Annotated in this window: 119 protein-coding genes and 4 pseudogenes (1 of these 123 only partly in view); 80 read left to right on the forward strand and 43 right to left on the reverse strand. The window is 70.7% G+C overall.

The genetic code is table 11. The features are described from left to right. On the forward strand, window positions 1-645 hold a 645-nt coding region (locus tag AB0E62_RS00005; RefSeq protein WP_362185552.1), incomplete at its 5' end, for a beta-ketoacyl reductase. 802 nt (window positions 646-1,447) lie between these two features. Here the strand turns inward: AB0E62_RS00005 and AB0E62_RS00010 are convergent. Continuing rightward, window positions 1,448-2,221, reverse strand: coding sequence for an alpha/beta fold hydrolase (locus AB0E62_RS00010; RefSeq protein WP_362185555.1), 774 nt, complete (start codon window positions 2,219-2,221; stop codon window positions 1,448-1,450). 226 nt (window positions 2,222-2,447) lie between these two features. Here AB0E62_RS00010 and AB0E62_RS00015 point away from each other — a divergent pair, with 226 nt between their 5' ends. The 4 genes from AB0E62_RS00015 to AB0E62_RS00030 all read left to right on the forward strand — a co-directional run bounded on the left by AB0E62_RS00015 (window position 2,448) and on the right by AB0E62_RS00030 (window position 6,105). Then, complete coding sequence (locus tag AB0E62_RS00015; protein ID WP_362185558.1) at window positions 2,448-3,482, forward strand: GDP-mannose 4,6-dehydratase; 1,035 nt, start codon at window positions 2,448-2,450, stop codon at window positions 3,480-3,482. 792 nt (window positions 3,483-4,274) lie between these two features. After that, the gene (locus tag AB0E62_RS00020; RefSeq protein WP_362185561.1) at window positions 4,275-5,009 is read left to right on the forward strand and encodes a nucleotidyltransferase family protein; all 735 of its coding nucleotides are present in this window, start codon (window positions 4,275-4,277) and stop codon (window positions 5,007-5,009) included. A 297-nt stretch (window positions 5,010-5,306) separates the two neighbouring features. Beyond that, window positions 5,307-5,726 carry an aspartate 1-decarboxylase gene (panD, locus tag AB0E62_RS00025; protein ID WP_362185564.1) on the forward strand — a complete coding sequence of 140 codons (420 nt, stop codon included), beginning with the start codon at window positions 5,307-5,309 and terminating at the stop codon, window positions 5,724-5,726. Between the two features lie 34 nt (window positions 5,727-5,760). Continuing rightward, window positions 5,761-6,105 carry a GNAT family N-acetyltransferase gene (locus AB0E62_RS00030; RefSeq protein WP_362185567.1) on the forward strand — a complete coding sequence of 115 codons (345 nt, stop codon included), beginning with the start codon at window positions 5,761-5,763 and terminating at the stop codon, window positions 6,103-6,105. A gap of 561 nt (window positions 6,106-6,666) precedes the next feature. Here AB0E62_RS00030 and gndA read toward each other — a convergent pair. Continuing rightward, window positions 6,667-8,106, reverse strand: a complete 1,440-nt coding sequence (gene gndA / locus AB0E62_RS00035) for an NADP-dependent phosphogluconate dehydrogenase (protein ID WP_362185570.1) — start codon at window positions 8,104-8,106, stop codon at window positions 6,667-6,669. A 274-nt stretch (window positions 8,107-8,380) separates the two neighbouring features. Between gndA and AB0E62_RS00040 the strand changes: the two genes are divergently transcribed. Beyond that, entirely contained in the window at window positions 8,381-9,544 is a 1,164-nt protein-coding gene (locus AB0E62_RS00040; RefSeq protein ID WP_362185573.1) for a transglycosylase family protein, read from the forward strand. On the opposite strand, the gene AB0E62_RS00045 is transcribed toward AB0E62_RS00040, so the two are convergent. Next, window positions 9,514-10,959, reverse strand: a complete 1,446-nt coding sequence (locus AB0E62_RS00045; protein WP_362185576.1) for a DMT family transporter — start codon at window positions 10,957-10,959, stop codon at window positions 9,514-9,516. The genes AB0E62_RS00040 and AB0E62_RS00045 overlap by 31 nt on opposite strands. A gap of 220 nt (window positions 10,960-11,179) precedes the next feature. Between AB0E62_RS00045 and AB0E62_RS00050 the strand changes: the two genes are divergently transcribed. The 4 genes from AB0E62_RS00050 to AB0E62_RS00065 all read left to right on the forward strand — a co-directional run bounded on the left by AB0E62_RS00050 (window position 11,180) and on the right by AB0E62_RS00065 (window position 17,563). Next, complete coding sequence (locus AB0E62_RS00050; RefSeq protein WP_362185579.1) at window positions 11,180-11,905, forward strand: (2Fe-2S)-binding protein; 726 nt, start codon at window positions 11,180-11,182, stop codon at window positions 11,903-11,905. A 154-nt stretch (window positions 11,906-12,059) separates the two neighbouring features. Beyond that, window positions 12,060-14,390: a GH92 family glycosyl hydrolase gene (locus AB0E62_RS00055; protein ID WP_362185582.1), complete on the forward strand. Its 2,331-nt coding sequence runs from the start codon at window positions 12,060-12,062 to the stop codon at window positions 14,388-14,390. A gap of 48 nt (window positions 14,391-14,438) precedes the next feature. Continuing rightward, window positions 14,439-15,770 carry a wax ester/triacylglycerol synthase family O-acyltransferase gene (locus AB0E62_RS00060; RefSeq protein ID WP_362185585.1) on the forward strand — a complete coding sequence of 444 codons (1,332 nt, stop codon included), beginning with the start codon at window positions 14,439-14,441 and terminating at the stop codon, window positions 15,768-15,770. A gap of 299 nt (window positions 15,771-16,069) precedes the next feature. Next, on the forward strand, window positions 16,070-17,563 hold the full coding sequence (locus tag AB0E62_RS00065) for an SDR family NAD(P)-dependent oxidoreductase (protein WP_362185588.1): 1,494 nt from the start codon (window positions 16,070-16,072) through the stop codon (window positions 17,561-17,563). On the opposite strand, the gene AB0E62_RS00070 is transcribed toward AB0E62_RS00065, so the two are convergent. Next, a complete protein-coding gene (locus AB0E62_RS00070; protein ID WP_362185591.1) occupies window positions 17,542-17,964 on the reverse strand; it encodes a hypothetical protein in 423 nt (140 codons plus the stop codon). The genes AB0E62_RS00065 and AB0E62_RS00070 overlap by 22 nt on opposite strands. A 495-nt stretch (window positions 17,965-18,459) precedes the next feature. On the opposite strand from AB0E62_RS00070, the gene AB0E62_RS00075 reads away from it, so the two are divergent. Continuing rightward, window positions 18,460-18,633 (forward strand): hypothetical protein, encoded by a 174-nt coding sequence (locus AB0E62_RS00075; protein ID WP_362185594.1) that lies wholly within the window; start codon window positions 18,460-18,462, stop codon window positions 18,631-18,633. A 57-nt stretch (window positions 18,634-18,690) separates the two neighbouring features. Further along, window positions 18,691-19,176 (forward strand): GNAT family N-acetyltransferase, encoded by a 486-nt coding sequence (locus AB0E62_RS00080; RefSeq protein WP_362185597.1) that lies wholly within the window; start codon window positions 18,691-18,693, stop codon window positions 19,174-19,176. Between the two features lie 9 nt (window positions 19,177-19,185). On the opposite strand, the gene AB0E62_RS00085 is transcribed toward AB0E62_RS00080, so the two are convergent. Then, window positions 19,186-20,526, reverse strand: a complete 1,341-nt coding sequence (locus AB0E62_RS00085) for an amidase (RefSeq protein ID WP_362185600.1) — start codon at window positions 20,524-20,526, stop codon at window positions 19,186-19,188. A 202-nt stretch (window positions 20,527-20,728) separates the two neighbouring features. After that, window positions 20,729-21,826, reverse strand: a complete 1,098-nt coding sequence (locus AB0E62_RS00090) for a LacI family DNA-binding transcriptional regulator (RefSeq protein ID WP_362185603.1) — start codon at window positions 21,824-21,826, stop codon at window positions 20,729-20,731. Window positions 21,827-22,044: 218 nt separating this feature from the next. Between AB0E62_RS00090 and AB0E62_RS00095 the strand changes: the two genes are divergently transcribed. The 6 genes from AB0E62_RS00095 to AB0E62_RS00120 are packed head-to-tail and all read left to right on the forward strand — an operon-like array spanning window position 22,045 to window position 31,735. Beyond that, window positions 22,045-23,328 carry a sugar ABC transporter substrate-binding protein gene (locus AB0E62_RS00095; protein WP_362185606.1) on the forward strand — a complete coding sequence of 428 codons (1,284 nt, stop codon included), beginning with the start codon at window positions 22,045-22,047 and terminating at the stop codon, window positions 23,326-23,328. A gap of 6 nt (window positions 23,329-23,334) precedes the next feature. Next, window positions 23,335-24,222: a sugar ABC transporter permease gene (locus AB0E62_RS00100; RefSeq protein WP_362185609.1), complete on the forward strand. Its 888-nt coding sequence runs from the start codon at window positions 23,335-23,337 to the stop codon at window positions 24,220-24,222. Beyond that, window positions 24,219-25,124: a carbohydrate ABC transporter permease gene (locus AB0E62_RS00105; protein ID WP_362185612.1), complete on the forward strand. Its 906-nt coding sequence runs from the start codon at window positions 24,219-24,221 to the stop codon at window positions 25,122-25,124. Before AB0E62_RS00100 ends, AB0E62_RS00105 begins: the two co-directional genes overlap by 4 nt. A gap of 26 nt (window positions 25,125-25,150) precedes the next feature. Beyond that, window positions 25,151-26,407: a glycosyl hydrolase gene (locus tag AB0E62_RS00110; RefSeq protein ID WP_362185615.1), complete on the forward strand. Its 1,257-nt coding sequence runs from the start codon at window positions 25,151-25,153 to the stop codon at window positions 26,405-26,407. Beyond that, entirely contained in the window at window positions 26,404-28,722 is a 2,319-nt protein-coding gene (locus AB0E62_RS00115; RefSeq protein ID WP_362185617.1) for an endo-beta-N-acetylglucosaminidase, read from the forward strand. The genes AB0E62_RS00110 and AB0E62_RS00115 overlap by 4 nt, the downstream gene beginning before the upstream one ends. Continuing rightward, window positions 28,715-31,735 (forward strand): glycoside hydrolase family 38 C-terminal domain-containing protein, encoded by a 3,021-nt coding sequence (locus AB0E62_RS00120; protein WP_362185620.1) that lies wholly within the window; start codon window positions 28,715-28,717, stop codon window positions 31,733-31,735. The genes AB0E62_RS00115 and AB0E62_RS00120 overlap by 8 nt, the downstream gene beginning before the upstream one ends. A 168-nt stretch (window positions 31,736-31,903) precedes the next feature. On the opposite strand, the gene AB0E62_RS00125 is transcribed toward AB0E62_RS00120, so the two are convergent. Continuing rightward, complete coding sequence (locus AB0E62_RS00125) at window positions 31,904-32,605, reverse strand: FCD domain-containing protein (RefSeq protein ID WP_362185623.1); 702 nt, start codon at window positions 32,603-32,605, stop codon at window positions 31,904-31,906. Between the two features lie 185 nt (window positions 32,606-32,790). On the opposite strand from AB0E62_RS00125, the gene AB0E62_RS00130 reads away from it, so the two are divergent. The 4 genes and pseudogenes from AB0E62_RS00130 to AB0E62_RS00145 form a co-directional block, all read left to right on the forward strand. After that, window positions 32,791-34,131: an L-fuconate dehydratase gene (locus AB0E62_RS00130; RefSeq protein ID WP_362185626.1), complete on the forward strand. Its 1,341-nt coding sequence runs from the start codon at window positions 32,791-32,793 to the stop codon at window positions 34,129-34,131. Next, entirely contained in the window at window positions 34,128-34,886 is a 759-nt protein-coding gene (locus AB0E62_RS00135; RefSeq protein WP_362185629.1) for an SDR family oxidoreductase, read from the forward strand. Before AB0E62_RS00130 ends, AB0E62_RS00135 begins: the two co-directional genes overlap by 4 nt. Beyond that, entirely contained in the window at window positions 34,883-35,857 is a 975-nt protein-coding gene (locus AB0E62_RS00140) for an aldo/keto reductase (RefSeq protein WP_362185632.1), read from the forward strand. Before AB0E62_RS00135 ends, AB0E62_RS00140 begins: the two co-directional genes overlap by 4 nt. Continuing rightward, window positions 35,854-36,003: pseudogene (locus AB0E62_RS00145) on the forward strand (amidohydrolase); the annotation flags it as partial. The gene AB0E62_RS00140 and the pseudogene AB0E62_RS00145, both read left to right, overlap by 4 nt. A 330-nt stretch (window positions 36,004-36,333) precedes the next feature. Here AB0E62_RS00145 and AB0E62_RS00150 read toward each other — a convergent pair. Then, a complete protein-coding gene (locus tag AB0E62_RS00150) occupies window positions 36,334-37,755 on the reverse strand; it encodes a lipase maturation factor family protein (protein ID WP_362185635.1) in 1,422 nt (473 codons plus the stop codon). Between the two features lie 127 nt (window positions 37,756-37,882). Here AB0E62_RS00150 and AB0E62_RS00155 point away from each other — a divergent pair, with 127 nt between their 5' ends. The 3 genes from AB0E62_RS00155 to AB0E62_RS00165 all read left to right on the forward strand — a co-directional run bounded on the left by AB0E62_RS00155 (window position 37,883) and on the right by AB0E62_RS00165 (window position 41,983). After that, entirely contained in the window at window positions 37,883-38,905 is a 1,023-nt protein-coding gene (locus AB0E62_RS00155; RefSeq protein ID WP_362185637.1) for a DUF6777 domain-containing protein, read from the forward strand. A gap of 71 nt (window positions 38,906-38,976) precedes the next feature. Continuing rightward, window positions 38,977-41,064 carry a SpoIIE family protein phosphatase gene (locus AB0E62_RS00160; RefSeq protein WP_362185640.1) on the forward strand — a complete coding sequence of 696 codons (2,088 nt, stop codon included), beginning with the start codon at window positions 38,977-38,979 and terminating at the stop codon, window positions 41,062-41,064. Window positions 41,065-41,119: 55 nt separating this feature from the next. After that, a complete protein-coding gene (locus AB0E62_RS00165) occupies window positions 41,120-41,983 on the forward strand; it encodes a DNA-formamidopyrimidine glycosylase family protein (protein ID WP_362185643.1) in 864 nt (287 codons plus the stop codon). 386 nt (window positions 41,984-42,369) lie between these two features. Here the strand turns inward: AB0E62_RS00165 and AB0E62_RS00170 are convergent, their stop codons facing one another. Next, window positions 42,370-42,891 carry a hypothetical protein gene (locus AB0E62_RS00170; RefSeq protein ID WP_362185646.1) on the reverse strand — a complete coding sequence of 174 codons (522 nt, stop codon included), beginning with the start codon at window positions 42,889-42,891 and terminating at the stop codon, window positions 42,370-42,372. Between the two features lie 143 nt (window positions 42,892-43,034). After that, window positions 43,035-43,583 (reverse strand): sigma-70 family RNA polymerase sigma factor, encoded by a 549-nt coding sequence (locus AB0E62_RS00175; protein ID WP_344351419.1) that lies wholly within the window; start codon window positions 43,581-43,583, stop codon window positions 43,035-43,037. A gap of 216 nt (window positions 43,584-43,799) precedes the next feature. Here AB0E62_RS00175 and AB0E62_RS00180 point away from each other — a divergent pair, with 216 nt between their 5' ends. Beyond that, window positions 43,800-44,963: a CapA family protein gene (locus tag AB0E62_RS00180; protein WP_362185650.1), complete on the forward strand. Its 1,164-nt coding sequence runs from the start codon at window positions 43,800-43,802 to the stop codon at window positions 44,961-44,963. Here the strand turns inward: AB0E62_RS00180 and AB0E62_RS00185 are convergent. Beyond that, window positions 44,964-45,395 (reverse strand): annotated as a pseudogene (locus AB0E62_RS00185) (APC family permease); the annotation flags it as partial. It abuts the gene before it with no gap. Window positions 45,396-45,503: 108 nt separating this feature from the next. Between AB0E62_RS00185 and AB0E62_RS00190 the strand changes: the two are divergent. From AB0E62_RS00190 to AB0E62_RS00325, 28 genes and pseudogenes are all read left to right on the forward strand, one after another. Beyond that, window positions 45,504-45,974 carry a hypothetical protein gene (locus tag AB0E62_RS00190; RefSeq protein ID WP_362185653.1) on the forward strand — a complete coding sequence of 157 codons (471 nt, stop codon included), beginning with the start codon at window positions 45,504-45,506 and terminating at the stop codon, window positions 45,972-45,974. Window positions 45,975-46,064: 90 nt separating this feature from the next. Beyond that, on the forward strand, window positions 46,065-46,925 hold the full coding sequence (locus AB0E62_RS00195; RefSeq protein ID WP_362185655.1) for a WhiB family transcriptional regulator: 861 nt from the start codon (window positions 46,065-46,067) through the stop codon (window positions 46,923-46,925). Continuing rightward, window positions 46,925-47,785 carry a PD-(D/E)XK nuclease family protein gene (locus tag AB0E62_RS00200; protein ID WP_362185658.1) on the forward strand — a complete coding sequence of 287 codons (861 nt, stop codon included), beginning with the start codon at window positions 46,925-46,927 and terminating at the stop codon, window positions 47,783-47,785. Before AB0E62_RS00195 ends, AB0E62_RS00200 begins: the two co-directional genes overlap by 1 nt. A gap of 6 nt (window positions 47,786-47,791) precedes the next feature. Next, window positions 47,792-48,070, forward strand: coding sequence for a hypothetical protein (locus AB0E62_RS00205; protein WP_362185661.1), 279 nt, complete (start codon window positions 47,792-47,794; stop codon window positions 48,068-48,070). After that, window positions 48,067-48,312 (forward strand): hypothetical protein, encoded by a 246-nt coding sequence (locus tag AB0E62_RS00210; RefSeq protein WP_362185664.1) that lies wholly within the window; start codon window positions 48,067-48,069, stop codon window positions 48,310-48,312. The genes AB0E62_RS00205 and AB0E62_RS00210 overlap by 4 nt, the downstream gene beginning before the upstream one ends. Before the next feature lie 77 nt (window positions 48,313-48,389). Continuing rightward, window positions 48,390-49,061: an SAM-dependent methyltransferase gene (locus AB0E62_RS00215; RefSeq protein ID WP_362185667.1), complete on the forward strand. Its 672-nt coding sequence runs from the start codon at window positions 48,390-48,392 to the stop codon at window positions 49,059-49,061. Further along, window positions 49,058-49,726 carry a hypothetical protein gene (locus tag AB0E62_RS00220; protein ID WP_362185670.1) on the forward strand — a complete coding sequence of 223 codons (669 nt, stop codon included), beginning with the start codon at window positions 49,058-49,060 and terminating at the stop codon, window positions 49,724-49,726. Before AB0E62_RS00215 ends, AB0E62_RS00220 begins: the two co-directional genes overlap by 4 nt. A gap of 60 nt (window positions 49,727-49,786) precedes the next feature. Further along, a complete protein-coding gene (locus AB0E62_RS00225; protein ID WP_362185673.1) occupies window positions 49,787-49,930 on the forward strand; it encodes a hypothetical protein in 144 nt (47 codons plus the stop codon). A 153-nt stretch (window positions 49,931-50,083) separates the two neighbouring features. Next, on the forward strand, window positions 50,084-50,761 hold the full coding sequence (locus AB0E62_RS00230) for a hypothetical protein (protein WP_362185676.1): 678 nt from the start codon (window positions 50,084-50,086) through the stop codon (window positions 50,759-50,761). Then, window positions 50,758-50,934 (forward strand): hypothetical protein, encoded by a 177-nt coding sequence (locus AB0E62_RS00235; protein ID WP_362185679.1) that lies wholly within the window; start codon window positions 50,758-50,760, stop codon window positions 50,932-50,934. Before AB0E62_RS00230 ends, AB0E62_RS00235 begins: the two co-directional genes overlap by 4 nt. Then, a complete protein-coding gene (locus AB0E62_RS00240; RefSeq protein ID WP_362185681.1) occupies window positions 50,931-51,122 on the forward strand; it encodes a hypothetical protein in 192 nt (63 codons plus the stop codon). Before AB0E62_RS00235 ends, AB0E62_RS00240 begins: the two co-directional genes overlap by 4 nt. Continuing rightward, window positions 51,119-51,385: a hypothetical protein gene (locus AB0E62_RS00245; protein WP_362185684.1), complete on the forward strand. Its 267-nt coding sequence runs from the start codon at window positions 51,119-51,121 to the stop codon at window positions 51,383-51,385. Before AB0E62_RS00240 ends, AB0E62_RS00245 begins: the two co-directional genes overlap by 4 nt. Further along, the gene (locus AB0E62_RS00250) at window positions 51,382-51,555 is read left to right on the forward strand and encodes a hypothetical protein (RefSeq protein ID WP_362185687.1); all 174 of its coding nucleotides are present in this window, start codon (window positions 51,382-51,384) and stop codon (window positions 51,553-51,555) included. Before AB0E62_RS00245 ends, AB0E62_RS00250 begins: the two co-directional genes overlap by 4 nt. A 38-nt stretch (window positions 51,556-51,593) precedes the next feature. Further along, on the forward strand, window positions 51,594-51,920 hold the full coding sequence (locus tag AB0E62_RS00255) for a hypothetical protein (protein ID WP_362185689.1): 327 nt from the start codon (window positions 51,594-51,596) through the stop codon (window positions 51,918-51,920). Next, a complete protein-coding gene (locus AB0E62_RS00260; protein ID WP_362185692.1) occupies window positions 51,917-52,204 on the forward strand; it encodes a hypothetical protein in 288 nt (95 codons plus the stop codon). The genes AB0E62_RS00255 and AB0E62_RS00260 overlap by 4 nt, the downstream gene beginning before the upstream one ends. Next, window positions 52,201-52,503: a hypothetical protein gene (locus AB0E62_RS00265; protein WP_362185694.1), complete on the forward strand. Its 303-nt coding sequence runs from the start codon at window positions 52,201-52,203 to the stop codon at window positions 52,501-52,503. Before AB0E62_RS00260 ends, AB0E62_RS00265 begins: the two co-directional genes overlap by 4 nt. Then, window positions 52,500-52,733, forward strand: a complete 234-nt coding sequence (locus tag AB0E62_RS00270) for a hypothetical protein (protein WP_362185697.1) — start codon at window positions 52,500-52,502, stop codon at window positions 52,731-52,733. Before AB0E62_RS00265 ends, AB0E62_RS00270 begins: the two co-directional genes overlap by 4 nt. Continuing rightward, on the forward strand, window positions 52,730-53,053 hold the full coding sequence (locus tag AB0E62_RS00275; RefSeq protein WP_362185700.1) for a hypothetical protein: 324 nt from the start codon (window positions 52,730-52,732) through the stop codon (window positions 53,051-53,053). The genes AB0E62_RS00270 and AB0E62_RS00275 overlap by 4 nt, the downstream gene beginning before the upstream one ends. Beyond that, window positions 53,050-53,463, forward strand: coding sequence for a hypothetical protein (locus tag AB0E62_RS00280; protein WP_362185702.1), 414 nt, complete (start codon window positions 53,050-53,052; stop codon window positions 53,461-53,463). The genes AB0E62_RS00275 and AB0E62_RS00280 overlap by 4 nt, the downstream gene beginning before the upstream one ends. Further along, window positions 53,433-53,630: pseudogene (locus AB0E62_RS00285) on the forward strand (CHC2 zinc finger domain-containing protein); the annotation flags it as partial. The gene AB0E62_RS00280 and the pseudogene AB0E62_RS00285, both read left to right, overlap by 31 nt. 25 nt (window positions 53,631-53,655) lie before the next feature. Next, a complete protein-coding gene (locus AB0E62_RS00290; RefSeq protein WP_362185704.1) occupies window positions 53,656-54,297 on the forward strand; it encodes a toprim domain-containing protein in 642 nt (213 codons plus the stop codon). A gap of 238 nt (window positions 54,298-54,535) precedes the next feature. Next, window positions 54,536-54,919 carry a hypothetical protein gene (locus AB0E62_RS00295; protein WP_362185707.1) on the forward strand — a complete coding sequence of 128 codons (384 nt, stop codon included), beginning with the start codon at window positions 54,536-54,538 and terminating at the stop codon, window positions 54,917-54,919. Next, on the forward strand, window positions 54,916-55,146 hold the full coding sequence (locus AB0E62_RS00300) for a hypothetical protein (RefSeq protein WP_362185710.1): 231 nt from the start codon (window positions 54,916-54,918) through the stop codon (window positions 55,144-55,146). The genes AB0E62_RS00295 and AB0E62_RS00300 overlap by 4 nt, the downstream gene beginning before the upstream one ends. After that, window positions 55,146-55,334, forward strand: a complete 189-nt coding sequence (locus AB0E62_RS00305; protein ID WP_362185713.1) for a hypothetical protein — start codon at window positions 55,146-55,148, stop codon at window positions 55,332-55,334. The genes AB0E62_RS00300 and AB0E62_RS00305 overlap by 1 nt, the downstream gene beginning before the upstream one ends. A gap of 115 nt (window positions 55,335-55,449) precedes the next feature. Continuing rightward, window positions 55,450-55,617 (forward strand): hypothetical protein, encoded by a 168-nt coding sequence (locus tag AB0E62_RS00310; RefSeq protein ID WP_362185715.1) that lies wholly within the window; start codon window positions 55,450-55,452, stop codon window positions 55,615-55,617. Further along, window positions 55,617-55,952: a hypothetical protein gene (locus tag AB0E62_RS00315; RefSeq protein WP_362185718.1), complete on the forward strand. Its 336-nt coding sequence runs from the start codon at window positions 55,617-55,619 to the stop codon at window positions 55,950-55,952. Before AB0E62_RS00310 ends, AB0E62_RS00315 begins: the two co-directional genes overlap by 1 nt. Continuing rightward, a complete protein-coding gene (locus AB0E62_RS00320) occupies window positions 55,949-56,167 on the forward strand; it encodes a hypothetical protein (RefSeq protein ID WP_362185721.1) in 219 nt (72 codons plus the stop codon). Before AB0E62_RS00315 ends, AB0E62_RS00320 begins: the two co-directional genes overlap by 4 nt. Then, a complete protein-coding gene (locus tag AB0E62_RS00325; RefSeq protein WP_362185724.1) occupies window positions 56,160-56,354 on the forward strand; it encodes a hypothetical protein in 195 nt (64 codons plus the stop codon). The genes AB0E62_RS00320 and AB0E62_RS00325 overlap by 8 nt, the downstream gene beginning before the upstream one ends. Window positions 56,355-56,524: 170 nt before the next feature. On the opposite strand, the gene AB0E62_RS00330 is transcribed toward AB0E62_RS00325, so the two are convergent. From AB0E62_RS00330 to AB0E62_RS00440, 23 genes are all read right to left on the reverse strand, one after another. After that, window positions 56,525-56,797, reverse strand: coding sequence for a hypothetical protein (locus AB0E62_RS00330; RefSeq protein WP_362185726.1), 273 nt, complete (start codon window positions 56,795-56,797; stop codon window positions 56,525-56,527). Continuing rightward, entirely contained in the window at window positions 56,797-57,030 is a 234-nt protein-coding gene (locus AB0E62_RS00335) for a peptidoglycan-binding domain-containing protein (RefSeq protein ID WP_362185729.1), read from the reverse strand. Before AB0E62_RS00335 ends, AB0E62_RS00330 begins: the two co-directional genes overlap by 1 nt. Then, entirely contained in the window at window positions 57,030-58,961 is a 1,932-nt protein-coding gene (locus tag AB0E62_RS00340; protein ID WP_362185732.1) for a hypothetical protein, read from the reverse strand. Before AB0E62_RS00340 ends, AB0E62_RS00335 begins: the two co-directional genes overlap by 1 nt. Next, entirely contained in the window at window positions 58,961-60,124 is a 1,164-nt protein-coding gene (locus AB0E62_RS00345) for a hypothetical protein (RefSeq protein WP_362185735.1), read from the reverse strand. The genes AB0E62_RS00340 and AB0E62_RS00345 overlap by 1 nt, the downstream gene beginning before the upstream one ends. A gap of 2 nt (window positions 60,125-60,126) precedes the next feature. After that, entirely contained in the window at window positions 60,127-61,032 is a 906-nt protein-coding gene (locus tag AB0E62_RS00350; protein ID WP_362185737.1) for a hypothetical protein, read from the reverse strand. Beyond that, window positions 61,032-61,253: a hypothetical protein gene (locus AB0E62_RS00355; protein WP_362185740.1), complete on the reverse strand. Its 222-nt coding sequence runs from the start codon at window positions 61,251-61,253 to the stop codon at window positions 61,032-61,034. Before AB0E62_RS00355 ends, AB0E62_RS00350 begins: the two co-directional genes overlap by 1 nt. Window positions 61,254-61,330: 77 nt before the next feature. After that, complete coding sequence (locus tag AB0E62_RS00360) at window positions 61,331-61,510, reverse strand: hypothetical protein (protein WP_362185743.1); 180 nt, start codon at window positions 61,508-61,510, stop codon at window positions 61,331-61,333. Between the two features lie 9 nt (window positions 61,511-61,519). Next, a complete protein-coding gene (locus AB0E62_RS00365) occupies window positions 61,520-61,765 on the reverse strand; it encodes a hypothetical protein (protein WP_362185746.1) in 246 nt (81 codons plus the stop codon). A gap of 29 nt (window positions 61,766-61,794) precedes the next feature. Beyond that, window positions 61,795-62,769 carry a N4-gp56 family major capsid protein gene (locus tag AB0E62_RS00370; RefSeq protein WP_362185749.1) on the reverse strand — a complete coding sequence of 325 codons (975 nt, stop codon included), beginning with the start codon at window positions 62,767-62,769 and terminating at the stop codon, window positions 61,795-61,797. A 46-nt stretch (window positions 62,770-62,815) separates the two neighbouring features. Further along, entirely contained in the window at window positions 62,816-63,349 is a 534-nt protein-coding gene (locus AB0E62_RS00375; protein WP_362185752.1) for a hypothetical protein, read from the reverse strand. A gap of 260 nt (window positions 63,350-63,609) precedes the next feature. Further along, window positions 63,610-64,806 carry a hypothetical protein gene (locus AB0E62_RS00380; RefSeq protein WP_362185755.1) on the reverse strand — a complete coding sequence of 399 codons (1,197 nt, stop codon included), beginning with the start codon at window positions 64,804-64,806 and terminating at the stop codon, window positions 63,610-63,612. Beyond that, window positions 64,806-66,056 carry a transglycosylase SLT domain-containing protein gene (locus tag AB0E62_RS00385; protein WP_362185757.1) on the reverse strand — a complete coding sequence of 417 codons (1,251 nt, stop codon included), beginning with the start codon at window positions 66,054-66,056 and terminating at the stop codon, window positions 64,806-64,808. Before AB0E62_RS00385 ends, AB0E62_RS00380 begins: the two co-directional genes overlap by 1 nt. Then, window positions 66,056-67,342, reverse strand: coding sequence for a C40 family peptidase (locus AB0E62_RS00390; RefSeq protein WP_362185759.1), 1,287 nt, complete (start codon window positions 67,340-67,342; stop codon window positions 66,056-66,058). Before AB0E62_RS00390 ends, AB0E62_RS00385 begins: the two co-directional genes overlap by 1 nt. Then, the gene (locus AB0E62_RS00395; protein WP_362185762.1) at window positions 67,339-68,241 is read right to left on the reverse strand and encodes a hypothetical protein; all 903 of its coding nucleotides are present in this window, start codon (window positions 68,239-68,241) and stop codon (window positions 67,339-67,341) included. Before AB0E62_RS00395 ends, AB0E62_RS00390 begins: the two co-directional genes overlap by 4 nt. Further along, window positions 68,241-73,181 (reverse strand): hypothetical protein, encoded by a 4,941-nt coding sequence (locus AB0E62_RS00400; protein ID WP_362185765.1) that lies wholly within the window; start codon window positions 73,179-73,181, stop codon window positions 68,241-68,243. The genes AB0E62_RS00395 and AB0E62_RS00400 overlap by 1 nt, the downstream gene beginning before the upstream one ends. Beyond that, on the reverse strand, window positions 73,181-73,366 hold the full coding sequence (locus AB0E62_RS00405) for a hypothetical protein (RefSeq protein WP_362185768.1): 186 nt from the start codon (window positions 73,364-73,366) through the stop codon (window positions 73,181-73,183). Before AB0E62_RS00405 ends, AB0E62_RS00400 begins: the two co-directional genes overlap by 1 nt. Beyond that, entirely contained in the window at window positions 73,366-73,815 is a 450-nt protein-coding gene (locus tag AB0E62_RS00410; protein ID WP_362185771.1) for a hypothetical protein, read from the reverse strand. Before AB0E62_RS00410 ends, AB0E62_RS00405 begins: the two co-directional genes overlap by 1 nt. Window positions 73,816-73,967: 152 nt before the next feature. Next, entirely contained in the window at window positions 73,968-74,195 is a 228-nt protein-coding gene (locus tag AB0E62_RS00415) for a hypothetical protein (protein ID WP_362185774.1), read from the reverse strand. A 217-nt stretch (window positions 74,196-74,412) separates the two neighbouring features. After that, window positions 74,413-76,230 (reverse strand): hypothetical protein, encoded by a 1,818-nt coding sequence (locus AB0E62_RS00420; RefSeq protein ID WP_362185777.1) that lies wholly within the window; start codon window positions 76,228-76,230, stop codon window positions 74,413-74,415. Window positions 76,231-76,269: 39 nt separating this feature from the next. Next, entirely contained in the window at window positions 76,270-77,013 is a 744-nt protein-coding gene (locus AB0E62_RS00425) for an N-acetylmuramoyl-L-alanine amidase (RefSeq protein ID WP_362185780.1), read from the reverse strand. Continuing rightward, window positions 76,998-77,477, reverse strand: a complete 480-nt coding sequence (locus AB0E62_RS00430) for a hypothetical protein (RefSeq protein ID WP_362185783.1) — start codon at window positions 77,475-77,477, stop codon at window positions 76,998-77,000. Before AB0E62_RS00430 ends, AB0E62_RS00425 begins: the two co-directional genes overlap by 16 nt. 8 nt (window positions 77,478-77,485) lie before the next feature. After that, entirely contained in the window at window positions 77,486-79,429 is a 1,944-nt protein-coding gene (locus AB0E62_RS00435) for a hypothetical protein (RefSeq protein ID WP_362185786.1), read from the reverse strand. Continuing rightward, window positions 79,429-79,575 (reverse strand): hypothetical protein, encoded by a 147-nt coding sequence (locus AB0E62_RS00440; protein WP_362185789.1) that lies wholly within the window; start codon window positions 79,573-79,575, stop codon window positions 79,429-79,431. The genes AB0E62_RS00435 and AB0E62_RS00440 overlap by 1 nt, the downstream gene beginning before the upstream one ends. Window positions 79,576-82,068: 2,493 nt before the next feature. On the opposite strand from AB0E62_RS00440, the gene AB0E62_RS00445 reads away from it, so the two are divergent. The 10 genes from AB0E62_RS00445 (at window position 82,069) to AB0E62_RS00490 (ending at window position 85,155) form a co-directional block, all read left to right on the forward strand. Then, window positions 82,069-82,455 carry a hypothetical protein gene (locus tag AB0E62_RS00445; RefSeq protein WP_362185792.1) on the forward strand — a complete coding sequence of 129 codons (387 nt, stop codon included), beginning with the start codon at window positions 82,069-82,071 and terminating at the stop codon, window positions 82,453-82,455. 161 nt (window positions 82,456-82,616) lie between these two features. After that, window positions 82,617-82,775, forward strand: coding sequence for a hypothetical protein (locus AB0E62_RS00450; RefSeq protein WP_362185795.1), 159 nt, complete (start codon window positions 82,617-82,619; stop codon window positions 82,773-82,775). Then, complete coding sequence (locus AB0E62_RS00455) at window positions 82,772-82,933, forward strand: hypothetical protein (protein WP_362185798.1); 162 nt, start codon at window positions 82,772-82,774, stop codon at window positions 82,931-82,933. Before AB0E62_RS00450 ends, AB0E62_RS00455 begins: the two co-directional genes overlap by 4 nt. Window positions 82,934-83,131: 198 nt before the next feature. Beyond that, window positions 83,132-83,311 (forward strand): hypothetical protein, encoded by a 180-nt coding sequence (locus AB0E62_RS00460; RefSeq protein WP_362185800.1) that lies wholly within the window; start codon window positions 83,132-83,134, stop codon window positions 83,309-83,311. After that, window positions 83,308-83,559: a hypothetical protein gene (locus AB0E62_RS00465; RefSeq protein WP_362185802.1), complete on the forward strand. Its 252-nt coding sequence runs from the start codon at window positions 83,308-83,310 to the stop codon at window positions 83,557-83,559. Before AB0E62_RS00460 ends, AB0E62_RS00465 begins: the two co-directional genes overlap by 4 nt. 3 nt (window positions 83,560-83,562) lie before the next feature. Next, entirely contained in the window at window positions 83,563-83,808 is a 246-nt protein-coding gene (locus AB0E62_RS00470; RefSeq protein ID WP_362185805.1) for a hypothetical protein, read from the forward strand. 2 nt (window positions 83,809-83,810) lie between these two features. Beyond that, entirely contained in the window at window positions 83,811-84,065 is a 255-nt protein-coding gene (locus AB0E62_RS00475; protein WP_362185808.1) for a hypothetical protein, read from the forward strand. A gap of 14 nt (window positions 84,066-84,079) precedes the next feature. Next, window positions 84,080-84,448 (forward strand): hypothetical protein, encoded by a 369-nt coding sequence (locus AB0E62_RS00480; RefSeq protein ID WP_362185811.1) that lies wholly within the window; start codon window positions 84,080-84,082, stop codon window positions 84,446-84,448. A 198-nt stretch (window positions 84,449-84,646) separates the two neighbouring features. Next, a complete protein-coding gene (locus tag AB0E62_RS00485; protein ID WP_362185814.1) occupies window positions 84,647-84,979 on the forward strand; it encodes a hypothetical protein in 333 nt (110 codons plus the stop codon). Continuing rightward, entirely contained in the window at window positions 84,976-85,155 is a 180-nt protein-coding gene (locus AB0E62_RS00490; protein ID WP_362185817.1) for a hypothetical protein, read from the forward strand. Before AB0E62_RS00485 ends, AB0E62_RS00490 begins: the two co-directional genes overlap by 4 nt. A gap of 710 nt (window positions 85,156-85,865) precedes the next feature. Here AB0E62_RS00490 and AB0E62_RS00495 read toward each other — a convergent pair. After that, entirely contained in the window at window positions 85,866-86,021 is a 156-nt protein-coding gene (locus AB0E62_RS00495; protein WP_362185820.1) for a hypothetical protein, read from the reverse strand. Between the two features lie 162 nt (window positions 86,022-86,183). On the opposite strand from AB0E62_RS00495, the gene AB0E62_RS00500 reads away from it, so the two are divergent. The 5 genes from AB0E62_RS00500 (at window position 86,184) to AB0E62_RS00520 (ending at window position 90,571) form a co-directional block, all read left to right on the forward strand. Beyond that, window positions 86,184-86,933, forward strand: coding sequence for an XRE family transcriptional regulator (locus AB0E62_RS00500; protein WP_362185823.1), 750 nt, complete (start codon window positions 86,184-86,186; stop codon window positions 86,931-86,933). 559 nt (window positions 86,934-87,492) lie between these two features. Next, a complete protein-coding gene (locus AB0E62_RS00505) occupies window positions 87,493-87,813 on the forward strand; it encodes a helix-turn-helix domain-containing protein (protein WP_362185826.1) in 321 nt (106 codons plus the stop codon). Beyond that, on the forward strand, window positions 87,746-88,318 hold the full coding sequence (locus AB0E62_RS00510) for a hypothetical protein (protein ID WP_362185829.1): 573 nt from the start codon (window positions 87,746-87,748) through the stop codon (window positions 88,316-88,318). The genes AB0E62_RS00505 and AB0E62_RS00510 overlap by 68 nt, the downstream gene beginning before the upstream one ends. A gap of 9 nt (window positions 88,319-88,327) precedes the next feature. Next, window positions 88,328-88,513, forward strand: a complete 186-nt coding sequence (locus AB0E62_RS00515) for a hypothetical protein (RefSeq protein ID WP_362185831.1) — start codon at window positions 88,328-88,330, stop codon at window positions 88,511-88,513. A gap of 90 nt (window positions 88,514-88,603) precedes the next feature. Then, window positions 88,604-90,571 carry a recombinase family protein gene (locus AB0E62_RS00520; RefSeq protein WP_362186901.1) on the forward strand — a complete coding sequence of 656 codons (1,968 nt, stop codon included), beginning with the start codon at window positions 88,604-88,606 and terminating at the stop codon, window positions 90,569-90,571. Here AB0E62_RS00520 and AB0E62_RS00525 read toward each other — a convergent pair. Both AB0E62_RS00525 and AB0E62_RS00530 read right to left on the reverse strand, forming a co-directional pair. After that, a pseudogene (locus AB0E62_RS00525) lies at window positions 90,549-91,553 on the reverse strand (amino acid permease); the annotation flags it as partial. The gene AB0E62_RS00520 and the pseudogene AB0E62_RS00525 sit on opposite strands and share 23 nt — an antisense overlap. 159 nt (window positions 91,554-91,712) lie before the next feature. Beyond that, window positions 91,713-92,183: a universal stress protein gene (locus AB0E62_RS00530; protein WP_362185834.1), complete on the reverse strand. Its 471-nt coding sequence runs from the start codon at window positions 92,181-92,183 to the stop codon at window positions 91,713-91,715. Between the two features lie 158 nt (window positions 92,184-92,341). Here AB0E62_RS00530 and AB0E62_RS00535 point away from each other — a divergent pair, with 158 nt between their 5' ends. Next, complete coding sequence (locus AB0E62_RS00535; protein WP_362185837.1) at window positions 92,342-93,178, forward strand: polysaccharide deacetylase family protein; 837 nt, start codon at window positions 92,342-92,344, stop codon at window positions 93,176-93,178. Between the two features lie 12 nt (window positions 93,179-93,190). Here the strand turns inward: AB0E62_RS00535 and AB0E62_RS00540 are convergent, their stop codons facing one another. Next, a complete protein-coding gene (locus AB0E62_RS00540) occupies window positions 93,191-93,862 on the reverse strand; it encodes a class F sortase (protein ID WP_362185840.1) in 672 nt (223 codons plus the stop codon). 344 nt (window positions 93,863-94,206) lie between these two features. Between AB0E62_RS00540 and AB0E62_RS00545 the strand changes: the two genes are divergently transcribed. Continuing rightward, a complete protein-coding gene (locus tag AB0E62_RS00545) occupies window positions 94,207-95,109 on the forward strand; it encodes a hypothetical protein (protein ID WP_362185843.1) in 903 nt (300 codons plus the stop codon). Window positions 95,110-95,242: 133 nt separating this feature from the next. Here AB0E62_RS00545 and AB0E62_RS00550 read toward each other — a convergent pair whose 3' ends face one another. Both AB0E62_RS00550 and AB0E62_RS00555 read right to left on the reverse strand, forming a co-directional pair. Further along, entirely contained in the window at window positions 95,243-96,007 is a 765-nt protein-coding gene (locus AB0E62_RS00550; RefSeq protein ID WP_362185846.1) for a hypothetical protein, read from the reverse strand. Window positions 96,008-96,037: 30 nt separating this feature from the next. Beyond that, complete coding sequence (locus tag AB0E62_RS00555) at window positions 96,038-96,166, reverse strand: hypothetical protein (protein WP_280117772.1); 129 nt, start codon at window positions 96,164-96,166, stop codon at window positions 96,038-96,040. 1,229 nt (window positions 96,167-97,395) lie between these two features. Here AB0E62_RS00555 and AB0E62_RS00560 point away from each other — a divergent pair. Together AB0E62_RS00560 and AB0E62_RS00565 are read left to right on the forward strand one after the other, a co-directional pair. Next, window positions 97,396-98,208, forward strand: a complete 813-nt coding sequence (locus AB0E62_RS00560) for an SAM-dependent methyltransferase (RefSeq protein ID WP_362185849.1) — start codon at window positions 97,396-97,398, stop codon at window positions 98,206-98,208. Next, complete coding sequence (locus AB0E62_RS00565) at window positions 98,205-100,343, forward strand: EAL domain-containing protein (RefSeq protein ID WP_362185852.1); 2,139 nt, start codon at window positions 98,205-98,207, stop codon at window positions 100,341-100,343. Before AB0E62_RS00560 ends, AB0E62_RS00565 begins: the two co-directional genes overlap by 4 nt. Window positions 100,344-100,499: 156 nt before the next feature. Here AB0E62_RS00565 and AB0E62_RS00570 read toward each other — a convergent pair whose 3' ends face one another. Further along, a complete protein-coding gene (locus AB0E62_RS00570; RefSeq protein ID WP_362185854.1) occupies window positions 100,500-101,459 on the reverse strand; it encodes a LysR family transcriptional regulator in 960 nt (319 codons plus the stop codon). A gap of 133 nt (window positions 101,460-101,592) precedes the next feature. Here AB0E62_RS00570 and AB0E62_RS00575 point away from each other — a divergent pair, with 133 nt between their 5' ends. After that, window positions 101,593-102,483: an NAD(P)H-binding protein gene (locus AB0E62_RS00575; RefSeq protein ID WP_362185857.1), complete on the forward strand. Its 891-nt coding sequence runs from the start codon at window positions 101,593-101,595 to the stop codon at window positions 102,481-102,483. Window positions 102,484-102,492: 9 nt separating this feature from the next. On the opposite strand, the gene AB0E62_RS00580 is transcribed toward AB0E62_RS00575, so the two are convergent. Beyond that, window positions 102,493-103,377: a LysR substrate-binding domain-containing protein gene (locus AB0E62_RS00580; protein ID WP_362185859.1), complete on the reverse strand. Its 885-nt coding sequence runs from the start codon at window positions 103,375-103,377 to the stop codon at window positions 102,493-102,495. A 120-nt stretch (window positions 103,378-103,497) separates the two neighbouring features. On the opposite strand from AB0E62_RS00580, the gene AB0E62_RS00585 reads away from it, so the two are divergent. From AB0E62_RS00585 to AB0E62_RS00610, 6 genes are all read left to right on the forward strand, one after another. After that, a complete protein-coding gene (locus AB0E62_RS00585) occupies window positions 103,498-104,169 on the forward strand; it encodes a succinate dehydrogenase (protein WP_362185862.1) in 672 nt (223 codons plus the stop codon). Between the two features lie 2 nt (window positions 104,170-104,171). Next, the gene (locus AB0E62_RS00590; protein WP_362185865.1) at window positions 104,172-106,118 is read left to right on the forward strand and encodes a fumarate reductase/succinate dehydrogenase flavoprotein subunit; all 1,947 of its coding nucleotides are present in this window, start codon (window positions 104,172-104,174) and stop codon (window positions 106,116-106,118) included. Beyond that, a complete protein-coding gene (locus AB0E62_RS00595) occupies window positions 106,115-106,864 on the forward strand; it encodes a succinate dehydrogenase/fumarate reductase iron-sulfur subunit (RefSeq protein WP_362185868.1) in 750 nt (249 codons plus the stop codon). Before AB0E62_RS00590 ends, AB0E62_RS00595 begins: the two co-directional genes overlap by 4 nt. Before the next feature lie 95 nt (window positions 106,865-106,959). Beyond that, a complete protein-coding gene (locus AB0E62_RS00600) occupies window positions 106,960-107,988 on the forward strand; it encodes a hypothetical protein (RefSeq protein WP_362185871.1) in 1,029 nt (342 codons plus the stop codon). A gap of 140 nt (window positions 107,989-108,128) precedes the next feature. Beyond that, on the forward strand, window positions 108,129-108,899 hold the full coding sequence (locus tag AB0E62_RS00605; RefSeq protein WP_362185873.1) for a GNAT family N-acyltransferase: 771 nt from the start codon (window positions 108,129-108,131) through the stop codon (window positions 108,897-108,899). Continuing rightward, on the forward strand, window positions 108,899-109,765 hold the full coding sequence (locus tag AB0E62_RS00610; RefSeq protein ID WP_362185876.1) for a lysophospholipid acyltransferase family protein: 867 nt from the start codon (window positions 108,899-108,901) through the stop codon (window positions 109,763-109,765). The genes AB0E62_RS00605 and AB0E62_RS00610 overlap by 1 nt, the downstream gene beginning before the upstream one ends. A 30-nt stretch (window positions 109,766-109,795) precedes the next feature. Here the strand turns inward: AB0E62_RS00610 and AB0E62_RS00615 are convergent, their stop codons facing one another. Next, a protein-coding gene (locus AB0E62_RS00615) for an excinuclease ABC subunit UvrA (protein ID WP_362185879.1) crosses the window boundary here: on the reverse strand, window positions 109,796-110,367 show its 3' portion. The gene runs 1,759 nt beyond the window's last position; only the last 572 of its 2,331 coding nucleotides appear in the window; its start codon lies off the right edge, out of view; it ends in the stop codon at window positions 109,796-109,798.

Raw genomic sequence — 110,367 nt, forward strand, 5'->3', positions numbered from 1 at the left:
GCGGACGGCCCGGCGGCCGTGCCGGTCAGGCTGGACCTGGCCGGCCTGCGGGGCTCGGACGAGGTACCGGCACTCCTGCGCAACCTCGTCCGCACTCCGGTCCGCCGTGCGGCGGCCACCGCGCCGAACGGCGGCGGGATCGTCGCGGCACTCGCAGCGGCCGCGCCCGCCGAGCGGCCGGAGCTGGTGCTCGACCTGATCCGCGGGCACGCCGCCGCCGTCCTCGGGCACGGTGGCGCGGCAGAGCTCTCCCCGCACCGGCGGTTCCAGGACCTCGGGTTCGACTCGCTGATCGCCGTCGAGTTCCGCAACCGCCTCGGTGAGGCCATCGGTCAGCGGCTCCCCGCGGCACTGCTGTTCGACTATCCGACACCGGCCGAGCTGGTCGACCATCTGCTGCCCAGGCTGGTCGCCGACGAACCGACGGGACCGGCGGCGCTGCTGGCGGACCTGGACCGGCTGGAGCGCGCGCTGGACGAGACCACGGTGGACGACGAGCGGCTGCATCGGCAGATCGCCGGCCGGCTGGACGTGCTCCGCAGCAGGTGGGCGGCAGATCAGCAGGAAGAGGACGGCTTCGACGTCGAGTCGGCCACCGACGATGACATGTTCCGCATGCTCGACGACGAGCTGGGTCTGAACTAGGAAGGTGTCTCGGTGACGGGTGCCTGGTCGGGCAGCCGTCGGCGGTGGGAGCCGGGCGTGATCGCCCGGCTCCCACCGCCCGAACGCTCGGATTCGTCCCGTCCGTCGGTCCACGGCTCGGTGAGGATGTGGCGCATGGGCGCATGGGTGCGCCCGGCTGTTCAGCCGGTCATGGCAGCTATGCCGGCCGTTCCGGTGTGTCGCGCCGGAAGACCTCGAGGAGGCCGCGTCAGGCGGCCGGTGGCCGCCATCGTCCTGTCTCCGCAGCGGGAGGCGGCGGCCGTACCGACTCCGTAGCAGAAGCCGGTGGCCGTTTCGGCAGCTCCCCAAGAGGCCGAGGAGGGGTTCGACGACGGATCCCCGACGGGTGCGGGCGGCTCCGCCGGGCTTGGCCCACAGCTGACAGCGATGGCGCCTGCATCCAGGCGTACGACGGCCAAGCCGCTGCACGGCCTCGCGATGGCCTCGCAGCAGTATCCGGCGTCGCCGAGCAGGCCCCGTCCCCGCTCCGTGGACGCGTGACAAGGACGCCACGTCGTGGGCGAGCACATGGCCCGGAAACGGCAGCCTGCTCGTCACCGACGGCGGCGTCCTTCGTCGTCCGCGCGCGCGTGGCAACGGGCCTTGCCGGCGGCCTCGGCCTCGGTTCGCGCGGGCGGCCCGCAGCTCTGCGAGCCGCTTCTCCCGCCGCTCCGGCACGGCCGGCATGCCGGTGGCCATGCCGCAGCGTTACGCGGGTCGGCCACCATGGACATGCCGGGGCCGCTGCCGCACACGCCGTGCGGCAGCGGCCCCACGGCGACTACCTGATGGCGGGTCCCTTGGAGGCGGCGGACAGCGTGGCCGCCAACTCGGCGTTCACCTCGGCCTGGTGCGCGGCCAGGTAGAAGTGGCCGCCGGGGAATGTGCGGATGCGGAAGGCGGCGGTGGAGTGCTCGCGCCACCGGTCGGCCTCCGCGACGGTTGTCTTCGGGTCGCCTTCGCCCACCAGCACCGTGATCGGGCAGTCGACCGTGCGGTCCGGCACGGCCTGGTAGGTCTCGATGACCCGGTAGTCGCTGCGCACCGCCGGCAAGGTCATCCTCAGGATCTCTTCGTCGCCCAGTAGGTCCGCCCGGGTGCCGTTGAGCTGCCGCAACTCGTCCAGCAGGCCATTGTCGTCGCGCAGGTGCACCTGCTCGTCCCGGTGCGTGGCGGGCGCGCGCCGGCCGGACGCCACGATCGCTCGGGGCGAGGCCGGGGTGTCAGCGAGTGAGAGGGCCGTCTCGAACGCGAGTACCGCGCCCATGCTGTGTCCGAAGTAGACAGTGGGCAAGGGCCTTTCCTGCTCGAGGATCGGCGCGATGTGACCGACGTACTCTGCGACGCTGCGCACCAGCGGCTCACGTCTGCGGTCCTGGCGGCCGGGGTACTGGAGGACCACGACGTCGGTGGCGGCGGCGTGGGCCATCGCGACGGGGTGGTAGAAACTCGCCGAGCCGCCCGCATGGGGGAAACAGACGAGCCGCACACGGGCACTGGCGTTGGGCCGGAAGCGGCGCAGCCAGCGCTCTGCGTCGGTGCCGGGTATGGGCATGAGGTCTCCTCGGGGCAGTCGTCAGAGACGAGTACGTCCCCTTCCTGACTGGAAATTCCCCAGTCCCGATGAGTAACCGTGCCGATTCCCAGTGATGCACTAGGGTGCCCCGACTTCCGTTGACACCGCGGACTTGCGGCTGTGAATGTCACCTCCAAGGACTGCTCCCGCGAAAACTCACTGGACGTAGCGGTCGTCCTTTCCCGTGGCGACGTAAGGGGATTTCGTGTCCAAACGTGCTCTTATCACTGGGGTCACCGGCCAGGACGGCTCGTACCTCGCAGAACACCTGCTGGCGCAGGGCTACCAGGTATGGGGCCTGATGCGAGGGCAGGCCAACCCGCGAAAGTCACGGATCAGCCGCCTCGTATCCGATCTGTCCTTGGTGGACGGTGACCTCATGGACCAGGCCAGCCTGGTCTCGGCGCTGGACCGCATCCAGCCCGACGAGGTGTACAACCTCGGTGCCGTCTCGTTCGTGCCGATGTCGTGGCAGCAGCCGGAACTGGTGACGGAAATCAACGGCGCCGGCGTGCTGCGCATGCTGGAGGCCATTCGCATGGTGAGTGGACTGAACACGTCCAGGTCGACCCGATCCGGTGGGATCCGGTTCTACCAGGCTTCGTCCTCGGAGATGTTCGGCAAGGTCGCGGAGACTCCACAGAGTGAGTCGACGCAGTTCCACCCCCGTAGCCCGTACGGGGTGGCCAAGGCCTATGGCCACTTCATCACGCGTAACTACCGTGAGTCGTTCGACATGTACGGGGTCTCCGGAATCCTGTTCAATCACGAGTCCCCGCGCCGCGGTGCCGAGTTCGTGACCAGGAAGATCTCACTGGCCGTCGCGCAGATCAAGCTGGGAATGCAGGACAGACTGGCGCTGGGCAACCTCGACGCGGTGCGTGACTGGGGCTTCGCCGGTGACTACGTCAAGGCGATGCACCTGATGCTCCAGCAGGACGAGCCGGGAGACTACGTGATCGGGACCGGTGTGATGCACTCGGTCCGCGACGCGGTACGCATCGCCTTCGACGCCGTGGGCCTCAACTGGGAGGACCACGTCGTGGTCGACCCGTCGCTGGTCCGCCCGGCCGAGGTGGAGACGCTGTGCGCCGACTCCAGCATGGCCCGGGCCGCGCTGGACTGGGCACCCACGGTGAAGTTCGAGGAACTGATGCAGATGATGGTCGAGTCGGACCTGCAGCAGGCATCGCGGACGCGCGACTACGGCGAGCTGCTGGCGGCCGCCGACAGCTGGTGACACCGCGACCGGGACGTTGTCCGGCCCCGGCCTCCGCACGCGGATGGAGAAGTCGTGGCCGGCGGAGCGGGGCGCGGAGGGCGGGCCCGCCGGATGATCGACAAGGTACTGCCGCAGCACTGCATGCGCATGCGGTCCGGACACGGCACGATGGGCACCCGCGAGTACGCTGGACCCGGCTTGGTGTCCGGGCGGGCGACGTCCCCGGCGGACACCCGGACGGCGCCGGCGTCCTGGTCGTCCGCCCGGGACCGCCGCACCGGCTTGCCCTCCCCTTCCCCTGCCGGCTGTCCGGCGACGTCACTCCCGCCCGGCTCGTGGACGTGACCGGCCGCCGCCGGCGGCGGATCGAGGGGACCTTCCAGCACGGCAGACCATGATCGGCCTGGCCGGGGGCCAAGTGACGCGCTGGGAACACCTGCATGCGCCGGTCACGGTTCTCCCCGCTCACCGCCGCCGTGCTCGCACCCACAGCCGCTGCCACGACCACAGCGGAATCTGCCCGATCGGCCGGCGCCCGGCTCGTCCTGCTGACCTGCCTCGAACTCGTCCAGCTCACGGCGCCTTGTTCTCGCACCACCTGCCCGGCCGTCCGCGACACGGAACACGTCCGCGCTGGACGGCCTGACGCCGCTGCCGTCAAGCCGTCACGCAACCCTGCCACCAGCGCCGGCACGTAGTCCAGGACCGGCAGCCACGGCCCGGAAATACAGCTGCCGCGCCCGACAGCATGGGATCAGCACGCGATCACTGATCCGCCGCAAGAACAGGCCAATGACTCCGGAGAACGTGATGCCAGTAACTCAAGCGCTGATCCTGGCCGGCGGCCAGGCGACCAGGATGCGACCGTATACGGACGATGCGCCCAAGGCCATGGTTCCCGTGGCGGGTGCGCCGATCGTCGGCTACCAGCTGCTGTGGCTCGCCGAGCACGGCGTCAAACACGTCATGATCAGCGGCGGCTACAAGCACGAGATGATCCAGGACTACGTGGGCGACGGCTCCCGGTTCGGCGTCACCGTGGGCTACGCCATCGAGGACCAGCCTCTGGGCCGTGGCGGCGGTCTCAAGTATGCGGCCGAGCGACTGCCCGAAGACGGCCCCTTCTTCGTCCTCAACGGCGACGTCATCTGCACCGACTCCCTCGCGGGCCTGAGTCGGTACCACACGCATCAGGGCGGGGCCGTCACGGTCGCCCTGTCCCCGTACCGGTCCAACTGGGGAGTGGCCGACCTGGACAACGACCGCATCCGCGGCTTCGTCCAGTCCCCACGGTTGCCCTACTGGATCAACGCAGGCATCTACGTCTTCGAACCCCACGTTGTCGGGCTCTTGCCGGACAAGGGCGACCATGAGGACAGCACGTTCCCGCAGCTGGCCATCGAGGGCGCCCTGATCGGTTACCGGCTCTCGAGCTACTGGCGTGGCATCGACACCGTGAAGGACGTACTCGAAGCCAGCAAGGAGATCAAGGGCGCGGGTCTTCTCGTACCGGAGGAGTTCCGCACCACCGGCATCGACATCTGAGACACCCCGGTTTTTGCAGGTCAGAGGTATGGTCACCCTGTGAGGCGGACCTGCCCCATCCTGGGCTCGCTGACCAGTGGGGGCACCTGACCTGACGTCAGGTAAGTCAGCAACTGATCAGCATCAGACCTCGGACATCGCGAGAGGGCTGCCCGAGCAGCGGCTTGGTGTGGGGCGCCACCCTCAGAGAGCAGCGATGTTCCTCACAGTCTTCGAGTCAGGCGCGGGCCAGTTGTAGAGTGATAGCGCCCTTGACCTGCACAAAGCAGGCAGGGAGCCGTCATACAGGAGTCCAAAGTGCTGCGTACTCTGTTCAAGTCCAAGATCCACCGTGCCACCGTCACCCAGGCCGACCTGCACTACGTGGGATCCGTGACCATCGACGCCGATCTGCTCGACGCCGCCGATCTGCTGCCCGGGGAACTGGTGCACATCGTCGACGTCACCAACGGCGCGCGGCTGGAGACGTACGTCATCGAGGGGGAGCGCGGGTCCGGGGTCGTCGGGATCAACGGGGCGGCGGCCCATCTCGTCCACCCCGGTGATCTGGTGATCATCATCAGCTACGCTCAGGTCACCGATGCGGAGGCCCGTGAGCTGCGGCCCCGGGTCGTACATGTCGACGCCGGCAACCGGATCGTGTCCCTCGGCGCCGACCCGTCCGAGCCGGTGCCCGGGTCGGACCAGCAGCGCAGCCCGCAGGCCGTAGGGGCCTGACCGGCTGACCTATGGACCAGGAGCGTGCGAGGCCATGAGCGAGATCCAGATCCGTGACGACCGGGCGGCGGGCCGGCTGGAGGCCGTCGACGGTGGTGAGGTGGCCGGCCGCATCGAGTACTTCGTGCTGGAGTCGCCCGCGCGCGCCCTCGTCCCCGTCCACACGATCGTCGAGCCCGCCCACGAGGGCAAGGGCATCGCCGGATCGCTCGCCCGCGAGCTGTACGCCCTCGCCGAGCGCGAGGGCGTCCCGGTGGCCCCGCTGTGCCCCTACGTCGTCAAGTGGGCCGAGCGCCACCCCGAGGTCGCCCCGCCGGCCGACCCCGGGCTCCTGTCGGCCGCCAAGGACTGGCTGCGCGCCCACCCCGGGCGGTTCTGAACCCGAAGGGCGCGAGACGGCCCGAAGGGCCGGCGTCGCGCGCTGACCCGGTCGGTGCTGCCCTCGGGTGAGTGGCCGCGCGGGCACCGGGTAGGCGGGGAAGTAGTCCAGAGGCGACGTCCCGTGACAGCCCGGAGGGCACGATGACCCACTCGCATCCCGACCCGGTCCCGCCCGGCCCGGCACCGGGTCCGGGCCCGACCCCGACCCCGACCCCGCCGGATCCCTATCCCACGCCGGTCCCGCCGCCGGAGCCGGTCCCCCAGCCGACCCCGCCGCCGGGCCCCGGTCCCACACCGCCACCGGCGCCGCCCCACCCGGGTCCGCCGGGGCCGTCACCGTCTCCCGTACCGCCGGGCCCGGAACCGGCGCCGAACCCCGAACCGGGCCCTCCCCTCACCGCACCTGAGCACCGTGCCGGGGAGAACGGGCCGGGCATGACCCCCCACACAGCCGCGAACACATAGCCGCGAACACATGCCGTGACCCGGTTCGGCGGCTCCGCGCCCCCCAGGGAACTACCCGGGGCAGCTCCCGGGGGGCACGGGGGAATCCGCCCGCCTACGCCGACACCTCGCCGCGATCCCCGCCCCACAGCGTGTGGAACGCGCCCTCGCGGTCCACCCTGCGGTACGTGTGCGCGCCGAAGAAGTCCCGCTGGCCCTGGGTCAGCGCCGCGGGCAGGCGCGGGGAGCGCAGGCCGTCGTAGTACGCCAGGGCCGCCGCGAAGCCGGGCGTCGGAACTCCGTGCCGTACCGCCGCGATCTGGACCTCCCGCCAGTCGTCCTGCGCCTCGGCGATCTCGCGGGCGAACGTCTCGTCCGACAGCAGGCTCGGCAGGTCGGGCCGGGCGTCGTAGGCCGCGCGGATGCGGTCCAGGAACGCGGCGCGGATGATGCAGCCGCCCCGCCAGATGGCGGCCACCGCGCCGAGGTCGATGTCCCAGCCGTACTCCTCGCTGCCCGCCGCGATCTCGTGGAAGCCCTGCGTGTACGACACGATCTTCGACGCGTACAGCGCCTGCTCCACCCGGTCCGCGAAGGCGGCGGCCTCCGCCTCGCCCAGCGCGGACGGCTTCGGCCCGGCCAGGTCCCGCGAGGCGGCCCGCAGCGCCGCGTGCCCGGACAGGGAGCGGGCGAAGACCGCCTCGGCGATGCCGGACACCGGGACGCCCAGGTCCAGCGCGATCTGCACGGTCCAGCGGCCGGTGCCCTTCTGCTCGGCCTGGTCCACCACCACGTCCACGAACGGCCGGCCGGTGGCCGCGTCCACGTGGGACAGCACCTCCGCGGTGATCTCGATCAGGTAGGAGTCCAGCCGGCCCGTGTTCCAGGTGCGGAAGATGTCCGCGATCCGCGCGGGGGAGTACCCGGCGACATCCCGCAGCAGCTGGTACGCCTCCCCGATCAGCTGCATGTCGGCGTACTCGATGCCGTTGTGGACCATCTTCACGAAGTGCCCGGCACCGTCCGGACCCACGTGCGTCACGCACGGCGCCCCGTCGGCGGCCTTCGCGGAGATCTTCTCCAGCATCGGCCCCAGCGACTCGTACGACTCCGCCGAGCCGCCCGGCATGATGCTCGGCCCGTGCAGCGCGCCCTCCTCGCCGCCGGAGATGCCCGCGCCGACGAAGTGGATGCCCCGCTCGCGCAGCTCCCGCTCCCGGCGCCGGGTGTCCGCGAAGTGCGCGTTGCCCCCGTCGATGATCATGTCACCGGGCTCCAGCAGCGGGGCGAACTCCTGGATCACCGCATCCGTCGGCTCGCCCGCCTTGACCATGACGACCAGCCGGCGCGGACGCTCCAGCGCCGCCACGAACTCCTCGGCGGTCTCGGCCGCGACGAAGTCGCCCTCCTGCCCGAACTCCTCCACCAGCGCCTTGGTCCGCGACACCGTACGGTTGTGCACGGCGACCGTGTAGCCATTGCGTGCGAAGTTCCGTGCGAGGTTGCGGCCCATCACCGCGAGGCCCGTGACACCGATCTGCGCTGAAGTGCTCATACCGCCTGCTCTCTCGTTGCCTCATGACTACGGTTCCGTCAGTACGGACCCGTGCCCATCCTGACGTGCCACGACGGCGAACGCCTATGCGACCCGCCCCACACCGGTACGCGGCGGGAGTGCCGTCCGCATCGGTCACCGGCCGCCGCCCGGCCCGACCAGGGTCTGTTCCAGGCCACTTGACCCGTGCGGCAGGCCGATTCCCCGTCTTGTCATGGTCAGTTCGCGGCGCTTACCTTTGCCCCTCCTGACGCATGCCGAGGGGAATTCGGACATGGCCGTACGCGGCCGGCACCGCCGGTACCAGCCGAACAGGATCAACCGCGCCTCACTCACCGTCACGGTGAGCGGCGCCGGCCTCGCGATCCCGCTGGTCGCGGCCGGTACCGCGCACGCGGCCGACGCGGCCACCTGGAACAAGGTCGCCGCCTGCGAGTCCAGCGGCAACTGGAGCGTCAACACCGGCAACGGCTACTACGGCGGACTGCAGTTCACCCAGTCCACCTGGGAGGCGTACGGCGGCACCCGCTACGCGCCGCGCGCCGACCTGGCCACCCGGGCGGAACAGATCACCGTCGCCGAGCAGGTCCTGGACGGGCAGGGACCCGGTGCCTGGCCGGCGTGCTCGCCGCGCGCCGGGCTGACCCGGGGCGGCGGGGCGGCGGACGCGCACACCGACTCCGCGGCCGTCCGCCCGGCGCGGGCCGGCGCGCGGCCGGCCTCCTCCGTCAGCGACGTACGGCCGCAGACCACCCCGCAGTCCCGCGCGGGCCGGGCCGAGATGTACACCGTGGTGCACGGCGACACCCTCTCCGGCATCGCCGGCGAGCAGCGGGTGCCGGGCGGCTGGCGGGCGCTGTACGCGGGCAACCGGGCCACGATCGGCACCGATCCCGACCTGATCATGCCGGGGCAGCGGCTCAGCCTGGACGGCACCCACACCAGGACCGCACCCCCCAAGGCGCCCAAGTCCCCGAAGCGCAAAGCCCCTTCGGAGCACCCCGGCACGCACCACGCCCCGCCCCCGGCCCACCACGCGCGCGTCGCCCCGGTGACCGCGTCCGTCGGCACCGGCTACCACGTGGCCGGCTCGCACTGGTCGAAGGGCTATCACACCGGCGTCGACTTCCTCGTGCCGACCGGCACCTCCGTGCGGGCGGTGGCGGCCGGCCGGGTGGTGGCCGCGGGCTGGGGCGGATCGTACGGCTACCAGGTGGTGCTGCGGCACGCCGACGGCCGCTACACCCAGTACGCCCATCTGTCCGCCATCTCCGTACGGACCGGTCAGGGCGTCACCGCTGGCCAGCGCATCGGCCGCTCCGGCTCCACGGGCAACGTCACGGGCCCGCACCTGCACTTCGAGGTGCGGACGGGGCCCGGCTTCGGCTCGGACGTCGACCCGCTGGCCTACCTCCGGGCCGGCGGCGTCAGCATCTGACGCGGACACGGGGCCGGCGGCAGCGCGACCGGCGCCGGCAGCGTGACCGGCACGTGGAAGCGTACGGACAGCGGGATGCACGGCAGCGGGGGCGCGGCATCGGCCGACGCGGTGTGCGGCGGCGGGGGCGCGGTGTCGGCCGGCGGGGCGGTGCCGTCGCCCTCCGTCCCGGTCCCGCTCCCGGTCTGCGACCCGGCCGCCTCGGCACCGCTCCCGGCGCCGGAACCGGCACGTCCGGCTCCCCGCGTTCCGGCCCCGCTCGCGGAGCGCCCGGCCCGGTCCGCTCCGGTCCGCACGGCCGGGTCCACCCCGGTGTCCGCCGCCCCGCGCTGCCGTGGCACACCGGGCCGCGCCTTGCGGGCCACGGGCGCCGGGCCCGCGGCGTCCGGCAGCGCCTGCGCGCAGGGCGGCCCGGCCGGAGGCACGGCCGCGACAGGCGGCGCGGAAGCGGCCGCGGACGCCGCCGGAACAGCCGGCGAGGCAGCGGCCGGGGCGGTCGGCACAGTCGTCGGGGAAGCGGTCGGCGCCGTCCGCGACGGGGCGTCCGGCTCGGCTTCCGCCGGGGCTTTTCCGAGGGCCCGCGCGGCCCCCGCGTTCTCCAGCCGCTCCGTCGTCAGCATGATCAGGCCGCCCGCCGCCACCACTCCGCAGCCCAGGGCGAGCACGGTGCCCAGGGTGCCGTGGCGGAACGTCTCGCCGAACATCAGCACGCCGACCGCGGCGGCCAGCACCGGATTGACCACCGTCAGCGTGGCCAGCGGCGCGGCGAGGCCGCCGTGCCGGTAGGACAGCTGGGACAGCAGGACGCCGGCGACCGAGAACGCGACGATCACCCCGAGCGACGGCAGGGCGCCCAGGTCGATGCCGTGGGTCCAGTCCACCGCCACGGTCTTGGTGAACACCGAGGACATGCCGAAGGCGACGCCGGAGGCGGTGGCGAGCAGCACGCTGCGGACCGCCGGATGCCGGCGTGCGGTGAGCGCGGCGAAGGCCAGGGCCGCCACCGCCGCGCCGGTGACCAGCGCGACGGCCAGGCGCTGCCCGGCGGCGAGGGAGTGCGTGGCGTTGGAGCCGACCAGGGACAGCAGACCGGCGAGGCCGGCCGTGGCCATGAGGGCCCCGCGCCAGGCCCTCGTCCCGGCCCGGCGGCCGACGCACAGCGCCGCCATGGGCAGGGCGAAGACGATGGTCAGCGCGCCGAGCGGCTGGACCAGGCTGAGCGGCCCGCAGGCAAGGGCGACGACGTGCAGCGCGCCGCCGAGGCCGTTGAGCGCGAGCGCCCCCCACCAGCCCGGCCGGTGCAGCGGGACGCTGTCGGCGGAGGTCACCGCCACCTGCTCCTGCGCGATCGCTCCGCCCGCGTAGGCGAGGGCGGAGACGACCGACAGGAGCACGGACAACGCCAGGGCGCTCATCGGCGTCTCCTCTGGGGGGAGTGGCTGTCCCGGGCCCGTGTGCGATCGGCTTCCATGGCCGACACTCTGCCCGCCCGGGATCTCCCCGTCGTCGTCCCTGAGCGCAATGCCTCCTACTGCTTTTGGAGTACGCCGGCACTCCGGTCGTACCTTGGCAGGCTGACGCCGGCCGGGCACCCGGCGCACCACCCCGGCAACGGGCCTGGTAGGACTGCCTGTTGTGCTTCTCGACCCCGCTCTCGCCGCGCTGCGCCCGCTCGGTGGCTTCTTCGTCCTCCGCACCCTGTCCGGCCCGCCCGGCGACGCGGACCCGAGGCGGCTGCCGGCCCTCGCGGACGGGTACGCGGAGGGAACACCGTACGAGCGGGACCCGGTGGCCGCGCGGGTCGCCGTGGTGGGGGAGCGGCTGCGGACCGCCGAGCCGCGGGTGGCCGCCTCCCTCGCCCAGCAGGGGCTGGCCGCCCGGCTGTGGTCGGCGGCCCTGGGCTGTGCGGTGCTGTACGGCCGGCTGCCCGACCTGGACGCGCGCCTGCTGCGCTGGGACGTACGCGCCACCGCCCCCGACGACCTGTGGCTCACCGAGGTACGCCCCCTGCCCGGGGACGCGGCCGCGCTCGCCGGCACCGTACTGCACGGCCATCTGGAGCCCCTGACGGCGGCGCTGCGGGCCCGCCACGGCGTGGCGGCGGGCCTGTTGTGGGGCAACGCGGGCTCCGCGCTGGCCGCGACCGCCCGGGAACTCGGCCGCTGGGCCCGCGCGCACGGCCGGGGCGATGTGGCCGCCCGTACCCGCGCCCTCACCGGTGAGCTGTTCGCCCACCCCTTGCTCGACGCCACCGGTGTGCGCACCGGCTCGTCCTTCCGGCGCCGCAGCTGCTGCCTGTACTACCGGGTGCCCGGCGGCGGACTCTGCGGCGACTGCTGTCACTCCCGCCGCCCGGGCTGACCTCCCCGCGACCCCGGCGCCCGGAACAGCGCCCCCCGTCCACGAGCGCCCCTCAGTGCGACGCGTTCCACGCCATGCACCCGGAATGCCCGGGTTCGCGCCCTCGGGCCCTCAGGATGCAGGCAACGATGTCCAAGCAGGGGAGGTCATCCACATGACAGGGACCCGGCGTACGCGCTGGTGCACGGCCGGGGTGCTGGTGGCGTCCGCGCTGCTCGCCGCCTCCGTCACCCCCGCCGCACCGGCCGCGGAACGGGCCGGCGGCCGCCTCACCGAGCTGGTGAACCCGTTCATCGGCAGCCGGAACGAGGGCAACACCTTCCCCGGCGCGGCCGTGCCCTTCGGCATGGTGCAGCTCTCCCCGGACACCGGGCACAGCACCGGCTACGACTACGCGCAGAACCGCATCCGCGGGTTCTCCCTGGTGCACCTCTCGGGCGTCGGCTGCCGCATCGGCGGCGACCTGCCCGTGCTGCCCACCACGGGCGAGGTCACCCGCACGGACTACGCGCAGTACGCGGCGGCCTTCTCGCACGACGACGAGGAGGCGAGCCCCGGCTACTACCGTGTCGGCCTCGGCTCCGGCATCCGGGCCGAGCTGACCGCCACCGCCCGCACCGGCGTGCAGCGCTACACCTTCCCGGCCACCCGGAAGGCCAACGTCCTGCTGAACGCGGCCCAGGCGCTGCACAAACCGGTGCGCAGCGCGGTGGAGATCCTGGACGACCGCACCGTGCGCACCGAGATCACCGGCCACGGCTTCTGCCGGGACACCGGCCCCTACACCGTCCACACGATCACCCGCTTCAGCCGGCCCTTCACCGCCTACGGCACCTGGGACGGCCGCACCGTCACCCCCGGCGCCCGCACCGGACCCGGCGGCGCCTACCTCCGCTTCGACACCACCCGCAACCGCACGGTCGAGGCGACCACCGCGCTGTCGTACGTGGACGCGCCCGGCGCCGCGGCCAACCTGCGCGCCGAGGGCGGCCGGTCCTTCGACGCCGTACGCCGCGGGGCCCGTGACGAGTGGGAGCGCCGGCTGGCCGCCGTCCGGGTGCGGGGCGGCACGCCCGCGCTGCGCCGGACCTTCTACTCCTCGCTCTACCGCTCGTACCTCGCGCCCAACGTCGGCGGCGACGCCGACGGCCGCTACCTCGGCTGGGACCGCCGTGTCCACCGCGCCCGCGGGTTCACCTACTACCAGAACTGGTCGCTGTGGGACACCTACCGCACCCAGGCCCAGCTGCTCGCCCTGCTCGCGCCGCGCGAGGCCCGGGACATGGCCCGGTCGGTGGTCGCGGTCGACGAGGACGGCGGCTGGCTGCCCAAGTGGGGGTACGGTCCGGTCGAGACCAACATCATGACCGGTGACCCGGTCACCCCCTTCCTGACCACCGCCTACCACTCCGGCCTGCTGAAGGGCTTCGAGGAGCGGGCCTACCGGGCGCTGCGCAAGAATGCCGACGGGGTACCGCCGGCCGCGTACCCGGGCGTCGGCCGGGAGGCCAACGCCGAGTACATCGCCAAGGGTTTCGCCCCCTACGTCAAGGGGCGCCCGTACGCCAAGGCGGGCGACTCCGACTACCACTACGGTGCCTCGGTCACCCTGGAGTACGCGCTCGCCGACGCCATGCTGGCCCAGATGGCCCGCGGACTCGGGCACCACGAGGACGCCGCCCGCTACGCCGCCCGATCGCGCAACTACCGCAACATCTTCGACCCCGCCACCGGCTTCTTCCGCGCCCGGGACGCCTCCGGCGCCTTCGCAGGCCCGCCCGACCCGGCCCGCGGCACCGGCTTCCACGAGGGCACGGCCTGGCAGTACCAGTGGCTCGTCCCGCAGGACGTGCCCGGCCTGGTCGGCCTGATCGGCGGCAGCCGCGCGGCCGACGCCCGCCTCGACGCCTTCTTCGCCTACGACCGGCTGCTCGCCGACCCGGAGAAGACCGCGCGCGAGGTGTGGGTGCACGGCGACCCGTACGCCTACTACAACGCCAGCGTCTACAACCCGATGAACGAGCCGGACCTCATCGCGCCCTACACCTACCTGTCCACCGGCTGGCCCTGGAAGACCACGGACGTGGTGCACGCGGCGCTGACCCTGTTCACCGACAGCCCCGAGGGCCTGACCGGCAACGACGACCTCGGCACCATGTCCGCCTGGCACGTGCTGTCGGCCATCGGGCTGTTCCCGGTCCAGCCCGGCTACGGCACCTGGGGCCTGACCACCCCGGTGTTCGACCGGGTCGACATGGCGCTGGACCGCCGCTACTGGCCGAGCGGCAGGCTGACCGTGACCGCGCCCGGCACCTCGGCCACCGACCGCTACATCCAGGCCGTACGCGCCGACGGGACCCCGCACGGCCGGACCTGGCTGACCACCCGCGCGCTGCGCACCCTGCGCTCGCTCGCCTTCACCGTCGGCCCGCGCCCGTCGGCGTGGGGCACCTCACCCGAAGCGGCACCGCCGGTCCTGAGGTGACCGTGACGCACCGTCGTTCCACCCGTCGCCGACGCGTGAGGCACGCCCGTGACTCCCGATCTGCTCGCCCCCCTCGACCTGGCCTTCTGGAACATGGAGACCGACCGGCACCCGATGCACCTCGGCGCACTCGGCGTCTTCGGCGCGCACTCGCCGACCGCCGGGGCGCACGCCGCCGACCTGCTCGCCGCGCGCGCCGCCGCCGTACCCGGTCTGCGCCTGCGCATCCGCGACCTGTGGCAGCCGCTCGCCTTCGGCGCCGCCGCCCGGGAGACCGACCCGCACTTCGACCCCCTCGACCACGTCCGGCTGCACGCCCCCGCCGACGACTTCCACGCGGCCGCCGGCCGGCTCATGGAACGCCCGCTGGAGCGCGGCCGGCCGCCGTGGGAGGCGCATGTGCTGCCCGGAGCCGACGGGGTGTCCTTCGCGGTGCTCTTCAAGTTCCACCACGCCCTCGCCGACGGGCTGCGCGCGCTGAAGCTCGCCGCCGGTGTCCTGGACCCCGTCGGCCTGCCCGGGCACGCGCCCCGCGCCGTCGAGCCGCCGCGCGGCCCGCTGCCCGACGCGCGCCGGCTGCCCGCCCGGGTCCCCGGGCTGGCCCGGGGCGTGCTCACCGACCTGGGCCGGGCCCTGGACATCGGCGCCTCGCTGGCCCGGTCCACCCTCGGCATGCGCCCGTGCGCCGCGCTCGCCTGCGCCCCCAGCGGCACCCGCCGCGTCGCCGGGGCCGTCCTCGACATCGACGACGTGCACCGGGTGCGCAAGAGCGCCGGCGGCACGGTCAACGACGTCCTCGTCGCCGTCGTCGCCGGGGCCCTGCGCCGCTGGCTGGACGAGCGCGGCGACGGCAGCGAGGGCGTGGCCCCTCGCGCCCTGATCCCCGTCTCCCGGCGCCGGCCGCACGCCGCGCAGCCGCAGGGCAACCGGCTCTCGGGGTATCTGACACCGCTCCCGGTGCACGAGAGCGACCCGCTCGGCCGGCTGCGCACCGTGCGCACCGCGATGGTCCGCAACAAGGACGCGGGGCCCGACCGGGGCGCCGGTGCGGTGGCCCTGCTCGCCGATCACGTACCGGCCCTCGGCCACCGGCTCGGCGGTCCGCTGGTCGGCCAGGCGGCCCGGCTGTGGTTCGACATCCTGGTCACCAGCGTGCCGCTGCCCGGCCCCGGGCTCCGGCTCGGCGGCCAGGAGCTGACCGAGGTGTACCCGCTGGCCCCGCTCGCCCCCGGCCAGGCGCTGGCGGTCGCGATCTCCACCTACCGCGGGCGCGTGCACTTCGGGCTCGTCGCCGACGCGCGGGCCGTGCCGGACCTGGACCGGCTGGCGCGCGCGGTGCCGGAGGAGGCGGCGGCCCTGCTGTCCGTCTGCGACCACTGAGCGCCGGGCCCCGGCCGCCTCCGGGACCGGCTCGGCGCCGGCCGGTCCAGGGGCACGGCTCGTGCGGCCCGGTGCGGACCGGATCCCCCAGCCGCCTCTGTGGCCGATCTCACCGCACCGGCTGGACCGACCGCTGTCGCAGGGGGCGGGCGGGCCCGGTGCGGGGGCGGTCGCCGGTGAGCCGCGGGTGCCGAACCGGCGGCGGTTTGGCCCACCGGCCCGGCGCTCCGTAAAATTCGCTGTTCGACAGCGGGCGCGAGTCGGAGCGCCGCTCGGGTGACCAGGGAAACGGCAACGCGATGACGGTGACAGAGGACGGCTCGGCGTCCATGGACGAGATGGTCTACGGGCCCGGTATCGACCCGGAGCGGCTCGCCGTCTGCCTGAGCGTGCTGGAGGAACTGGACCAGCTCGACGTCGACCACCCCGACGCGATCAAGGTGCGCCGGGCCACCTCGCACATCTACCGCGTGGTCAAGCAGCGCCGCCGCCAGGAACGCCGGGCCGCCAAGACCGCCCACGACCGCGCCGTCACCGAGGCCACCGCCACCGGCTCGGCCGAGCGCATCGACGACGAGACCGAGGGCATCCTGCCGTCCTCGAAGGTCGAGGCGGGCAGGATCGCGGGCATACTCCAGCGCCCGCGCTCCTGCTACACCTGCAAGTCCCGGTACGTGGAAGTCGACTACTTCTACCACCAGCTCTGTCCCGACTGCGCCGATGTCAACCGCGCCAAGCGGGACGTCCGCGCCGACCTCACCGGCAAGCGCGCCCTGCTCACCGGCGGCCGGGCCAAGATCGGTATGTACATCGCGCTGCGGCTGCTGCGCGACGGCGCGCACACCACCGTCACGACCCGGTTCCCGAAGGACGCCATCCGCCGCTTCAAGGCGATGGAGGACTCGGCGGACTGGCTGCACCGGCTGGAGGTCGTCGGCATCGACCTGCGCGACCCCGCCCAGGCCGTCGCGCTGGCCGACCGGGTCGCCGAGGCGGGCCCGCTGGACATCCTGATCAACAACGCCACGCAGACCGTGCGCCGCCTGCCCTCCGCCTACGCCGCGCTGGTCGACGGGGAGAGCGCCCCGCTGCCCGCCGGCGAACTGCCCGCCCACCACGTCATCGGCGCCTTCAACTCCGGCGCGGTCGACGGCCTGGCCGCGCTGCCCGTCGGCACCAGCGGGCTGGACGCGCAGAAGGTGGCCGACCTCGCGCTCGTCGCGGGCAACGCCAGCGTCGCCCGGCACCTCGACGGCACGGCCATCGACGCGGGCGGCCTGCTCCCCGACGTCGTCGACACCAACACCTGGGTGCAGACCATCGACCAGATCTCCCCGGTCGAGCTGCTGGAGACCCAGCTGTGCAACTACACGGCGCCGTTCATCCTGATCAGCAAGCTCCGCCCGGCGATGGCCGAGGCCGCGCGGCAGGCGGCGAGCGGGCGGGCGTACATCGTGAACGTCTCGGCCATGGAAGGCGTGTTCAGCCGTGGCTACAAGGGCGCGGGCCATCCGAACACCAACGCCGCCAAGGCCGCGATGAACATGGTGACGCGGACCAGCGCCCAGGAGATGTTCGAGTCCGACCGGATCCTGATGACCTCGGTGGACACCGGCTGGATCACCGACGAGCGCCCCCACTACGAGAAGCTGCGCCTCGCCGAGGCCGGCTTCCACGCCCCGCTCGACCTGGTCGACGGCGCCGCCCGCGTGTATGACCCGGTCGTGCGCGGCGAGGCGGGCGAGGACCTGTACGGCGTCTTCCTGAAGGACTACGCACCGGGCAAGTGGTAAGCGCGGGGCGGGTGCTGGCCGGGAGCTCCCCGGCCGGCCGCCAGCAGTTCCAGCACGGTGCGCCAGTCCTCCAGCACGCCCGCGTCGAAGGCGGCCGCGCGGCTCTCCTCCTCGGCCTGGCGCAGCCGCAGCACATCGTCGTCGGCCGGGTCCGCGTCCGCGCGGACCAGCCGGGACACCCGTTCCCCGAGCAGGGAGCGCACCGCCTCGGCCGCGCTCCCGGCCCGGGCCGCCTCGTCGCCCGGGCACAGCACCGGCCCGATGCCCCGCACCAGGGCCGCCACCTGGAGCTCCTTGTCGGCGGGGCGGCCGCGGCGCAGCAGCGCGGCGGCCCGCAGCGCGTGCCGGTGCCGGCCGGCGTACAGCAGGTCCATCAGCTCCTCGACGCTGCGCAGCTCCATGCGTCAGTCCTTCCGCGAGACAGCCGTTGCCGCGTCAGCAGATCATGTCCGGTTTGCCGCCCGGCCAACGGCACTTGAACTGCGCCGGGTCGGTCAACTGCCCCCAACTTATTTCGAAGAGACGTTCGCTCATATCCGCCGTACGGGTGATTTCGGGCATCGCACGAGTGAGCATCTTATGGGAAAAGGCCCCATATTGGGGGCTATTGGGTGGCCGCGCGAAGCACAGTGGTTACACCTTATTTGCATTCCCTATCGAGCGGATGTCCGCTCATTTGGTTAGTCTGGGAGTCGGCGGACAACAGTACGGGGTCTCACCCACACCCACCGTCCGTCCTGGGGCGCGCCGGTCCACATCGGCCTGCTCCGGCAGCGGAGAACCGGCGCCACCGCGTCCGAACCTGGCCTTCCACCCAGACCCGAGCGGGCGTCCAGCGCCGTGACGCAGACTGTCCGGTATGCCCCGAGGGTGACCCGACACATAAGGAGTGCGCGGTGACACCGGAGAAGACGAATCGCGAACAGCGCCCCGAGGAACGCACGGAGCGCAGGGGCCGCCGGCCCGGAGAACTCGGCAGCCTCGAGGTGTGGGCCCGCTCCGCCCCGATCCGCCTCGCCGGATACGAGGACGACCTGGCCGAGCCGCACATCCTGCCGAGCGTGGACTGACCCTCCCGGCCCCTCGCGACCGCCGCCCGCATGGGCGTGCGTGACAGACTCACGCCCATGCTGATCAGAGAAGCCACGGCCGCGGACTGGCCGCGGATCTGGCCCTTCTGGCACCGGATCGTCGCCGCCGCCGAGACCTACACCTGGGATCCCCGCACCTCGGAGGAAGGGGCCCGCGCGCTGTGGATGAGCCCGGCCAAGCGGGTCTACGCCGCCGAGGACGCGAGTGGAACCGTGGTCGGCTCCGCCTACCTCACCCCCAACTACGGCGGACCGGCCGCCCGCGTGGCCAACGCCGGCTTCATGGTCGACCCCGATCACGCCGGCCGCGGCACCGGCCGGGCCCTCGCCCTCCATGTGCTGGCCGAGGCACGGGTCCACGGCTACCGCGCGATGGTCTTCAACGCCGTGGTCGAGACGAACCCCGCCGTCGCCCTGTGGACATCCCTCGGCTTCACGGTCCTCGGCACCGTCCCGGAGGCGTTCGAGCACCCACGCCACGGCAGGGTGGGGTTGCACATCATGTACCGGGCACTGGACTAGGTCCTGCCGTCACACTCCCGCCGTCCGCCGCCAGGGGAGCAGCTCCTCCAACTCCCCGGCCACGCCCAGCAGTACGGGTTCGGTGCCCGGCCGGCCCACCAGCTGTACGGCGCAGGGCGCGCCCGAGGGCAGCGTGCCCACCGGCACGGACATCGCCGGCCAGCCGGTCAGGTTCCACGGCGGAGTGAACGGCGAGCAGGCGGAGTTGGCCAGGACGTTGCGCAGCCAGCCGCGCTCGTGCCACGGCCCGGCCTGCGGGGAGCGGCGGGCCAGGGCCGGGGTGAGCAGCACGTCGTACTCGGTGAAGAACGGCGTCAGCCGGGCGCGCAGCCGCTCCCGGGCGGCCCCGGTGCGCACCGTGCGCGTGAACCGGCGGCCCACGGCCGCGTGCACCCGGGTCCGGCGGGCCAGCCGGGCCGGGTCCAGGCCCGCCGCGTCCGCCGCCGTCCCGGCCGTCCAGTGCTGGAGCGCGGTCACCCCGAGGGAGAGCGGATACGGCGGTTCCGCCCGCCGCACCCGGTGCCCCGACCGCGCCAGCGCCCCGGCCGCCCGCCGCACCGCGTTCGTGTACGGTCGGCTCACCGGCACCCCGGCGACCGGGCTGCGCAGCCCGACGGCGATCCGCAACGGGCCCCGCTCCTCCCGCCGTGCGAACTCCGCGCCGGCGAGGACGCCCAGCGCCAGCCGCAGATCCTCCACCGTCGTGGCCAGCGGCCCGTTCTCCGCCATGCCGAACCAGTCGCCGTGGCCGATCCCGGCCGGCACCACCCCGGGCCCCGGCTTCAGCGTGACCAGGCCGCAGTTCGCGGCCGGGATGCGCAGCGAGCCCATCCCGTCGTTGCCGAGCGCCAGCGGCACCAGCCCCGCGGCCACCGCCGCCGCGCTGCCACCGGAGGAGCCGCCCGCCGTGCGCGACGGATCCCACGGATTGCGGGCGATGCCGTACGGGCCCTCCGTGCTGCCGAAGACACACAGTTCCGGCACGTTCGTCAGGCCGGCCACCACCGCGCCCGCCGCACGCAGCCGGGCCACCGTCACATGGTCCTCGGCGGACGGGCCGTCCGAGGTGGCGGCGGAGCCGTTGCGGCACGACTCCCCGCGCACGGCCAGGTTGTCCTTGACCGCCACCGGCACGCCCGCGAGCGGCAGTCCGGCCAGGTCGGCCCGGGCGGCCACCTCGTCGGCCTCGGCGAGCGCCGCCCGCGCCCGGACCGTCCGGAACGCCCCGGTCCGGCCGTCCAGCCGCTCGATCCGCGCCAGGTGTTCGGCCACCACCTCCCGGGGCGTGACCCGCTTCTCGCGGACGGCGGCGGCGATCTCGGCGGCACTGCGGCCTGCCCAGCTGCTCACGGACGCTCCTCGGCTCGTCGACGGCTGCGCGCCCCCTCGGTTACCCATGGGTATGAAGGCGCGTAGAGAGAACTGTGCACCGCCGGGCCCGCCACGTCGAGGGGCCGTCGGCCCGGGTCGTCCCACCGGCCGGCCAGGAGGGCAGGAGCCGACCGGTCAGGAGGGCAGGAGCCGACCGGTCAGGGGGTCGCGCGGCGACCGGTCAGGGGGCCGGGCCGGCACCCGTGCCGCGGCTCGCGGTGCCGAGGCGTGGCGGGTCCCTCCGCGCCGGGCCCGTGCTGGCCCGCACGAGCAGCCGCGGCACCGGCACCCGTACCGTCCGGGCCGGGCCGCCGTCCAGCAGCGCGAGCAGCTCCCGCGCCGCCGTCGACCCGAACTCCACACTGTCCCGGGACAGCGCCGACAGCCACGGTGTGACCATGCGGCACAGGGCCGAGTCCTCCCACGCCACCACCGACAGATCGGCCGGCACCGAGAAGCCCAGCTCCGCCGCGGCGGCGAGACCGGCCACGGCCATCACATCCGTGTCGTAGACCAGGGCCGTCGGGGGAGCGGGGCCGCGCAGGACCCGGCGGGTGACGGCGGCGGCCTCGGCGTCGGAGTAGTCGGTCGTCACCGACTCCACCTCGGCGAGCCCCCGCCGCTCCGCCTCGGCGCGCAGCGTCCGGATCCGGCGCTGGGTGTGCGCGAGGCCCGGCAGGCCGGCGACATGGACGATCCGGCGATGGCCCAGCGCGGTCAACTCGCCCACCAGCGACGCCATCGCGCCCGCGTCGTCCGCCCACACTGTGGACAGTCCGGAGTGCCGCTCGTCCGGGGCGCCGCCGATCACCACGGCGGGCAGGGCGAGTTCGTCCAGCAGACCGGGGCGGGGATCGTCGGCGCGCGGATCCACGACCAGGACGCCGTCCACCCGGTGCTCGGCCCACCAGCGCCGGTACACCGCGCACTCGCCGGCCACGTCCTCCACCACCTGGAACAGCAGGCCCAAGTGCCGCTCGGCCAGCACTCCCTGGATGCCGGAGACCAACTGGAGGAAGAAGGAGTCGACCCCCAGCGTGGCGGCGGGGCGGGCCAGTACGAAGCCGACCGTGGCCGCGCCCTCCCCGGACAGCGCGCGCGCCGCCGTACTCGGCCGCCAGCCCAGCTGCTCGGCGACCCGGCGGACCCGCGCCCGGGTGGTCTCCGAGACACCGGGGCGGTCGTTGAGCGCGAAGGACACGGCGCTCTCGGACACCCCGGCGCGCCGGGCGATGTCCTTCATCGTGGGCCGGCGGGCGGGGGACCGTCTGGTCGGCACATTTCCTCCCGTTCGACAGGGAACCGCTAAAGCGCTTGAGCGTCAAGAACCTAAAGCGCATTAGTCAACTCCCGCAAGTTTCCGGTCAGTAGGCGCCTACCTGCACCGATGCCGGACGGAAGGCAGGGGCCACGACGAATCCATTGACTTTCACCAAAACCCCTGTGCAAGGTCTTTCGCGCCACCCACAGCCCCGACACAGCAAGGGAGCCGTGTCCGTGCCCATCCCCCGCAGAGCCCTCACCGCCGTCGCCGCCGCCCTCGTCCTGCCGCTGAGCGCCTGCGGCCCGGGCGGCGACGGGGGCAGGAGCGACGCCTCGGGCAAGGTCGAGGGCGACATCACCTTCCAGACCTGGAACCTGCGCGCCGACTTCAAGGACTACTTCGAGGACCTGATCGCCGGCTTCGAGGAGAAGTACCCGGACACCCACGTCAAGTGGATCGACCAGCCCGCCGAGGGATACGCCGACAAGATCGGCGCGGACGCGGGCGGCGGCACCCTGCCCGACGTCGTCAACGTCTCCCCGGACCTCGTCGCCCCGCTCGCCAGAGCCGGCCTCGCGCTCGACCTCGACCAGGCCGCCCCCCGCTACCGCAAGGAGTACCTGCCCGGCGCCTGGGCCGGCCACCAAGTCCCCGGCATGACCGGCACCTACGCCTTCCCCTGGTACCTCAACACCGGCCCGCTCTTCTACAACAAAGCCCTCTTCAAGAAGGCCGGACTCGACCCCGAACGGCCCCCCAGGACCTACGGCGAACTCTTCGCCGACGCCCTGCGCATGGCCGGGCAGAGCGGCGGGAAGGTCGCCACCCTCGCCAACGTGCCCACCATCGAGGACTTCGGCCGCTACGGCGTCCCGCTCATGAACGAACAGGGCACCGCCTTCACCTTCAACGACCCCAAGGGCGTCGAACTCCTCACCAGATACAAGCAGTTGTACGACGCCAAGGCCCTCGACCCGCAGGCCCTGACCGCCACCGGAGAGTCGGCCGGAAAGAAGTTCCTCACCGGTGCCGTCGCCATGAACCCCGGCAGCGCCCTGGACCTCGGCAACTTCAAGAAGAACGCCCCGAGCCTGTACCGCAACATCGGCATCACCGACCAGATCACCAACACCGGTCACGCCAACATGTACGTGATGGGCGTGATGGTCAACTCCCGCACGCGACACACCCCGGCCGCCGTGGCCTTCGCCCACTTCGTCACCGACGCCAGGAACCAGATGGTCTTCGCCAAGCGGGTCGCCATCTTCCCCAGCACCGCCGGTTCCCTCGACGACCCGTACTTCACCGAGGAGGACGGCACCGACGAGACCCGGGTACGCGTCGCCGCCGCCAAGTCGCTGAAGAACGCCGTCAATTACACGCCCGTACTGTTCAGCGAGCAGATGAAGACCGCGCTGCGCAACGAGGTCGCCAAGGCGCTCCAGGGCAAAGAGAGCCCCGGGGAAGCACTCGACAACGCTGTCAAGGCCGCCGACCGACTGCTCCGGCAGGGCTGACCCGCCATGGCCGCCCCCCTGCGCGCCCGACGACAACTCCCGTCGAGCCCCTGGCTGTTCGCCGCACCTGGACTGCTGATCGCCGGCGCCTTCGTGCTCTACCCCTTTGTCTCCACCCTGGTGAACTCCTTCACCGACCGCCGCACCCTGCTCCCCGGCCGCTTCGTCGGACTCGCCAACTTCCGCGAACTGCTCCACGACGACATGTTCTGGACCGGCCTGCGCAACAGCACCCTGTACGTCCTGGTGGTCGTCCCCGCACTGGTCGTCCTGCCGCTGCTGCTCGCCCTGCTGGTGCACCGGAACATCCCCGGCATCACCTTCTTCCGCTCCGCCTTCTACACCCCCGTCGTCGCCTCCATCGTCGTGGTGGGCCTGATCTGGGTGTGGCTGCTGGACGAACGCGGCCTGGTCAACTCGGCGCTGGAGACGGTGGGCATCGGCCGGATCGGCTTCCTCAGCGACCAGTGGCTGCTCCTGCTCAGCGCCATGGCGGTCACGGTGTGGAAGGGCCTCGGCTACTACATGGTCATCTACCTGGCCGCGCTGGCGAACGTGCCGCGCGAACTGCACGAGGCCGCCGCCGTCGACGGCGCCGGCCCGCTCCGCCGCTTCCTGTCCGTCACTGTGCCCGCCGTACGGTCCACCATGGTGCTCGTCGCCGCGCTCTCCTCGGTCGCCGCCTTCAAGGTGTTCTCCGAGGTGTACCTGATGGCGGGCCCGAGCGGCGGCCCGGCCGGCGAGGACACCACCCTCGTCATGCTCGTCCAGCGCACCGGCACCGGCCTGACCGGCCGGGTCGGCTACGCCTCCGCCCTCTCCGTCGTCGTGTTCGCCGTCACCGTCGCCCTGATGCTGCTCGTCCTGCGCGCCGACCGGAGGGAGGAGCCGTGAGCGTCCTGGAGAAGGTCCGGCCCGGGCGGGCCGCCGCCGTCGCCCCCGAGCCCCGTATCACCGACGAGCACGGCCGCCGCGTCCGGCCCGGTGAACTGGTCTGGCGTTACCTGCTGCTCCTCGCCGTCCTCGCCCTGACCGCCGGCCCGTTCCTCTGGCAGCTGTCCACCTCCCTCAAGGGCCCCACCGAGGACATCTACAGCTCCCCGCCCCGCCTCCTGCCCGCCCACCCCACCCTGCACAACTACGCCCGGGTCACCGACACCATCCCGGTCTGGGACTACGCCCTGAACTCCCTGAAGGTCGCCACCGCCAACGTCGTCACCAACTGCACCGGTTCGGCCCTCGCCGGATACGCCCTGGCCCGGCTGCGCTACCGCGGCCGGCGTGTCACCACCCTCGTCTTCGTGCTGGCGATGCTCGTCCCCGTCGAGGGCATCGTCATCGCCCAGTTCACCACCATGCGGGAACTCGGCCTGAACAACACCCTGACCGGCGTCGTCCTGCCCGGCGCCGTCGGCGCGATGAACGTCCTGCTGATGCGAGGCGCCTTCCGCTCCCTGCCGTACGAGATCGAGGAGGCCGCCTACGCCGACGGTGCCAACGCCTGGCAGCGGTTCCTGCGCATCGCCCTGCCGTCGGTCAAGGGCACCCTCGCCGTCGTGGCGGTCTTCGCCTTCATGGGCGCCTGGGACGACTTCCTGTGGCCGCTGATCGTGCTCAGCGATCCTTCCAAGTTCACCCTGACCATCGGCCTCAACCATCTGCACGGCACCTTCGCCGACGACGAACGCCTCGTCGCCGCCGGCACCGTCATCGCCGTGGCGCCGCTCATCGCCCTGTTCGCCTGCCTCCAGCGGTACTTCTTCCGGGGCGTCGGCGAGGGCGCCGTCAAGGGCTGAACCTCCCCCGAACGCGAGGACACCGCATGCCTCCTGCCGTGCGCTTCGGCGTCAACTACACACCCAGCGAAGGGTGGTTCCACCACTGGCTCGACTTCGACCTCGACTCCGTCCGCGCCGACCTCGACGCGATCGCCGCGCTCGGCCTGGACCACATCCGCGTCTTCCCGCTGTGGCCGTACTTCCAGCCCAACCGCACCCTGATCCGCCCCCGCGCCGTCGACCAGCTCGTGGCCCTCGCCGACGCCGCCGCCGAACGCGGCCTCGACACCGCCGTGGACGGACTCCAGGGCCACCTGTCCAGCTTCGACTTCCTGCCCGCCTGGACCCGCACCTGGCACCGCCGCAACCTCTTCACCGACCCGGACGTCACCGACGGCCAGGCCGCCCTCCTGCGCACCCTCGCCGCCGCCCTCGCCGGCCGGCCGCACTTCCTCGGCATGACCGTCGGCAACGAGACCAACCAGTTCGCCGCCGCCCCCCACCCCGACCCCGATCCGGTGACCCCCGACGAGGCCGGACGCTGGCTCACCCGGATGCTGGACGCCTGCGCCGAGGGCGCCCCCGGCCGCCTCCACCTGCACGCCTCCTACGACGCCACCTGGTACCAGGACGACCAGCCCTTCACCCCCGCCCACTCCGCCCGGCTCGGCGCCGTCACCGCCGTGCACTCCTGGGTGTTCAACGGCACCGCCCAGCAGTACGGCCGCACCTCCGTACCCACCGAACACCACGCCGCCTACCTGGTCGAACTCGGCAAGGCCTGGGCCGAGGACCCGCACCGGCCGGTGTGGCTCCAGGAAGTCGGCGCCCCCGCCCCGCTGGTGCCCGCCGAACACGCCGCCGCCTTCGCCGGGGCCACGATCGGCAACGCCCTGGACTGCCCCGGCCTGTGGGGCGTCACCTGGTGGTGCTCCCACGACGTGTCCCGGGGGCTCGCCGACTTCCCCGAACTGGAGTACTCCCTGGGCCTGTTCACCGGCGAACGACGGCCCAAGGACATCGCCCGCGTGCTGGCCGACGCGGCCCGCGCCACCCACCGCACCCCCGCCACCCGCCGTACGGCCCTCGTCGTCCCCGCCGCGCCCGGCCGGCGCTCCCGCTGCGCGCCCGGCGGCGACGTCTTCGACGCCTACTTCCGGCTCGTCGCCGACGGCGCCCGCCCCACCACCGTGCTGGACACCCGGGCCGACGACCGGGACCACCTCGCCGCGCGCGGCATCACCGAGGTCGTCACCTCCGGCCAGGTACTCCGCATCCCCCGAGGAGGCACCCCCTCGTGAACCCCACCCGACGCACCGTCCTGCTCGCCGCCGGTGCCGCGGCCCTGGCCCCCGCCCCGCCGGCCACGGCTGCCCCGCCCACCCTCCGAGCGTCCGCCGCCACCGCGCCGTACGCCGCCTACTGGTACCCGGACTCGCTGCCCGCCGGCAGCCCCGGCCCCGGTGTCACCTGGCGCAGTCTGAAGGACTGGCGCGCCGCCGACGACCCCGACCTCGCCTTCAACGCCGCGGCCGTCCCCCTCGCCCCGCGCTTCACCCCGACCCCGGTGAACCCCACCGCCCGCACGGAGCAGGCCCGCGTCCAGGCGCTGGTCTCCTTCGGCCCGACGTCGGCCAACCCCTCCCAGGGCTCGGCCACCGCCGACTTCTACGCGCTCACCCACTGGGCGTACATCGACGAGCTGGTGTTCTGGGGCGGCTCGGCCGGCGAGGGGCTGATCCTCGCCCCCAACGCCCCGGTCGTCGACGCGGCCCACCGGCACGGCGTCCCCGTCCTCGGGAACGTCTTCCTGCCACCGGCGGCCTACGGCGGACAGCTCCAGTGGACCCGGGACCTGGTGCGCAAGGACGCCACCGGTCACTACCCTCTCGCCGCGCAGCTCGTCGCGGTGGCGGCGGCGTACGGCTTCGACGGCTGGTTCCTCAACGTCGAGACGGGCGGCGGGAACACCGCGCTGGGCACCGCCGTGCTGGGCTTCGTCCGGGAGCTGAAGGCGCTGGCGGCGGCCAGGGGACAGCGGGTGACCTGGTACGACGCGCTGACCGTGAACGGCACGGTCAACTGGCAGGGCGCCCTGACCAGCCAGAACCAGGCGTTCTTCGAGGCGGCCGGCGCCCTGTTCGTGGACTTCCGGTGGAGCGCGGCCTCGCTGGCGTCGTCCGGCACGAAGGCGGACCGGCTGGGGCGCAGCCGCTACGACCTGTGGGCCGGTATCGACGTCGAGTCCCAGGGGTCCGGCACGCAGGTGGACTGGGACGCGATCGTGCCGGCCGGCAGTCCGCACGTCACCTCGATCGGCTTCTACCGGCCCGAGTGGACCCGGAACCAGCTGCCCGCCGACCGCCGCGCCCCCGGGGACTTCCACGCGGCCGACGACCGGTTCTGGACCGGACGGTCCATGGACCCGTCGCGGCCCGATCCGGGTGATCCCTGGCGGGCGCCGGCGGTGTCCGTGGCGGACCGGTCGACGGTGACCTCCGTGCCGTTCGCGACCGTGTTCAACACGGGCCACGGGCTGCGGTGGTACGACGAGGGGGCCGTCGTCTCGGACACCCCGTGGAACCACCTCGGCCTCCAGGACCGGCTGCCGTCACGGCGGTGGGTGGTCCGGACGGCGGGGACACGGCCGACGGTCGCCTTCGACTTCGCCGACGCCTGGCGGGGCGGAAGCAGCGTGCTGGTGGCGGGTGAACTCGATCAACCAGTGGTGCTGGACCTGTACGCGACCCGGCTGCCGATCACTGTGAACACGGTTGTCGACCTGACGTACCGGAGCGAGTCTGGGGAGGTGAACGTCGAACTGGCGGTGGCAACGGCCCAACCGAGCGGACCGGGGGAGGCGCCGACGTACAGCTTTGTGGCTGTGAACCCGGTCAACACGCGGACCGCCGGGCAGCGGGCGATCGTCGGATGGGGTGTGAACTCGGGCCAGGCAGAGGTGGGTGTGAACCCGGATCACGAGCCCGCCTCTCCTTCCTCGCACACCGTCGACACCGGTGTGAACTCGGTTCACGGGGAAGCCCGTGTGACGTCGGGTAACGGTTGGACGCGTGTGAACCCGGGCAACCCGCAAACACGCGGCAACTCAGGCAGTACCCACCCCCGTGTGAACTCGGTCAACAGCTGGCGGACCGTCACGGTCCCGCTCACCGGTCTCTCCGGCACCGCGCACCTCCTCGGCATCCGGCTCACCCCCGCCAACCCCCACACTCCCACCACCCCCCACACCCCGGTCCGCTGGCGACTCGGCCACCTCGCCGTCCGCCCCGACGGCACCCCACCGGCCCCCGCCGCCCCCTCCGCCGCCCGCGTCACCGCGGCGAACGGCGGCGACCTCCGCCTCGCCTGGAACCCCGCCCCCGGCCCCGTCCGCCACTACACCCTCCACCGCCTCCTCCCCGACGGCACCCGCCGCTTCCTCGGCGCCACCGGCCAGCGCGCCTGGTTCACCGCCGGTCTGCGGCCCGAGCAGGGCGAGCCGGCCGCACGGTTCGAAGTGCGTGCCGTGGGGGAGCTCTACAACGCCTCGGCCCCCGTCACCGTCACCCACCCCTGGTCATCACCCGGAACCGCAGGGAGCGCCCCGCATGCATGACGACCGCACGCTGGTGGAAGCCCGCCTCAGGCGCGTGCTCGACGAACGTATCCGCCCTGCCGTGTACCCCGAGTCCGTGCCGCTCCAGGTCGCGGTGTGGCACGCCCCCGGCGAACCGGTGCCGGTCGCCGAGGGACTCGCCGCCGCGCCCGAGCCCATTGAGGTGGGCGCCCGCTGGGGCGCTCCCTGGGGCACCAGCTGGTTCCGGGTGACCGGGACCGTGCCCGGGGCGTGGGCCGGCCGGACCGTCGAGGCCCTGCTCGACCTCGGCTTCGACGAGAACATGCCCGGTTTCCAGTGCGAGGGCCTGGTCTACCGCCCTGACGGCACCCCCGTGAAGGGTCTCAACCCGCGCAACCAGTGGGTACGGATCGGCGCGCCCGTCACCGGCGGCGAGGAGGTGTGCCTGCACATCGAGGCCGCGTCCAACCCGGTCATCCTGGACTACCACCCCTTCCGGCCCACCTGGCTCGGCGACAAGGACACCGCCGGCGCCGAGCCGCAGTACACCCTCGCCCGCATGGACCTCGCCGTGTTCGACGAGACCGTGTGGCAGCTGGTCATGGACCTGGAGGTGCTCGGTGAGCTGATGGCCGAGCTGCCCGTGGACTCGCCGCGCCGCTGGGACGTCCTGCGCGCGGTCGAACGGGCCCTGGACACCGTCGACCTCCAGGACGTCAACGCGACCGCCGGCCGGGCCCGGGAGCGGCTCACCGGTGTGCTGGCGGCCCCGGCCGTGCCCTCCGCGCACCGGCTCGGCGCGGTCGGGCACGCGCACATCGACTCCGCGTGGCTGTGGCCGCTGCGGGAGACCGTGCGCAAGGTGGCCCGGACGGTGTCCAACATGACCGCGCTGCTGGAGGACGAGCCGGAGTTCGTCTTCGCCATGTCCCAGGCCCAGCAGTGGGCGTGGGTGAAGGAGCACCGGCCCGAGGTGTGGGCGCGGGTGAAGGAGGCGGTGGCCGGGGGGCGGTTCGTGCCGGCCGGCGGGATGTGGGTGGAGTCGGACACCAACATGCCCGGATCGGAGGCGATGGCCCGGCAGTTCGTGCACGGCAAGCGATTCTTCCTCGACGAGTTCGGCGTCGAGAACGAGGAGGCCTGGCTGCCGGACACCTTCGGGTTCGCCGCGGGCCTGCCGCAGATCATCAGGGCGGCCGGCTCCAAGTGGCTGCTGACGCAGAAGATCTCCTGGTCGCAGACCAACAGGTTCCCGCACCACACCTTCCACTGGGAGGGCATCGACGGCACCCGGATCTTCACGCACTTCCCGCCGATCGACACCTACAACTGCTCGATGAAGGGCAGCGAGATCGCCCACGCGGTACGCAACTTCCGGGACAAGGGCCGCGCCCGGCACTCCCTCGCCCCCACCGGCTGGGGCGACGGGGGCGGCGGCACCACGCGGGAGATGGTCGCCAAGGCGGCCCGGCTGCGGGACCTGGAGGGCTCGGCCACCGTCCGCTGGGAGACCCCGCGCGCGTTCTTCGAGCAGGCCGAGGCCGAGTACCCCGAACCGCCGGTCTGGGTCGGCGAGCTGTACCTGGAGCTGCACCGGGCCACCCTCACCAGTCAGGCCCGGACCAAGCAGGGCAACCGGCGCGCCGAGCACCTGCTGCGCGAGGCCGAACTCTGGGCCGCCACCGCGGCCGTACGCGCCGGGTTCGGCTACCCGTACGAGGAGCTGGACCGCGTCTGGAAGACGGTCCTGCTGCACCAGTTCCACGACATCCTGCCCGGCTCGTCCATCGCCTGGGTGCACCGCGAGGCCCGGGCGACGTACGAGCGGCTGACCGGTGAGCTGACCGCGATCATCGACGCCGCCCAGCGCGCCCTGGCCGGTGAGGGTACGACCCCGCTGCTGTTCAACTCCGCCCCGCACGCCCGCCACGGCGTCCCGGCGGGTGCCGCCGCCACCCCGGAGGCGCCCGGCACCGTCACGCTCACGCCCCGCGAGGACGGCGGGTTCACGCTGGACAACGGCCTGCTGCGGATCACCGTGGACGCCCGGGGCCTGGTCGTCTCCGCCTACGACCCGGCCGCCGACCGCGAGACCGTCGCCCCCGGCGCGGCCGCGAACCTGCTCCAACTCCACCCGGACCTGCCGAACATGTGGGATGCCTGGGACGTCGACGCCTTCTACCGCAACACCGTCACCGACCTCACCGACGCGGAGTCGGTCACGGCCGGTGAGGACGGCGCCTCGGTGCGGATCGTCCGGGCCTTCGGCTCCTCCCGGGTCACCCAGCTGCTGTCCCTGCCGCCGGGAGAGCGCCGGCTGGTCGTGGACACGGAGGTGGACTGGCACGAGACGGAGAAGTTCCTGAAGCTGGCCTTCCCGCTCGACCTGCACGCCGAACGGTACGCGTCCGAGACCCAGTTCGGGCACGCCTTCCGGCCCACCCACACCAACACCTCCTGGGAGGCGGCCAAGTTCGAGGCGTGCAACCACCGCTTCGTGTACCTCGAGGAGCCCGGCTGGGGGGTGGCGGTCGTCAACGACTCGACGTACGGCCACGATGTGACCCGCACCGTCCGCGCCGGCGGCGACCGCGGTACGACCACCACCGTCCGGGTGTCCCTGCTGCGTGCCCCGCGCTTCCCCGACCCGGAGACCGACCAGGGCATCCACCGCTTCCGGCACGCCCTGGTCCCCGGCGCCTCGGTCGCCGACGCGGTCCGCGAGGGCTGGCGGATCAACCTGCCGGAACGGCATACGACCGGCGACCGTGCGGTGGACCCGCTGGTCACCGTGGACGACGACGCGGTGGTGGTGACGGCGGTGAAACTCGCCGACGACGGCAGCGGGGACGTGGTGGTCCGCTTCCACGAGGCCCACGGGGGCCGGGCCCGGCCCACCCTGACGACCGGCTTCCCGTTCACCGACGTGACCGTCACCGACCTCCTGGAGCGCCCCCTCCCCGACGCGGAGCCGCCCGCGCGCGAGGACGAGCGGATCACCGTGCGCCTGCGTCCGTTCCAGCTCGTCACGCTCAGGTTCACCCGGCCCTGACCGGCGGGACACCGCGCGCCACGGGTCACCGGGCGGACCTCCCGGCCGCTGACCCCGCCGCCCCGCGGACGCCGCTGCTCCTGCCCGAAGCGCGGCGGCGACAGCCCGTGCGGCATTTCGCATCTGCGGGGGCGGGGGCGGGGGCGGGTGCGGGTGCGGGGGCGACCGCTAGCCTTGGAGCCGACCCCGCAGCCACTCCTCCACCCCGCCCACGTGGGCCGCTGCCGCCGCTCGGGCGGCCTCCGGGTCGCGGGCGGCGAGGGCGCGGTGGATGGCGGCGTGTTCGCGGCGGGTGCGGGCGAAGGCGTCCGCTTCCTGGTGGCCGCGCCGCAGGCGGGCGCGGAAGGTGCGGGAGGACAGGCCGTCCAGGATGGCGGCCATCGTCGCGTTGCCCGCGGCGGACGCGATCTCGCGGTGGAAGGCGAGGTCGTGGGCGAGGATCTCCTCGGGGTCGTCGGTGGCGTCCATCGCCGCCAAATGATCCGCCACGACCGCCAGTCGCTCCTCGGTGATGCGCGCGGCGGCCAGGGCGGCAGCCGTGGACTCCAGGACCCGGCGCACCTCCAGCAGTTCCACCAGGCGCGGCCCCGGGGACAGGTCCGCGACCACCCCGAAGGACTCCAGCAGGTCACCGGCCTCCAGCGTGCCGACGTAGATGCCCGAGCCGTGCCGCGCGTCCAGCACGCCCATGACCGTCAGCGCGCGGATCGCCTCCCGTGTCGAGCTGCGGGACATGCCCAGCCGCACGGCGAGTTCCCGCTCGGTGGGCAGCCGCTGGCCCGGTGCCAGCCGGCCCTCGGCGATCATCGCCTTGATCTCCTCGACGGCGCGCTGGGTCACCGTGCCCTTGCGCGGGGCCGCATCGTCCACGCTACTCCTCCAGCCACCGGGTGCCCGGCAGTCTAGCCAGGACAGTGGTCCGACCACTGGGGGCAGCCGGAGGGAATTCACCGTGCGGGAGGCTGTCGTGGCGGCGCAGTGGTCTGATAAGTATGCGGCGTCACCCTCACGCTCGGCCGGCCGCGCACGCCCACCACCCGGACCGAAAGGCCCCCGTGTCCCCGACGCCCGCCCGCATCACCGCCGTCGACACCTACGACATCCGGTTCCCCACCTCACGCGAACTCGACGGCTCCGACGCGATGCACCCGGACCCCGACTACTCGGCCGCCTACCTCGTGCTGCGCACCGACGCCGAGGGCGGGCCGGAGGGGCACGGCTTCACGTTCACCCTCGGACGCGGCAACGAGGTCCAGGTCGCCGCGATCCACGCGCTGCGCCACCATGTGGTCGGCCGGTCCGTCGAGGAGCTGTGCGCCGACCCGGGCACGCTGTACCGGGACCTGACCCACGACAGCCAACTCCGCTGGCTGGGCCCGGAGAAGGGCGTGCTGCACATGGCGATCGGCGCGGTCGTCAACGCCGTCTGGGACCTCGCCGCCCGGCGCGCCGGCCGCCCCCTGTGGCGGCTGCTCGCCGAGGCCGAACCGGAGTGGCTGGTGAGCCAGATCGACTTCCGCCACCTGACGGACGCGCTCACGCCCGAGGAGGCGCTGACGCTGCTGCGCCGGGGGAGAGACGGTGCCGGCGGGCGTACGGCCCGTCTGCTGGAGGCCGGCCACCCCGCCTACACCACCTCGCCCGGCTGGCTCGGCTACGACGACGACAAGCTCGCCCGGCTCGCCCGGCAGGCGGTCGCCGACGGCTTCCGGCAGATCAAGCTGAAGGTCGGTGCCGACCTCGCCGACGACCTGCGCCGCTGCCGGGTGGCCCGCGAGGCCGTCGGACCGGACGTCCGCCTGGCCGTCGACGCCAACCAGCGCTGGGACGTGGCCGAGGCGATCTCCTGGACCCAGGCGCTCGCCGGCTTCGACCCGTACTGGATCGAGGAACCCACCAGCCCCGACGACATCCTCGGCCACGCGGCGATCCGCCGGGCCGTGGCACCGGTCAAGGTCGCCACCGGCGAACACGCGCAGAACCGGATCGTCTTCAAGCAGCTCCTCCAGGCCGGCGCCGTCGACATCGTGCAGATCGACGCCGCCCGCGTCGGCGGCGTCAACGAGAACCTGGCCATCCTGCTGCTCGCCGCCAAGTACGGCGTCCCCGTCTGCCCGCACGCCGGCGGCGTCGGCCTGTGCGAACTCGTCCAGCACCTGGCGATGTTCGACTACGTGGCCCTCTCCGGCAGCACCGAGGACCGGGTCATCGAGTACGTCGGCCATCTGCACGAGCACTTCCTGGACCCCGTGGTGATCCGCGCGGGCCACTACACGGCACCCACCGCGCCCGGCTTCTCCGCGGCCCTGCGCCCGGAAGCCCTCGCGCGCTACACCTTCCCCGGCGGCACCTACTGGTCCACCGGTCCCGACGGCCGGAAGGAGCAGACCGCATGAGCGAGTTCGCGGGCCTGAAGGCCCTGGTCACCGGAGGCGCGTCCGGCATCGGCCGGGCCACCGCCGGCCTGCTCGCCGAACGCGGCGCCCAGGTCGCCGTACTCGACCTGGACCCCTCCCACGTGCCCGAACCGTTCCTGGCCCGGCGCGCCGACGTCACCGACGACGCCTCGGTGCGGGCCGCCGTGCAGGAGGCCGCCGACGCGCTGGGCGGCCTGGACATCCTGGTCAACAACGCGGGCATCGGCGCCCGGGGAACCGTCGAGGACAACACCGACGCCGAGTGGCGGCACGTCTTCGACGTCAACGTCCTCGGCATGGTCCGCACCACCCGCGCCTGCCTGCCGCACCTGCGCCGCTCCGCCCACGCCGCGATCGTCAACACCTGCTCCGTCGCGGCCACCGCGGGCCTGCCGCAACGGGCCCTGTACAGCGCCACCAAGGGCGCCGTGCACTCCCTGACCCTCGCCATGGCCGCCGATCACGTCCGCGAGGGCATCCGAGTCAACTGCGTCAACCCCGGTACGGTGGACACCCCGTGGATCGGCCGGCTGCTGGACGCGGCCCCGGACCCGGCCGCCGAACGCGCCGCCCTGGAGGCCCGCCAGCCCACCGGACGGCTCGTCACCGCCGCCGAAGTGGCCGCCGCCATCGCCTACTTGGCGAGTCCCCTGGCCGGTGCCACCACCGGTACCGCGCTCGCCGTCGACGGCGGCATGCAGGGCCTGCGGCCGCGGCCGACGGCGGACCGGTGACCGCCCTGGGCCGCACCGGCGTCCAGGTCACCCCGCTGGGTTTCGGGGCCGCCGCCCTCGGCAACCTGTACCGCCCGGTCAGCGACGAGCAGGCGCACGCGGCGGTCCGGGCCGCCTGGGAGCGCGGCATCCGCTACTTCGACACCGCCCCGCACTACGGCCTGGGCCTGTCCGAACGGCGCCTGGGCGCCGCCCTGCGCGGGTACGACCGGGCGAGCTACACGCTCTCCACCAAGGTCGGCCGCCGCCTGGAGCCGGCCGACGGCACCGGCGACGACCGCGCCCACGGCTTCGCCGCCCCCGCGACCCACCGCCGCGTCTGGGACTTCAGCGCCGACGGGGTCCGCCGCACCCTGGAGGCGAGCCTGCGCCGCCTCGGCCTCGACCGGGTCGACGCCGTCTACCTCCACGACCCCGACGACCACGCCGAACAGGCCCTCCGCGAGGGGTACCCGGCCCTGGAACGGCTGCGCGCGGAGGGCGTGGTGGGTGCCATCGGCGCCGGCATGAACCAGACCCGGATGCTCACCCGGTTCGTCCGCGACACCGACGTGGACGTGGTGCTCTGCGCCGGCCGCTACACCCTGCTCGACCAGAGCGCGGCCAGGACACTGTTGCCCGAGGCGCTGCGCCGGGGGGTGTCGGTGGTCGTCGGCGGCGCCTTCAACTCCGGCCTGCTGGCCGCCCCGGCGCCCGGGGCGACGTACGACTACCGCCGCGCGCCGGGGCAGTTGCTCGACCGGGCCCTGCGGCTGGAGGCGGCGGCCGAGCGGCACGGCACCACCCTGCGCGCCGCCGCCCTGGCCTTCTGCGCCGCGCACCCGGCCGTGGCGAGCGTCCTGGCCGGGGCCCGCTCGGCGGCCGAAGTCCACGACTGCGCCGAGCAGTTCGCCGCACCGGTACCGGACGCCTTCTGGCAGGAGCTGCGCGAACTCGGCCTGCTGCCCCCGGCCGGCCGGGAGCCGCCGTGACCGTGGACGCCCACCACCACGTCCGGGACCTGTCCGTCCGCGACCAGGACTGGATCCGGGGCCCGGGACCCGCCCCGCCGCGGCGCGACCTCCTCCTCGCCGACCTGGCACCCGAGGCCCGGGCCGCCGGGGCCGGCCGTACCGTCGCGGGCGCCCGGGGCGACCGGGGGTTCGCCCAGGTGGTTCCAGGACGAAGGCGAGCAAGGTGAGCCCGGGCAGCGGGGCGGCGGCCCGCGCGCACGCCGGGAGCGGCTGGGGCAGCATCACGAGCAGACCAGCCGGGCGTCGGCGACGGCGGCCGGGCCGGCTCGTCGGCGAGGCCGGGACGGGTGAGGTCGGCCCAGCCGGCGATCCCGGCGACCAGGTCGTGTCCGGGCCGCCTCCCGCGCGCGGGTACTGCACACCGCGCGGGAGCTGACCGCCCGCCTCGCCGAGGCGGAGCGCACGGCACTGTTCGCGTCCACGGCGACGCGGGTCTACGCGCTCTGGGCCGGCCCCGCCAGCCGGGTCGGCGGCAGATACTCCCGCACATAGGTCCGCTCCCAGCACGCCCCCGTCTCCCGCAGTTCCCGCCAGCCGGTGTACCGGTACCGGAACAGCCGGGCCCGCACATAGCGGGGCGGGGTGCCGGGCGGGAACGGGGAGCGGCGCAGCAGTCTCAGGGTGTCCCGGTCGTTCTCCAGCAGGCGTTCCACCAGTCCGCCGAACCACTCCCCGGCGTACGCGGGCGACAGCGCGGCGAACCACATCAGCCAGTCCAGCCGCAGATGGTAGGGGGCGAACTGGCGCGGCCAGTGCCGGGGATCACCGGGCTTGCCCTTGAAGACGTACTCCCGCCAGTCCGAGTCCGGGCGCGGCGGCTCGTCCAGCGTGCCCTCGACCACCACCTCGTAGCGGATCCGGCTGACGCTGCCGAACGCGCCGTAGGTGTTCACCAGGTGCAGCGGGTCGAAGGAGCGGTTCATCACCTGGCGGCGGGAGACCATGTTCAGCACGGGCCGGTGGCTCAGGAAGAGCAGCAGTGCGCCGACCGCGAGCACCAGCACCTCGTACCACAGCGGCGCCGCGGGAACGGCCGGTGCCGTCGCCGGCAGCCGCAGCGCGGACAGGGCCAGCACGATGGTGATCCAGTTCAGCCAGGAGAAGTTCCCGGAGAGCACCAGCCACATCTGGGTGACGATCATCAGGGCGGCGGCGGCCGACGCGATCGGCTGCGGGGTGAACAGCAGGAACGGCACGACCAGCTGGGTGACATGGTTGGCGGCCACCTCCACCCGGTGCAGCGGCCTGGGCAGATGGTGGAAGAACCAGCTCAGCGGGCCGGGCATCGGCTGGGTCTCGTGGTGGTAGTCCAGACAGGTCAGTTTCCGCCAGCAGGCGTCGCCGCGCAGCTTGATCAGTCCGGCGCCGAACTCCACCCGGAACAGGATCCAGCGCAGCAGGAACAGCACGACGACCGGCGGCGCCACCTCGTCGTTGCCGAGGAACGCGGCCAGGAAGCCGGTCTCCAGCAGCAGCGACTCCCAGCCGAACGCGTACCACGTCTGGCCCACGTTGACGATCGAGAGGTACAGCGCCCACGGCACCAGCCACAGCACGATCCCCGCCCACAGCGGCAGCGCCGAGTCCGCCCCGGCCAGCAGGGCCGCCGACACCGCGCAGCCCGCCCAGGCGCACCCCGCGAAGAAGCGGTCGCAGTAGTGCAGCTGGAACAGGCTGGGGGCGCGCCGGAAGGGCACCCGGGCCGTGAAACGGGGGACGGGCAGCATGCCGCGCTCGCCCAGCAGGGCCCGGAACTGCAGCGCCGCCGTGAGAAAGGCGACCAGGTACACGGCGGCCAGAGCCCGCTGGAGGACCAGCCGGCTCAGCCAGTAGTCGGGTGCGGTGAACCAGTCCACGGCTGTGCGCGCCCTTCCGTACGGCTCCGTCCTCGCCGCTCCCGGCGTGGTCGTCCCCGAGTTGCCAGCCAAACCCGTGCGATGCCAACAATAGGGCGTAATCACCCATAGTGATGTGGAGTGTGCGGTGCGGATACCCACCCGAACCCTGGTCACGGCCTGCGTGCTCGCGGCGGCGCTGCCCGTCGCGGGCTGCGCGGGGACCGGCGTGAAGCAGACCCGGGTGGGAGAGCTCGTCTTCCTCCAGACCGTCGGGGAGCGGGGGCCCGGGCCCTTCACCGACTCGGCGGCGACCGGACCCGTCGCCGCGCAGTCCCCCCGGACCGGCGCCAAGGTCTCCGCCGGGGAGCTGGCGGCACCCCTGCGCGCGGCCCGCACCGTGTCCGGGGCGACCCCCGGTCTGTACCGGGGCACGCCGCGGGTCGCGCGCTGCGACGTCGAGCGGCACATCCGCTCTCTGGCGGCGGACCGGGCCCGGGCCGACGCGTTCGCCGGTGTCGTCGGGGTGCGGCGGACGGCGCTGCCCGCCTATCTGCGCGGCCTGACCCCGGTCGTGCTCGGTTCCGACACCCGCGTCACCAACCACGCCTACCGAGGCCGCCGGGCGGACGACTACCAGGCCGTGCTCCAGGCCGGCACCGCCGTCCTCGTGGACGACCGGGGCCTGCCCCGGGTGCGCTGCGTCTGCGGCAACCCGCTCGCGCCGCCCGCGCCGACCCGCGGCGGGGCCAGCGCGCGGGGCACGCCCTGGCCCGGGTACCGGCCGAACAGGGTGATCGTGGTGAGCCCGGCGCCCCGGCCCGTCACGAGCCTCGTCCTCGTCGACGCCGGACAGCGCACCTGGACCGAGCGCCGGACGGGCCACGACGTCCGCCGGGACCGCGTCGTCCCGCCGCCCGCCGGGGCCACGACCAGCCCGTCCCCGGCCACCCCGGCCACCCCGACGAGCCGGACGGACGCGGACCCGCCCCTTACGGACCCTGCCCCCAGGAACCCGTCCCCCACGGCCCTGACCCCGACGGACCCGGCCCCGGCGGACCCGGCCCCGGCGCAGCCGAGCCGCCCGGACCCGTCCGCCGGCGCCCCCGGCCCGCTCAGCCCGCCCGGCGTACCCGTGGCCCCGGACCTCCCCGCGGCGCCCGGCACCTGAGCGTGGGCCCGCCCCGCCCGCGCCCCGCCCGGCAAGTCGAAGAATCGGCCGGATGCTGGCAAGGTGGCCCCATGGCCGATCGGGGTGCAAGCGCCCTGTCACTCCCGGAGGACCGGCCCGTGCGCCCGGACCCGGTTCTCGCGCTCAACGGCATGGGCAGCTTCGACTGGGACCTGGACGCCGGTCTGTTCCGCCTGGACGCCCAGGCCTTCGAGGTGCTCGACCTGCCGCCCGAGGAGTACGACGGCCGCCTGGAGACCCTGAACTCGCTGCGGGTGCCCCCGCCGGAGGCCGCCCGGCTCGACGCCACCGTCGCCCGGGCGATCAAGGACGGCAGCGACCACTACAGCGCCTACTTCCGCATCCGCCGCCCCGACGGCACCCTGCGCTGGACGCACACCCGGGGCCGCATACGGCGCGACGACTCCGGGCGCCCGCACCGCGTCGTCGGCATCCTCCGCGACGCCACCGAGGAACTCGCCGACGGCACGGCACGCAGCCTCCGGGCCGCCCAGGACCAGGCGTTCCGCCAGCAGACCGGCGTCGTCCAGGTGATCTCCGCCGCCCTCGCCCACGCCCGCAGCGTCCAGGACGTCATCGACGTGCTCAAGGACACCCACGGCGTCCGCCACCTGGGCGCGACCAGCCTGGTCATGGGCCTGGTGGAGGCCGGCCGGATCCGGCTGGTGGCCGAGGGGCCCGCGGGCAGTTTCGTCCCGGGCACCCGCGTCACCCGGATCGACGAGCCCTACCCGATGAGCGAGGTCGTACGCACCCTCAGCCCCCGGTTCATCGAGTCACCGGAGGAGTTCGCCGCGCACTACCCCCTCCTGTGGCCGCACCTCACCGGCCTGCGCATCACCTCGGCCGCCTACCTCCCGCTGATCGCCCAGGCCCGCCCCATCGGCGCGATGGGCCTGCTCTACGACGACCGGCGCGGCTTCTCCGCCGAGGAGCGCGCCGTCCTCGTCGCGCTCGGCAGCAGCATCGCGCAGAGCCTGATGCGGGCGATGCTCTTCGAGCAGGAGAAGGACCTCGCCCAGGGCCTCCAGCAGGCCATGCTGCCCCGCTCCATCCCCAGCGTGCGCGGCGCCGACATCGCGGTGCGCTACCGCTCGGCCGCCCTGGGCCGGGACATCGGCGGCGACTGGTACGACCTGATCCCGCTGCCCGGGGGCACCCCGGCGGGGGCGGGCCGGGTCGGCGCGGTCATCGGCGACGTCCAGGGCCACGACACGCACGCCGCCGCCGTCATGGGCCAGCTGCGCATCGTGCTGCGCGCCTACGCGGCCGAGGGCCACCCGCCGGCCACCGTGATGGCCCGGGCCTCCGTCTTCCTGCACGAACTCGACACCGACCGGTTCGCCACCTGCCTGTACGCCGAGACCGACCTGGCCACCGGGGTCGTCCAGATGGTCCGCGCCGGGCACATCGACCCGCTGCTGCGGTACCGTGACGGCCGCTGTGTCCGGGTCCCCGTGGAGGGCGGGCTGCCGCTCGGCCTGTCCGCCGAGTTCGGCCGGCTGGAGTACCCCGTCGCCACCCTCGAACTCGACGCCGGCAGCACGCTGCTGCTGTGCACCGACGGACTGGTGGAGCTGCCCGGCACCGACCTGGACGACGGCATGTCCGGCCTGGTGACGCTCGTGCGCGAGGGGCCCGCCGACGTGGCGGCGCTCGCCGACCGGCTGATCCGGGCCGCCGAGGAGCGCGGCGGCGACGACGACGTGGCACTGCTCCTGCTGCGCCGCCGCGCCCCGCGGGCGGCCCGGCCCGGCGGCCGGCTCCGGCAGCACGTGGCGGCCGGCGACCCGGAGGCCCTCACCCAGGCCCGGCACCTGATCCGCGCCGCAGTCCGCGCTTGGGGCGCCCGCGCATCGGCCGACGAGATCGAGCTGGTGGCCGACGAGCTGATCACCAACGCCCTGCTGCACACCGAGGGCTCCGCGATCGTCACCCTGCGCGTGCTGGAGGGCTCCGAGCGCCGGCTGCGCATCGAGGTCGAGGACTGCTCCAGCGCCCTGCCCCGGCGCCGCGACGCGGGCGAGAGCGGTGTCTCCGGGCGCGGCCTGCTCCTGGTGGAGCGGCTCGCCGACGCCTGGGGAGTGCAGGCGCGGGGCGCGGGCAAGGCGGTGTGGTGCGAGTTCCGGCTGCCGTAGCGGCCGCGCCCGGCCGCCGCGTGGCGTTGTCGGTGCCGGATGGCACAGTGGACGTATGCCCGAACTGCCCGAGGTGGAAGCGCTGACGGACTTCCTGACCGAGCACCTGGCCGGCCGCCGGGTGGTGCGGGTGCTGCCGGTCGCCGTCAGCGTGCTGAAGACGTACGACCCTCCGCCCGGTGCCCTCGAGGGCGCCCGGGTGACGGCCGTGCGCCGGCACGGGAAGTTCCTGGACGTCGAGACGGACGGCGGGCTCCACCTGGTCGTCCATCTGGCCCGCGCCGGCTGGCTCCAGTGGCGGGACCGGCTGCCGGACGGCCCGCCGCGGCCCGGCAAGGGCCCGCTGGCCCTGCGCGTGGCGCTGGAGACCGGCGAGGGCTTCGACCTGACCGAGGCCGGCACCCAGAAACGCCTCGCCGTGTACGTCGTCCGCGATCCCGCCGAGGTGCCGGGCATCGCCCGCCTCGGCCCGGACCCGCTCGCCGAGGACTTCACCGAGGACCGCTTCGCCGCCCTGCTCCAGGGCGAACGGCGGCAGCTGAAGGGCGCCCTGCGCGACCAGTCGCTGATCGCCGGCGTCGGCAACGCCTACAGCGACGAGATCCTGCACGCCGCGCGGATGTCCCCGTTCAAGCTCGCGGCCTCCCTCACCCCCGAGGAGACCCACCGGCTCTACGGGGCGCTGCGCGGCACGCTCGGCGAGGCGGCCGAGCGGGCCCGGGGCGTGGCGGCGGGCCGGCTGAAGGCGGAGAAGAAGGGCGGGCTGCGCGTCCACGGCCGCGCGGGGGAGCCCTGTCCGGTGTGCGGCGACACCATCCGCGAGGTCTCCTTCAGCGACTCCTCGCTCCAGTACTGCCCGACCTGCCAGACCGGCGGCAAGCTGCTGGCCGACCGCAGGCTGTCCCGGCTGCTGAAGTGACCGCGGGCTGTCCCGGCTGTTGAAGTGAGCCCCGCGGCGCGTCCCGTCACCGCCCCGTCACCGCCCCGGAAGCCGGCTACGATCCGCCGGCCGGCGCGCGGCCCCGCGCCGCCCCAGGCCTCGGCGCGCACCTCGCCGCCCCACTCCGCGTCCGCCGACGTGACCCGGGTGCCCCGGGCCTGCGAAGGCTCCGGATGCCCGGCGGCGAACGGCACGAGCCCGGAACCGGCCACGGCCGGCACCACCGAGGCGGCCGGCCCGTACCCGAGCCGCCGGTCCAGCAGCCCGGGACCGGGCCGGGCCAGGCGGTGCACACGGACGGCGCGGTGGCCCGGCGGCAGCGCGTCAGCTGCCCCGGTGCCATCGCCAGGCGGCGGGCGGGCGGCTCAGAAGAGGTGGATCGCGAGGTGGCCCAGCGGCAGCCCCAGCCGCCAGGCCGGTGTCCACACCTTCGGCCCCTCGTCCTCGCCGAACACCGGGCCGCCGCCCGGCACCGCGTCGAGGTCCGGCGCGAGCAGCTCGGTCTCCTCCAGCCAGCGCCAGGCGTCGGCGGCCAGCGCCAGGTCCGGGTCCGGGCAGGGGGCGCCGGAGCCGGCCGCCCGCTCGGTCCGCTCGGCCATGCGCGCCCGCACCCAGTCGCGCCACGGCTGGTCGCAGGCGGTCAGCGCCAGCCAGTTCTCCAGCTGGGAGATCACCCGGATGCCGGACAGCTCCCCGTCGGGGCCGGACAGGAAGACGGTCAGCGCCAGCGCGTCCCGGCCGGCCCGGAACTCGAAGGACGTCGGCGGCATCAGATCGCCGGTGCGCAGCAGCTCGTCGGCGATGTACTCGGCGTAGAACCAGGCCATCGGGACGGCCTGCTCACCGCCGTCGGCGCCGTCCGTGTTCTGGTGACCTCTGTGCGGCATTCCTTCCTGCCCTTCCTCCGGTGCGTGCGCGTCGCCCGAACCCCCGGGCCCGGACCCCCGTCCGGAACGCGGATGAGGACAGCCCATGCCCGAACGCGGGCCGCGGCAAGGCGCTTTACCGAGGTTTGACCAGCCGTCCGGTTTCACCGCAGGTCGGCCGCGTAGCCCGGCAGGACCCGGCGCAGGGCGCGCAGCGCGTAGTACGCGCGGGACTTCACGGTACCCGGTGGAATCCCCAGGGCCTCCGCCGCTTCCGCCACACTGGCCCCGCGGAAATACACCAGTACGAGCACGTCACGGTGGGCGGGAGTGAGTGTCTTCACAGCCTCCCGCACATCGAGCATCGCCGCGGCCCGTTCGGCGTGATCGGCGGTCACCCGCGCGTTCTCGGGGACCTCGTCGCCGGTCTCGGGCGGCCGCGCCCGGCGGGCCCGCCGGGCGTCGATCGCCAGGCGCCGGGCCACGGTCAGCAGCCAGGGCCGTACCGAGTCGAAGTCGTCGGCGTGCAGGGCCTCCGGGTGCTGCCAGGCGCGCACCAGGGTCTCCTGCACGAGGTCCTCGGCGCGCTGGCGGTCTCCGTCGCACAGCCTGAGCAGCAGGGCGAACAGCGGACCGCCGTGCTCGCGCTGGAGCGCGGCCAGCTCGTGCTCGGCGGTCGTCGTCCCGTGGGTGAGTGAGGTTCCGGCCGTCATGGCCGTATGCCAGCGCAGGCCGCGTCCGGCGGACAGGGGCCGGACCGGGCCGTGCGACGGACGGTCGATCGCGTCGGCGAACGGTCGGCCGGGCGGCGGCCCGGGGCACCGGACGGGCTAATGACGCCACCCGGGCTGTTTATCCGACGCATCAGCTTCATACCCATATGCCCGTCACGGCTTCGTCTGCCCGTACGACGACCCTGGGGTGAGTTGATGATCGGACGCACCAAGCAGGTGGCGCTGGTCCTGACCGCCGTCCTCGCGGCCGGGGCGGCCTGCCGGAACCAGTACCGGGAATCCGGCGCACCGGGACACGCGGCACCCCCGGCCTCCCCGGCGCCCGCCGCGGCCGGGCCCTTCACCCTCGTCGCCTCCGGCGACATCGTCCCGCACGTCTCCGTCGTCGAACGGGCCGCCTACGACGCCGGCGGCGAAGGCCACGACTTCCGCCCGATGCTCTCCGGCGTCCAACCGGTCGTCTCCGGCGCCGACCTGGCACTGTGTCACCTCGCCACCGGGTACGGCCCGGACGGCGACCCGGCCGGCGGGCCCCCGCTCACCGCCCCGCCGCGGCTCGCCGAGGACCTCGCCGCCACCGGCTACGACGGCTGCTCCACCGCCTCCGCCCACGCCCTGGACGACGGCACCGCCGGAATCCGGCGCACCCTGGACGCCCTGGACCGGGCCGGGCTGCGGCACACCGGGACCGCCCGCGGCGAGACCGAGGCGCGCTCGGTCGTGATCCACCGGGCCGGCGGCGCCCGGGTCGCCCACCTGGGGTACACCTCCGCCACCGGCCGGCCGGTCCCCGCCGGCCGGCCCTGGGCGGTCAGCCTCCTCGACGCCGACCGGATCATCGCCGACGCCCGCGCCGCCCGGCGGGCCGGCGCCGACGTGGTCGTGGTCTCCCTGGACTGGGGCACCGAGGGCCAGGACCAGCCCGACCGGCTCCAGCTCACCCTCGCCGGACGCCTCACCGCCTCGGCCACGGACGGCCACCCGGACATCGACCTGATCCTCGGCACCTCCCCCCACCTCCCCCAGGCGTACGAGAAGGTCAACGGCACCTGGGTGGTCTACGGACTGGGCGACCAGATCGCCGGGCCGCTCCAGGACCAGCGGGGCGCCCCGGACCCGCGGGGCAACGAGTCCACCCTCGGCCGCTTCACCTTCGCCCCGCCGGACCGGCCGGGCGGGCCCTGGCGGGTGGTGAAGGCCGAGTTCGTCCCCCAGGTGTACGACCTCGACGCCGGCCGGGTCGTCGACCTGAACCGCGCCATCACGCAGGGCGCCGAACTGGAAGGGGTCCGCGACCGGATCCGGGACGTGGTCCTCAGCCGCGGGGCGGGCCAGGACGGGCTGGTCATGGCGGAGTGATCAGTCGCCGGCCGGCCCGCGGGCCAGCACCGAACGCCGGTAGGAGTAGCCGAAGTAGACGGCACAGCCGATCGCGAACCAGATCGCGAACCGCACCCAGGTCTGCCACTGCAGGAACGTGATCAGCCAGATGGAGAAGATCACCCCCAGGGCGGGCACGACCGGCATCCCCGGCGTCCGGAAGGCGCGCGGCAGCTCCGGCCGCCGGTAGCGCAGCACGATCACCGCGGCGCACACCACCACGAACGCCAGCAGGATGCCGATGTTGGTCAGCTCGGCCGCCTCGGCGATCGGGACGAGACCGGCGATGGCCGCGGACGCCGCCCCGACGATCCAGGTCACCCGGGTCGGCACGTGCCGCGTCGGGTGCGTCTTGGCGAACCACGTGGGCAGCAGGCCGTCCCGGGACATCGAGTACCACACCCGGGTGACGACGCGCGTATGGCGAAGTGAACTTTAAGTTCCTGATGGAACTAGCCGCCTGACCAGCGCAAACATCAAGGCCCTCGCTTCGGCGGGGGCCTTCGTCATGGAGGAACCATGCCTCGACCGACCCGCGCTCAGCGCGCGGCGGAGCTGGAGAAGCTCTACGCCTTCGTGGACGCTCACCCGACCAACCCGCCGCACCGGCAGGAGCTGAACGCATCACCGGACTGGAAGCAGGCCCTGGACGCGGCCCTCCAGCAGATCACCAACAGCACGGACGACGACGAGGCGATGGCCATCGTCCTGCCCCACGTCGAAGCCGCCTTCAAGCGCGGCTGCGAGGCCGGGTCCAGTCGGGCCGGCTACCGCCTGGTCAAGGAGAACGAGCGACTGCGCCGCGGCATGCGGCGCCTCCGCGAAGTCGTGGAGGACTTCGGCGACACCGGAACCATTCGGGCCCTGCATGCGGCCCTGGACAACTTCATGGACGACAAGGAGGACTCATGCACTGCCACTGCGGCAGGCCGTACCCCTGCCTCGAACACGGCGGCAGCGGATGAGCCGCCGACACCGACGGCGCCGTGACGCCGCCTGGATCGGCTGGGCGCTGGCCGAGGGCGTCATCGGCGCACTGGTCGGACTGCTCGCCGTGGCGATGTACCTGAGGTACCGCTGATGCTCTACGACCCACTACGCAGATACCTCAAGAACGCCGCATGCACCGAGCCGGCGGACCGGCAGCTGTTTTTCGTCAAGAACAGCGCTCCGAGCAAACCGCCTCCGGCGAAGACTCAGCGGCTCTGGGACCAGGCTAAGGAAATCTGCGGACTGTGCCCGGTCATGCAGCAATGCCGCCGTGACACGCTCGGCGAAATGGACGGCGTCTGGGGCGGACTCGATCCGCACCAGCGCCACCTGATACGTCTGGCGCTGCCGAAAGCCGTCAAGCGCTGGCCGCGGGGGCGTCAGCTCCGCTGGGGGCAGGAAATCCACCGCCTCCGCTCCGAAGGGACCCTTTACCGCGAGATCCAGCGCATGACAGGGATTCTTGAATCCCCGGCTATCTATTTGCTCGGCATCTGGGAGCAGCACCTCAAGGAACTGGCAGACCCAGAGGTTGTGGAACTGCCGACGGCGGAGCCGGAGGAGAAGGAGAAGCCTCCTTTCCCGCAGACGCACGGCAAGCGCCACCTGTGGGCGCGGAGCAATGGCATGGTCCATGACTGCTGGTATCTCGGTCAGACAGAGGATGGCGCCTGGGTCTTCGTTCTCATCGACGGCCGCGGCCGGCGTTACAGCTCCCGCAAATGGATCCGGTCCGAGGACGTGCTGATCTACCAGCCACAAGCAGTGGTCTTCAGGGAGTACGTCAATCGCCCGGACCGCACCGGCCCTCGGGAATTGCGTCCGGACCAGAGGGAGGAGTGCGCCCACGGCCACAAGTTCACTGAGGAGAACACATACATCACTCCGGACGGGAAGCGGAAGTGCCGCACCTGCCGCAGGGCGGCGTATCAGCGAACGAAGGTCGCCTAATGCAGCTCCCTACGCATCTGTCCCACAGCTCCAGGGAGACGCTGGAGCGCTGCGCCAAGGCGTACTTCCTCACCCGCATAGCCAAGGCCCCTCAGGTGCCCGCCCTCTGGCTGGTGGGCGGCTCTGCCGTGCACTACGTGACGGAGGTCTATGACCTCTGGTCCATGGTCGAGCCCGACCCGGAGAAGCGGGACGAGGCATTCAATCTCAATGCGTGGTGGGAGGAGTCGTTCAACTCTGAACTGGCCAAGGCACGGGAGCGAGAGTCCAACGAGAACAAGTGGCGTTCGTCCAAGACGGAGCCAGTTGAGACCTGGCGGTCCATGGGCCTGACGTTCGTCCAGGCGTACATCGACTGGCGCGAGCGCAGCCCCTGGGAGATCTGGACCACGCCGGATGGCGAGCCGGCCATCGAGCTGGATGTGTCGGGCAAGCTGCCCGGCTGCCCAGTCGAGATCAAGGGCTTCGTGGACCGGGTATTCAGGGATCCGGTCTTCGGCAAGCTCTGGGTTCTGGATCTGAAGTCCGGGAAACGGCCGCCGAAGACGGCGGCGCAGTTCGAGACGTACGCGGCCCTGATTAAGGCCAAGTACGACGTGGACGTGCATATGGGCGTGCCCTTCATGAATCGCAAGGCCACGCTGGGCAAGCCGTACGACCTCTCGGAGGTCGACCCCAAGGCGATCGGCGCCGTGTACGGCGCGGCCTGGGGCCAGATCCTCAAGGGCGACTTCAGGGCCAACGGCTTCCCGCGGGAGTGCTACCCGCTGTGCGACGTGCAGGCCGCCTGCGCGGCACAGAACGGGCCTCTGGCCCACCTCTACGACCCGGCGTCGCCGGGCTACCAACCAGCCTTCTGAGGGGCTATGAAGAAGACGATCCTGGGCGGCCTGGTGGCCGCCCTTCTGCTATTCGGCAGCGTCGGCTGCTCGCAGTACAACGACGAGCGCGGGAAGGGTGACGCTCCCGTGGCGAATCGCTCCGGCGAGGACTCGCCGAAGGCCGTGACCAACAACCCCGACGGGTTCGGCAACGTGGCCACCGGCTGCGTGGCCGGTGCCCCCGGCTTCCGGTACTTCGTTACGACGAACACCGGCGGCCACCCGTCCAGCCTGGTTGTCCAGCAGGACGAGAGCTGCCGATGAGCTACCGCCACTCCAGCTACCGCAAGATGTGCCGGGCCATCTCCAAGGCCAACACGGCCACGGCCGTGGGCGAGCGGCCCGACCTGACCCGGACCGAGATGAATCGCGTCCTGCACTGGTCGAACCAGCCCTCGCTGCCGAAGCCGGCGGGCTGGGGCAAGCCGAAGAGAGGCGAGGTCCCCCTGTGGGCCCGAGGGGACGCGACCGCGTCTCAGCGGACGTTGATGTCCCGTGCCGGCTGACTGTGACTGCGGCGCCTGCTGCGAAGCCTGCGGGCACTACCGCGGATGCATCCGATTCGAATCGCCCGAGGGGGACGATGGCGCATCTTGAAGTCCTGGACCTGTATTCGTGCCAGGGCGGAGCAACGCGGGGGTACAAGCTTGCCGGCTTCACGAGCGTGACCGGCGTGGACAAGGACCCCCAGCCCCGTTACTGCGGGGACGAGTTCCATCAGCACGACGCCATCGCGTACGTCCTGGAGAACCTGGACGAGATACGCAGGCGATACGCCTTCATCCACGCATCCCCGCCCTGCCAGTTCGATTCGGACTGCCAGCGCATCATGAGGAACGACCACCCCGACCTGATCGGTCCCACCAGGGAAGCCCTGGAGCTGACCGGCCTGCCGTACGTCATAGAGAACGTGGGCGGCGCGGTCCCGAAGCTCAGAGATCCGGTCGAGCTGTGCGGGACCATGTTCGGTCTCCAGACCTACCGCCATCGGTACTTCGAAGCCGGCGGCGGTTTTTCGTTCCAGGCCCCGGAGCACCCCGAGCACGCCGCTCGCCAGGTCAAGATGGGCCGCTCCCCGCGGCCCGGCGAGTTCATCCAGGCCATCGGCAACTTCTCTGGCGTCGGCATCGTGCGCGACGACTGGGGCGTGCACTGGATGAACCGTGACGGCATCCGAGAAGCCATACCCCCTGCCTATACCGAGTACATCGGCCGGCAGGTCATCTCTCATCTGAACCAGGAGCAAACAGCATGACCGACGTGATGCCCGAGCAGAGCACTGAGGACACCGAGGACTGGGGCGGCGAGGAGCCGACGCAGGCTCCCGCCGGTTACCCGGAGTTCCCGGCCAACCCGCACAACCACCGCTACACGATCTCCATCGACTCCCGCGGCCCGATGCTCGTGGTCCGCGCCAACACCGCGGACGAGGTCAAGGGCGCCTTCGAGGAGCTGGAGAGCGGCGAAGCCGGCGCGGCCATCGGTCGTGCCTGGGCGGCCATCAAGGCGGGCGCCGCGCTCGGCAACGGCCTCGGGGCCACGCCGGTCCCGGCAGGCGCTCCGGCGACGTCCCAGGCGCCGGGCATACCGACCCCGCCGCCCTTCGGGCCGAACGTCTCCGTCCCCGGAGCGCCGGGCTACCAGGGCGGAGCCCCGGGCCTGCCGCCGGCCCCGCCCGCTCCGCAGGGCGGCTTCGGCGGCCAGCAGCAGGGCACCCGCGGACCGAAGCCGCGCCCCGCCGACTGGCCGATGGTCTACAAGATCGACGTCCCCTTCCCGCAGAAGGACGCTTTCAAGGCGTTCCGCGAGCAGTACAAGGACGCCCTGAGGGGCAAGGTCGCCTGGGCCGGCGGCGGCGCCTATTGGATCCACGGCGATGTGGTCCAGTCCTTCGGCCACTACAACCCCGTCCCGGCCTAGGCCATGACTTCCCTTGCCACCCTCCTCCCCGCCATGATGTCGGCGGGGAGAGGGGGTGTCATGCCGACGAACTACCGCCTGGACGAGTACGACCGCAAGCGACAGCAAGAGCTGAACAAGGCCAATCCGGCCGCGTTCTGGATCGTCTTCTTCTTGATCGCTGCTGCGCTTTCGCTGTACTTCGGCATCAAGGCCGGAGGGTAAGTGCTCACACTCTCGCGCTCTGTGACGCGGGCGGCGAGCGGCAAAGAGCCGCTGCCGCCCGCTTTCGCGTCCTGGGCCGCGCATGGGATACGTCCCCGGCGAGCGTCGGTGTCGATGCTCGCCGGGATCCCCGGCTCACACAAGACGCGGATCATGCTGAACGCCCTGGTCAACATGGGCGTCCCCACCCTGGCGTTCAGCACTGACTCGGACATGGATACCGTGTCATCACGCCTGCTGGCCATCGCCACCAGGCATCCCACGACAGCCACCGAAGAGTGGCTGCGCACGAAGCCGGACGTCTGCGCCCAGCATCTGGCCAAGTACGACTTCATCCGCTGGGACTTCAGGCCCGACCCCACGCTGGATGACATCTGGCACGGGCTGTACGCCTATCACGAGACCGAGGGCCGGTACCCGGACCAGACGGTCATCGACATCGCCTCGGACGTCGGTCACGACACCGGCGACGAATGGGGGTCCCTCAGGGACCTGATGCGTCAGGCCAAGGTGATCGCGAGGGAAACGGGCACGCACCTGTGGCTGGTGCACCACTGCTCGGACAGCTCCAGCACGAAGAAGCCCTGCCCCCGCAGGGCGGACATCCACGGCAAGGTGGCGGCGATTCCCGAGTTGATCGTCACCTGCGGTACGGACGCCTCCGGCGCTCTGTATGCGGCCCCGGTGAAGAACCGCCACGCCAAGGCGTCCGCGGACGCCGAGATCAAGATCCCCATGCACCTGGACGCAGCGACGTCCTACGTCGGGGACCAGCAGAGCCAGCCCCACGCCTACGCGGGCTGGAACCAGCAAGGAGAGGACAGCTGGTGATCTGGACAGATGAAGAACTGACGACCATGAATCACGCGCTTGAGCTGCTCGGCGACGTGATGGCTATGCGAGGGGATGAGTACACCGACAGCGATCAACGGGCACACACTTCCCTGTCTCTCAGGGTCACAGAGGAGCTGGCCCGCCGAGAGGCCGTGGGGAGGCTGATGTGAACGCCCTCGTCCTGGCCGAGCTGCGGCTGAGACACGCGGCGCTCACCGAGCGCGCCGAGCGCCTGGAGCAGCGCTGGCGCACCCTGCCGCCCACCGCCAAGGCGGTGGCCCTGGGCAAGGAGATCAAGGCCCTGCGCGAGCAGGCCGCTGACTACGGCATGCTCTTGGAGCTGGTGGAGGCGTTGTGAGCAACATGTTCGAGGAGCCGCAGTCGCGGCTGACCGTCCAGCAGGCATGGCGCCGGGTGATGCTCCAGGCCCCGCCGGGGCCGGGCCGCTGCCGTCACGTCAGCCTGGATGACCTCCAGATGTTCATCGACAGGGCCAAGGCCGAAGGCCGGGTCATGTGCGAGGGCGATGAAGAGAAGTTTGCCCGCTGGACCGAGAGTCAGAACGTCGCCCTGATGGACTCGAAGCTCTACGTTGACACCCCGTGGGGTGAGAAGCGGTGAGTCGCTACGAGATCCGCGAGCGGGAGGCCACTGACCTCCAGCGAGGCATGGGCTTCCCGGAGCGCTACTTCGAGATCTGGGACTTGGAGAAGGACAGGCGCGTGCCCTTCGCGGTGTACCGCACCCGCGAGGACGCCCAACGGCGCATCGACCGCGGGGCGGCGCGATGAGGGTCATCGTCACAGGCTCCAGAGCCTGGCCCGACTCGGTGAGGGTCGGACACGAGCTGACGCAGTTGTACCGGCAGCACGGGCCCTTCGTGCTCATTCACGGCGACTGCGCCACGGGTGCGGACGCTGCCGCGCACCACTGGTACCAGGTGGCCGGCGCGGGGCTCGGCTGCGAGGAGCTGCGCTTCTCTGCCGCCTGGGAGAGATACGGCCCCAAAGCCGGGCCGATACGGAACCGGAAGATGGTCAGTGAGGCCAGGGCCGATTTGGTCCTGGCCTTCCTTCATGGCGCGAGCAACGGCACGCGCCACACGATCAGCCTGGCCGCCGCGGCCGGCATCGAGGTCAGGAGGTACGAGGCATGAACTTGAAGTGGGAGGAGCCGCCGACTCGGCGAAGCCACGGGGGCCGGCCGTACGGGACCGGCAAGCACGCCGAGATCGCCGCCAGGCTCCGGCGTCGGCCCGGCCGGTGGGCTGTCGTCGGCGCCTTCAAGTCGACTTCCGTCTCGGCCAGCATGGCCCGGTCCATCCGTGCCGGGGTCAACATGTCGGCCTACACCCCCGCCGGGACATTCGAGGCGGTGGCTCGGACGGTCGACGGCGAGCACCGGGTGTACGCCCGCTACGTGGGCGGCGAGGGCTCGTGAAGCGATACCGCATCGAGTGCCTGAACCCCGCGTGCACGTGGGTCGGGTACCGGCGGAACGCGTACGAGTGCGAGTGCTACGACTACCCGTGCCACCCGACCTCGCCGGGCATGGGGTGCCCGAACGGGGCCAACCTACGGGCCGACTGCCCGCGCTGCAAGAGCGACTGGGAGCCTCGCGGCCTGAAGTCGTGGGCCAGCCCCGAGTACTTCTACGTCCGCGAGACCTGGAGCCGTGAGTACACGGCCACGATCCTGCGCGGACGCGCCAAGCTGCGCAGAGAGGGACAGCGAGCATGAGCGACGACCACCGCGGCTTGCCGCACGACCTGCCCGAGTACGTGCCGAACCTGCCCCTGGCCACCGATCTGCGGCGGCAGGTCCGCAGCAAAGCCAAGGTCGCCAAGACCGCCTACGGCAAGTGGGGCTGGGAGCACGACTGTGGCCCGCACTTGCACTACGTGTGTGGGCTGCCGGATCAGCCCTGGGCCTTCGCCGAGGCCCTGGCGCACGTGAAGGGGTGCCGGTGAACGAGGAGACAGTAAAGGTCGACCTGGGGGACGACTTCTACCAGGGCGCCTACTTCAGCACCACGGCCACGTACCTGGACTACGAGGTGCCCAAGTCTCAGCTGGAGCGCTGGGAGGCCGCAAAGACGGCTTACGAGGCCATGCAGGCCGAGATATGCCGCGTCATGGAGGAGCAGGGCAACCGCGTCCTGGCGCTCCACATGGAGCGCCGCAAGGGCCAGCCCAGCTCGGTGCTGCCCGCCATTCAGGTGGCGTACGAGGACGCCATTGCGCGGATGCTGGAGCAGTCTCAGCTGCTGCGGAAGGAGCAGCCCGAGTGAGCACCAAGAGCAAGGCCAAGGGAACTCGGGCCGAGACGGAGGCCGTGAAGTACCTCCAGCAGAAGTTTGGCCCGAAGGTCGAGCGACGTGCCTTGTCTGGCTCGAAGGACAAGGGCGACATCGCCGGAATCGACAACTGCGCCGGAGAGGTCAAGGCCACTGCCCAGCAGCGCCTGGCCCAGTGGCAACGCGAGACGCTGACCGAGATGGTCAACGCCGATGCGGCGAACTGCTTCCTGGTCGTCAAAGTCCCGTACAAGAACGTCTCCAAGTGGGACTTCTGGATGCCGGCCTACCAGCTCGGGCTGGAGGTCGTCAGCGATCCGATGGAGGCGCGGTGGGTGCGGATGGATTTCGAGCTGGGGCGCGACGTTCTGTGGTGCGTGACGGTCGAAACACGCTACCTCTAGCCCCCATCCTCGCCCATTACGGCGTCGAGCTGAACGAGGGCCGCTGGGGCAACGAGATGGCCCTGTGCCCTATCCAGGGCGAGAGACGCCCATCCATGTCCGTCAACGCCGAGAAGGGAGTCTTCCACTGCTTCTCGTGCGGGGCCTCCGGCGACGCCGTAAAGCTCGTACAACTGATGGAGAGTTGCGACCGTGCAGACGCTGAGCGACGAGCAGCGGAGATTCTTCGAGCAAGCGGCATCGACCTACCAGGCCGATCTCGCGGGCGATACCAGCGCCCAGGCGTATCTGGCGAGTCGGGGCCTGGGGCCAGACGCACTCGCTACGTTCCGCCTGGGCGTCGTTAAACGCCCGCTGGTCGGTCATGAGCAGTACGCCGGCCGCCTGGCCATCCCGTACCTGACCCCGTCGGGGGTCGTGAACCTGCGCTTCCGCTGCCTCCGGTCGCACGACTGCAAGGCGGTCGATTGCCGGAAATACCTGTCCGCCGACGGGGCGGACACGAACCTCTACAACGTCCTGGACCTGAGGAAGGATTCACCCTTCATCGTGGTGGCCGAGGGCGAGATCGACACCATGTCGTGGTCTCTGGCCGGCGTCCCGGCCGTGGGTCTTCCCGGGATCGATGCCTGGCAGAAGCACTTCGGGCGCTGCCTGGAGGACTTCGACGTGGTCCTGGCCGCCGGAGACGGCGACACTGCGGGCCGCAAGCTGAACAGCTTGCTGGCCAAGGAGGTCAAGGCCCGCCCCCTGCGGATCCCTAAGGATCTCGACAGCAACAAGCTCTACGTGCAAGGAGGGGCGGATGCCCTGCGACGACTGCTCCCCGACTGACGATGAATGCCGGTGTGGCCCCGGCGAGGTGTGCGGCCACTGCTTCGAGACCGCGCATGCCGCGGGCCGTGTGGTCATCCTCCCCGAGAAGCCCGAGCCCTCCGCGAACGACAAGTGCAAGTGCGGTCACATCCGCTTCCGGCATCAGCGTGAGGACCCCGAGGACACGCACTGTGCCATCCCTTCGTGCAAGTGCACGGCCTTCGGTTGGATCCTCTTCGAGTGGTACGAACCCCCCATGACGCCCGAAGAGGAGGAGCAGGCGCCCTGTCCGCATGAGTCCTGGGACGTCACCTCTGAGTGGGGCGACAAGGACGAGCAGGGCGAGCCCACGGGCAAGTGGTGGAAGTCCCGCCGCTGCAACGACTGCGGTGAAGACCTGGACAAGGTTCTGGAGGACGAGCCGCACTGGAAGTTCGAACCGGCAGAGCCTCCGCCCCAGCCGGAGCGGCGTCCGCCGCTCACCGTCGCCTACTCCGTCCAGGGCCACCTCTACGAGGTGGCCCTTTCTGGTGACGCCACCGTGCGCGCCGTGGACGGCGCCCTGGTCATCAGGCACGCCTTGGGCCCCGTAGCCGGCATCGTCCAGACGGCCCCGCTCCCCAGCAGGGGGCAGGGATGAGCGTTCAGGACGAGATGGAAAGCCTTTACTTTACCGCCGGGATGAGTTCGGCCCGCGCCGAGCGCGCCGCTGCTGTGCTGCTCGGCCAGCACGCCCACGAACTTGCAGAGAGGCAGCGGGCCAAGGCCAACCAGCTCGCCGTCTTCCGTTCGGAAGACATGCGCCTGAAGGCCGAGGGCCTGCGCATGGGCGCCGATCTCATCGACCCCCAGAAGGAGGGGCAGTAATGGACCCGCGGATCAGTAGAGCCCTGGACATCAAGACCGACGAGGAGACCATCACCATCACGGTGAGCACGTACAAGGTGCTGGTGCAGCACTCCGCCGAGCTGGTTGCCCTGCACGAGTTCGGCGTCGACAACTGGGGCGGCTACGGCGACGCCATGCGCTCCCTGGACGGAGAGGACGAGAACTGATGGACGACAGCTACCTGGAGCCGGCGGACGACGAGGACGGTCCGCTGTTCGATGATGACGAGTGGGGCCTGGACGACCTGGAGGGCGTCCCTCTGCCCGGAGAGGAAGACGCCTGATGGCGCTCAAGAAGTACACGTTCACCTGCGTCATGTCGTACGCCGACGAGTCCGATAACCCGAGGCGCTACGTCGACCTGGCGCTGACGTACGGCGACAAGCACCAGGACTACGTCCTGTCCTCCGTCGGGGACATCGAGGTGGAGGACATGGAGGACGAGGGCTGATGACGCTCAGGCTCACCACCGGCAAAGGCAAGGTCACCTTCGCCTACACCGACGACAGCATGATGGCCGCGTTCGAGATCAAGTCGGAGGACCCGGAGGAGAAGATTCTCGCCACCCTGAGGCGCGTCCTCGCTTTCGTGGACGCCCAGGAGGGCAAGGAGCAGCTGCCCGTGCATACGCCCGGAGTGACGCTCTCCGGTGCCGTACCGGCGCAGGCGGCGCCTGTGCCGGTCATGGGCAACGGCTGGGCGAATCTGGCCCAGCAGGCTCCGCCGGAGCTGCCCGCCGACCGCCAGGGCGAGTGGGAGCTGATCCCCCCGGGAGAGCAAGGATGAGCGCGTACAAAGACTTGGAAGCCCTTCTGGGCGGCACACCGCTGGCCCGCAAGGCCATCGACGCCGCCCTTCAGGAACACGCCCACGAGCTGGCGGAGAAGCAGCGGGCATGGGCCCGCAAGACCGTCGGTGGAGGCGCCGTGGGCGCCGTGTGCCTGAAGGCCATCGACGGAGCCGCCGACCTCATCGACCCGGAGGTGTCGACCGATGGCTGACAGCGAGTGGTACGAGATCCCCGGCGACGGCGGGCAGTACCCGAACGCCGAGTCGGCGTACGCCAAGGCCCGCCGGAGTGCGAGCAGCACGGACGAGTGCGTGGAGGTCTACCGCTGCACGCGCACCCTCGTGCGCAGCTTCCAGCGCACGGTCACCGTGGATGAGAGTACTCCCACGGTAGAGTGAATATGCCGCCCCGGACCCGGCTCAGCCGGACCTCTCCCCGGGGCGGCGCCCCAGCATGAAGAAGCCCCCCGCCTCACGGCGGGGGGCTCTTTTTTTGTGCCCGTATGGGGGTAAGGCACGTGGCTGCCAAGCCACAGATAAATCTACCCGTGTCCACTGACACGTGAACCCTATGTGTCCGTTCCTTCACGCTCTGCCAACGCGGCCTTCACGCCGTTCTTGATCTTCTCGTCCAGTACTCCGTTGGTCTGGTGGGTGATCCGGTCCAGCTTCTCGTCCTGCCGGTCAGACCGGTGATCCAGGTGCTGGATCACGAACACGGCGCCGAGGATGGGCGCCACCAGGGCCACGAAGCCCCCCGTGTCTGACCCCTTCAGGGTCAGCACCACGAAGCCGGCGATCACCAGCGCGGCAGTGCCGAGCTGAAGAATGGTGGTTCTCATCAGTCTCCCCTCAGGGACGGATGTCTGAGCTGGTCCAGGGCTACCGCTGTCGCCCGGTCCAGCACTCCCGTGACGGGGAGTCGGAATAGCTGCTGTACGCCCCGAAGGGCGGTTTTCGTGGCCGTATCCATGTCTCCGGTCACGTCGATGCCCAGCGCCCGCTGGGCGATCCTCACGGCCTCTCGTTCGCCCTCGTTGGCCGGGGCGATGATGACTCTGTCCGGCGGCCACATCAGGCGGTCACCACATCGTTGATCGTGCGCAGCTCCACCCAGAGAATGCCGCCATAGTTGCTGGAGTTCGTGCCCGGCTGGGCACGCTGCTCGTAGCGGTAGTCATCGATGACGACCAGATAGGACTGGTCACTGCGCAAGTCCTGGAAGGTGACCGCGTCACCGCGGGCGAAGATCTGCTCGAACGCCTGGAGCCTGGCGAGGCTCCGTCCCTCGGTGCCCACCATCTGGCCGGAGATTGTTTTCTCCCGGTCGAAGCACAGCAGCGGGATCGTGAAGACCCGCTGCCGGGTGCTCCCCGGCATGGCCTTGAGCTGCCAGCCGTTAACCTCTCCGCCCTGCGTGGTGTCGGTCGATGACCGGCCGATGGTCAGCTTCAGCTGGATCCACTCGACCGCGGTCGTCGGCGAGGCCAGCGACACGTCGGTGATGGTGGCACCGGCACCCTGCGAGACGGTCAGGATCGAGGTCTCGGCTCCGCCCGGGTCGATGACCGAAACGCCGACAGAGCCCATGAGGATGTTCGGCGTCTTCACGCTCACGAACTTGAAGATCTTCGGTTCCAACGTGGAGTACCTGACCCGGCCCGTGGTCAGGTAGCCAGTCGCCTCCTTGTCGGTGGCGTGTTCCAGGTAGGCCCCTTGACCGACCACGGCGAAGACCATGCGGTCGCTGTTGCCGAAGTTCGTCGCGGCGCAGACCTCGCCCGTGACGCCGGCCTGGAGGTCTGTGGCGTACGCGAAACGCCCGCCGGCCGCACTGCTGGAGTCCTGCACGGGCTGGCCCAGGTCCACACGGTACAGCCCGCTCTTGCCGTCGATGCCGTTCGTCGCGGCGGCGAAGAAGAAGCGGTCGTACGCCGCCACGCACTTCACGCCAGAGGCGTTGGAGATGAGCAGGGGCCCGTAGGCGATGTCTCCGTTGCCGTCGATCTCGCCGACGCGGAAGCCGCGGCTGGTGCCGAGGCCCACGAAGGTGCCGAGGTACGTCGTCAGGGAGTAGACGACCTCGCCCAGCGGCAGCTGGGCGGTCTGGATGCCGCCGGAAGCGAGCGTGGGGACAGCTCCGGTGCTGTCCAGCACGAACTTGTAGATGGCGCCCTGGGAGCCGGCGTAGCCGGCGGCATAGATGGCGTTGGTGCCCTCGGCGATGGCCGTCCAGGTCCACGCCGAGTTGAGATGCGTAAAGCGCAAGGTCTTGGTGCCCGCGGTGTCGCACTCATAGATCTTGTTGTCCAGGCCGATCATGATGCGGCCCTTGGCCCAGCCCATGCAGACGTTCGTGGTGCCGGTGGCCGTCCATACGGCCCCAACGCCTGTTCCCACGCCCTTGTAGACGCTGACGTTGTCCGCGGCGTAGTACGCCGTTCCGTCAGAGGCCAGGGCTCGGATCGTGTTGGCCCCGCCCCACGTCACCGTGGTAGCGGTCGTGCCGTCGTCCGACTTCAGCACGCTGCCGACGGCTGACCAGTAGCGGTCTGTGCCGTCGTTGTACCCGATCAGGAAGTGCCTGTTCGCCGAAGCGTCGGCGATACGCTGCGTCGTGCGGCGCAGCAGGGTCAGCTTGCCGTTGACCCACGGGTTCAGGCCCACGCTGTGGCCGTACTGGATGGCGTGCCTGTTCTGAAGGTTGGACTGCGCCACCGGGTCTGGGTCTTGGTACAACAGCCCCTCGCCGCCGATGAAGGTGGCCTGGCTGCGAAGCCACCAGTTACTGAGGCTCTGCTCTCCGGGCTCCTTGGCGTTGTCGAGCTGGTCCTTGCGCATCTGCGCCCCGGCCCGAGTCATGGCCCGGTCATCCGAGATGGCCGACAGCCACGGCATGCCGCCGATGGCGTAGGCGTACTGGACGCCATCCAGGGCGTACGAGGCGGACGCGGCGCTGGTCCGTCCCGAGAACGGGAACGGGAGCCGCGAGACGATGCCTGCCACTACGCCTCCCGGTACCAGCCCTGAATGGCGATGGGCGTCCCGGACACGAAGTTATTGCCCTGGCAGGGGATTCCGTCCCAGCGCCGTACGGCGCCGCCCGTGGTGCCTGTGTCGCCCGCAAAAGCGGGCATGATGCACACCCCGTCCACCACGCCCCCGTTGCTGTTCGTGATCCAGCCCGTCACGGACTGGCGGGTCGAGTTCGGCCCGGCACCATCCCGGTAGGGAACGGTGGGGAACTGGACCTGCACGCCGGCGGTGCCAGTGCCGGCGGTGGCCATGACGGTGTAGATCTCGAAGAAGACGATCTTGCCTATCTTCGTGTACCAACCGACATTGATCGTGAACGTGCCGGTGCCGAAACCGGTCCAGCTCGGGGTGAACGGGGTCCAGTTGGTGGTACCGACGCTCAGGGCGCCACCGACCGACAGACTGTCATCGGTGGCCAGAGTGTCCACCGCGGAGCGGTACAGGTTGGTGTCCCGGGCTGCGGTGCCCGGGCCCCACTCCAATTTACCGTCGGCGTATCGCCGGAACCGGTCGAAGGTGTCCGCCGTGACCTGCGCGGCTGCCGCTACCCCGGTCGGCGCGGCCAGGGTTGACTGCTGCGTGCCGGAGAAGTTCACCGTCGTGGAGAAGCTGGGAGTCCCCGTGAAGGTGGGGCTGCCGCCCCAGGAGCCCGCCAGGGAGCCTCCTGAGCTGGTCAGAGAGCTGGAGAGGGTGAGCGCTCCCGAGTAGGCGTGAGCACCGGCCACGGTGCCCGTGATGGTCGGACTCGTCAACGTCTTGTTGCTCAGCGTCTGGGTGTCGCTCGTCCCCACGAGCGTCCCCGCCACGCCGTGCACAGCGGTGGTGGCCGCCTCATGCGTACGAAAGTCACTCGCATCCGTCGCATCGTAGGTGTGGCGCACAACCGCACCCAGGCTGTGGCTCTGGGCGCTCGTGCCGCCGTACCCGCGGGTGACGGTGAGCGTGGTCCCGGAGACGGCGGTAACCGACACCAGCTCCTCGGTGGCCGCACCATAGTCCAGGGCCAGCGTGTACGGAGTGCTCGACGGGAAACCTGAGGTACTGGCCACGTTGATAGTCGTGGCGCCCGAAGAGACGCTGCCATTCAGCGTGGTCTGCTGGGCCGTGTTGCTGTAGAAGCGCGAGTTCGGCACGGTCAGCTCCCCTGGAAGTAGGCGTAATTCGGGACGTCGCTATACAGCTGTTCGCGCTCCTCTTGCAGGCGCGTCTGATACAGCTGCATGTACATCGCCATGGCCTTGGCCGCCGAAGACGGGGGTACCAGCGGGGCCCGCTCGGTGGCCTCCACGGCCTGCTGCTGGAGCCGTGCGGACTCCAGCGCGGGCAGCAGCCGCATGCACGTGCCGTAGACCACCAGGTCTACGTACCGCTCCGGGTAGCCGGTCGCGGTGAAGTCGTCAGATCCGGACGCCAAGGTGCTCGGCGTCTTGGCATACACGACCTTGATGGCCTGCCCCGGCGTGACCGGGCTCAGAACCTGGATCGACTTCCCTGTGGGGAAGTTCGCCGTCCGGGCCTTCGGGTTGTAACGCCAGTCCGGCAGGGGCTGCGCAATCTTGGACGGGCCGATGGTCTGGCCCGTCACGTACCAGACGTCAGCACAGTCCGCCGGCAGGCCGTACTCCATGACTGGAGCAACTTTGGTCAACTCCGTCTCGGCGAACACCACCAGTTCCGGGTACAGGGTGATGATGCTCTGGTTGATGGCCTCCTTGATCCTCGCCTTCGGGAAGGCGGGGCTGGAGGTCACCAGGGCATGAGCCGCGTGGCTCGCGGCCACCGTGCCTTCGTACCCGCGGCCGTTCGCCGCACCCATGACGTTCACGACGCCGGACGTTCCGTCCCAGCCCTTGACGAGGATCAGCTCATCATCGATCTCCACCAGCCCGCGGCTGAGGTTCAGCACCGTGCCCGGGTCGCACGTGAATGACGTGTCCGTAGCCGTCATGGGCGCGGCCAGCTCGCTGACGCTCTCCTGGCTCATGGTGAAGCCGAGCAGCTGCTGGCGTACCTGGCGCACGAGTTGATCGAAGGTCGTCATCAGACCGCCTCCGCCTCCACGGGCATCGGAGCCGCGGCCTTGAAGTCCTTACCGAAGGCGAGACCGGCGGCGTCGGACGCCTTCAGAGCGTCAACCACCTTGTTCCGGGTGGTCCCCTCCGGCTGGATGCCCTGAGCCCGCGCCTGCCGGTACAACTCCAGATCCTGATCCCACTGCTTCTGCGCGGTGGCGTCGCCACCGCCGATACCGCAGTACGCCACGCGGAGATTCGCCGCACGGGCGCACTCGCCCCAGCTCTTGTGCTGCCCCGGAGTCGGGCAGCCGCTACGGCAGGCCATCATGACCCCGCCACGTTGCCGTCACGGTGCGACGGAGAGACGTGTGAGTCGTCCTCCGTGCCGAGCACGGACAGCTCCACTGGAGTGGCGGCCACCGTGGCCGCCAGAATCAGAGCCTCGTCCTGGTTGACGAGGGTGGTGTTTCCGCCCGGTCCCTCCGGGCAGTACGGGCCCGACATGGGCGTCTCCTAGGTGGGAGTGAAGTTCGAGTCAGTGACGCCGACGCCGGCGGCGATCAGCGCGGCCCTGGTGGCGTCGTCCACGACGTATTCGTGGCCGCCCATGTACGTAGTGGACGCTGCCGCGATCTCGTCCTGGGTCGGGAAGCGCACCGCCCGGTAGACACCGGGCGGGCCCTCCAGGATGGTGATCCCCCGCGCGAGCGTGTAGCGCACGAAGAGGGGGTCTTCCCAGGACGCCGGACCCTCGTCCACAGACGGGGTCCGGAGCGTCCAGGCGGCCATCAGGAGTTGTCGATGCTCGACGTGGTCTCGGCCCGGATCAGGGCCTCGTTGCGGTAGATCTTCCAGCCGGCGACGCCGTACCAGCCCAGCGGCCGGAACCGCGCCAGCTTGTCCACGATGGGGCCTGCTACCACGTGGAATTCGTCGGCGACGGCCTCGGCCAGGGCCTGCTGGCCTGCGTAGTACGTGCGGAAGCGCCTGACAGTGTTGTCGCCGGTACCAGCATCCACGGCGTTGTAGCAGCGGGGGCTTTCAACGTAGAAAGCGCCCTCGTATGCTCCGATTTCGCCCGCCCAGATGTTGCCGGCCGCGCTGTAGTTGTGCGGGTCCCGCCAGTTCGCAGCGCCGGTCTCCGCCCGGAGGTCGTGGGAGACCTCGGGGTGGATCGCACACCAGTAGAGGCCGCCCTTCCTCGGGACCGCCTTGTTGGTCCGCAGCTTGGCCGTCGCGAGCCTCGCGATCGCGCTGTTGAAGGTGTCGCTCGCGGCCATCGTGGTGGCCACCGGGGCGGACACGGTGCCGGTGGTCACGTAGGAGACCGTCCCGGCCTTGCGCTGGATGACGTTCGTGCCCGAACGCAGCTCGGTCTGCACAACGGAGTCGATGGAGTCCGCGGCGTTGTACGCGATGATGTTCGCAATGGCGGGATCGACGTCCGTGAGGCTGAACAGGTAGAGCTTGCGTGTCCGCAGGATCGCGTTGCCGTACTCGTTCAGCACGAGCGTGACCGTGTTGGGGTTGCCCAGCGCCACCGAGTCCGGATCGATGTTCTCGGTCAGTGCCGTGGTAGCAGTGGCCAGATCCTGGTAGCGCTCCATGGTAATGGAGCCGCCGGGAGCGGTCGTGTCCGCCGGCCGCTTGTCGGCGACAGAGCGGAACATGGGCTGAGAGCGGAGAGCGAACTCAAAGCGCTTGTCATATGCGGCCTGAACCGTGTTCGACATGGCGCTTGTGTCGGTATAAGCGTTAGCCATGGCCTCTCACCCCCCGTTATGGGGATGTCGTAGGAACGGGGAGAGGTCAGGTCCAGTCGAAGCGCGAGCCCTTCGACTGCATCAGCTGCGCGAACTGCTCGGGCGTCTCGCATGCCGCGATGGCGGCAGCCAGTTCCGCGTCCGAACCCTGCGGAGGGGCCACGCCCTGCGTGCCCTGCTCCTGCATGAGGCGCATCTGCTCCTGACCGTCAGCCGGAACGGTGGATGCCGGCGGCCCCGAAGGGGCCTGCTCGCCCTGCTGGCCGTCCTCGCCGGGTGCGGCGGGGAGCTTGGCCAGGGCGGCGCCGTTGGCGCTCAGCCACTCGTCCAGCTTGGCGGGGTCGCCCGAGAACAGGCCCGCGGCCTGCGGTGCGTACCCCTTCGCCTTGAGCGTGTTCTCCAGCTCGCTACGCGTCTGGGCTTCCTTGAGGCGCTTGTTCTCCGCCTGAAGCTCGTTGAGCTGTCCGGAGACCTTGTCCATGTACTGGCGGAACCACTTGGGTCCCTGCTCCATGGACGGCTGCTCCCCAGCTCCCGATGTGTCGTCGGTGTCGTCGTAGCCGAAGCTGTACTCGCTCATTGCGCACTCCCGTAGTCCTTGCGCGGCCTGCTCCGCCCTCGGGGAAGGGCATCGCGCTCCGCTACCGGCCTTGTCGTGGACGGGGCCGGTCGGTCCGTCGGGCAAGGAAGGTAGGCCCAGCTAACGTCATTTAGCTAGCACTGGTAGTTAAAAGCCGTACGGACAGCACAAAGCCCCCGCAAGTCGGGGGCTTTGACGCGGCTCACCTGAGCGCCGCAAGGTTCCTCCGGATGTCTTTTATGGGCAGCGGAGTCAGACCCTTACGTCTGACTGTACCCCGGGTTCAACCCGGCCACGGAGGACCCCTGTCCCCCGCTGAACATGGCCCGCTCCTGGCTCCTCAGGCGCTTACCCAGCGCGCTGGCGGACTCCTGGCCCGGAGCGCTGACGGCGCCCGGCGTGAAGGCTTCCTGCTCGGCGAGCCTCTGATTCCAAACGCTGCCGAACCTGCCCGCAATGTTGAGCATGGTGTCCATACTGTCCGCGATCTGGCCGTACACCTGCTCGGCCTGGTCGGCTGTGACACCCATGGTGGCGTAGCCCTCCAGGTCAAGCTTGTTCGCGGCGAAGCCGCGGCGGATGGCAGCCGCACCGATGGCCGCGGCGGCGGCCTGCTTCTTCAGAATGGGCTCGGCCACCTTCCGGTCCAGGAAGTAGGCCGTGAGGTCACTCTCCTGGATCCCGTACATCTTGAACAGGGCCTGGCGGTACGCCGGATTCGACTGAGCCACGGCCTGCGTGGCCAGGTCCACACGGTCCTTGATCTCCGTCGGACTGACGTCCGCCGATATCCACCTGGTGAAGTCCGCGGGGTTGTCGTAGAAGCCCTTCGGCAGGCCGGCGGAGCTGAGCACCTGGCGGTACGCGGACTCGGTGGCCAGATAATCCGCGGGCGAGAGCACCGGCAACCCGGCCTTGATTCTCGCTTCGTTGCCGGCGAAGCGGGTCTTGTACTCCTTCGTGTCCTGGAGCAGGAGCGAGATGGTGTCAGCCCCGTAACCCTGCTTGACGTAGTCATAGATTCTCCCGGCCAGGGACCCGAGGCCGTAGCCGTTGAACAGCGACTTCAGCGCCAGGAAGGCGTCGCGGTTCGAGCCCGACAAGAGCTTGTCGTACTGGCCGGTTGTCTCGTAGACGGTCCTCTGTGCCGTCTTGATGCCCGCGGTGGCCGTGTCCACGGCCTTCTGCTGGGCCTTGGCCACACGCTCGGCCTCGCCGATGGATCGCTCCAGGCGCTTCCGCTGCGCCTCGGACAGGCCCCTGCGGGCCGCCTGGCGCTTGAGGGCCTGCACGCGGTCCTGGGCCATCTTCAGGTCGTGCGTGGCACGCCTGGAGCCCGCCTTGGCCTTGTCCAAACCCTGCCGGGCCCTCCGGGCCGCGGCTGGGTCGACGCTCGCCTGGGGCAGGTCCAGGGTGTCCTGGAAGTCGTCGGGAACCCTCTGCGCGGGTGTCGTCATCAGTACGCCAATCCGAAGTCCTTGGCCACCTGATGGGCGATGCCCATCAGTGAGTCCTGCGCGTTCTTGGTCTTCTTCCAGAGCGGGTCAGACCGTACCTGCTGCTCGAATTGCCACAGCGGCGTCGCCTTGTGCATCGCGTCGGCGACGTGCTTGTTGTACAGGTCGACGTCCGTCTCCGGCAGCTCCAGCAAGTCCGACACGGACTTGATGTACGGCGCCGCCAGGTCGATTGCGTTCTGGCCCGCAAGAATCTGCTCGCCGAAGGCCGAGTACCGGGCTGCTGCGGCCTTGCGGATCTGGGCCTCTACGGTCTCCTGCGTCGATCTACCCGACACGATGGAGACGGCGTTCTTCTTGTACCAGTCGCTGGAGTACCGCAGCCCGTTGACGTACGCCACGGTATGGAGCTTGTCGAAGGCTTCACCGGCCTCGCCCCACATGATGCCGCCGTGGGTGGTCGCCTTGGTGCCCAGCCAGTCCTTGATCCGGTCATCTGACCAGCCGAGCGCCAAGGCGTTGTAGGTGGCGTCCCTGAGCAGTCGCGAGCTGTTGCCCTTGGAGTTGATCTGGTTGCCCAGACCGACCTGGACCGCCAGGGCATTGATCTTCCGGCGCGCATTCAGCCAGTCCTGCTTGAAGGTCGCCGGGTCCTCGTACTTGGTGGTGATGTACTTGCGCAGGCTGTCACTCTGCGTCCGCCACCACTTGGTGTTCCTCAGGCTCGCCTGGAAGCGAGCAGCGCTCCACTGGCCGCTGACTGCCTTGCTGAAAAGCCTCTTCAGCTCCTTGCTGGAGTTGATGAGCGCGGACGTCAGGCCGTACTGGGAGGCAAGCTCGTCGGAGGACAACTTCGGTGTCACGGGCGCCGGCACTCCACCGCCCCCAACGGAGCCTCCGCCGGACGCGGCCAACACCTTGTTCACATACTGCCTGACCGTATTGCCGCCATCGCTGGCCCGGCTGTTCGGATTCGGCTGGCCGCTGAACCACATGGAGGCAGCACCCGCGGCCCCGTACTTCTTGTAGTACCCGCCCAGGATGACCCGGGCCACCGTGTCCTGAGCAGCCCGGGAATTCCGGAACTGCTGCCAGGTCATGCTGTAGCCCAAGGCTCGCTTGGTCCAGCTCGGGATGTTGGCCTTCATAACCTGATAGGCACCCACCGCGCCAACCCCATTCACGACGCTGTAGTTGCCGCCGGACTCGATCTGACGGATGCCGTAGAGCAGCTGGTCCAGTGTCGTCATCAGAAGCCCAGTCCCATCTGCGCCAGCACCTGGCGCCCGATGCCCAGCACCTTGTCCTGAGCCGACTGCGTCTTGCGCCAGGCCGGGTCATTGCGCAGGCTCTGCGTGAAGTCGGCGATGCTCATCGCCTCCGGCTGGCCAGCGCTGTTCATCCGGTTCAAAGCGGTCCTGACCCGGGGCGAGTACACCGAGACGTCCGTCTCGGGCACGCCCAGCTCCTGGGCCACGGCCTGGATGTACGGCTGGGCCAGATCCTGGATGTCCGCGCCGGCCTTGATCTGCTCGGCGAAGGCCGGGTACAGCCCGGCCGACTGCTCGCGCATGCTGGCCTGGATCTGCTCCATGGTCGTCAGGCCCCTGACGACGTACTGAGCGTTGTTCAGGATGGACTGCTTGGTGACGGCGACGCCGTTCTTGTACGCCTCGGACTTGATCGCCTGGGCGATCTGCCCGGCCATGCCGCCCAAGACTTCACCGTCCTGGAACTTGATGTACTGACCGACGAAGTTGTTGATCTGCGCATCCTGCCAGCCGAACCACACCATGCCCTTGGCCAGCTGCTCGGTGGCCTTGTCCGAGAGCACCGCGCCGGCCTGGACGGCCAGCTTGCGGGCTGCCACCCGGGCACCCTCCATGGTTGCCTTGTAGGTGGCCGGGTCGGTCTTCTGAAGCGCCTGCGCCTGGCGTACGGTGTCCGAGTTCTTCTTCCACCAGTTACTGTTTTTCACCTCGGCCTGGAAGCGGTCGGGGCTCCACTGCCCCGCCACCGCGCCCTTCAGGAGCTTGTACAGCTCGGGCTGGCTCTTGAAGAACGCATAGCTCATGCCGTAGGTCTCAGCCAGCTCGTGGGCGTCCAAGCGCGGCGCGGCTTCGCCAGCCGTGGGATCGGGGTCCGGGGACGCCGAGACGCCGGGGATCCGGCGGCCACCCATCCAGCGGTCCATGTAGTACGAGTCCGCCAGGGAGGAGATCTTCACGCCCTGGCCCGGGGCCGGAGCGTGCACGAAACGCCCGCCGCCCAGGTAGATGCCGACGTGGTCGGGCCCCTTCTTCGATCTGTCGGTGTCGAAGAAGACCAGATCGCCAGGGCGCAGTTTGTCCGGCGACACCGAGGCGCCGACCTGGATCTGGTTGTACGTGACTCGCGGCAGCGAGATGCCGCGCTTGCCGTAGACGTACTGGACCAGCCCCGAGCAGTCGAAGCCGCTTGGGGTGCTGCCGCCCCAGACGTACTGGACGCCCAGGTACTGCCGGGCGTCCTCGGCGATGTCGACCCCGTTGATCACGAGCCACCGCCGAAGATCAGCGCATCAAAGGCATTCTGGTACGTCGTCGCCGCCTGGTAGGCGCCGTACTCCTTCTTGCCCTTCACTTGCTGCTCGCCGATGAGCGCCTTGCCCTCGGCGGACACGCCGCCGGACGTCGCGGTGTCCGAGCTGAGCTGCTGGCCCGTGTCCATGTCGTACTGCGTGGTCGTGGTGTTCACCACCGGGTTGGACTGCTCGGCCGTGTGCAGCGCGTTGGCGAAGGTCGCCAGCTCCCCGGACCCCGGGTCGCGGCCCATCAGATCCTGGAAAAGCTTCGTGGCCACGGCCTTGGCCGTGTCGGGGTCGGTCAGATCCACGCGGGTATCCACCACCTGCGCCTTGCCGTTGCCCAGGTAGGTGCCCGGTCCCTGGTACTTGCGCTCACCCGTGACGGTGTTGATCGCCCACACACCCGCGCTCGTCCAGGCGTTGCTGCCAGCGCCGCCGGCCGCCTGGACGTATGAGGCCATCAAGTCGAAGGGCGAGACCTTCTTGCCCGCTTTGCCGTAGAGCGCGGCCTCCTTCACGAGCTTCTGCCAGAGCTTGCCCCCTTCAAGAGGGCCGTCGCCCAGCTTCAGCAGCCCACCCACGATGGCCTTGGCGACGAAGGAAGACTGTGTCTTCGTGTCCCAGGTGTAGAAGTCCTGGGCGGCCTCGTCAGCCGTGACCCAGAGATCCTGTTTGCGCTTGGACAGCTGAGCCTCGGCGGCCGGAGACAGGTACGGGATGTCCTTCTCCCGCTTGTACATGCCGGAGACCTGGCCCATGTAGACCTTGCCGCTGGCCTTGCTTGCCCCGCCGCCGGCGGCCAGGAGCTGCTGAATGGCGGCGAGGTCACCCCCGCTGCCCTTGCCCTTGTCGCCACTCGCGATGGCCATTACGCCGCCTCCTGGGTCAGCAGCTCGTCAGTGTTCACGCCCATGTCTCGGGACAGGTAGCGGTGGTACAGGTCGCCGAAACGGGTGTCGCTCTCAACCAGGGCGTCCACCACACGGGCCCAGCCCGCGGCCAAGTCCGCGTTCGACTTGGCGCCCAGCTCCTTCGAGCCGCCCGCCTGATCCCGGCGGGCCAGCTCCTGCGTCATGGCCGAGCGATACCGCAGGTACTCCTGGAGCCGTCGCAGGTCACTGCGGCTCGGCAGCTTGGCCAGCTCAGAGTTCGCCACCGCAGTCAGGCCGGGGATCAGGCGGTCATACCGCTTCGGGTCCAACGAGTAGTAGTCCTTGGACCACTGTTCGTTGTAGTACGGGTTCTCGCTGCCATCGGGCAACAGCGGGTCGCCGTACAACTTGGCGATGGCGCCCCGCATCTCCTTGAAGCGCTCCGCGCCCTCGTCTTCGAAGCTCTCGAAGCCGGCGTTGTGCAACTCGGCAGTCACCTGGTTGCTGAGCTGAGTGAACTTGGCCCAGCCCAGACGCCTTTCGTTCTCCTCCATCGCCTCGTCAGCGGTGAGCTTGCGCCGCTGCATCTCGGCACCGCCCGGGATGAGCGGCGTGGTTAGCTGGTAGGTGTATGCCTCCGGTGAGAAGGGGCCGTCTCCCTCGGGGCCGACGATGAGCGCGGCCAAGTCCGGGTTCTTGGCGATCAGGCCCGCGTACCTCTTCTCCAGCTCGACCGCCTTCATGGTGGCGGGCACACCGCCCTGGTTCTCGCTGGTCGCCTGGGCGAAGATGAAGTGGCTCTCCCCGAAGCGCTTCAGGTACTCCTCGTCCGCCGTCATCGGGTCCTTGCGCCGGAGCGCGTTGTACTGGTCCCGGAAGAACTGGTACTTGTCCGGCTTCTGGGTGCTGAACGGCTGCGAGAACGCCGTGACCGCCGACCAGAGCCAGTAGTTCTTGGTCCGGTTGGCGATCTCCTGGGCGCTCGGCATCGGCTTGCCTAGGTTGGCATGCTCGTACGCAGCCTGTTGCATGATCTGGAGCTTGATGCGCTGGTAACGCTCATCGCTCGTGTCCCAGGCTGCAAGGAAGTTCTTCAGGTAGCCCGGTGCCGCCGAGTTGATAGCGCGGCCCGGGAGGCCGTCACCGAAGACCCCGCCTCCGGCTGAGGGGCCCAGGGGCAGGATGCCGAGCTTGCGCATCAGCTCGGCCTGCTCCGGCTTGTCCTTCACCAGCTCGTTCACCGGGATACTCACGACCGGGCCCACACCAGGGTTGAACCAGGGATCTCCCTGCGTCACCAAGTTCATGGAGTCCTGAGAGATCTTCCAGTTACCCGAAGAGTCCATCCCCCAGATCTTGCCGATGGGGCCGCTCGCGATGAACTTTGGGACGCGGGCCATGATGAAGCGGTCTCCCTTGGGGACCAGCTTCCGCACCATCTTGCCGGATTTCTCGTCGTAGACCATGGCCGTGCCGTCACGCTGGACCCTGTTGCCGTCTTGATCCTGCATCCAGCCCCAGCTGATCGGAGCGTTGAAGAAGATCGACGCGTATCCAACCGTCTGGGGGCGGTCGGCCAGGATGCGTGCCCAGCGCTGCCATGCCTCGGTCGTGGCCGAGTAGAACGGGCTCATGAACCGCAGGGCGTGCCCCACGTCCGAGCGGTGAGCGATGTCGAACACCAACCGGCGCGTGTCCTTCAGCGCCAGGCGCCGGGCCGTCTCGGCGATCCGGTCGGCGTCCTTCTGTGTCAGCTTGACACCCTGCTTGATCTCCTGGGACGCCAGGTTCTTGGCGTGGCCTTCGTAGAGCTGGTTGAACAGGGGGTGCCTGGACATACGGTCAGCCGGGATGCTGGCCGCCCACTTGTACCACCAGTCAATGACGCGGTCAGCCGCACGGCTCGCGTGGTTGCTGCCGGCCAGGGCCTCGCCCAGCTGGGAGCTGTGCACGTACTGCGGGTACTGGCCTGTCTTGGCCAACTCCGTCAGGTAGGCGATATCTGCCTCACTGTTCAGCGCGGCATCTCGCACGCCGGACTCCACCGGCATGTACTCGTCCACCTCGTGCCAGACGGACTGAGCGATGCGCTCGGGGGTGTCGTACTTGATCCCGAGCCGCTTCCGGTACGCGCGGCCTTCGGGCGTCTTGCGTAGCCACTGCGCCATTTCGTTGGCGGTCTTGCCCTCAACCGCCTGGATGGCCAGGGGGTCCTGAAGGATCTGATGGTTGATGGCCTTGTGCCACGCCTCCACGAAGGTCTTCTCATGCCCTGGGTAGCTGATCGGTGCCGCCGCCTTGGTGTTGGCCGACCGCTGCAAGTTCGAGTGGATCAGCTGCTTGTTCCGAGCCAGCATGGTGCGCAGTTGATCGTCCGAGGAGATCATCTTCATGTAGTACTCACCCTTCTCGCCCGAGAGGGCAGGGGGCAGCACGACACCGTCTCCGACGGTGACACTCCTGTTCAGCTGGCTCGACTGGCGGAAGCCACGCTCGCGGGCCTGCTTCGCAGTCTCAGCCGCCGTCTGCTGGAGGTCCCGGTGTCCCACCAGTTCGGTCAGCTGGTCTTCCAGCTGCGCCAGTCGGTTTCGGCGGGCCGGCGAGTGGCCGTTCAGTCGACTCTCTGCTTGCTGAACATGAGCGTTGAACCTGTTCACGAGCTGCTGCATCGCGCGGTACTTCACGGGGTCCGCGGCCGGGTCCATCGTATCCAGCTTGGTCTGGGCCCGGGTGGCACGGGCACGAGCCCTACCGAGGTCGGCACGGTAGACGGCGCTGCGCTGGTCGAGCTGCTTCCGTAGGGCGTCAGCCTCCGGCTGGAGAGTCTGGATCTCCTCGTCCGCGTACTTCAGGCCCTGGCGGGCCGACGCCTCGGCGGCCTCATAGTGGCTGGCTGGCCGCCAGTGCGCCAAGTTGGTGGCCAGGTTCTTCACGCCGTACCCGGTCCGCGCGGCCATCGTGGCCGCACCGAGCCGGGCCACCTGGCCCAGCAGGTCATCCGAGAGCACCCTCGGGATGTAGCCCAACCTGAACAGGGTGGCGAATTTCCAGAGATGGCTGAGGTGGTCCATGCCGTTGATCAGCCAGTCCGGGTTACCCAGGGCCGACGTGCGCAGCGCCTTGAGGGCGCTGCCGTGGCGGGCCAGAGTCTTGTCCAGCATGTCCAGGTCGACCAACACCTGGTTGTTGGCCAGCTTGGTCACCATGTTCGGATGGATCTTCAGGCGGGTGCCCGCTTCGTCGGCGGAGAAGATGTCGACGCTGCGGTTCTCATCGCCGAAATTCGCGCCGGAGTACCGACGAAGGTCTTCCTGGCCGCGAGTGATGTTGGCCCGGTACTCGCGGTACAGGGCCTGCGCTTCATCGGCGGTGAAGCCGTGCTTCTCGGCGATCTTCTGGACGCCCAGGTGCTGGATCTCCTCCAGCGCCGTCATGCGCTCGCCCTCAGTGGTGGTCTTGAGGTAGCGGTTCAGCATGTCGGCCCGGATGTCCGGGCCGATGCCCGGAATGCGCGCGATCTGACCGCGCAGCTCGTCTATCGCCTCGGGGTGAATGTCATCGATGGCGATCAACCCGTTGGGGTGCGCCTCGCTGAAGCTGCGCACCAGCGTGAAGCTGGAGCCGAAGAGGTCGTTCGCGTAAACGCGAGCCTTCTTCACCGTGGGGGCCTTGATGGCCACACTCTTGGCGTCGCTCGCCCTGGTGGACATTGTCCCGAGAGCCGGGCCGGTGCGGAAGTTCCGTTGGTTCGCCGTGCGGGTGTACGCCCGGGAGCCCGACCAGCGCGTCAAGTTCAGCTGATCCAGCTCGCCGTAGTGGTCCAAAGCCGCGTTGTAGCGGCTGATCATCTCCTCGTCGGCGTCGTTCAGTGCCCGAAGGACGTCGATGCGCCGCTGGACCATCTCCGCGGCGGCGGGGTTCGCGTCTGCCTGGACGCGCGGGAGCACGGCCGTCTCCAGCCGGCTCAGCCGGCTGTTGTCCTGCTCCATGCGGAGCTTCGCCGAGGCGTTTCGCTCCTGGAGCGTCCCTCGCGCCTCGGCGTCCCCGAGCGTAGTCCTGAGGAAGAGGTTCACCTCCTCCGGACTCTTCAGCGTGGAGATGATGCCGCCGGCCCGGGGCCCCAGGGCCGACTTCTTGAACATGCTGAGATTGTTGACCAGGTCCGGCTGGTCCTTGTTCTCCCACAGGAATCGCTGGACCTCAGCCATGCGGCTCTGGCTCATCAGCGAGTCGATGTCGCTCGCCGACCAGCCGCCCTTCGGGCGGGGTGTCACGACGTACTTCTGGCGCGCGGCGCCGGCAGCTTTGCCGCCCAGTACAGCCGGATCCACCCACCACCGAGCCGCGAAGTCGGTCGCGCCGGAGGCGAAGCGGAACCACGCCTGATCTCGCTTCAACTTCTCAATGGCCTCGTTGCCAACCACCGGCATGCCTGCCTGGCGCAGCAGCTCCTGCTGCTGGTCCTCCGGCAGATCCTCGAAGCCGGCCGGCAGGTACGCCGCGCCCGGGTTGGCGTACACCGGGCGGGCATTCAGTACGTCATGCCCCTGGGAGTGGTTCAGCCAGAATGCCTGGCCGGGCGACACATGGTTGGCGGTGTTCCACGCCTTGGCCCACTTGGAGGCAGAGAACCAGTCGCCGCTGACGGCGAACGGATCGCTGTCGCTCGACCGGGCCTCCTTGCCCATCAGCAGGAAAGTGGCGATGGGCTGCGACACGACATTGTCGTACGCCCAGTTCAGCCCCTGCATCGTCTTCTCGATGGGCTTCGACCCGGGCTTCAGGAACACGTTCTCTATGGCCCGGCCGGTGCCGGACTTGCCCACGTCCTCTTCGTCATCCAGCGCCGCCGTGATACCGGCGTTGATGTACGTGCCGACGATGGGGACGGCCAGCGAACCGTCCCTCACGTTCTTCAGGAAGTCGTCCCAGGACATCACGCCTCCGCGAACGGGTCGTCCGGCGGGTAGACGTCGATGGCCGTGGGGCTGGCCTGGAGGCCGTACGCCAGGTCATAGCCGACGTAGGACGGATTGGGCCCGTGCAGCGCCATGTCCACCGCAAGCGCAGGCGTGTCACTGAAGAAGCTCGCGTAGTTCCCGATCTGGGTCCACCAATCCATCAGGCCATCCCCTTGAGCTGGCGTACGAGGTTCCGGGCCGCCTTGCTGGAGCCAGGCTGGTTCGCCATGTGCTCGAAGACAGGCAGGTAGGCGATCAAGCGTCGCATGTCTTCGTCGGGCTGGTTCGGCAGCCCCAGGGCCTCCGGCCCGGGACCGTCTCCGAGGGTCGCGCCGGCCGTCACCGGCACGTCCGGCTGCTGAGTCGGTGCATCGAAGCCGATCAGTGACGCCGTGGGATCCACGACCTCCGGGGTGCCAACGTCCCCGCCCGGAGATGCGGCCACCGGGGCCGCCTGCTGGAGCTGCTCCAGCTGCTGACGGTCGCCATACTGACCGCCGCTGGGCACGCGGACCGGCTGGGCCGGTCCACCGTCGGTGCGCTTCGACAGAGCCCCCGGCCCGGAGACCGGGGCGGGGGAACTGGGCTGGCGGTATCCACCGCTCGGCATAGCTCCTCCTGGTCTTACTCGCTCGGTTCAACCTGGTCGATGTCGGAATTGGCGTATAGCTCGACGTACAAGACCTCGGGGTCCTCTCCAGCGTGCGCCCGTTCCAGCGCACGCTGGAGCTGCACGTCTTCGATGACCCACCAGGCCATGGCTCAGCGTGCCTTCCGCGCGTCGTTGCTGCCCGTGGTCGGGTGGTCGCCCTTCAAGGACGTCTTGTCCCAGCCGGCGATCTCCGGCGTCACCGTGTTGCCGCCGGTGTCGCCGCTGTTCTCGCCCTGCATCGGCATCTGGGTGTGCGGCATCTCCATGCCGCCCTTCTGGGACGCCATGGGCTGGCTGCCGCCCTCGTGGTACGGGTCGCCCGCGAATCCTTCGGACATTCTGATCACTTCCTGTTCTTCGGGTCGCTGTGCTTCTCGCAGTACTTCGGCCTGGCGCCCTTGCCGGACCACTCCCTCTTCGCCTCGGGACACCCGTGGTGTTCGCAGAAGAGGCCCGGGTCAGGTTCCTGGTGCCGCCGGGTCGGTCGCGCGGGCGGGTTAATCGCCTCACAGCCGATGTAGTGGCCGTCATCCCGGCCGCAGATTCGGCAGTCGCTCATGCCGGGACACTCCTCTTCACTGATGCGGACATGGACGGGCTGCCGCTACTGGTCAACCCCGCGAGCAGCGACATCACGTCGGGCTGGCCGCCCGGGCCCATCTGGGCCTGACCCGGGGCGACGCCGCCGGGGGCGCCGGTCGTCGGGTTGAGGCCGAAGGGGACAGCCCCGGGGCCCTGGCCCTCTCCAGGGCCACCGGGGAGTCCGGGAGCCGGCGCCTCGGGCGCGGGCTCCGGCTGGAAGGCGCTCAAGATGGCCTCGTGCATCGGCATCTTGTCCCGCAACTCGATGAGCCTGGCCATCTTGGACAGGATCATGGTCGGGTCCATGCCTTGCTGGGCCATGATCCCGATGGAGGACGCCAGGGCGAAAACCCCCTGCTTGAGGGCGTCCGTGGTCTGCTCCTGGTCGACCTGAACCTGAAGGCTCGCCACGTCGATGTCCATGGGCAGCTGACGCTGGACGAAGTCCCGCGAGACGAGCTGGTCACCGCGGAGCTGGAGAAGGAAGATCAGTGCCTGGTTCGGGTTCATCCCGCTGGCAAAGCCGTAGCTCACGCTCACGCGGTAGTTGCCCTTGATGTCCTTCGCGGGGGTGTATGTCTCCTCGAAGGGCGTGCCGTTGATGACGCCGCTGATGTTCTTCTTGGTGTCCGGCCAGAAGCGCTCATCCATTTCGAAGGCCAACTCAAGGGCGCGCTCCAGGGCGTCCCCGATGATGAGCTGACCCGTGGCCACCTGGATGTCGTAGCCGCCGTTCAGAGCGTTGACGCCCTGTCCGGTGATGATGGACGCGTGCACGTCGCCGGTCGCACTGGCCGGCGTGCGCGTGCCGCGCATGACCTCTTCCTGGAGCAGGGCATCCTGCTGCCAGGCGGCCTGGGGGAGGTCGGTCCCGACTCTCCTGATTTTTTCCGGCGAGTTGGTGCGAATGATCGCATCATCGCCAAATGGGATTTTCTGGACGTCGGTTGGAATTGCCAACGGAGCCCTGACGGTCTGCTGCGTCGCCTGGAGGCCCAGCATCGCCACGCGGTTGCGGGCGAGCATCGGCCAGATAATGTCATCGAACTGACCGCGGTCCTGGTCGTCCCAGGACGGCTTGCGGCCGACGGCCACGGGTACCTTGCCGAAGCGGTTCTCCATGGTCATCAGGACGAGGTTCTTGCGCTCCGGCATGTACAGCACGTACTGCTCGGCGTCGCAGAACTTGACCAGCTCCAGCTCAGTGTCCCCCTGGACCTGGCGCCCAAAGGGCTGGTCAGAGCCGAGGATCGCCTCGGCATGCTCGGGGAACTTGGAGGCCAGCTTCCGGGCGCTCTCGCGCCAGACCTTGGTGTACGAGCGGACGTGCCCGCGTACGTCGTACTCCACATATGTCTTCATCGGGTTGTCGATGCGAAGGGTCGGCCGCCCCTTCTCGAAGTCGGGCTCCACGATGATCGGCATGGAGCCGTACGTCAGGTACCAGTCGCAGCCGGTCGGCATCTGCCGCTTCAGACCGGAGTCGATGATGTAGCTGTACGCGATCTTCGTGCGCTTGGCGACGAACTTCTTCTGGCGCTCGCTGCTGACCACGCCCGGGGCGCAGTTAAGCGACGGCAGCGGCGCCAGGTTCTCGGCGAGCTGCCTCGCTGAAGTGTCGAGCACATTGGCCGTGATCGGCCGCGGCCACGCGTCCGGCATGGAACCCGGCGCGATGTTGTCGATCTTCTGCGCACGGGCGTCATAGACCGTCTGATGCCGCGCGTCCCGCTCCTGGGCGTCACGGCGCAGCGCCTCAACTCGGCGCGTTATCTGCTCGATCGTCGCCATGACCACCTCCTGTGGGGGCGAAAGGTACGTGGAGTCCGGCTACTTCTGCCCGCTGAGCTTCGCCACGGCCGCCTCAAGGCGGGCCACGCGCTGCTCCAGGGTGAGTTTGACCTTGGTCGGTGCGCCGCCCCACTTGCCCGCCGGCTGCGCCAGGCAAGTTGCGACGTCCTTGCGGAACTTGGCCATGTCGATGCCGGCGGGGTCGGACTTCCAGTCCGACCACTCCTTGTGTCCGATGATCGACTTGCCACCCAGGCCCCACTGGTCGCCCTTCGCGCGGTGCGCCCGGATGATGGCGGCCTGCACCTTGACCATGGCCACGTACTGGGCCGACGGCCAGGCCTCCTTGCCGTCGCCCCGGTTGACACACTCCCAGCCGTAGAAGTGCGAGTTGCCGTCCACGGCGCCTGAGCTGCCCTCGTGCTCGTGCGTGGCGGGCGGGTAGTCGCCGTAGTCCTCGGCGGTCACCGCGGCGAGCACGCGAGCGTCGCCGCCACCGGCATGGTTGGCCCGGCCGTTGCCGACCAAGTACACGTCGCCCTTCTTGCCGATGACGCCCGTGGCCAGCGGCCCCGGCAGCGCGGCGCTTCCGGACCAGCAGTAGCCCAGGATCTGGGCCTCGGAGACGTACGGCCCCGTGTGGTGCACGATGCTGCCGTTGACCGGCCCCCAGCCGCCGTGGCCGGCGCGGTTGTGCGTACGCCAGCCGTCGGGCTCGGTGACCTTGACGCCCTCAGCCTTCAGGGCTTTGACGAGCTGGTCCGCGGTCAGGGGAGTTGCCACGCGATCTCTTCTCCTCGCTCGGCCGCCGCGCGGATCGCCGCGGCGTTGATCGGGTCGATGACGTCCAGGGCGTCCAAGTACAGGGCTTCGGTCCACTCAGTGAAGTTCATGGCGACCTCGGCGGAGACCGCGCCCCAGTGGTAAGACCCCGTGACGCAGAGCAGGCCGTAGCTGTCGTCAGACAGCTGGCGTCCGCGGTACCAGACGTGCTCGGGCTGTTCGTCGGTCATCAGTCGCGCTCCGGCCCCGGGCCAGGTGCCGCCCCTGTGCTCGCCCTCGGACTGCGGGACGTAGCGGTTGAAGAACGCCCCTTCGGGGTTCAGGACGGCCAAGCCGACGAGGTCACTGTCCCCGCGCGGGGCTTCCGTGATGACGGCGGCCCGGCACTGCGAGGTGTACTCGCCCCCGGGCGTGCCATAGCTGACGTAGTGAACGATGCGGCCCACAGTGGGCTTCTGCTCCACGGTTCTCCTCACCAGGTAATGGCGCCGTTCCAGGCGCCGGCGCCCTGCTGCTGCAAGGCGAAATCAACGTCCACGACCATCTGTCCGGCCTGGTCACGCTCCGAGGTGAACTCGGACTCGCTGCGGTGCCAGCCGCTGAAGTCGCTCACCATCAGCTCGCGGCAGCGGATCTCGGCGAACCACATGGCCATGACGGTGTCGGTCAGGCCCTTGGTCTCGGGGAACCAGGCGCAGAGCTGCTCGATCAGGGCCCGTACACCCTCGCTCTGCGACTGCGACGGCAGTCGGATGAGGTTCCGGCGCTCCTGCCAGCCGTCGAACAACGTGGCCATGCTGGCCACGCCGAAATCGGGGTCCCACTTGTTCGAGTTCGTGTGGTGCGGGCTGATCAGGCAGCCGCGGGCGGTCAAGTAGTCCTTGATCTCCTGGTCCTGCGTGATCGACGCCTGGTAGGCGTTCTTCTCGATCCGCCACTCGGAGATCCCGTAGCGCTCGGTCAGGCGCTTGATCTCGGCGCGCATGCGGTGCGGCGGCATGCCGCGCTCGTTGACGACATCGAGCACCCATCGGACGCCGGTCCGGCGGTCCAGGCCGATGACCACCATGGCCGTGCAGCCGGCCGCGGCCGGGTCGAGCCCGGCGACAACGAGCAGGCCGTCCATGCCGTACCGGCGGTGGCCTGACTGGCCGTCGAACATCCGGCCCGGGTAGCGGGCTCGGTCTATGCAGCCCTGGACGTCGGCCTGCTTGAAGATCGCATCGTCCGCGACCTGGTCTTGCATGTAGACCATGCTCCAGTTGCGCGGTGTCATCTTGCGACGCTTGCGAGCCAGAGCCTCGCCATGCCACATGGGCCAGAGGCCATCCCGAGGCCAGCCCTCGGTCTCGGCCTGCTTGCGGGCCTGGATGGTGACCGGCGGCCTGTTGGTGGCCGGCCAAAGCGTCTCCCAGTCCCGCGGGTCGTCCGCGAAGGTGAGCACCGCCGGCTGGGTCAGGTACGTCCAGGGCGACTGGCCCTCGCTGTAGTACTGGGGCTTCAGGATCTCGGAGTACAGGTCCGTGGTCGCCATGCGCGTACCGATGAGCAGCATGCGCCCGCCGACGTCGGCGACACGGGAGCCGACAATGTTCTGGATCCAGTCGATCTGGGCCTCGAAAGCCTGGTGGTTCGTGTTGTCCACGCAGTCGTCCATGATGACCAGGTCCGTGCGCGTGCCGTAGATCTGGCCGCCAATGCCCACGGCTTCAACCGTGTATTCCTTCTCGCCGGAGTCCGCTCCGGCCACACGGATCTGCGTGTTGCTCCAGGAGCTGGCGCCCTCGGCGAAGCCGCCGGGCGGGCCGAACGCCTGCTGGAGGTCGATGTACGTCTCGGACTCGGCCAGGCGCTGCTTGATGCTGAACAAGAACTTCGCGGCCATGCTCTGCGTCTTGGACACGAGCAGGATGCGGATGTTCGGGTCCTGGCAGATCCGCCACACCACGTAGTTCACGGTGAGCGTGGTGGACTTCGCATGCTCCGGCGGGGTGTTGACAACGATCTGGTCGTCATCACCCTTGACGTACCGCTGGGCCGGGTGCAGGTCCCGCGGCTCCCGGCCCTCCAGCAGATCGAACCACTGCAAGTGATGCCTGAAGAGGCGGGTGTTCAGGTACCGCTCGCAGAACTCCGGGAAGTCCGGCACGTCCTGCTTGGCGCCCTTGGACTTCTCCAGGTTGCTCTGCAATGCCCGGTCGATCAGGCCCCGGAAGTCCGGGTCGGTCTTCCGGTAGTAGTCGTACGTGCTCCGCACGCAGCCGGCCTGACGGCAGCCCTCTTCGATCGTATGCCCCATCCTGACCGTGGCCAGGATGATGTTCTTGCGGTCCTTGCTGGATGCCTTGGAGACGCGGCGGTCCCGCGGGGAGCCGCCGTTGAGTTTGCCGTCCTTGTTGACCGTCAGGCGAGCCATCAGGCCCCCTTGACCGTCAGCTGACGCAGGCGGTCCAACGCCGCCTGGTCCTCCTCGGTGAACTCGTCGCCGCGGGCGAGGACCTTCTCCTGGGCAAGGTCCAGGGCGTAGCGGAGCATGTCCCGTTCGACCTGGCTCAGCTCCATGCCCTGCTCCCCGAGTCTCGGGGCCCCCTGGGGGCCCGACCGGGGGCGAAAGGTACGTCTGGAGCCATATTTCTGCGAGCACGGCAGAGTTATCCACAGGGCTTGTGGATAACTTCTTTGGATCTTTGTAGGAAAACACAAAGACGACACGCCGAGCGAGCTTGCAAAACACCCTCCTAGACCAGCTAAGCTCGACCCAGCGAAGCTCGACCGGAAGGAAAAGCACTCCCGGTCTCGCATATAGCGCGCACCGCGCGCAGCGTGACGCCCCATCAGGGCGTCAGAGCAGCTCAGGGCCCCTCTCGGGGCCCTTTCGCATATGCGGCGCAGGCCGCTCCCAAGCGGCCGACAAGCGCCGCAGAAGGAGCCCTTCCGGGCTCCAGTGGAGCCGGCCGATAAGCCGGCTCAGGCACTGGGGAGTTTGCCACCGAGACCTGGACGGAGACCAGGGATCGGGGGCCAAGGGTGCTTTAACACCCCGGGGTCAGACCGGGGTGAAAGCACAGGTAGGAGCATGGCTGGGGCTCCACAGAGCCCCCTTGGCCCCCGATCAGGGGAGGTGGACACTCGTCCACCGACCCATGTCGGTGTCCGGTGTCGCACCATGATGTCCATGGTGGGCCGGTGGCCCACACGGTGTGAGCCCCTTCGGGCTCACACACCTGGGCAGCACGGTGGTGCTGCTCACCATGTGTGGTGCACACCGTGCACCACCACTGTGTGGCCCACCATCAGGTGGGCCACACCTGTGTGTCCGGCCCAAGAGGACAGGGCCGGACACCTGTGCGCGCACGCGCGCGCGTGTTCATGCCCTGCCGTCTTCGTGGTCGTGGACGACCACTCAGCCTGGCCACACCAGAGCCGGCTGCCGTCGGCTCCCAGGGACCGCCGGAGCGGTCACCAGGGCGCCCCAGAGGGCGCCTGTAGGCGAGTCCGGCATCAACTCCTCAGCCGGACTCGCACTGTCGCGCACACGCGCGAGAAGTCGGCTCCGGCGGAGCCGCCCCACCTCTTGCCGACTCCGCTTGTGTTCACATCTGGCCGATGACCGGCCGTTCATGACTCATCGTGATCACCGGGTGACCGGCCCGTTTCTGGCGGGTGCTGTTCCGGCATGTGCCATCGGCACCTTCTGACCTGCACCGTTCGATTCACACCCCCGTGCGCGCCGAGCGCGCCCCCAGTGCGCCGGACGAGTCCGGCCAGCGTCTTCACATCCCTCCACAGGTGCGCACATCACGTTCCGCTACTCATGATTGAGGCAATACAGAATCGAACCAAGTCGCTTGACCTTGTTAGGCAACCCTCATTCATGCAGGTCAAAGCCCATATGGAAAAGATCTTCAGAAAACCTTCCCGACAGGGCTTGACTCATAGATGAGTCAGAGCGCAAGCTCTACCCATCGAACGGCGACACCGCGAAAGCGGAGGAACCGGGAGGAAGTCCAGCGCCTTGTGCGCCTGGAATTCACCTGGTGTTCGACACCGTTCGAGAGCACCGCCACCCGTCCGACTTACACGTCGGCGGGACCGGCTCAAGCAGTCACGGTCCTTCGTCCGTCAGACCCGGTGCGAACAACCTGAACAGCAGTCCACCTGCGAGGGGAACGAACCCTAAGCGTGGGTGAGTGCACGGCACTGAGACACCGATTCCCGAGCGGGCAAGACGGCCCGCGATGACCGGTCGGTGGATAGGACTGCGGCGACACATATCCCGGTGTCGCCACGAACGGACTAGGCAGACCCTCGCGTTGGGCGTGAGAGCCGAAACGGACGATGTACAGGGATGGTTGTGGCCGGAGCGTCATAGGCGCTCACACGGCTGTACACAAGCTGGCGAGGACGGGCGTCCGTCCGTACGTCCCCGACAGTCCCTCAGGGACTGCGCGGTCAAGGCGTATGGAGCCGCCCGTCACTCGTCAAGCCAGCAGGGGAGACATCTCACGCGTGGTGTAGCTGCGTGGGATTAAGCACGGTATGAAACCTGGACTTTGGGGCGCGGGAGACCACCCCGCCTTTGGTCGCCGCGAGGCGTCGGCTTCAAGGGGCAAGGCGAGTACCAGCCGTGCCAGCGCTTCCCTGCTGGCCTGATGAGTCCACGTGATCCTTGGAGAGGTGATCATGAGCGCAAAGAAGACATGCAGCACGACCAGTTGCAAGGCAGAGGCCACGCACCAGATCACATGGCTCGGCTGGTACGGCAAGCCAGTACGCGAGAGCGTCTGTGAGCCGTGCGGCACGGAGTACAAGAACCGTCCATCGCTTCAGGTGACAGAACTGAAGCCGCTGAGTCTCTGATCCTGCCGGAGCATCGAGCGGCCCCCTGAGTGCCATCGGGGGGCCGTTGGCTTGCTCTTACAGGAACAGAGCGCAGGGGGCGATCGAGCGCAACGGGGTGCCACCCGTGGGGCTCGATCGCAGGACACCGATACGCGGTGACGCGGCGTCCATGTGCCACCCCTGTAACCGATCACTCTTGGAGAGGCAGTGATCATGACGTTCCGCATTGAGGTCACGCGTACCTGGTACTACGTCGAATCCGACGAGTCCGAGACGTGGGCCACCGACCCGCACAACACCGAGACGTCCGAAATGGAGTACGACGCGGACGCCAAGTTGGAGTACGACTCGCCCGTTGACTGGGCGGTGGCGATGCTCGGCAACGAGAGCATCGTGCAGACCCCCAACATGGCGGGATTCCCCGCGCTCCAGCCGTCCGGCTACCCGATCCCCAAGGGGATCGAGTCGCACTGGTGGCTGTCCGGCACGGCGACGGACAACTACACCAACGAAGAGTCCGAATGGACTGTCCGTCTGGTCTCGCCCGAATGGACACCGGAAATGCGCGCGGAAGTCTTCCGCCGCGCCACGTCCAACTGACCACCCGCAGCAGCATCGGACGGCCCTCTCGCAGGGCCGTCCCCTTGTTCCTGCGGATGGGAGCACTTGACGCAGGGGTGCCACCCTGCGTCAGGCACACGTGATCATCGGAGAGGCTGATCATGATGAGCGGATACACGCACTGCGCATGCCGTGACTGCATGGACACCACGGTGTCCAGCGACACCGGCAAGCCTGAGTTGTGTGACGAGTGCGGCGATGCCGGTTGCGTGGCCATCGCGCCGTACAACGAGGGCGTTCAGTACTGCTCGGCATACGAGTGCCAGCGCGACGACGCGTACGGAGAGGCTGAGGCATGAAGATCTGGATCATCACCCAGGGCCATGACAGCACATACGTCTCCGCATGGCGCACCCGCGAAGCAGCGCAGCGCGAGACGGACCGGCTGAACGCTGAGTACCTGGCCAAGTACGGCCGTCGCCCCTTCGATTGGGAAGAGGACGAGCTGAACGACTGATCACCCGCCGGAGCGCCGGGCCGGCTCACCACGTGTGAGCCGTGTCCGTGCTCTTACGGATGAGAGCACAACGCCCCGGGGTGCCACCCGGGGCGTTGCTGGTGGCACAGCCTTACTGGAGAGGCAGGCAGCGCCATGGAGAACGGTAGCAAGAGTGGTCCGCACGTCATCGCGCGGACGTGGTACACGAGGCGCCCCATGGAGGAGGTGCCTCTGACGGGATACGTCCGAGACTGCCGGTTGACGGCCGGCTGGTCTGATCACGAGTGGGCGGGCGTCGACCGTGACGGTCGACCGCTCCAGGTGTGGTGGACGACCGAATGGCCCGTCACGGGCGCCGAGCTGCACGCCTACGAGATCACGGACGGGGGCGAGTGACCATGGTCGAGACGCCCAGCACCGGCACGGAGTGGACCATGCGCAGCCGGTACGAGACCGCGGACGGAGACCGCGTCGCGCTTCTGTACGCCCCCGAGGGGGGCCGGTTCGCCGTGTCCTACTCGTACGTATGGAGCTTCGCGCCGCAGTTCATCGAGTACACCAGCCGGCTGGAAGCGCACAAGGCGTTCGCGGTCTCCCTGGAGTCCGCCGAGCGTCGCGGCGTCGTGAAGCGCAAGGAGGGCTGAACCATGGTCGACTCCGTCAAGACCGAGCCGGCTCAGGTCATCCACGAAGTGGGCCGGAATCTCCGCAAGAAGGTCACGCAGGAGACGTATCTCCGCACCCTGGCCTACGCCCAGAGGGTGGGGCTTCCCACCTCCGGGTGGCGCGGTGAGGACCGTGAGGGACAGCCCCTGGCCGTCGTCTGGGTGACGTGCGGTGAGCACAACATCGGCCACCTGTTGGCCGTGTACGAGATCCAGGGGAGGGCGTGAAGATGGCCATCATCACCCCTCGGGCACTCCAGGCCGTCATCCTGGGCAAGCGGGATGACGAGATGATCTGGGTCAAGGTCAAGGACCCAACCGGTCACCGATACTTCGGGCGGGTGGCTGATCTGCTGGCCACACATCCCACCGACTCCGCCAAGTCCATGGTCACCATCCAGGCTGACGATGGGGAGCTGGTGCTCGGCGTGAAGGTGAGCCAGCTGGAGTGGTTCGACGTGCGCAAGCGTCCGGACGGGCACTGACGGGGAGGGGTGCAATGGCTCGCTATAGCACATCTGCGGGCGTGCGCGGTATCGCCGGCGAGAGCGGTGATCGTTGGCTCCCCGGTGACTCCGGCGCCTGGCTACGAAGCGACAGTAACGGCCCGTCGTACGTCCTGGAGAAGCGCACGCGCAACTCGAAGGACGAGACGCGCGACACCGGTTGGTACCTCTACGACGACCAACCGAACGGGTTCTTCGGCGAGTGGTGCGGGACCCGCATTCTGGAGGCCGTTGACAAGGCAAATCAGATGATCAACGAGGCCACCCGCGGGGAGAAGTACGGGGAGGAGTACCACGAGGCGTGGGGGCTGGGTCTCAAGGTCACGGAATATCGGGCGGAGTTGAGCACCAGACAGTCCTAGACCCCAGCGCCACCTTCCCGGCGCCGGCAGAGCGACCCACTCCCCCTTGGGTCGCTCCCGCAGAGCCCTCTGCCACCCCCCGGCAGGGGGCTCTGCCCTGTCCGTGCCAGCACAAGGCGACTCGGCACCGCCTCTCCACTCTGCCGAGTCGTCCTGCGCCTGCACGGGCGAGCCATGACCTACGGAGAGGTGGTTCTCATGGCGAACATTGAGCTGCTGCACAAGGTGTTGCAGCACATCAAGGACACCCCGACGGAGTATGACCCGGTGCGTTGGCACCGCGACTTCGCCGGCTGGACGTTGCGCTTGGCCCTTCCGGGCGTCGAGGCCCGAACGGATGACGTGGGCACCGAGACGCTGTACGACGCGGACGGCGAGCGTATCTGGATCAGCGACATCGGTCCGCGGGCGCAGGCGCTCTTGGGTTTGACCGCCAGCCAGGCGGCCTGGCTGTTCAGTGGCGTCAATGCCGCGGACGACCTGGAGCACATCGTGAGCGCCATCATCGCGGAAGCGAGGGCAACGGCGTGATCGAGAACGACACGCTGGCCCCCTGGCTGCACCGGCGCTTCGGAACGCGTGGGCAGCACGGTCAGAGCTGGGACGCCCTCAGCGACGAGGACAAGGCGTACTGGGAGCACGAAGCCCGAGCGGTGCGCCGCGCAGTCGAGCGCGGCGGCTTCAAGCGATCTGAGGAGTCCGCATGATCGAGCTGAGCCTGACCAAGGCCAAGGAGCTCCTGGACCAGGCCCTGGCGGACCTGGAGCGCTGAGACTCCCGCTGCCCGGAGGTGTAGGCGAAGCCCTCCGGGTGGCGGGGCAGGGCATGACGAAGCCCCCTGGGGTGCAGATACAGGCAGGCAGCCTGCCCCAGGGGGCTTCTGGGCCTCCAGTGGCGATCCGGAGACCTGCCCACCCCCCGAGGCAAGGAGTACCCCTCGGAGGGTAGACCCGCCCCGGCCGTGGCCTGCTGCCAGGCGGGGACCCTGGCCGGGGCGGGCGTCTAGCGAGCGCCTCTATGGCACTTACAGCGGCACCGTGGCCGCAGGATGATGCCGTGGGAGTGAGGCAGCTCGACATCCTTGGTCTGCCGACACTCGGCGTGCAGGTCTTTGTACTCCGGTTCCTTTCCGAGAGCGCACTCGACGGACAGCGAAGCGCCGTCGTCGTCCACGATGGTCATTGGGGCCCCACCGGCCCGTCGGGCTGAGCGATAGCCAGAGCGCCGGTCATCTGGAGCATGTGGAACACGAGATGGGGTCGCCCGTGGGCCGCCGTCTCCGTCGCGTGAGCTGTAGCCCACAGCTCGGGGCGGCCCGGCTCGCCGGAAGGTAGCGGCATCTTCACTCCACACCCCCTGCACTCTGCTGAGTACAGGGGCGGACCGTCCAGCACCAGCTCGAAGGACGTTCCGCCCTTCATCGTCGGACCTCCGCCGACACCGGGCGGTGCTGCGGGCACTCGCACGGCGGGTACGCCGTCGTCATCTCGAAGTGCTTGATCGGCTCGACTACGCGCGGGCCAGAGTCTTCGATGATCTCTCCGTTGCGGATCTTGTACACCTGGATCGTCATGGTTCCGGGTTCTCGACTCGTCATCCTTCGCCGCCTCTCCTCGGCTCGGGGTCGTGCATCGATCATCGGGCGGTACGCAGAGTGCTCGTGCACGCACCGAGGGGACACAGAGGCGTCTTCGGCGATATGTTGCAAGTGCTCGAAGTGCAAGGAGGAGAGGCCTTGAACACAGCGCTGCAATCGGCTATGGACGACAAAAAGGTACGCCCTGGACAGTTGGCGGCCCGGCTGAGCGTCTCGGTGGACTCAGTGAAACGATGGCTCCGCGACGCGGGTACCGCACCGCACCCGGGTACTCGCGCGCAGGTCGCCGAGTTCCTGGGGGTATCGGAGGAGATGCTTTGGCCAGCCGTTGCCAAATCCGTCGTCAAGACCGGCGCGGACCGAGAAGTCGTCTCGGTCTACCCGTATCGCTCAGCCTGCCCCAAGGCAGTCTGGGCAGAGCTGATCGAGCGAGCGCAGAAGGAGATCTTCTTCGCCGGCTACACGAACTACTTCGTGTTCCTCGAACAACCGCACTTCCATCGGACGCTACAGGAGAAGCTGGAACAGGGCGTGCGGGTGCGCTTCCTTCTGGGTGACCCCGAAGGGGCAGTCACCCGGGCGCGAGAGCAGGTCGAAGACGTGGCGCTCAGCGTGTCCATGCGCATCAGGATCGCTCAGGAGAACCTGGCCAAGGTCAGTCACGAGGGTCTGGAGGTGCGGTACAGCTGCGCCGAGGACGCGACGAACCATGTGGGCCTCTCGGTCTTCCGCTTCGATGAAGATGCGCTGGTCTGCCCACACCTGGCCCGCCTGGTTGGGCACGACTCGCCGATGATGCATCTGCGTAAGAGAGACGCCAACGGCATGTTCGACCGCTTTGCGGAGCACGCCGAAGAACTGTGGGACAGAGGCCAGCCAGCCCGGTAGCCCACCACAGACCGAAGCCCCCTGGTTCCGCCGATCGGGGGGCTTCGCTATGGACGGTAGACCGGTGGGTTCTTGCCGGAGCGCGGCTCAGTAGGCCGCGTGGGGTAGCTCCCCAGAGGGTTCGAATCCCTCGCCGTCCACTCAGCCCGGCCCGCACGACGGGGAGGCCGGGTTGTCTCGTACGACGAGGGGAGAGACGACGATGTCTCTGGCCGTATCCATCCACAAGCGCAGCGTCTCCGTGCCGGCCGAGGCCCTATCTCCTCCCGGGAGCGACGTCGGGTGACCGTCGCAACCCCCCACGCATCCGCGCAGGTCACGGCGGGAGCCGTAGCCCCGTGGCGTGAGTGCACCCGGCTTGCCCTACCTGGCCGGATGACACTCCGCCCCCCAACACACCACGCTGAGTGGTGCTTTGGAGTGATCACCCACCGCGCCGAAGGGTCCTCCATTCGGCTAGGTTTTGGGCAAGGCTTGTCTTGCGAGGGTCTAGACCATGATCCACCGCGCAAACTGACACTGCCTACTGCTGCCAAGCTGATAAAGGGGACCCTTCGCCATGCCTCCCAAGAGGAAGATCAACTTGCCAGACCACGTCAGAGCCGCCGTTCTGGCGGACATCGCACTCACTCACGAAAGCGCCGTCCGGGCCGAGGAGAACGACAAGATTCGCATCTTCCTCGCGACCGAGCAGGGTCTCGACACGTACGAGATCGCCGACGAGCTAGGCGACGTGTCCCAGCAGACGGTCAGCCGCTGGGCGCGTCAGGGCAAGGAGATTCTGGAGCGCCGCGAGCGAGAGAAGAGAGAGCGTGAGCAGGGAAGTAATCCAGCTGGCGAAGATCCTGTCAGACCCAGAGAACGCCAACCGATCGGCTGAGGAAGTCGCCGACCTGGTCCTGAAGAAGATGTACGACCTGGCCGTCTCCACGGCCAAGGCCGAGATCAGGGCAGAGACCAGATCCGAGATACGCAAGCAGATCGCCGAGAGAGACGCCGCGGTGCGGCGTCTCGCCGTAGTCGGCCAGATCTCCTTCGGGCCCCAGGAACCGACTCACACGGTCGTCCTGGGGCCCTTCTATGCTCCGCAGCTGGTGGACACTGAGGAGCAGTTCAACGCCGCGGTGGCGAAGCCGTGCACGCCGGCCCGGGAGGCCGGGCAGAACCTCGCCTGGGACGCCAGGAGCGGCACCGGCAGGGGTCGCTTCCTTCTGGCCCCGGTCTTCAATACCCCGAGGCAAGCCTGGGACTTCTACCGCGGCCAGAAGGCCGCGCCGGTCATCGCCCAGGCCCTGGCGGACATCCCGCCGAAAACGATCAAGCCTGTGTGCCTGTGCGGGCTCCGTGACGACGTGGTCTGTCACGCGCACCCAGCAGGCCGGTAAGGAGCAGCTATGCAGGACGGGGACGCCATACGGGCGCGGGCCGACGAGGCCGGCGCCGAGCTGCGCAAGCTGCTCAGGGACAAGCCCGAGGCGAAGATCGACATCACGCTCGTTCCGGCCAGGCCGAACCCTGCGGTGTACCGAGAGATCCTGGAAATCCTGTTCGGGCCCGAGGACGTCACCCGGACGCCATAATGCCGACAACGAGGTGGTCCCAGCCGCGCGGCCAGGCGCGGCTGGGACCTGAATGCCAGTCGTGAAGGGACTGACGTGACCCAGAATCTCATGAGCGCCATCGATGTGGCGCAGCAGGCCGTGCAACCCGGTCAGCTCCGGGCCGTGATCTACGCCCGTGTCTCGACAGAGGAGCAGGCCAAGGGCTACGGCATCGAGGCCGGCGTTAAGAGGGCCAAGCGGTACATCGAGAAGAAGGACTGGGCCTACATCACAACCTTCGCCGATGAGGGAATCTCGGGTTCCTTGGACTGGACGGAGCGGCCGGACCTCAATCGGCTCATGGAGATGGCTGTTCAGGAGCCGCGTCCCTTCGATGTGGTCGTAGTGCCGGAAGGCCGAGTGATCGGCCGCGCTGACCGCGCGTACTACCCCTGGGTGTGGAAGCTCGAAGACCACGGAGTCTTCGTAGCTGACGCCAAGCTGGACATCGACAACACCACGGACGAGGGCCGCGACAAGATGCGCGAGGAGGCGAACTACGCCTTCAAGGAGTACACGCGCATCCGGACCCGCACTCAGAGCGGCGTGCAGGAACACGCCGAAGAAGGTGGATACCCGGGCGGCTACGTACCTTTCGGCTATCGCATCAAGGACATGGGCAAGAAGAAGATGAGTCGGCTCGTCCTGGACGTCTGTGAGCACGGCGAGGGCTGCACTCAGTACCACGAGATTTCGGTAGCCCGCCGCGGGCGGGAGCTGTTCGTGGAACACCGGAACTGGGTGAAGGCGGCCGATCTGCTGAACGCAGAGCAGTTGTTCACCCGAAGCGGCGTGCCGTGGTCGGACGCTAACCTGCGCAACATCCTGACTGGGGACGCCCTGCTGCATTCCCGAATGGTCTTTCGCCGGCCGGACCGCTCCAAGCTCGACCGGAACGGTAATCCCCTGTACGGCGAGACCGTGGTTATCGACCTTCCCCCCGCCTTCACAGACGACGAAAAGGAGGAGCTGAAAGAGGCTATCAAGTTGGCCGAGAAGGGGCCTGCTCTCGGTCGCGGGCGGGTCTACATGCTCAGCGGTAGGCTCACCGGCCCTTGCGGAAGCACGTATACGGGCTGGAATCCCACCGGCAAGCGCGAAGCCCGGTACCGGTGCGGCAAGCGCGGCCACAAGTGCCAGATGATCCCGGCCGAGGCGCTGGAGAAGGACGTATGGCGCCGCGTGCGGGCATCCCTGAGCGACTTGGAACGCTTGGAGCAGGTGGCGGCTGACTGGATTGACCAGTCAGCCCAGCGGGATGTGAACTTCGAGGACCGCATCAAAGACCTTGACGCCAAGATTGAGCGACAGAAGAAAACCATCAAGGTTACACGTACGGTTGCGATCAGCGAGGCTCTGGATCGCGGTCTTGATGAAGCGGAGGCCGTTGCCGAAGCGACTGACGCCGTCCGGCCCCTGAACAAGCAGCTGGCCGACCTGGAAAGGCTGCGTAACGAAGCCGCAGCCTGGCAAAAGGAGGCATCGGAGGCGGTGATGAGGGCCGAAGACCTCGTCAAGCTTGCCAGGGCCGCCCAGGAGCGATTCGGGCGTCTCTCGCCCGAAAAGCAGGCTCGACTGCTCACGCTGCTCGAAGCCGAGATCACAGTGACGGGGCCGATTCCGCGGGGAAAGGGCGGCGTGCGCTGCTCGCTGATTGCGTGGTTCCGTGAACACGGACACCAGGTTCCGGACCTGACCGATGAAGCCTGGGATCGCGTGAAGGACATCGTTCCTGCTGCGCCAGGCCGGGATCCCCGGCGGGCGCTGGCGGGGATGCTGGAGAAGGTCCGTACGGGTGTCTCCTGGGGCAAGCTGCCCAAGGAGTACGGCGACGGCGAGGCGCTGCGGAAGGTCAGTCTGGAGTGGATGGACAGCGGCCTGTGGCCGCAGCTCATGGAGCGACTGAAGGGCCTACCGGGCGTGGAGCCGTACGACCCCACGCCGATCCCGCCGACCCACATCCGCCTGTGGGTCATCCCGGAATTGCTGCTTGGAAGTAATGTTCACTCGAACGAACCCGGGTCACCCCGAGCATGAACGTGAACATCACCGTGAGGATGCCGATGATCGCCCCGACCGCGATCACATCCGCCAGCGCGTCCAGGCCGACCGACTTGAACGCGTCGGAGAAGCCGCTCTCCTTGTCGATCTCCTTGTAGTTCTGCATGCCCGTCAGCACCAGGCAGGCCGCCACGTACAGCACCATCGAGATGACCAGTGAATAGACGATCGCCTTCGGCATGTGCCGCTGGGCGTCCTTCGACTCCTCGGCCGCCGTCGACATCGCGTCGTAGCCGAACACCGCGAAGAACACCGTCGCCGCACCCGTGAACGCCCCGCTGAGCCCGTACGGGAAGAACGGGTGGTAGTTCCCGGTGTCGATGTGGAACACGCCCACCCCGATCACCAGCAGCACCACCAGCACCTTCAGGGCGACCACGAACGTCTCGAAGCGGGCCGCGCTGCGGATGCCCAGGTTCAGCAGCCAGGCGATGAGCAGACACAGCACGGCCGCGAACAGGTTGACCCGGTGCCCGCCGCCGGTGCCGGGCGCGCCCAGCATCCACTGCGGCAGATCGGCACCCATCTCCCTGACCAGGAAGCCGAAGTAGCCGGAGATGCCGATGGCCACCACGGACACGATCGCCGTGTACTCCAGCAGCAGGTCCCAGCCGATGAACCAGCCCGCGAACTCGCCGAGCACCGCGTACCCGTAGGTGTAGGCCGAGCCCGCCTTGGGGATCATCCCGGCGAACTCGGCGTACGACAGCGCCGCGCAGGCGCTCGCCACACCGGCGATCAGGAAGGACACCAGCACCGCGGGCCCGGCCGTGCCATTGGCCACCGTGCCGGCCAGCGTGAAGACGCCCGCGCCGATGATGCCGCCCACCCCGATCGCGGTGAGCTGCCAGAGCCCCAGCGACCTCTCCAGCCGGCTGCCCTTGCCGACCTCGGTCTCCTCGATGTGCTCGATGGGTTTGCGGCGGAGGATCCCCTCACCCGTGCGGAGCCTGCCCATGGGTCTCACTCCTTCGCCGACGGCAACGGCTGACGGCGGATCATGATGTCCCAGCACCGCTGCCCAGGGAAGACGCCACGCACGGCCCGGGGGCCGTCCGGGTACGGGGCACACGTCCGCCCCGCCCGCCGGTCCCGGCCGGGGTGTCGCCGCCGGCGGCTACGGCACGACCGTCACCGGCCAGCGGCCCGCCTTCACCAGGCGGATCGCCACCGAACCGATGATCCGGTGGCCGGCCTGCTCCGACGCGCCCACCACCACCGCGTCCGCCTTCAGCTCGTCCGCCGCCTTCACCAGCCCGCCGTACGGGTCGCCGCGGAAGGTGTGGAACTCCCAGCGCACCTCGAATATCCCCTTGACCCGCTCGGCCGCCTCCCGGATCTGCGCGATCAGGTCCTCGGCGATCTCGTCGGTCGTGTCGGCCACCGGTGCCCCGAGCGCCGCGCCCGCCGCGAGCACCGGCTGCACGTACACCACGGCCAGCAGCGCGTGCTGGCGCCGGGCCAGGCCCCCGGCGTACGCGGCGGCGCGCAACGAGGAGTCCGAGCCGTCCACGCCGACGACGATGACCTTCGGGCCGTCCGTGCCCCGCTCGAACGTGGGCGAAGGCTGTTCGTGCTGTTCCGTCACGCCCCGAGGCTAGCGGAACGCGCAGTTCCAGCCCATGGCAGGGTCCGTCCGCCGGGTGGGTGCGGAGGTGCCCGCCGGCTCCGCTGTCCGGGTGCATTACCGCCGCCGCACCGACGGCGTTGCGGTGCGGCGGCGCCCGGCCGGGCGACTGATGGGTCATGCAGAAGGATCAGTTGTTCACGCGGCGCCGGATGCTCCTCGCCGGCGTCGCCGCGCTCGGTTCGGCCGGTACCGCGGGAGCCGTCCTCGCGGGCGACGGCGAGGAGACCGTCCGGGCAGTCCGGCCCCCCGCCCCGGGCCCCCAGGCCCGCCCGGCCCTGGGCCCCTCCGCCTTCCGGCTCCGGCCGATCACCGGCTACGGGCCGCCGCGCACCCCGCCCCGCAAGCTCAAGGTGCGCGACGAGCCCATCCTGCGGATCTCCGGACGCGGCCGGCACATGGTGCTGACCTTCGACGACGGCCCCCACCCGGACTACACCCCGCACATCCTCGACACCCTGGCCCGGCACCGCGTACGGGCGATGTTCTTCGTCTGCGGGGAGTGCGTCGTGGACAACCGGGAACTGCTGGCCCGGATGGCCGAGGAGGGCCATGTCGTCGGCAACCACACCTGGACCCACCCGTTGCTGACGACCCTCGGCCGTGCGGCGATCCGCTCCGAGATGGAGCGCACCAGCGACATCATCGAGGACACCTACGGCGACCGCCCCCAGTGGTTCCGCGCGCCCTACGGCGCCTGGAACCGGGCCACCTTCCAACTGGGCGCGGAGATGGGCATGGAGCCGATGGCGTGGACCGTGGACACCACCGACTGGATGGAGCCCGGCACCGCCACCATCGTGGACCGGGTGGAGAGCGGCGCCGCCCCCGGCGTCGTGGTGCTCTCGCACGACGCCGGGGGCGACCGTTCGCAGACCGTCCGCGCGATCCGCGAATGGCTGCCCCACCTGCTCGACTCCGGCTATCAGCTCACCGTGCCGCGCCGACGGATGTGAGGGCCCGCCGGGTCAGACCACCGCGGCCAGGCGGGCGAAGACGACGACGTTCCCGTCGTAGCCGTTCTGCTTCGAGAAACCGCCTCCGCAGGTGATGACCCGCAGTTCCGGGGCGCCCTTGGAACCGTAGACCCGGTCGCCGGGGAAGTCGTTCTTCGCGAAGACCTCGACGCCGTAGACCTCGAACACGGCGGTCCTTCCGTCCTGGCGTGCGACCTCGACCTGGTTCCCCTTCTTCAGGGCACCGAGGCCGTAGAACACGGCGGGGCCCCGCTGGTTGTCGACATGGCCGACGATGACCGCGGTGCCCTTCTCCCCGGGGGACACCGCGCCGGTGAACCAGCCGGCCTGGCCCGGGTTCTCCGGCGGCGGCGCGGCGACCCAGCCGTCCGGGTCAAGGCCGACCTGTACGACGGGCGCGTCCACCCGGATCGCCGGGATGCGCACCCGCTGCACCGGCGAGAACGGCAGCGCGGCGGGCGCGGGCGCGAGGGTGCCGAGGGTGGCGTGGACGTCCGGGGCCGCCGCCGAGGCGGGCTGCGGCGGCCCGACGTCGAACTCTCCGGAGCCGTTGCGGATGAGGGCAAGCCCGGTCAGCAGCACCAGCGCTATCACGCCCCACGGAGCGCGCCTCTTCCGCCGTTCCTCCTCCTCGGCAAGCCAGGCCGGCTTGGACGCAGACATTCGCCATCCCCTCTCGACGCGGTCGCGCCACGTCCCTCGCGCATGGTCCGGCGCGCATGGGAAAACGCTAAGTCCCGCGCGGGCGGCGGGCGACGGGGCGATCGGCGAACGGGTGGCCGGCCGCGGGCCCGGTGAGCCATCCGAGTTGCCGTCCCCAGGTTTTTTCTGACGGTCCGTGACCTGCGGCAATATCCGATCATGCGCTGATATGCCGGTGTGTCGGCTCACCAGGACGGACCATTCTCGACATGCGGGCGTGTTCCGCGCGCCCGAGGGTCGTGCCGGGAGGTGAATCTCGCCGATCCACCGGGGACGGGACCCGGTGACCTCCCGCGGAGGATCACATGCGCAACCAACGTGCCCTGACGGCGGCGTGCACCACGGTCGCCGTCCTCGGGCTCGCCGTCCCCGTGGCCGTCGCGGACGGCATGGGCAACGGAGGCGGGCCGAGCGGCACCGACACCACGGTCATCGTCCCCGGCACCGGCAACATCGGCACCTTCAACGGCAACGGCGTCTTCCCCGGGAACGGCAACGCCAACGGCAACGGCCACTTCAACGGCAACGGGAACGGGAATTTCAACGGCAACGGCAACGGAAACTTCAACGGGAACGGGAACGGGAACGGGAACGGCCGGGGCGGCGAGGGGAACGGACGCGGGGGCGAGGGCAACGGGCGCGGCGGCGAGGGGAACGGGCGCGGGGGTGAAGGGTTCGGGAACGGCCGTGGAGGGGAAGGCGGGGGCAACGGCCGCGGGGGCGAGGGCAACGGGCGTGGCGGCGAGGGACCCGGCGACCGGGGAGGCGACTTCGGGCACGGGAACGGAGGCGAGGGTCACGACGAGGGCTTCGGCAACACGCACGACATCTTCGTCACCCCCGACGTACTGCCCGCCGGAGGCCGCCTCACCATCATCGTGAACGGCTGCCGGGGCGGCACCGCGAGTTCCGACGCCTTCGGCACCGTCCGGCTGGAGTCGTTCCGTGACGACACCGCGCGGGGCGTCGCCTTCGTCGACCGCGACGCCCGGCGCGGCCGGTACAGCGTCACCGTCCGCTGCGACGGCCGCACCCTGACCCGCCGGGACGCCTTCACCGTGCTCGGCGGGGTCAACGGCGGCCTCGGCGGCAGCCGGACCAGCGGCGCGACGCCCACCGACATGGCCATCGGCGGCGGGCTGGTGACCGCGGCCCTGGTCGGCGGGGGCGCCTTCTGGCTGCGCCGCCGGCACGAGAAGGGGGTCTGATCCCACGGCGTGCCCTCGAGGTCAGGGGCCGGTGCGGCCGTCACCGCGCCGGGCATCCGCATGACGACAGGCCTTCGCCCCGGTTCCGCGTTCCGCGGGGAAGCGGGGGCGAAGGCCTGTCGGTGGCCTGAAGTCAGCCGCCGGCGCCCGGGAACATCGTCAGGAACGGTTCCGCGGTCACCGCGATGCCCCGGCTGAACGGCGCGTCGAAGTCCCAGATGAGGAACAGCATGAAGGCGATGGTCGCCGAGAACAGCCCGGCCAGGGCCAACTCCCTTCCGGTGCGCCGGATCTGCAGCGCGAACACCATGCCGATGGTGATCAGTCCGCCGGTGATCAGGCCCCACCACACGACCGGCGGCATGGTCACCCCGGTGGAGTCGGCGCGCGCGTTGCGCTCCTGGTCGGCGGCGGCCAGCTGGTCCAGCAGCGGCTGGTAGGCCTGTGCCTCGAAGTCGTTCCGCGGCCGGTAGTCGGTGACGTCCGCCCGGACGCGGCCCAGGAGTTCGGCGCCGTGCTCGGTGACCTGCTGCTCGTCCGCCATCCGCCGCCACTCGGTGTGGACGACGTACCCGACGTAGGTCTCCACGTCCTCGCGGATGCGGTCCCGCACGTCCGGCGGGTACACGCGCACCCGCTCCGAGATCTCGTGCAGCGCCTGGGCCTCCGCCTGCACATGGTCCTGCGCCGCGCTGCGGGCCTCCCACACGCCCGCGATGGCCAGCCCCAGGACGATGGCGTAGATGACGCCGATCCACATCGTCATGTACTCGATGACATCGGGGGTCTCGCTGGGATCCTCGTCCTCGGAGGCCGTCCGCTGCCGCACCAGTGTGATGACGACGACCACGGCACAGGCCCCCGCCATCGCAAGGACGAGAACAAGCCAATCCGACAACGGATGCCTCCAGGGTGAGGGGCCGGCGCGTCAGCGCGGGCGCAGGGCGGCGACGGCCACGATCGCGGGGACGGTGATGAGCAGGACGTAGGTGACGGGAGTGGTGTGCCGGCGCGCCGGGCGGCGGACGGTGTGCGGGTGGTACACCGGGTAACTCACGGGGGTCACGGCGGGCCGGGGGGTGGGCGTGGGCGCGGGCGCCGGCTCGGGCGGGGGCTCCGGGGCCCGGGTGGGTGGGGGTGTGGGGGTGGGGGTGCGGATGGGGGCGGGCCGGGCGGGTGGCCGGGGTGCGGGCGTGCGCGTGGGTGACGGAGTGGGCGTGGGGGTCGGTTCCGGGGGAGGCGGCGGGGTCGGTGCCGGCTCCGGCGGCGGGGTGGGCTCCGGCGGGGGAGTGGGCTCCGGCGGGGGAGTGGGTGTGGGTGTGGGCGTCGGCTCGGGCGGGCACGGGGGCGGCGGTTTCGGGCAGGGCGGGTCGGGCCAGTGGGGAACACCGGGCGGGTGGGGCCAGTGGGGGTGGCCCGGTGGGTGGGGCCGGTGGTGACCGCCGGCGTGGGCCACCGCGACCGTGCCGTCCGGGCCCGTCGAGGCGTACGCGCAGGCGTCGGCCGACGCGCCGCCCGCCGGCCAGCCCACCAGGGCCCAGGTCAGCGTCAGCAGGGCCAGCACCCGTGCGGCGGGCGCGCGTCGGGTCACTCGGGGTCCATGCACGACGCCGATCATGAGGCGAGGGATGGCGTATGACCCCACAGCGGCCGGATATTGCTCCGAAAGAGGGAGATTGGGCGGCCGGACGTTTACCGCGCGAAAAGGGCGCATATGCCAACCACTCCGTCTGCCGGAGCCTTCACCGCGCCGTGGGAGAACCTCCGCCCGCCATTGGACGCGGCGCCTCCCTCCCCACGTACCCGTGACCGTGCGGCGGCGCGGACCGCGTGCGGACAGGACGCCGGCACCACCCTCGTGCCGGCGGCCCGGAACACCGGGGTCACGGTCGCGGCGGGCACGTTCACCGCGGCGGTCGGCCCCGGCCACTGCGCCACCACGTGATCGCCGGTCCCCGCCGCCGTCGCCGGCGTCGCCCCGGGGCTGCTCGGGGAGACCGTCGCGGGCCGCGCGGGCATGACCTTCCACCGCTTCGTGAAGACCGTCAACTGCCCGGCGCGTCCACACTTTCCCGGCCGGCCGGCGCGCAGGGCGGACAGATCACCTCCCCAGAGCCGATCACCCCGCCCAACCCGTCACGCACCGGGGTCGTACGGGCACTTGCCGCAGGCAGTGACCGGGAACGGATGGTCAATTTCCGTTTCGGGTCGCTCCTTTGGCGGGCGATCAGTAGCCTCAGCTCGAACACCGGATCGCCTTAACCTGTCCACGCTTTGGAGACATACATGGAGCGTCCTGCCTGGGCCCCACGCAGCATCGACATCTCGGTGCCGAGCGTCTCGCGGATCTACGACTACTACCTGGGCGGTTCGCACAACTTCGAGGTGGACCGGGAGGCGGCGCGCCGGGCCATGGAGTTCATGCCGGGCCTGCCGAAGGTCATGCAGGCCAACCGCGCGTTCATGCGCCGCGCGGTGCGGTTCGCGGCCGGCGAGGGCATCACCCAGTTCCTCGACATCGGCTCCGGCATCCCCACGTTCGGCAACGTCCACGAGGTGGCCCAGGCCGCCGCACCGGGCGCCCGGGTGGTCTACGTCGACCACGACCCGGTGGCCGTCGCGCACAGCGAGGCCGTGCTGGCCGGCAACGACGACGCGGACGTGATCGCGGCCGACCTGCTCAAGCCCCGGGAGATCCTGACCAGCCCCCGGCTGGAGCGGCTCCTCGATCTGCGGCGGCCCGTGGCGCTGCTGCTCGTTGCCATACTGCACTTCGTGGACGACGCGGACGACCCGTACGGCGCGGTGGCCGAGCTGCGCGAGGCGCTCGCGCCCGGCAGCCTGCTGATCCTCACCCATGCCACGTACGAGGGAATCCCGTTGCCCGCCGAGCGGGCCGAGGGCGCGGTGGACGTATACAAGGACATTCGCAACCCGCTGATCATGCGCTCGCGCGACGAGGTCGCGCGGTTCTTCGAGGGGTACGACATGGTGGAACCCGGACTGGTGCAGATGCCGCACTGGCGCCCGGATTCGGCGCCGGAGGACGAGGATCCGTATGCCTTCGCCGGATTCGCCGGTGTGGGGCGTTCGGCGTGAGCGCGGAACCGGACGGGCCGGAGGACAGACTGCGCCGGCTCACGACCATCTGGAGCCGGGCGGTCTACCCGGTCACCTCCACGTCGCTGATCCGCGCCGAGTTCGCGGAACAACTCCTTCCGCTCGCCCGCCGGCTGAGCGAGCTGCTGCGCGCCCGCAACTTCGACGCGGACGCGGCGAAGGCGGTCGGGGCCGCCCTGGTCGGCGCGCACTGCACCGACCCCGAGGCACTGGTCCGCACCCTGGACTGCGTCGACGCCTATCTGGTCCTGTACTGCGGCGAGGACGGCCCCCAGGACGAACTGCGGCTGCGCTCCTCCCGGTTGCAGCACGCGATGGCCGCCGGCTACGCCCAGGCGCTGCGCGAGCGCACCCGCGCCGAGCAGGAGGCCATCGCCCAGGCCGCGTTGCGCGCACAGGGCGTGGTCGCCCAGGCGCTGCACGCCAGCGAGGCCCGTTTCCGCGCGGTCTTCGAGGGCGCCGCCATAGGGATCGGCATCGCCGACCTCGACGGCAACGTCCTCCAGGTCAACGAGGCGCTGCTGCGCATGTTCGGCCTCTCGGAGCAGACGCTGCGCGGCCGGCGCGTCCAGGACTGGGTCCACCCCGAGGACGCCCCGCAGATCCACCGGCTGTACGAGGAACTGGTGCGCGGCGAGCGCGAGCACTACCACGTGGAGAAGGCGTTCAACCGGCCCGACGGAACGGTCCTGTGGACCAATCTGACCGTCTCGCTGCTGCGCGACGCCGACGGCAGCCCGCAGTACCAGCTCGCCCTCATGGAGGACACCACCGAGCGCCGGCTGCTCAATCTGCGGCTGCGCTACGAGGCCACCCACGACGCCCTGACCGGCCTGCCGAACCGCACCCTGTTCTTCGAGCGGCTGGAGAAGGCCCTGAACGCGGGCGAGGGCCAGCGCTTCGGCCTGTGCTACCTGGACCTGGACGGCTTCAAGACCATCAACGACAGCCTCGGTCACGCGGCCGGCGACCGGCTGCTGGTGGAGGTCGCCGACCGGCTCCAGTCCTGCGCGACCGCGCCCGGCGAGATGGTCGCCCGGCTCGGCGGCGACGAGTTCGTGGCCCTGACGACCGGCCCCGACACCGAGCGCGGGATCGACGAACTCGCCGAGCGCATCATGAACGCGCTCGTGACCCCCATCAGCATCGACGGCCGGGACCTGCTGGTCCGCGGCAGCCTGGGCATCGTGGAGGGCCCGGCCGGTGAGCGGACCGCCGCCGAGGTGCTGCGCAGCGCCGACATCACCATGTACCGGGCGAAGTCGGCGGGCGGCAACCGCGCGGAGACCGCCGACCCCGAGGCCGACGCCCGCGCCATCACCCGGCACGGTCTGACCACGGCCCTGCCGACCGCCCTGGAACGCGGCGAGTTCTTCATCGAGTACCAGCCCCTGGTGCACCTCGGCGACGGCAGCGTGCGCGGCGCCGAGGCCCTGGTGCGCTGGCTGCACCCGCAGCACGGGGTGCTCGGCCCGGACCGGTTCATCCCGCTCGCCGAGCACACGGGGCTGATCGTGCCGCTCGGCCGCTGGGTGCTGGAGGAGTCGATCCGGCAGGCCCGCGCCTGGCGTGAACGGCACGGCGGGCAGTCCGGCCCGCTGCGGATCAACGTCAATCTCTCGCCCTGCCAGCTCGGCCACCCCGGGCTGGTGCAGGACACCGTCGACATCCTCGAACGCGCGGGCGTCGCCCCGGACGCGCTGTGCCTGGAGGTCACCGAGTCCGCGCTCATCGGCGCCGACGACGACCTCCTCAAACCTCTGCGCCGGCTCGCCGAGATGGGCGTCGACATCGCCTTGGACGACTTCGGCACCGGCTACTCGAACCTCGCCAACCTGCGCCGGTTGCCGGTCAGCATCCTCAAGCTCGACCGTTCCTTCACCCAGGGCATGCAGCGCTTCCCCGCCGACCCCGTCGACCTGAAGATCGTGGAGGGCATCGTCTCCCTCGCGCACAGTCTCGACCTGGCGGTCACGGTCGAGGGCGTGGAGACCGGCGCCCAGGCCGAGCAACTGCGCATCCTGGGCTGCGACACGGCCCAGGGCTGGTACTACGCCCGCCCGGGTCCCCTGGAGCGGCTCCACGACCTGACCCTGGTCGACGCGACGGGCTGACCGGCGCCGGGCCCCCGCGCCCCGCCGGTCCTTTCCGCATGCGCGACGCCTCGCCCGGCGCGGGGCCTCCCGCGGAACCCGGGCGCGATGACGGCGGCAGGCCGCACGACCGGAAGGACGCCCCGTTCCCCGGGGCGGGGCCGCCGGGCCGGCCGGCTACGCGTGGGTGCTCCGGAGCGGCTGGGCGGCCGGACGGCCGGGGTCCGTCGCGTCGGTCCGCCGCCTGCCCGTGGGCGGGAGCGGCCCGGCGGCCGTGGCCACGGGGGCCGGCGCGCCGGCCCCCGCGCCGCGTGCCGTGGCGGCCACGCGCGTCGCCGACCGTACCAGGGCCGCCGCGGCCAGGGAGCGGGACTGCTGGGGCCAGGCGACGGACAGGACCGAGGGCGGCGCGTCCGTGACGGGCCGGTAGACGGCCCCGGGGCGCGGATAGCGGCCGGCGACGGAGGCCGGGAGCACGGCGACCGCGTCGCCCAGCGCGACGCGGGTGAGCAGCTGGGCCAGGTCCCGGTCCGCGCTGCGGGTCTCCTCCAGGAACCGGTGCAGCTTGTCGGGCCGCAGGCCGAGGTCGGCCAGGGTGACCCGGTCGCGGCCGGCGAGGGGGTGGGCCGAACCGAGGGCGACGACCCGGCCCTCGGCGAGCAGGGGCTCGCTGTCCAGCCCGGTTCCGTCGAACGGCTCGTGCAGCAGCGCCACATCGGCCTCCCCGCGCCGCAGCAGCCCCGGCTGTTCCTGCCACGCGCACAGCCGGACCGTCACCGGGAGGGCGCCGGGCCGGGCGGCGTAGTGCTCCAGGAGGGGCTCCAGCAGGCCCGCGTCGCCGTCCGCCTTGACCGCCAGGACGAGTTTCCGGCCCGGTCCGGCCGCGCGCCGCGCCCGCCGTCCGGCCGCCTCCAGGGCGTCCAGCGCGAACCGCGCCTCGGGCAGCAGCGCCTCGCCCGCCTCCGTCAGCGCGACACTGTGCGTGGTCCGGAGGAACAGGGGCACGCCCAGCTCGGCCTCCAGCCGGCGGATCGCGCGGGACAGCGGCGGCGGGGAGATACCCAGCCGCTCGGCGGCGCGGGCGAAGTTCAGCTCCTCGGCCACGGCGACGAAGTAGTGCGCCTGACGGGAATCCATCCCCACCCCGTTCCGCTCGGTATTGCCCTGAGGGTAACAACCCTGAGCCGGCCGGACCTTCAGTTCCCGGCACCCGGCGGGCAGGCTCGGGCACGTCTTCTTCCGCTGATCGAACGCACCTCCCGGAGCCCCCATGATCCTCGTCACCACCCCGACCGGCCAGATCGGCGGCCAGGTCCTCGCCTCCCTCCTCGACGCCGGGGACGCGGCGGGCCCGGTGCGCGTCGTCGTCCGCGACCCCGCCCGCCTGGCCCCCGTAGTCCGTGACCGCGTGGAGGCCGTCACCGGCTCGCACGCCGACCCCGATGTCATGGCCAAGGCGTGCGCGGGCGCCGACCGGGTGTTCTGGCTGGTGCCGCCGTCGCTCGCCGCCGACAGCGTCGAGGGCCACTTCCGCTCCTTCACCCGGCCCCTCGTCGACGCCATCGCGGCCCAGGGTGTGGAGCGGGTCGTCGCCGTCTCCACCCTGGGCCGCGGGGTGGCCCGGAACGCCGGGCCGATCTCGGCCTCGCTGGCCGCCGACGAAGAGATCCGGGCCACCGGTGTGCACCACCGCGCGCTGTGCCCGCCGTACCTCATGGAGAACCTGCTCACCCAGGCCGCCGCGGTGCGCGACGGCGGTGAGCTGACGATGGCGCTGCCCGGCGACCGGGTGCTGCGCACCTGCGCCACCCGGGACATCGGTACCACGGCGGCGCGGCTGCTGCTGGACGGGTCCTGGACCGGTCAGGCGGACGTACCGCTGGTGGGCCCCGACGCCCTGACGCCCGAGGACATGGCCCGGGTGGTGTCCGAGGCGCTGGAGCGGCCGGTCCGCTTCCGCCGGGCCGACGCCGAGGACCAGAAGGCGGCGCTGCTGCGGTACGGCGTGAGCGAGGACGCGGCCCAGGGCCTCGCCGACATGACGCGCGCCCTCACCGACCAGGACTTCTACGGTGCCGGCGTGCCCGTCACCCCCGACACCGCGCCGACCGGCTTCCGGCAGTGGTGCGAGGAGGTGTTCCGGCCCGCCGTCCTCGGCTGAGCCCGCCGCTCAGCGCTCCAGCAGCATCCGCTGCAACTCGCGCGCCGCCCGCGGCGGGGCCACGTCGCTGCGGTGGGCGAGGGCGATCGTACGGTGCAGTCCGGGCCGGGCCAGCGGGGTCACCCGCAGCCCGCGCCCGGCCCGGGTGGCGACCATGCGCGGCACCACCGCCACCCCCAGCCCGGCCCGGACGAACCCCAGCACCGCGTCCAGCTCGCCGCCCTCCACCGCGAAGTCCGGCTCGAAGCCCTCCGCCCGGCACGCGGCCACCGTCAGTTCCCGCAGGTCGTACCCGTGCCGGAACATCACCAGCCGCTCACCCGCCAGGTCGGCGATGCGGATCACCCGCCCGCCCGGGCCGGGCGCCGGCGCCTCCGGCGAGGACACCACCACCAGGTCCTCGCGGAGCAGCTCCACCGTGGTCAGCGCGGGCGCCGGCGTCGGCAGCGGCAGCACGACCAGGGCCAGGTCGAGCGCGCCGCGCGCCAGCTCCCGCACCAGGTCGTGCGAGCCGCCCTCCTCGATCAGCAGCCGGATGCCCGGGTACCGGTCGTGGAAGGCGCGCAGCACATCCGGCAGCAGTCCGGTGCACAGGCTCGGCGTCGCCCCGAGCCGCACCCGCCCCCGCCGCAGCTGCACCAGCTCCTGCACCTCGTGCCGGGCGGTGTCCGCGTCGGCCAGGATCCGCCGGGCCAGCGGCAGCAGTGCCTCGCCGGCGTCGGTGAGCGTGATGTTGCCCCGCGCGCGCAGGAACAGGTCCGCGCCCAGCTCCCGCTCCAGCGCCCGGATCTGCTGCGACAGCGACGGCTGGGCCACATGGACCCGTTCGGCGGCGCGGGTGAAGTGCCGGGTCTCGGCGACGGCCACGAAGTACTGGAGCTGCTGGAACTGCATCCGGCCACAATAGTCGCAGCCTATGGAAACAAGCTGCACCATGTCTTGGACCGATCGGGACCTTCGGCCCTAGCGTGCTGTTCCATGGCTCTGGCAACGCGGACGGACCGACGGCCGTCCATGGCGCGTACCGTGTGGGACAGCTCCGTCGGCAAGAAGACGGTCATGGCCGTCAGCGGCGTGATCATGCTGCTGTACCTGGTCGCCCATGTGATCGGCAACCTGAAGATCTTCTTCGGGGCCGGGGAGTTCAACCACTACGCGCACTGGCTGCGCACCGTCGGCGAACCCTTCATGCACTACGAGTGGACGCTCTGGCTGATCCGGGTCGTCCTGATCGTCGCCGTGGTCGCCCACGCCACCTCCGCCTACCAGCTCAGCCGCCGCGACCTCAAGGCACGCCCCACCAAGTACGTCCACGGCAAACCGCGGGCGAGCTACGCGACGCGCACCATGCGCTGGGGCGGGGTCATCCTCGGGCTGTTCATCGTCTGGCACATCCTCGACCTGACCACCGGCACCGTGCACCCCGGCGGCTTCCAGGAGGGACACCCGTACCAGAACGTCGTGGACACCTTCTCCACCTGGTACGGCAACGTCGTCTACATCGTCGCGATGCTCGCGCTCGGCCTGCACATCCGGCACGGCTTCTGGAGCGCCGCCCAGACCCTCGGCGTCGGCAGCCGCGCCCGCGACCGCGCCCTGAAGACCGTCGCCAACGTCCTCGCGCTGCTGCTCACGGCCGGTTTCATCGCCGTACCCGTGGGCGTCATGACCGGAGTGGTGAGCTGACCATGACCTACACCGACTACACGACCGGTGCCCCGGTCGCCGACACCAAGGCCCCGTCCGGCCCGGTCCACGAGCGCTGGGACAGGCGCCGGTTCGAGGCCAAGCTGGTCAACCCGGCCAACCGGCGCAAGCACACGGTGATCGTGGTGGGCACCGGCCTCGCGGGCGGCTCCGCCGGCGCCACCCTCGCCGAACAGGGCTACCACGTCGTCCAGTTCTGCTACCAGGACTCGCCGCGCCGGGCCCACTCCATCGCCGCGCAGGGCGGCATCAACGCGGCGAAGAACTACCGCAACGACGGCGACTCCGTCCACCGGCTGTTCTACGACACCGTCAAGGGCGGCGACTTCCGCGCCCGCGAGTCCAACGTGCACCGGCTCGCGCAGATCTCCGTGGAGATCATCGACCAGTGCGTGGCCCAGGGCGTGCCGTTCGCCCGCGAGTACGGCGGCCTGCTCGACACCCGCTCCTTCGGCGGCGTCCAGGTCTCCCGCACCTTCTACGCCCGCGGCCAGACGGGTCAGCAGCTCCTCCTCGGCGCCTACCAGGCGCTGTCCCGGCAGATCGCCGCCGGGAACGTGGAGCTGCACCCCCGCACCGAGATGCTGGACCTGATCGTCGTCGACGGGCGGGCGCGCGGCATCGTGGCCCGGGACCTGATCACCGGGAAGATCGACACCTACTTCGCGGACGCCGTCGTCCTCGCCTCCGGCGGCTACGGCAACGTCTTCTACCTGTCGACCAACGCCATGAACTCCAACGCGACCGCCATCTGGCGGGCGCACCGGCGCGGCGCCTACTTCGCCAACCCCTGCTTCACCCAGATCCACCCCACCTGCATCCCGCGCACCGGCGAGCACCAGTCCAAGCTGACCCTGATGAGCGAGTCGCTGCGCAACGACGGCCGGATCTGGGTGCCCAAGGCCAAGGGCGACACCCGCCCGCCGCACCGGATCCCCGAGGACGAGCGCGACTACTACCTGGAGCGCATCTACCCGTCCTTCGGCAACCTGGTGCCCCGGGACATCGCCTCCCGGGCCGCGAAGAACGTCTGCGACGAGGGCAGGGGAGTGGGCCCCGGCGGCCAGGGTGTGTACCTGGACTTCGCCGACGCCATCACGCGCATGGGGCGCAAGGCGGTCGAGGCCAAGTACGGCAACCTCTTCGACATGTACCAGCGGATCACCGACGAGGATCCGTACGAGGTCCCGATGCGGATCTACCCGGCCGTGCACTACACGATGGGCGGCCTGTGGGTCGACTACGACCTGCAGACCACCGTCCCCGGCCTGTTCGCGATCGGCGAGGCCAACTTCTCCGACCACGGCGCCAACCGCCTCGGCGCGAGCGCCCTGATGCAGGGCCTGGCCGACGGCTACTTCGTGCTGCCGGCCACCATCAACGACTACCTCGCCCGCCACCCCCGCCAGGACCCGGTCACCGACCAGCACCCCGTCGTCCAGGAGGTGCTGGCCGGGACCGAGGACAGGATCAACCTGCTGCTGGCGGTGGACGGCGACCGCACCCCGGACTCCTTCCACCGCGAACTCGGCGAGCTGATGTGGGAGTTCTGCGGCATGGCCCGCTCCGACGCCGGGCTGCGCAAGGCCCTGGAGCGCATCCCGCAGATCCGCGAGGAGTTCTGGCGCCGGATCAAGGTCCCCGGCACCGGCGAGGAGTTCAACCAGTCGCTGGAGAAGGCCAACCGCATCGTGGACTACCTGGAGCTGGCCGAGCTGATGTGCCTCGACGCGCTGCACCGCACCGAGTCCTGCGGCGGCCACTTCCGCGAGGAGTCCCAGACCGCCGACGGCGAGGCGGCCCGCAAGGACGAGGAGTTCTCCTACGCCGCCGCCTGGGAGTTCACCGGCACCGGCGAGGCCCCCGTCCTGCACAAGGAAGACCTGGTCTTCGAGTACGTCCACCCCACCCAGCGGAGCTACGCATGAAGCTCACCCTGCGCGTCTGGCGGCAGAAGAACGCCGACGCCGAAGGAGCGATGTCCACCTACGAGGTGGACGACATCTCGCCCGACATGTCCTTCCTGGAGATGCTGGACGTCCTCAACGAACAGCTCATCCTGTCCGGTGAGGAGCCCGTCGCCTTCGACCACGACTGCCGCGAGGGCATCTGCGGCGCGTGCAGCCTCGTCATCAACGGCGACGCGCACGGGCCGGAGCGCACCACCACCTGCCAGCTGCACATGCGGTCCTTCAAGGACGGCGACACCATCGACATCGAGCCGTGGCGGGCGTCCGCCTTCCCGGTGATCAAGGACCTGGTGGTGGACCGGTCGGCGTTCGACCGGATCATCCAGGCCGGCGGCTACATCACCGCCCCCACCGGTTCCGCGCCGGAGGCCCACGCCACCCCGGTGCCCAAGGCCGACGCCGACTTCGCGTTCGAGCACGCCGAGTGCATCGGCTGCGGGGCGTGCGTCGCCGCCTGCCCCAACGGCGCGGCGATGCTGTTCACCTCCGCCAAGGTCAACCACCTCAACGTGCTGCCCCAGGGCGCGCCCGAGCGGGAGAGCCGGGTGCTGGACATGGTGGCCCAGATGGACGCGGAGGGCTTCGGCGGGTGCACGCTCACCGGCGAGTGCGCCACCGCGTGCCCCAAGGGCATCCCGCTGATGTCCATCACCGGCATGAACAAGGAGTGGCTGCGGGCCACCCGGAAGGCCGGCAAGCGGTAACCCCGAGACGTTCGCCGACCAGTGGCGGGCGGGCGGGGCCGGGGAGGTGCTCACCCGGCCCCGTCTGGTGTTCCGGGCCCCGGTAGCCTGCCGCCATGATCTCCGGAAACAAGCGGACGGAACGGTTCCGCGATGCCGTGGCCGGCTTCGAGGCCGCCGTCCGCGAGCAGGACGCCGACCGCTCACAGCAGTACTTCGACGACCTGCGCCGGTACTTCGGGGAGGCGGACGACCAGGACTTCCGGCAGGCCGGACCGCGCCTGGCGGCCATCCTGGACGAGATGCCGGCCGCGCCCCGCGCCACCATCGCCGTGCTCGTCGGAGCCTGCGTCGAACGCGGCGCCGACCCCACCCCCTGCGCACCGTACGTCCTCGCCGGCCTCGCCGGGGCCCTCGACGACGCCCGCGCGTTCTGCGACCGCTGGGCGGCCACCGGCGGCGGCGACTTCCCCGACCCGCAGGCCGAGGAACCGCCCGAGGACCTCCTCGACCGGGTGGACCCCGACCTGGCCGTCGCCTGGCTCACCCTGCACCACTGGGAGATGGCCGCCGTCGCCCTGCTCGACCACGCCGCCGTCCGCACCGCCCTGGACGACGGCACCCGCACCCGCCTGCTGCGGACACTGCGCTCGGTGGAGGAGGACTCCGGGTACGTCTTCAAGTGCCTGGCCTACGCCCTGCTGGTCCTGGACGACGAACCCCTCGTCGTCCTCGACCGCCCCACCGGCACCGGCTACGCCCTGCGCATGACCGGCATCGGCGACAACTTCCAGTTGCACACGCTGCTCGCCGACGTCCTCATAGGCGGCGGCCACCTGCCCGGCCGGGCCCCGTCCGCCGAGGAGGCCGCCGTCTGCCGGGACCGGCCCGGACAGGTGGACACCATCGGCTCGTTCAACCTCGTCACCCCCTTGGGCGACTGGGTGTGGAACGAGGGCACCCCCTCGGACATCCCCGTCGTGGACGGCGTACGCCTGCTCGTCCTGGACCCGCCGTCCTACGAGCGGAGCTGGCCCGCGGGCCGCTTCTTCCCGCACATGAAGGGCGACCTCGTCCTGGAGCGGGTGCTCGGTGCGGACGAGGCCCGGCGGCTGCTCGCCGGCTGCGCCGCCGCGGACGGCTGACCGGGCGTTCACCACCCTCACATCCGTGCTCCTGACACCGGTCACGCGGGCGCCAACCGGCGTCGGAAGAACAGAGGCGGCGGGCCGCACCGACCGGGCCCGCCGCCCCCGCCGACCCGGCCCGCCCCCAGGAGCAGCCCATGACCGGTGCGCCCACCCTCGACCGCCCCCCGCACCCCCCGGGACCCGCCCGCTACACCGTCACCCTCGCCCGCGACGAGGCCGACGTGCGGGCCGCGCAGCGGCTGCGGCACGATGTCTTCGCCGGGGAACTGGGAGCCCTGCTCGCGTCCCCCGAGCCGGGGCACGACATCGACGCCTTCGACGCCTACTGCGACCACCTCCTCGTCCGCGAGGAGGCGACCGGGCAGATCGTCGGCACCTACCGGCTGCTGCCGCCCGAGCGGGCCGCCGTCGCCGGCCGGCTCTACTCCGACGGCGAGTTCGACCTCGCCGCGCTCGACGCGATCCGGCCCCACCTGGTCGAGGTCGGCCGCTCCTGCGTCCACCCCGCTCACCGCGACGGCGCGGTCATCGGCCTGATCTGGGCCGGCATAGCCCGCTACATGACCGACCGGGGCCACGAGTGGCTGGCCGGCTGCTGCTCGGTACCGCTAGCCGACGGCGGTGCCCTCGCCGCCGGCACCTGGCGACGGATGCGCGAGCGGCACCTGGCGCCCGAGGAGTTCCGGGTCCGGCCGCTGCTGCCGTGGACCCCGCCCGCCACGGCCCCCGCCGGCCGCACCGAACTGCCCGCCCTGCTGCGCGGCTACCTCCGGCTCGGCGCCTGGGTGTGCGGACCGCCCGCGCACGATCCCGGCTTCGGCGTCGCCGATCTGTACGTGCTGCTGTCGATGCGCCGGGTCGACCCGCGCTATCTGCGGCACTTCCTCTCCCTCGTCCCGGCCTGATGAGCGGCTGGCTGCCCACCGCGCCCTGCACCCCGGACGCCTGTGCGGAGCCCGCCCGGGCAGAGGCGTCCGTCCCCCGGGCCGTGCTGCGGCTGACCGGGGTCGCGGCCCTGCTCCTGGCCGGGATCGCGCTGATTCCGCTCGGCGGGAGGCTGCCCGCCGGGTGGGTCCGGCAATGGTGCGGGCTGATCGTACGGGCCGCCGGGGTCCGGGTCCGGATCACCGGCACCGCCCCGCCGGACGGCGGGCTGCTGCTGGTCGCCAACCATGTGTCGTGGCTGGACATCCCGCTGCTCACCGCCGTCCGCCCGGCCCGGATGCTCGCCAAGGCCGAGGTCCGCCGCTGGCCCCTGGCGGGCGCGCTCGCCGCGCGCGGCGGGGCCCTGTTCGTCGAACGCGACCGGCTGCGCGCCCTGCCCGGCATGGTGGCCCGGATCGCCGGCATCCTGCGCGCGGGCGGGGCGGTGACCGCCTTCCCCGAGGGCAGCACCTGGTGCGGACGTGCCCGGGGCCGCTTCAGCCGGGCCGTCTTCCAGGCCGCGCTCGACGCGGGGGTCCCGGTCCAGCCGGTCGGCCTGCGCTACCGGCGCGGGGACGGCGGTCCCGGCACGGCGGCGGCCTTCGTCGGCGAGGACACCCTCGCGGCCTCGCTGTGGCGGGTGGCCCGGACCCGCGGCCTGGTCGCCGAGGTGGAGGTACGGCCGCTGATCCGCCCGGGCACCCACCCCGACCGCCGCACCCTGGCCGGCACCGCCCAGCCACCCGCCCCGGAGCCCGCCTGGACCCACGCGGCCCTGGTCACCGGTGTCCGGGCGCGCCCGCTCGGCGACGGCACACGCACGGGCCACCCGGTGCTCAGGGCGTGACGGCGGCACGGCACACGGCGGCCACGGCGCTCAGGGCATGACCCGCGCCAGATAGGGCGCCGTCGCGCTGCCCCCGGCCCGGGACACCCGCTCCGGCGGGCCTTCGGCCACGACACGGCCGCCGCGGTCGCCGCCGCCCGGGCCCAGGTCGATCACCCAGTCGGCGCCCGCGACCACCGTCATGTCGTGCTCCACCACGACGACCGTGTGCCCGGCGTCGACCAGCCCGTGCAGCCGGTCCGTCAGCACCTCCACATCGGCCGGGTGCAGCCCGGTCGTCGGCTCGTCCAGCAGATACAGGGTGTGGCCCCGGCGCCCCCGCTGGAGTTCGCTCGCCAGCTTGATCCGCTGCGCCTCCCCGCCGGACAGCTCGGTCGCGGGCTGCCCCAGCCGCAGATAGCCCAGGCCCACGTCCAGCAGGGTGCGCAGGCTGCGGGCGGCGGCCGGGACGTCCGCGAAGAACTCCGCGGCCGCCTCCACGGTCAGGTCCAGCACCTCGGCGACGGTCCGCCCCCGGTACGGCACCTCGAGCGTGGCGGGGTTGTAGCGGGCGCCCGCGCAGTCGGGGCAGGGCGCGTAGGTGCTCGGCAGGAACAGCAGCT

This window comes from Streptomyces sp. NPDC038707 (genome assembly GCF_040636485.1).
GTDB lineage: Bacteria > Actinomycetota > Actinomycetes > Streptomycetales > Streptomycetaceae > Streptomyces.

Excerpts from the sequence above, each read along its gene's own strand:
- AB0E62_RS00600 (WP_362185871.1), top strand. The coding sequence starts at position 106,960 with ATGATCTCCGGAAACAAGCGGACGGAACGGTTCCGCGATGCCGTGGCC.
- AB0E62_RS00605 (WP_362185873.1), top strand. The coding sequence starts at position 108,129 with ATGACCGGTGCGCCCACCCTCGACCGCCCCCCGCACCCCCCGGGACCC.
- AB0E62_RS00585 (WP_362185862.1), top strand. The coding sequence starts at position 103,498 with ATGGCGCGTACCGTGTGGGACAGCTCCGTCGGCAAGAAGACGGTCATG.
- AB0E62_RS00385 (WP_362185757.1), bottom strand. The coding sequence starts at position 66,056 with ATGACGACACTGGACCAGCTGCTCTACGGCATCCGTCAGATCGAGTCC.
- AB0E62_RS00445 (WP_362185792.1), top strand. The coding sequence starts at position 82,069 with ATGACGTTCCGCATTGAGGTCACGCGTACCTGGTACTACGTCGAATCC.
- AB0E62_RS00480 (WP_362185811.1), top strand. The coding sequence starts at position 84,080 with ATGGCTCGCTATAGCACATCTGCGGGCGTGCGCGGTATCGCCGGCGAG.
- AB0E62_RS00215 (WP_362185667.1), top strand. The coding sequence starts at position 48,390 with ATGGCGCATCTTGAAGTCCTGGACCTGTATTCGTGCCAGGGCGGAGCA.
- AB0E62_RS00505 (WP_362185826.1), top strand. The coding sequence starts at position 87,493 with ATGCCTCCCAAGAGGAAGATCAACTTGCCAGACCACGTCAGAGCCGCC.
- AB0E62_RS00305 (WP_362185713.1), top strand. The coding sequence starts at position 55,146 with ATGGACCCGCGGATCAGTAGAGCCCTGGACATCAAGACCGACGAGGAG.
- AB0E62_RS00400 (WP_362185765.1), bottom strand. The coding sequence starts at position 73,181 with ATGTCCTGGGACGACTTCCTGAAGAACGTGAGGGACGGTTCGCTGGCC.
- AB0E62_RS00475 (WP_362185808.1), top strand. The coding sequence starts at position 83,811 with ATGGCCATCATCACCCCTCGGGCACTCCAGGCCGTCATCCTGGGCAAG.
- AB0E62_RS00330 (WP_362185726.1), bottom strand. The coding sequence starts at position 56,797 with ATGAGAACCACCATTCTTCAGCTCGGCACTGCCGCGCTGGTGATCGCC.
- AB0E62_RS00360 (WP_362185743.1), bottom strand. The coding sequence starts at position 61,510 with ATGTCGGGCCCGTACTGCCCGGAGGGACCGGGCGGAAACACCACCCTC.
- AB0E62_RS00460 (WP_362185800.1), top strand. The coding sequence starts at position 83,132 with ATGGAGGAGGTGCCTCTGACGGGATACGTCCGAGACTGCCGGTTGACG.
- AB0E62_RS00120 (WP_362185620.1), top strand. The coding sequence starts at position 28,715 with ATGCATGACGACCGCACGCTGGTGGAAGCCCGCCTCAGGCGCGTGCTC.
- AB0E62_RS00020 (WP_362185561.1), top strand. The coding sequence starts at position 4,275 with ATGCCAGTAACTCAAGCGCTGATCCTGGCCGGCGGCCAGGCGACCAGG.
- AB0E62_RS00070 (WP_362185591.1), bottom strand. The coding sequence starts at position 17,964 with ATGGAGCTGCGCAGCGTCGAGGAGCTGATGGACCTGCTGTACGCCGGC.
- AB0E62_RS00595 (WP_362185868.1), top strand. The coding sequence starts at position 106,115 with ATGAAGCTCACCCTGCGCGTCTGGCGGCAGAAGAACGCCGACGCCGAA.
- AB0E62_RS00455 (WP_362185798.1), top strand. The coding sequence starts at position 82,772 with ATGAAGATCTGGATCATCACCCAGGGCCATGACAGCACATACGTCTCC.
- AB0E62_RS00470 (WP_362185805.1), top strand. The coding sequence starts at position 83,563 with ATGGTCGACTCCGTCAAGACCGAGCCGGCTCAGGTCATCCACGAAGTG.
- AB0E62_RS00160 (WP_362185640.1), top strand. The coding sequence starts at position 38,977 with ATGGCCGATCGGGGTGCAAGCGCCCTGTCACTCCCGGAGGACCGGCCC.
- AB0E62_RS00370 (WP_362185749.1), bottom strand. The coding sequence starts at position 62,769 with ATGGCTAACGCTTATACCGACACAAGCGCCATGTCGAACACGGTTCAG.
- AB0E62_RS00310 (WP_362185715.1), top strand. The coding sequence starts at position 55,450 with ATGGCGCTCAAGAAGTACACGTTCACCTGCGTCATGTCGTACGCCGAC.
- AB0E62_RS00335 (WP_362185729.1), bottom strand. The coding sequence starts at position 57,030 with ATGTGGCCGCCGGACAGAGTCATCATCGCCCCGGCCAACGAGGGCGAA.
- AB0E62_RS00435 (WP_362185786.1), bottom strand. The coding sequence starts at position 79,429 with ATGGCTCGCCTGACGGTCAACAAGGACGGCAAACTCAACGGCGGCTCC.
- gndA (WP_362185570.1), bottom strand. The coding sequence starts at position 8,106 with ATGAGCACTTCAGCGCAGATCGGTGTCACGGGCCTCGCGGTGATGGGC.
- AB0E62_RS00180 (WP_362185650.1), top strand. The coding sequence starts at position 43,800 with ATGATCGGACGCACCAAGCAGGTGGCGCTGGTCCTGACCGCCGTCCTC.
- AB0E62_RS00395 (WP_362185762.1), bottom strand. The coding sequence starts at position 68,241 with ATGGCCATCGCGAGTGGCGACAAGGGCAAGGGCAGCGGGGGTGACCTC.
- AB0E62_RS00375 (WP_362185752.1), bottom strand. The coding sequence starts at position 63,349 with ATGAGCGAGTACAGCTTCGGCTACGACGACACCGACGACACATCGGGA.
- AB0E62_RS00325 (WP_362185724.1), top strand. The coding sequence starts at position 56,160 with ATGGCTGACAGCGAGTGGTACGAGATCCCCGGCGACGGCGGGCAGTAC.
- AB0E62_RS00590 (WP_362185865.1), top strand. The coding sequence starts at position 104,172 with ATGACCTACACCGACTACACGACCGGTGCCCCGGTCGCCGACACCAAG.
- AB0E62_RS00030 (WP_362185567.1), top strand. The coding sequence starts at position 5,761 with ATGAGCGAGATCCAGATCCGTGACGACCGGGCGGCGGGCCGGCTGGAG.
- AB0E62_RS00545 (WP_362185843.1), top strand. The coding sequence starts at position 94,207 with ATGCGCAACCAACGTGCCCTGACGGCGGCGTGCACCACGGTCGCCGTC.
- AB0E62_RS00200 (WP_362185658.1), top strand. The coding sequence starts at position 46,925 with ATGCAGCTCCCTACGCATCTGTCCCACAGCTCCAGGGAGACGCTGGAG.
- AB0E62_RS00040 (WP_362185573.1), top strand. The coding sequence starts at position 8,381 with ATGGCCGTACGCGGCCGGCACCGCCGGTACCAGCCGAACAGGATCAAC.
- AB0E62_RS00410 (WP_362185771.1), bottom strand. The coding sequence starts at position 73,815 with ATGCCGAGCGGTGGATACCGCCAGCCCAGTTCCCCCGCCCCGGTCTCC.
- AB0E62_RS00320 (WP_362185721.1), top strand. The coding sequence starts at position 55,949 with ATGAGCGCGTACAAAGACTTGGAAGCCCTTCTGGGCGGCACACCGCTG.
- AB0E62_RS00405 (WP_362185768.1), bottom strand. The coding sequence starts at position 73,366 with ATGGATTGGTGGACCCAGATCGGGAACTACGCGAGCTTCTTCAGTGAC.
- AB0E62_RS00300 (WP_362185710.1), top strand. The coding sequence starts at position 54,916 with ATGAGCGTTCAGGACGAGATGGAAAGCCTTTACTTTACCGCCGGGATG.
- AB0E62_RS00065 (WP_362185588.1), top strand. The coding sequence starts at position 16,070 with ATGACGGTGACAGAGGACGGCTCGGCGTCCATGGACGAGATGGTCTAC.
- AB0E62_RS00380 (WP_362185755.1), bottom strand. The coding sequence starts at position 64,806 with ATGACGACACCCGCGCAGAGGGTTCCCGACGACTTCCAGGACACCCTG.
- AB0E62_RS00210 (WP_362185664.1), top strand. The coding sequence starts at position 48,067 with ATGAGCTACCGCCACTCCAGCTACCGCAAGATGTGCCGGGCCATCTCC.
- AB0E62_RS00270 (WP_362185697.1), top strand. The coding sequence starts at position 52,500 with ATGAGCGACGACCACCGCGGCTTGCCGCACGACCTGCCCGAGTACGTG.
- AB0E62_RS00175 (WP_344351419.1), bottom strand. The coding sequence starts at position 43,583 with ATGACGGCCGGAACCTCACTCACCCACGGGACGACGACCGCCGAGCAC.
- AB0E62_RS00570 (WP_362185854.1), bottom strand. The coding sequence starts at position 101,459 with ATGGATTCCCGTCAGGCGCACTACTTCGTCGCCGTGGCCGAGGAGCTG.
- AB0E62_RS00315 (WP_362185718.1), top strand. The coding sequence starts at position 55,617 with ATGACGCTCAGGCTCACCACCGGCAAAGGCAAGGTCACCTTCGCCTAC.
- AB0E62_RS00540 (WP_362185840.1), bottom strand. The coding sequence starts at position 93,862 with ATGTCTGCGTCCAAGCCGGCCTGGCTTGCCGAGGAGGAGGAACGGCGG.
- AB0E62_RS00195 (WP_362185655.1), top strand. The coding sequence starts at position 46,065 with ATGCTCTACGACCCACTACGCAGATACCTCAAGAACGCCGCATGCACC.
- AB0E62_RS00230 (WP_362185676.1), top strand. The coding sequence starts at position 50,084 with ATGCTGAACGCCCTGGTCAACATGGGCGTCCCCACCCTGGCGTTCAGC.
- AB0E62_RS00495 (WP_362185820.1), bottom strand. The coding sequence starts at position 86,021 with ATGACGATCCAGGTGTACAAGATCCGCAACGGAGAGATCATCGAAGAC.
- AB0E62_RS00485 (WP_362185814.1), top strand. The coding sequence starts at position 84,647 with ATGGCGAACATTGAGCTGCTGCACAAGGTGTTGCAGCACATCAAGGAC.
- AB0E62_RS00610 (WP_362185876.1), top strand. The coding sequence starts at position 108,899 with ATGAGCGGCTGGCTGCCCACCGCGCCCTGCACCCCGGACGCCTGTGCG.
- AB0E62_RS00055 (WP_362185582.1), top strand. The coding sequence starts at position 12,060 with ATGACAGGGACCCGGCGTACGCGCTGGTGCACGGCCGGGGTGCTGGTG.
- AB0E62_RS00205 (WP_362185661.1), top strand. The coding sequence starts at position 47,792 with ATGAAGAAGACGATCCTGGGCGGCCTGGTGGCCGCCCTTCTGCTATTC.
- AB0E62_RS00440 (WP_362185789.1), bottom strand. The coding sequence starts at position 79,575 with ATGGAGCTGAGCCAGGTCGAACGGGACATGCTCCGCTACGCCCTGGAC.
- AB0E62_RS00420 (WP_362185777.1), bottom strand. The coding sequence starts at position 76,230 with ATGGCGACGATCGAGCAGATAACGCGCCGAGTTGAGGCGCTGCGCCGT.
- AB0E62_RS00560 (WP_362185849.1), top strand. The coding sequence starts at position 97,396 with ATGGAGCGTCCTGCCTGGGCCCCACGCAGCATCGACATCTCGGTGCCG.
- AB0E62_RS00165 (WP_362185643.1), top strand. The coding sequence starts at position 41,120 with ATGCCCGAACTGCCCGAGGTGGAAGCGCTGACGGACTTCCTGACCGAG.
- AB0E62_RS00295 (WP_362185707.1), top strand. The coding sequence starts at position 54,536 with ATGACGCCCGAAGAGGAGGAGCAGGCGCCCTGTCCGCATGAGTCCTGG.
- AB0E62_RS00575 (WP_362185857.1), top strand. The coding sequence starts at position 101,593 with ATGATCCTCGTCACCACCCCGACCGGCCAGATCGGCGGCCAGGTCCTC.
- AB0E62_RS00110 (WP_362185615.1), top strand. The coding sequence starts at position 25,151 with ATGCCTCCTGCCGTGCGCTTCGGCGTCAACTACACACCCAGCGAAGGG.
- AB0E62_RS00515 (WP_362185831.1), top strand. The coding sequence starts at position 88,328 with ATGCAGGACGGGGACGCCATACGGGCGCGGGCCGACGAGGCCGGCGCC.
- AB0E62_RS00520 (WP_362186901.1), top strand. The coding sequence starts at position 88,604 with ATGAGCGCCATCGATGTGGCGCAGCAGGCCGTGCAACCCGGTCAGCTC.
- AB0E62_RS00225 (WP_362185673.1), top strand. The coding sequence starts at position 49,787 with ATGCCGACGAACTACCGCCTGGACGAGTACGACCGCAAGCGACAGCAA.
- AB0E62_RS00260 (WP_362185692.1), top strand. The coding sequence starts at position 51,917 with ATGAACTTGAAGTGGGAGGAGCCGCCGACTCGGCGAAGCCACGGGGGC.
- AB0E62_RS00415 (WP_362185774.1), bottom strand. The coding sequence starts at position 74,195 with ATGTCCGAAGGATTCGCGGGCGACCCGTACCACGAGGGCGGCAGCCAG.
- AB0E62_RS00350 (WP_362185737.1), bottom strand. The coding sequence starts at position 61,032 with ATGACGACCTTCGATCAACTCGTGCGCCAGGTACGCCAGCAGCTGCTC.
- AB0E62_RS00190 (WP_362185653.1), top strand. The coding sequence starts at position 45,504 with ATGCCTCGACCGACCCGCGCTCAGCGCGCGGCGGAGCTGGAGAAGCTC.
- AB0E62_RS00080 (WP_362185597.1), top strand. The coding sequence starts at position 18,691 with ATGCTGATCAGAGAAGCCACGGCCGCGGACTGGCCGCGGATCTGGCCC.
- AB0E62_RS00135 (WP_362185629.1), top strand. The coding sequence starts at position 34,128 with ATGAGCGAGTTCGCGGGCCTGAAGGCCCTGGTCACCGGAGGCGCGTCC.
- AB0E62_RS00450 (WP_362185795.1), top strand. The coding sequence starts at position 82,617 with ATGGACACCACGGTGTCCAGCGACACCGGCAAGCCTGAGTTGTGTGAC.
- AB0E62_RS00220 (WP_362185670.1), top strand. The coding sequence starts at position 49,058 with ATGACCGACGTGATGCCCGAGCAGAGCACTGAGGACACCGAGGACTGG.
- AB0E62_RS00535 (WP_362185837.1), top strand. The coding sequence starts at position 92,342 with ATGCAGAAGGATCAGTTGTTCACGCGGCGCCGGATGCTCCTCGCCGGC.
- AB0E62_RS00100 (WP_362185609.1), top strand. The coding sequence starts at position 23,335 with ATGGCCGCCCCCCTGCGCGCCCGACGACAACTCCCGTCGAGCCCCTGG.
- AB0E62_RS00170 (WP_362185646.1), bottom strand. The coding sequence starts at position 42,891 with ATGCCGCACAGAGGTCACCAGAACACGGACGGCGCCGACGGCGGTGAG.
- AB0E62_RS00580 (WP_362185859.1), bottom strand. The coding sequence starts at position 103,377 with ATGCAGTTCCAGCAGCTCCAGTACTTCGTGGCCGTCGCCGAGACCCGG.
- AB0E62_RS00010 (WP_362185555.1), bottom strand. The coding sequence starts at position 2,221 with ATGCCCATACCCGGCACCGACGCAGAGCGCTGGCTGCGCCGCTTCCGG.
- AB0E62_RS00045 (WP_362185576.1), bottom strand. The coding sequence starts at position 10,959 with ATGAGCGCCCTGGCGTTGTCCGTGCTCCTGTCGGTCGTCTCCGCCCTC.